Origin of the sequence: Antarctobacter sp., assembly GCF_965277915.1 — a bacterium.
GTDB lineage: Bacteria > Pseudomonadota > Alphaproteobacteria > Rhodobacterales > Rhodobacteraceae > Antarctobacter.
Genome location: NZ_OZ255849.1, coordinates 2,261,476 through 2,374,625, shown reverse-complemented (window position 1 = coordinate 2,374,625; position 113,150 = coordinate 2,261,476). Strand labels below are relative to the sequence as shown.

Sequence of the window (113,150 nt, the reverse complement as noted above, 5' to 3'; positions counted from 1 at the left end):
GAACCGCGACCCGCGCGGCACCGGTCCGCGCCTTGAGCGAAGCCGAGTCCACCGTCCAGTCGAGGTTCGTCAGGGTGCCGACCCCATCGTGTACCGGCCCGGCCATGTCGACGCAGACACCGATGGGGGCCACTTGCTGTTCCGCAAGATAGCTGTCCAGGATCGGTTCGATCCCGGCATTTTCAGAGTTGCGAAAGCGGCGAATGCTGTCCCCTTGCACCTGGCCGTCCCGGCAAAGGGCGACCCGCGTGTTGGTGCCGCCGATGTCGGCGACAACGGTAAGCTCTTGCGTCATGACGTGGCCTTTCAGGTGGTCAGGGCTTTGGCAAGCGCGTGATACGATGCCTTGGGCGTCCGCGCCAAGGTCTCGAAATCGACATGGACAAGGCCAAAGCGCTTTTCGTACCCAAGCGCCCATTCGTAATTGTCCAGCAGCGACCAGGTGAAATACCCCTTGAGGGGGACCCCCTCGGCGATGGCCTGCCGCACCTTGTCCAGATGGGCGTCCAGGTAGGCGGTGCGGGCCGGATCCTCGATCCTGCCATCCTCCAGCACGTCGGCCGAGGCCATGCCGTTTTCCGTGACGTAGAGGGGCAGGTCGCCGGTATAGTCTCGGGCGGTGCGAGTCAGGAATTTGTAGATACCCTCGGGATAGATTTCCCAGTCCATGAAGGTCTTGGGCAGCGGCCCTTCGACCTCGCGGTAATCGGGCCAGGGATGGCCGGCGGGGGCGATGAGCTTGCGCGTGTAGTAGTTGATCCCGCACCAGTCGAGCGGCGCGGTGATCGTCCCGAAATCCTCCTGCCAGCCCTTGGGCAGATGCGGCTCCAGCCCCTCCAGCGCGGCTGTCGGATAGGCCCCCTTGAACACGCCGCTCAAGAACCAGTGGTTATAGATGGCGTCGTAGCGGTCGGCGGCGGCGTGGGCAGCCGCGCTGTCGTCGGCAGGGTCGGCCCATTCCATGTTGAAGACGCCGCCAAGATTCTGCATGCCCAGTCCGCGCATGGTGTCGATGGCGCGGCCATGTGCCAGCAGGACGTGGTGCATGGCGCGGGCCGTGGCCCGGATGTCCCGGACGCCCGGCGCATGGTGGCCGTCGAAATGGCTCAACCAGGCGACGCACCAGGGCTCGTTGATGGGCGCGACGGAAAACATCCGGTCGCCGATGCGCTCCATGATGATCTGGGTGTAATCGGCGAACCAGCCCGCGATATCCCGGTTGCGCCATCCGCCGAGGTCCAGCAGGGGCGAGGGCAATTCCCAGTGATAGAGCGTGGCGCAAGGCTTGAGACCGCGATCCAGCAGCGAGTCGGTCAGGCGGTCGTAGAAATCCAGCCCCTCCTGGTTCACCGGCCCGCGCCCCTCGGGCAGAACGCGCACCCAGCTGAGCGAAAAGCGGTAGGCGTCGAACCCGGCCTGTGCGACCAGGTCCAGGTCTTCGCCGTACCGGTGGTAGTGGTCGCAGGCCTTGTCGCCGTTTTCGAAGCGGACGACGTTGCCGGGGGTGGCGGCGAAATCGTCCCATTGGGTGCGCCCGGCGCCGCCATAGGCGTGACCCTCGATCTGGTAGCTAGAGGTGGCGCAGCCGAAGAGAAAATCCTCGGGGAAGTCAGATCTCTGGTGTTTCATGTTCAACCTTCATTGCGCGGGTCCGGTCGAGCTTCCGATGATCAGCTCGGCCTCCATCAACTGGGTCAGGGGCGCATGCGCGGGGGTGCGGATCAGCTCCAGCAGCATTTCCGCGGCCCGCATCCCGGCCAGGCGCACCGAAGACCGCGTGGCGGTAAAGATCGGCACGTCGTGGCCATTGCGCAAATAGCCCAGGTCGTCGTCATGGGTGATGACGGATACGTCCCGCCCCATTTTCAGCCCGGCCTCGTGGATCGCCCGGCGGACGCCGATGGCGGTGATCATCGAGGACACCAGGAAGCCGGTGGGCGGGGTGGCCAGCGACAGCATCTCTGCCGCGCTGCGGTAGCCATAGATTTCTGTCATCTCTTCGGAGCGCATCAGCGCCGGGTCCGGCGCGATGCCCCGGTCGGTCAGCGCCGCCTCATAGGCAACGCGGCGGCGGTGGGCGAAATCCATGAACTCCAGCCCGTTGATCAATGCAATCCGCCGGTGCCCGAGATCCAGCAGGAACTCGGTTGCGCGCTGAAAGGCGCGCCCGTTGTTGGTGTCCAGCCAGGAATAGGGCAGGCTGACCTCAGAGGCGCGGCCATGCACGACGAAAGGCAGCCCCAGCTCGGTCAGGAGGGCGATCCGGCTGTCGGTCATGCGTGGACCGTGAACGATGATCCCGTCGACATTGCCGCGGTTTCGGATCGAACGATAGGCCTGTTCCTCGTCCTTGTCGTCGACGAGGCTGATGACCACCTCGTAGCCCGCCTTGGAATAGGTCTGACCGGCGCCGGCGATGAAGTCGCCGAAGATCGGATTCACCATCTCGTGCTGGTCGCTGATCGGAAGGACGTGACCGATGGCATGGGCGCGTCCCGTGGCGAGCCCCTTGGCCCTGGCGTTGGGGCTGTAGTTCAACTCCTGCGCGGCACGCAAAACCTTTTCCCGGGTCTTTTCGCTGACCTCGGGGTAGCCGTTCAGCGCGCGGCTGACGGTGGTCTGGGAAAGGTTGAGGTGCTCGGCGAGCTGTTTCAGGTTCATGTCCTGATAAGGCTCAAAGCGCTTCGGATTTGTCAAGAGAAGACAGCATGGCCGTTGCTGTGTTGCAGAAATCTTAGCCGCGTTGCGGCATGGAAATTCCAACAGGAAAAGGTGAATCGTTGACAGGCTGGGTCGAGTCGCAGATAGTGACCACACCCAAAGCGCTTTGAGAAACGTTGGTTTCGACGGGTGTGGGACACGCAGGAGAGCCCGCGCAGGGTGGCGCGGGATGGGAGGATAACCAATGAAGTCACCGTTTTACCTGAGCGTCGCGGCCCTGGCCCTTGGTGCCGGCATGGCGCAGGCCGAAAAGCTCACCGTCTTTGGTCCATGGCTGGGCCCGGACCAGGAGTTGGCCGAGGCTGTTCTGGATGCCTTTGCCGAGCAGTCGGGCCATGACGTGTCCTATGTCGGCTCGGACAGTTTCGAACAGCAGATCGTCGTGGATGCAGAGGCGGGTTCGGCGCCGCATGTCGCCATTTTCCCGCAGCCGGGCTTGGCCGCAGATATGGCGTCCCGCGGTTTCCTTACCCCGCTCAAGGATGGCACCGGCGACTGGATCCGCGAGAATTACGCGGCAGGCGAAAGCTGGGTCGACCTGGGCACATACGCCGATCAGGAGGGCGCCGAGAAACTGTTCGGCTTCTTCTACAAGGTCGATGTGAAGTCCCTTGTCTGGTACAACCCCGAGAACTTTCTCGATTTCGGCTACGAAGTGCCCGAGACGATGGAAGAGCTTCGCGAACTCGAACAGATGATGATCGACGATGGCGAAACGCCGTGGTGTGTCGGTCTTGGGTCGGGCGGTGCGACCGGTTGGCCGGCGACGGACTGGGTCGAGGACCTGATGCTGCGCACCCAGCCGCCCGAGGTCTATGACCAGTGGGTCGCAAACGAGATCCCCTTCGATGATCCCCGGGTGGTGGCCGCGATCGAGGAATTCGGCACCTTCATCGAGGATGGCAAGGTCGCCGGTGGCCGTGGGGCCGTCGCGTCGACCGATTTCCGCGACAGCCCCAAAGGCCTGTTCTCGGCGCCGCCGCAATGCATGATGCACCGTCAGGCTTCTTTCATTCCGACCTTCTTCCCAGAGGGCACCGAGGTGGGCCTTGACGCCGATTTCTTCTACTTCCCCGCCTACGAGAGTAAGGATCTGGGGCAGCCGGTTCTTGGCGCGGGCACGCTCTGGGCGATCACCAACGAGAACCAGGCCGCGCACGACCTGATCGCGTTCCTGCAGACCACCGAGGCGCATGAGATCTGGATGGCCAACGGCGGGTTCATGACGCCGCTGAAATCGGTCGATCCGTCCAAGTTCAAGGACGAGGCCACTGCCAAGATGAACCAGATCCTGCTGGACGCGACGACCTTCCGCTTTGACGGGTCGGACCTGATGCCCGGTGGCGTGGGCGCGGGCAGCTTCTGGACCGGCATGGTCGATTATGCCGGCGGCAAGCCCGCCGCAGAGGTCGCTGCCGAAATCCAGGACAGCTGGGACTCGCTCAAGTAATTGCGCCAACCGACGGGCTGCCCCGCTGTGTCGGGGCCGCCCGCATCGACAGCCCAAACAAGGGAACAGGGGGGGACCGTCATGCATCCGGCATTGCAGGGGCTTCTGACAATCGTGATCGGCGTGGGGGCCTGCCTCAGTTATTTCTGGGCGTCGAACCAGTTTCTCGACCGTGTTCTTTTCCCGGCCAAGGGGCCGAATGCGGGGCGCAACATCAACCGCGCCAACATGATCCGGCCCTGGCTGTTCCTGTTTCCGGCGCTCTTCGCGCTGACGCTCTACCTTGCCTACCCGGTTTTCGAGACGCTGCGCCTGTCGCTGACCGACCGCGACCAGGGCGGCGCTTTCATCGGCTTGGCGAACTACACGCAGATGATGGGCGAATCCAAGTTCTGGGAGGCGATGGGCAACAACATGCTCTGGCTGATCGTCGTGCCTGCGCTGTCCACGGCGTTTGGCCTGCTGGCGGCGCAGCTGACGGACCGGATTTCCTGGGGCAATATCGCCAAGTCATTGATCTTCATGCCGATGGCGATTTCCTTTGTCGGCGCGGCGGTGATCTGGAAACTGGTCTACGACGCGCGCCCGCCTGATGCCGAACAGATCGGCGTTCTGAACGCGATCTACGTTTCGCTGACCGGCAATGATCCGCAGCAATGGCTGACGATCCCCTTTTGGAACAACTTCTTCCTGATGATCGTCCTGGTCTGGATCCAGACCGGTTTCGCGATGGTGATCCTGTCGGCGGCCCTGCGCGGTATCCCCGAGGAGACCGTCGAGGCCGCGATCGTGGATGGCGCCAACCCGTTTCAGATCTTCTTCAAGATCAAGGTGCCGCAGATCATGCCGACCATCATGGTGGTCTGGACAACAATCACGCTGGTCGTGCTCAAGATCTTCGACATCGTCTTTGCCATGACTAATGGCCAATGGGGCACGCAAGTCCTGGCCAACTACATGTTCGACAAGCTGTTCCGTGCCAATGACTGGGGCGTGGGCTCGGCCTCGGCCATCGTCATCATGCTGCTGGTCACGCCGATCCTGGTCTGGAACGTGCGGCAGGCCCGCAGGGAAATGCGGTAAGGGAGCGGGATCATGGACAATATCGCAGGTAACAAGTCCTCGCTCACCTGGGCGGTTCATATCTCGGTCGTGCTTCTGGTGGCGCTCTGGCTGTTCCCGACGGTTGGACTGTTTGTCTCCTCTTTCCGGACGGCGGACCAGATCGCATCATCCGGCTGGTGGAACGCGCTGTTTCCGACCGAACAGTCGCTGACCCTGCGCACGGACACCCCCGAGGCGCAGGTGCAGCAGGACGGGGTCTATGTGCTTGAGGGCAACCTGTTCGCCGTCGAAGGGCGCGAGACTGCCCCGATTTCTTCTTTCGGGGTGTCCTCACGCGATATTTCGGCTTTCGCGCCCGGTGACACGGCCGAAATGCGGCGTGGCGGGACGATCAACGTGCAGGAAAACGGCGATTACCGGGTGGAATCGGAAGAGGAAATTCGCGGTGGTCGCGGCATACGCATCTTTGTCACCGCCGAGATCCCACCGGAATTCACCCTGCGCAACTATGATACGGTCCTGGGGCAGGATGTGCTCAAGAACCTTGGCATCTACCTTGTGGCGGCTGTGGTGCTCTGGGGGGCGATGCGCTACACGCTGGCCGCGCAGCCCGCACTGGTGGCGCAGGGGGCGCCGGTTGTGGGTGCGCTGATCTTCTTTGTGCTCTTGGCGGCCACTTTCGGCCTCTCCAGCGGTGCCGCCGAGGGAGCGCAGACAACCGACGACATGGGGCGGGCCTTTTTCAGCACCCTGACGGTGACGGTCCCGGCCACGATCATCCCCATCGTCGTGGCGGCCTTTGCCGCCTATGCGCTGGCCTGGATGGATTTCCCGGGGCGTGCGCTGCTGATCGCCTTTGTCGTGGGCCTCTTGGTGGTGCCGTTGCAACTGGCGCTGATCCCGCTGTTGAAGCTGCACCTGGCCATCGGTATCGGCAAGGGTTACCTGGGCGTCTGGCTGGCGCACACCGGCTTTGGCCTGCCGCTGGCGGTCTACCTGCTGCGCAATTACATGGCCGGCCTGCCGCGGGACATCATCGAGAATGCCCGCGTGGATGGCGCGACAGAGTTCCAGATCTTTACCAAGATCATCCTGCCTCTGTCTTTCCCGGCGCTGGCCAGTTTCGCGATCTTCCAGTTCCTCTGGACATGGAACGACCTGCTGGTAGCCAAGGTCTTCCTGATCGACGCGACGGGCCAGACCACGGTCATGACCAACCAGATCGTCGAGCTGCTGGGCACGCGCGGCGGCAACTGGGAAATCCTGGCAACCGCGGCCTTTGTCAGCATCGCGGTGCCGCTGGTCGTCTTCTTTGCCATGCAACGCTACCTCGTGCGCGGCCTTCTGGCCGGCTCTGTCAAGTGAACACTGCGCCCCGGACCTGGTCCGGGGCCGAACCCTGCGGGCGCCGGGACAGGAGGTCCCGGGACAAGCCCTCGACGCGAAGGACCATGACATGAACGCGCAACTTCAAACCCAGACCGATGCTGGCGCAGACAAGGACTGGTGGCGTGGAGCGGTGATCTACCAGATCTACCCGCGCAGCTACCAGGACAGCAACGGCGACGGCGTGGGCGACCTAAACGGCATCACCGCACGGCTGCCCTATGTGGCCAGCCTGGGGGTCGATGCGATCTGGATCTCGCCTTTTTTCACCTCGCCGATGAAGGACTTCGGCTATGATGTCAGCGACTACTGCGACGTCGATCCGATGTTCGGCACCCTGTCGGATTTCGACGTCATGGTGGATACGGCGCACAAGCTGGGCATTCGCGTGATGATCGATCTCGTGTTGTCCCATACCTCGGACCAGCATCCCTGGTTTGCGCAGAGCCGCGCCAACCGCGACAATCCGAAGGCGGACTGGTACGTCTGGGCCGATCCCAAGCCCGACGGCAATCCGCCCAACAATTGGCTGTCGATCTTCGGTGGCCCGGCCTGGCAATGGGATGCGCGGCGCGAACAGTATTACCTGCACAACTTCCTGACCGAGCAGCCGGACCTGAACTTTCACAATCCGGATGTGCAGGACGCACTGTTGAACGTCGTGCGTTTCTGGCTGGATCGCGGCGTCGACGGGTTCCGCCTGGATACGATCAACTTCTACGTCCACGATCAGCAGCTGCGCGACAACCCGCCGTTGCCGGTGGATCAGCGCGATGCCTCCATCGCGCCCCGTGTGAACCCGTACAACCACCAGCTGCATCTCTACGACAAGAACCGGCCCGAGAACCTCGACTTCCTGGCCCGCTTCCGGGCGGTGCTGGACGAATACGACGCCACCACGGCCGTGGGAGAGGTCGGTGACGCCCAGAAGGGGCTGGAGATCATGGGCGAGTACACCGCCGGGGACGACCGCGTGCACATGTGCTATTCCTTCGAGTTCCTCTCGGGCAGCCAGCCGGACGCGGCGCGCATTGCAGACGTGATGGAAAGGGTCGATACCTTGGTGCCGGACGGCTGGGCCTGCTGGGCGTTTTCCAACCATGACGTCGTGCGCCATGCCAGCCGGTGGGAGCTGACGCCCTCCGCGCAAAAGGCCTTTGCCACGCTGATGATGTGCCTGCGCGGGTCGGTCTGTATTTACCAGGGCGAGGAGCTGGGCCTGCCGGAGGCAGACGTGCCCTTCGAGGACCTGCAGGATCCCTACGGGATCGAGTTCTGGCCCGAGTTCAAGGGGCGCGACGGATGCCGTACGCCGATGGTCTGGGAAAAGTCCAACCAGAGTGGCGGCTTTACCACTGGCGATCCCTGGCTGCCGGTCAGTCATGCGCATCTGGGCCACGCGGTGTCCGAGCAGGAGCATGATCCAGGCGCGCTCTTGCACCATTATCGAAAGGCGATCCATTTCCGTGCGGCCCATCCCGCGTTGGTCAAAGGGGCGCATGACAAGGTCCGCGCCACCGGCAGCGTCGTGCATTTCATCCGCAGTCACGAGGGCGAGGAGGTCTTTGTTGCCGTCAACATGAGCGCCGACCCCGCTGTGATCGAGATGCCCGCCGGCGATTGGCAGCAGATCGGGCAGGAACTGGGCAGCGCCACGGCCGCACCGGATGGCAAGCTGCATCTTGGCCCCTGGCAACCCGCGCTGGCGCGGCGGCAGGCATAACGAGAAAGAGGGGGAGCGGACATGGCCAACCTGAAACTGACCGATGTCGAAAAGACCTATGGCGGGACCGTTCAGGTGTTGCGCGACATCAACCTCGAGATCGACGAGGGTGAACTGATCGTCTTCGTCGGGCCTTCGGGCTGTGGCAAGTCCACGCTGCTCCGGATGATCGCCGGGCTGGAAAAGATCACCGGCGGTACGCTGGAAATCGACGGGCAGGTGGTCAACGACGTCCCGCCCGCGCAGCGTGGCATCGCGATGGTGTTCCAGAGCTACGCTTTGTACCCGCACATGACGGTGCGCGAAAACATGTCCTTTGCGTTGAAACTGGCCAAGAAGAGCCCGGACGAGATCGAAGCCGCGGTTGATCGGGCGGCCAAGATGCTGCAACTGGAACCCTACCTGGACCGCCTGCCCAAAGCCCTGTCAGGTGGTCAGCGGCAGCGCGTGGCCATTGGCCGGTCTCTGGTTCGCGATCCCAAGGTCTATCTCTTCGACGAACCGCTCTCGAACCTGGATGCTGCGCTGCGGGTGGCGACGCGGATCGAGATCGCTCAATTGAAAGAGCAGATGCCCGATCGAACCATGATCTACGTCACCCATGACCAGGTCGAGGCGATGACCCTGGCCAGCCGCATCGTCGTCCTGGCCAACAAGGGGATCGCGCAGGTGGGTAGCCCGCTGGAACTTTATGAAAAACCCAACAGCGAATTCGTGGCGCAGTTCATCGGCTCTCCCTCGATGAACCTGCTGCCCGGCGAGGTGGTCGAGACCGGCGCGCAGACCCGCGTGCAACTGGACGGCGGTGGCACGGCTCTTTCGGACTATCCAACCAACGAGGCTGACAAGGGGCTGCGGGTCAATGTCGGCGTGCGGCCCGAGGATTTCGTGCCCACCGAGGATACGCCGATCTATTCCGGCAAGGTCGAGATCACCGAGGCCCTGGGCGAGGTGACGTTGCTCTATTTCGAGGCCGAAGGTGGGGGCGATCCGGTCATCGGCAAGCTGCCCGGCATTCACCGCGAAATGCGCGGCAAGGAGGTGTCCCTGGGCGCAGAGCCCGACAAGGTGCATCTGTTCGCGGACGGGGTGTCGCTGCTCTATCGGTAAGGCACCTTGCGCCACTCGGCGGTACTCGACCTTGGCATGCTTCGTGCGCCCTCGTCATCGCGGGCAAGCCGTCTGTCCGGTTGCCATTGATCCACGTTCTTGCCATGTCCCGAGGCGGGGCAGGAGACTTGCGACATTGGCAAACTACCGGAAGGAACAGCATGGCCAAGGCAATACACAGCATGATCCGCGTGCTCGACGAGGCACGTTCGGTCGATTTCTACCGGACGGCTTTCGGGTTGGAGATCGCGGAACGCAAGGACTTCGACGATTTCACGCTTGTCTACCTGAGCAATGCAGAGAGCAGCTTCGAGGTCGAACTCACCGTGAACAAGGGACGCACCGAACCCTATGACCTGGGCAATGGTTATGGTCATCTTGCGGTTTCGGTCGCGGACCTGGACGACACCCACAAGCGGCTGACAGATGCGGGGCTGGCGCCGCGCAAGATTGTCGAGTTCGCACCGGAGGGAAAGAGGTTCGCCCGTTTCTTTTTCGTCGCGGATCCTGATGGATACCAGATCGAAGTCCTCGAACGCGGTGGCCGGTTTCAGTAAGGGCGCCGCTGATGGACAAATGAAAAAGGCCCCCGGGACGGGGGCCTTTTGCTTGTCTGGATGACCAGCCTTACTCCGGCTCGTAGGTCAGTTCGATGGGCTTGCGGAACAGCACCTTGTTGCCCTGGCCAAGGACGTAGCGCAACTCGTATTTGCCCGGACCTTCGGGGAGTTTCAGCACCAGCGGGCTGTCCTCGGAGGTGTGCTTGTAGGTGCTGTACTTGTTGTCCGGCTCACCGACCCGGGCAAGGCTGATGTAGTCGCCCTTGTAGTCCGGGCCGTCCCAGTCCAGCCCCAGGACCGCGCCGGCCGGGATCTGTTCCGGTGCGTCGATGCTGGCCGTCACCTCGGTCAGGGTGATCTGGTTGCGCGCCACCACGCGGGGGCTGTCGCCCGCCGCCACATACCGGATCTCGTAGGTGCCCGGTTCCGCCGGGAGCCGCAGCAGCAGCGGAGAGCCTTCGCGGGTGTAGGTGTAGAAGTGGTACTTGTTGTCGGCCATGTCCGCGTCGGCCACAGTGACATAGTCCTTGTCGTAGCCGGGGCCGTCCCATGTCACCAGCACCGAGGCACCGGCCCGCGCCTCCGTGACCACGTCGAGCGTCGCGCTGACGTCCGAGACCTCGATGGTCTTGGTGGCCAGCACGGTGCGGTCCTGCCGCATGACATAGCGGATCTCGTAGGTGCCGGCATCGGCGGGCAGGGTCAGGTCCAGCGGAGAGCCTTCACGGGTGTAGGTATAGTTTACATACCCGTTGTCGCCGATCTCGGACACCGTGATGTAGTCACCTTCGTAGTCCGGCCCGGTCCAGGTCACGGGGATGTCCGATCCCGCCGCGCCGGTCGGGGCCACGTCCAGCGTGGCCGATACCTCTGTCACCTCGATCATCCGCGTGGCCAGAACGGTGCGGTCCTGGCGCATGAAATAGCGCAATTCGTAGGTGCCTGGCTCGGAGGGCATCTTGAGCGTCAGGGGCGCACCTTCGCGGGTGTAGGTGTAGTTGACGTAACCCTTGTCGTCCGGCTTGGACACGGCGATGTAATCGCCGTCATAGTCCGGCCCGGTCCAGGTCACGGGGATGTCGGCGCCCACCTCCGCCGTCTCGGCGGCCTCCAGGCTGGCGTCCAATGCTGTCACCTCGATCATGCGGGTGGCCAGAACGGTACGGTCCTGACGCATGAAATAGCGCAATTCGTAGGTGCCGGGTTCGGGCGGCATCACCAGTTGCGCGGGCGTGCCTTCGCGCGTGTAGGTGTAATTGACATAGCCCTTGTCGCCCGGCTTTGAGACGGCGATGTAATCACCCTCGTAATCCGGTCCGGTCCATGTGACCGGAATGCTTGCGCCGGCGGGGGCGCTGCCATCCGCGTCCAGGCTGGCCTCTGCCGCAGTGACGGTGATCGCCTGCGTGGCAAGTGTCTGGCGTCCGTCCCGCAGCACATAGCGCAACTCATACGCGCCGGGCTCGGGCGGCATCACCAGTTGTGCGGGCGTCCCGTCACGGGTGTAGGTGTAATTCACATAGCCTTTGTCGTCGGGTTTGGAGACGGTGACGTAATCGCCGTCCTCGTCAGGGCCCTCCCAGGTGACGGGGATCGTCGATCCGGCCACCGCCTGTTCCGGCCCGCTGACCAGCGCCTCGGGCAGGGAACTGGGCAGGACGAGGTTGATGGTCTGCGTGGCGTCGGTCACGTCAAAGCTCTTCTCGACGCTGCTCTCGTCCTCGGGGCGCAGGACGGTCACGGTATAGCTGCCGGCGGGCAGGTCGATGTCCAGCGAGGCACTTTGCTGGAAATCGACGATCACCTCTTCGCCGCGGCGGACGTCCCAGACCAGCGGCGTTTCGATGGTGCCGCCGTCGGCGCCGTCCTGCGCCACGAAACGGGTTGCATAGGTGGCCGCCGGCTGCGCCTGTGTCACCTCGGTCAGGGCCTTGCCCAGCTCGCTGGCATTGGCCGCCAGCAGGAACTGGCCGCCGGTCTCGTCGGCCATGCATTGCATCTGGCGGCGTGCCTCGGGGTCGCTGACATCGAAGCCGACCACATGCACGGTCAGGTCCACGCCGGCCTCTTCCAGCGCGCGGGCAGCGGCGCAGGGATCGGGGTTGCAGGTCTCGATCCCGTCAGAGACCAGGATCACGGTGGCCGGGTCCTCGGTGTACTTCAAGGCCTCGGCTGCCTGTATGACGGCGTCGGTCATCGGTGTCTTGCCGCGGGGGCGCAGCCTGTTCACCTGGGCGGCGATGGCGTCGCGGCTGGCGGCGCCCGGTTCGACAAGCGTCTGGATGTCGGTGCAATCGCCCTTGGTGCGGTGGCCGTAGGCGGTCAGTCCCAGCGTCTGCGTCTCGGGCAGGGTGGCCAGCAGATCGCCGACCACGCCCTGTGCGATGGTGATCTTGGCGACGCCGTCGATCTGGCCCCACATGGAGCCGGAGGCGTCGAGAACGAGAATGGAGCGTTGATCCTCCTGCGCGGTGGCAAGCGCGGGAACAAGGCAAAGCGCCAGAGCGGCGCGGCGAAACGCGGTCATGAAATCCCCCCTTCAGGCGGTAATACGCCGTTACCCTGCACCGAGGGCACTGCCCGGGCAAGGAAAGGTTTACCCGACTGGCGCCCGCTGTCCGAGCAGCCTGCGGCGAGAGGAAGCACGCCGGCGGAAATCCGGGCGCCGCCGCCTTTGTTCACACTTCGTTCACGTTTTTCGATTGGCGGTCTCGCCGAATTCAACTATGTCTACGCAGGTTGGAATGCCGGGGGTAAGTGATGCCGGAACTCAAGCAGATCGAAGTCCGCGGGGCGCGCGAGCACAATCTCAAGTCGATCGACGTGGATATCCCACGAGATCAACTGGTTGTCATCACCGGCCTCAGCGGGTCGGGCAAGTCTTCGTTGGCCTTCGACACGATCTACGCCGAGGGGCAGCGCCGCTATGTCGAGTCGCTGTCTGCCTATGCGCGGCAGTTTCTGGACATGATGGAAAAGCCCGACGTCGACCACATCAGTGGTCTGTCGCCGGCAATTTCCATCGAGCAGAAGACAACCTCGAAGAACCCGCGGTCGACCGTTGGGACGGTGACCGAGATCTACGACTACATGCGCCTGCTGTTCGCCCGCGTCGGCACGCCCTATTCGCCCGCCACCGGCCTGCCGATCGAGGCACAACAGGTGCAGGACATGGTGGACCGCGTCATGGGAATGGAGGAAGGCACCCGCGCTTACCTGCTGGCCCCCATCGTGCGCGACCGCAAGGGCGAATACCGCAAGGAATTCCTGGAACTCCGCAAGCAGGGTTTCCAGCGGGTCAAGGTGGACGGCGAGTTTTACGAACTTGATGAGCCGCCGACCCTGGACAAGAAGTTTCGTCACGACATCGACGTTGTCGTCGACCGGATTGTCGTGCGCGAAGGGATGGAGACCCGGCTGGCGGACAGCTTTCGCACCGCGCTGGACCTGGCAGATGGGATCGCTGTGCTGGAAACCGCCCCGCGCGAGGGTGACCCCGAGCGGATCACCTTCAGCGAGAATTTTGCTTGTCCTGTCAGCGGTTTCACCATCCCCGAGATCGAACCGCGCCTGTTCTCCTTCAACGCGCCGTTCGGCGCCTGCCCGGAATGTGACGGGCTGGGGGTTGAGCTTTTCTTTGACGAACGGCTGGTGGTGCCCGACCAGACACTGAAGATCAGCGACGGCGCGCTGGCACCCTGGCGCAAGGGCAAGAGCCCGTATTTCCTGCAGACCATCGAGGCGATCGCGAGGCACTACGAGTTTGACAAGAATGCGCGGTGGAAGGACCTTCCGGCGCATGTCCAGCAGGTGTTCCTTTACGGTTCGGGCGACGAGGAAATCCAGTTCCGCTACGACGAGGGCGGACGCGTCTACCAGGTGAGCCGGGTCTTCGAGGGTGTCATTCCCAACATGGAACGGCGCTATCGCGAGACGGATTCCAATTGGATCCGCGAGGAATTCGAGCGGTACCAGAACAACCGCGATTGCGGCACCTGCGGCGGCTACCGCCTGCGGGAAGAGGCGCTGGCGGTCAAGATCGCCGGGTTGCACGTCGGCCAGGTGGTCGAGATGTCGATCAAACAGGCCTTCGACTGGTGCGAGACGGTGCCCGCCAGCCTGACCAGCCAGAAGAACGAGATCGCCAAGGCCATCCTCAAGGAAATCCGCGAGCGGCTGGGCTTTCTGAATAACGTGGGACTTGAATATCTCACGCTAAGTCGTTCTGCGGGAACGCTTTCCGGTGGCGAGAGTCAGCGTATCCGGCTGGCCAGCCAGATCGGGTCGGGACTGACCGGGGTTCTCTACGTCCTTGATGAACCGTCGATTGGTCTGCACCAGCGGGACAACTCGCGGTTGCTCGACACGCTCAAGAACCTGCGCGACCAGGGCAACACGGTGCTGGTGGTGGAACATGATGAAGAGGCGATCCGCGAGGCGGATTACGTCTTTGACATCGGGCCCGGCGCCGGGGTGCATGGCGGACAGGTGGTTTCGAAAGGCACGCCGGAGGAGGTTGCGGGTGATCCCGCGAGCATGACCGGTCAGTACCTGAGCGGTACACGCGAAATCTCCGTGCCCGACAAGCGACGGAAAGGAAACAAGAAAAAGCTGAAGGTGGTCAAGGCGACGGGGAACAACCTGAAAGAGGTGACCGTCGATTTCCCGCTGGGCAAGTTTGTTTGCGTGACCGGGGTTTCGGGCGGCGGCAAGTCCACGCTGACCATCGAGACGCTGTTCAAGACGGCCAGCATGGCGCTGAACGGCGCGCGACAGACGCCGGCGCCCTGCGAGACGATCAAGGGACTGGAGCACCTGGACAAGGTCATCGACATCGACCAGCGGCCCATCGGGCGGACTCCGCGTTCGAATCCAGCGACTTACACCGGGGCCTTCACCCCGATTCGCGATTGGTTCGCCGGCCTTCCAGAGGCCAAGGCGCGCGGCTACAAGCCGGGGCGGTTCAGCTTCAACGTCAAGGGCGGGCGCTGTGAGGCTTGCCAGGGCGATGGTGTCATCAAGATCGAGATGCACTTTTTGCCCGATGTCTACGTCACCTGCGAGACCTGCAAGGGCGCGCGCTACAACCGTGAAACGCTGGAAGTTCTCTTTAAAGGCAAGAGCATAGCCGACGTTCTTGAGATGACGGTCGAGGATGCGCAGGAGTTCTTCAAGGCGGTTCCGGCGATCCGGGACAAGATGGATGCACTGATGCGCGTTGGGCTGGGCTATATCAAGGTTGGCCAGCAGGCGACGACGCTGTCGGGCGGTGAGGCGCAGCGGGTCAAGCTGTCCAAGGAACTGGCCAAGCGTTCGACCGGCCGCACGCTCTATATCCTGGACGAGCCGACCACGGGCCTGCACTTTGAGGATGTGCGCAAGCTATTGGAAGTGTTGCATGAACTGGTCGAGGCCGGGAACACTGTGGTGGTGATCGAACACAATCTCGACGTCATCAAGACCGCGGATTGGATCATCGATATCGGTCCGGAAGGCGGCGACGGCGGTGGTCAGATCGTTGCCGTGGGCACGCCGGAAAAGGTGGCCGAGGTCGAGGCCTCTCACACCGGGCGCTACCTCAAGCCGATGCTGAAACCGCGCAAGGTGGCGGCCGAGTAGCGGGCCGATTTTTTGTACGAAACGTACAAAACGTACAGCGATTCCAGCAAAACGTACAAAACGTACAAATCGCGCCAGAAATGAACTGGGAGGGCCGTTCGGCCCTCCGTGGGATCAGTCGAGAAGCGCGGCCAGAGAGCCGATGAAATTCAGGATCTCGCTGGTCTCGCGGTCCACCCGCACGACCTCGTCCCCAAGACGATAGTAGGTGCGATCCGGGTCCAGCCCGTAACGCAGCGGATCGCCCAAGATGACATAGTCATCGGTGATGTAATGGCGGTCAGGTGCCTGGACCCGCTTCTTGGCCAAGCCGGGCGGCACGCAGGCGGGGTCCTTCTTGGCAAGCCCGGGCGGGCAGCCCTTGGGCTGGGCCGTGGCGGGCAGCGCCAGCGGCATGGCGGCCAGGATGAGGATGGCAAGCGAGCGGGTCTGCATGGTCGGATCTCCTGTGTCTTCGGAGGGCAATACCGTCCCAAGCCTGCGGGTTCCGAGAAAAGTCACGCCCCCGGCAAAGACTTGCCGGGGGCGTCATGCATGCGCGGTTACTTGCGGGCGCAGGTCCTGATGCCAAGCAGGCTGTACGGCGGGCAGGATCCCATCGCCGCGGTGGCCAGCATGACGACGCCGACGACCAGGGCGATCCAGGCCCAGGTGCCGCTGAGCCAAGCAAAGAAGGCGATCACCAGAAGAACGCCCAGAACCGCACGGATGGCGCGATCGGCGGACCCCATATTTTTCTCGAACATAACTTCCCCCAGACAAAGGTTCACTTCCGGGTCCGTCATGACTCGGATCACGATTCGAGAATATGATTTGGATCAACCGCGCCCGCGCGTCTCGAAGCGGGGCAGCATGGCCGAGAAGTCGCGGCCCGCGCCGTCCTCTTCCTCGACGAAGCGGCGGTAGAGGTCCATTGCCGCCTGGCCCAGCGGCGTGTCTGCATCGACCTCGCTTGCGGCCTGCTGGCTCAGGCGCAGGTCCTTGAGCATCAGGTCGGCGGCGAAACCGGGCTGATAGTCGTTGTCCGAGGGCGATTGCGGGCCGACGCCCGGGGCGGGGCAATAGGTGGTCATCGACCAGCTTTGCCCCGAGGAGGTCGAGACCACGTCATACATCGCCTCGCGCGAGAGGCCCAGCTTGTCGGCCAGGGCAAAGGCCTCGCAGGTGGCGATCATGGTCACGCCGAGGATCATGTTGTTGCAGATCTTCGCCGCCTGGCCGTTGCCCGGGGCGCCGCAATGTACCGCCTTCTGGCCCATGACCTCGAACAGGGGCAGGGCGCGGGCAAAGGCGGCGTCGGACCCGCCGACCATGAAGGTCAGCGTGCCGCCCGCCGCGCCGCCGACACCGCCCGAAACCGGCGCATCCATGGCCTCGACCCCGTGGGCGGCGGCCATTTCGGCGGCGGCCCGGGCCGCCGCCACGTCGACGGTGGAGCAATCCAGGTGAATGGCGCCCTTGTCCATGACGGGCAGGATCTCTGCCGCGACCGTCTTGAGGATCGCGCCGTTGGGCAGCATGGTGATGACCACGTCGGCGCCCTGCGCGGCCTCCTGTGCGGTGGCGACGGAGGTAACGCCCTCGGCCGTTGTCCCCGCCACGTCGAAGCCCTTGACCGCATGGCCCGCCCTGGCAAGATTGGCGGCCATCGGCGCGCCCATGTTGCCCAGTCCGATGAATCCGATCTGCATGGTCCTCTCCCTGAAATCCAGCTTGTCCTTGCCGAGCGGCATCAGCATTTTCGACACGTCCACGAGAGGCACGCTGTCGAGCGCGTGGCGCCAGTTCGGCGATTTGTCCTTGTCGATGATGGCCGCCCGGATGCCTTCGAGGAAGTCCCCCTGTTCCATGATCCGGTGGCTGACGCGGTATTCCATCTCGAGCGCCTTGCGGATGTCGAGGCCGGGGCTGCGCAGACGGTGGATCATCTCGAGCGTGACGGCCATCGAGAGCGGCGCGTTGCGCGACAGGCGCTTGAGCGCATCCCGTGCCAGGTCGCTGTCGCTGGCTTCCAGGGTGTTGAGCACGTCGCGCAGGGTCTCGCCGCCGAAGAGCGCGTCGATCTCGGGCTGGGCTGTGGCCAGCGGGCTGTCCGGTGGCTGTGGGGCCTCGCCCAGGGCGGCAATATCGCCGGTTTCGATCAGCGCCTGTTTCAGGGCGGGCCAGTCCGCCTCGGGGTGGAACCGGTCGGCAAAGCCCGCGTGGATGGCATCGCCCGGACCCATGCGCGCGGCGGTGATCCCAAGGTATTCGCCTAGCCGCCCCGGCGCGCGGGCCAGCGTGTAGGTGCCGCCCACGTCGGGCACAAAGCCGATGCCGCATTCGGGCATGGAGATCTGTGTCGACTCGCCGACGATGCGATGCGCGCAATGTCCGCCGATGCCGACGCCACCGCCCATGACGAAGCCGTGCAGGAAACTGACGATGGGTTTCGGATACTCGGCCAGCTTGGCGTTCATGCGGTATTCGTCGCGCCAGAAATTGCGGCCGTAGTCGAGGTCGCCCGCCATGCCGGTCCGGTACATCTCGGCGATGTCGCCGCCGGCGCAGAAGGCGCGGTCGCCCACCGCGTCCAGGATGATCAGCTTGACGCTGTCGTCATGCCGCCAGGCGTCCAGCGCCTGTTCCGTGGCAAGGCACATGTCCCAGGTCAGCGCGTTCAGCGCCTTGGGGCGGGTCAGGGTGATGCGGCCGGCCTGGCCTTCGGTGCGGATCTGGATGTCTGACATGTCGGTCCTGGCTGTGAGGGCGGGGGCGAGGGGGCTGTCTGCCCCCTCGCGCTCCCCCGCGAGGTATTTTCAGAGAGAAGAAGCCAAGGCGGTCAACTGGCCAGCATCTGGCGCGAGACGATCAGGCGCATGATCTCGTTGGTGCCTTCGAGGATCTGGTGCACGCGCAGGTCGCGGACGATCTTTTCGACGCCGTAGTCGGCGAGGTAGCCGTAGCCGCCGAACATCTGCAAACAGCCGTTGGCGACCTCGAAGGCGCTGTCGGTGACCATGAGCTTGGCCATCGCGCAGAATTTCGTGGCATCGGGAGCGCCGGTGTCGAGCTTCCAGGCGGCCTGGCGCAGGAAGGTGCGGGCGGCCTGGAGCCTGGTCTCGTACTCGGCCAGACGGAATTGCAGGGCCTGGAACTGGTCGATGGTGCGGCCGAAGGCCTTGCGCTCGGACATGTATTGCAGCGTCAGGTCGAGGGCGTTCTGCGCGCCACCGAGCGCGCTGGCCGAGATGTTGAGACGCCCGCCGTCGAGCCCCGCCATCGCGTAGGCAAAGCCGCGCCCCTCTTCGCCGATGAGGTTTTCCGCCGGCACCGGGCAGTCGTCGAACTGGACCTGGGCGGTGGGGGAGGATTTCCAGCCCATCTTGTCCTCGAGCGCGCCGAAGCTGAGGCCGGGGCTGCCGTCCTCGATGAAGAGGGTCGAGATGCCTTTCGGACCGTCGTCGCCGGTGCGGCACATGGTGACATAGGCGTCCGAGTAGCCGCCGCCGGAAATGAAGGCCTTTGTGCCTGTCAGGCGGTAGCCCTCGTTGGTCTTTTCCGCGCGGGTGCGCAGCGCGGCGGCGTCCGATCCCGACCCCGGTTCGGTCAGGCAGTAGCTGAGGACCGTTTCCATCGTCAGGACCTTCGGCAGGACGCGGGCCTTGAAGTCGTCGCTGGCGAAGCTGTCGATCATCTTGGCGCACATGTTGTGGATCGACAGGAAGGAGGCGACCGAGGGGCAGGCCATGCTGAGCGCCTCGAAGATCAGCGTGCCGTCGAGACGGGTCAGGCCCGCGCCGCCGCTGTCCTCGCTGACATAGAGCCCGCCGAAACCGAGTTCCGCGATCTCGGGCCAGAGCTCTTTGGGGATCGTGCCCTCGGCCTCCCACTGGCGGGCGAAGGGCGCGATCCTTTCCTGCCCGAAGGCATGGGCCATGTCGAAGATGGCGGTCTGTTCCTCTGAAAGCGCGAAATCCATTGCGGCCGTCCTCCCCCGGGCTGAAATGAACGCATGTTCAGATTGTCGCCCGAAGGGCTGCGCAATGCAACCGTGCACAGCGCAGGACCGCTTTGCATTTCTGCAAAACGGTGAAGTTCGTGGAAGGTTTGTGTTTGCGGTAACTCAGGTGCGGGCGAGGGTCGTGCGGATCACGTCCTCTACCCGGGCAAGGCCGATGTCGTTGTCGAACTTTGCCTCTGCGGTGGCGCGGGCGGCGCGGGTCATCTCTGTCCGGTCGGGCGTGTCGAGGATCTGCGCGATGCGGTCGGCAAAGCCGGTTTGGTCCCATTCTTCGACCAGAAGCCCGTTCACGCCGTCCTCGACCGCCTCGGGGATGCCGGCGTGGCGGGTGGACAGGATGATGCAGCCGCAGGCAAGCGCCTCTTGAATGGCGGTGGGCAGGCCTTCGGTGTTGCCATCGGGGGCGGTGATGGAATGCTGCAGGAAGACCTCTGTGGTTTGCAGGTGCTGGCGGACCTGATCGTGGGGCAGGGCGCCGGTGAATGTCACCTTGTCCCCCACGCCGAGGGTCTGAGCGAGGGCCTTGCACTCTTCGAGAAGCGGGCCGTCGCCGATGAAGGTCAGATGCGCGTTGCGGGTGGCGGCGGCGCTGGCGAAGGCCCGCAGGGTCACTTGCGGGGCCTTTTTTGCAACCATGCGCCCGACGGCCAGGAAGCTGCCGGGGCGTTTGTCCGCGGGGGTAAAGCGGCGGATGTCGACGCCGGAGGGCACGACATGGGCGTTGTCGTGGCGGATGCCGTGGCGGCCGAGGTTGTCGAGCAGGAATTGCGAGACCGAGAACATGCCCGCAAGCCGCGGCATCATCAGCCGATAAGAGCGCACGCGTTGCGCCGAGCGCAGCATTTTGGAGGCATCGGTGCCGCGCCAGTAGGTGAAGACGGGAATGCCCATGTCATTGCCCAGCTTGGCCATGACCAGCGCCTGGGTCCCGAATTCGGCGAGGATCACCCGGACGCCCTGGTCTTGCAGGAAAGCGGACAGGCGCTTGCGGTTGTCGCCGAAGGGCAGGCGCGAGGTGCCATGCAGCAGCGCGCCAGAGGCGGCGGCAAAGGGGGCGCGCAGCCTGTCCATCGGGGTCAGGGGCGCGCGGCGGGTGAATAGCGGCTTGCCCAGCGGGTCCTCGCCGTTGAACCGGCCGCAGACCACGCAGGTGTCGCCCCCGAAGAGATGGGCGATGTGGCGATTGATGAAGGTCTCGCCCATCACGAAGTAGTCGGAGGTGGCGATGGCGGTTTTCATGGGGCTCTCCACGCTGCTCTGGCGCTGGTAGCGTGGGAGGGGCGCGGTGCCAAGGGGATCGTCCTGATCTCGCCGACATGCCAGCGGATGTCCCGTAGACCGGATCTTGATCTTTCGGGAAATCCGAAAGGTCATGTTTGGTTTTCATCATATCCAGCGTGTAATCTATTAACTAACATTTCAGAAGCAATGCCAGGCGGCGGATAGAGAATAACGGGAGGGCCCGGGGCGTCGCAGGCACCGGGCCGGGAGAAAGGGACAGGAAAGATGCACGCAATCACGGCAGAGGCCGACAGCGGCGAGGTGGCGCAGGACGCGCTGCGCCCGGTGACGGAACAGGAAAAGTCCTGGGGCTGGTTCGCGATCTTCAACGTCTGGGCCAACGACATCCAGTCGCTGTTCGGCTATTCGCTGGTGGCCTCCCTGTTCATCTCCTTCGGGGTCAGCGGATGGACGGCCTTTGCCTCGCTGATCGTTGCGGGGCTTTTCGTGATGTTCCTGGTGAACCTCTCGGGGGCGGCGGGGGAACGCTATGGCATTCCCTATCCGGTCTTTGCCCGTGCCAGCATGGGCACCGAGGGGGCCAAGCTGCCCGCCGTCCTGCGGGCGACGGTGGCGGTGTTCTGGTACGGGGTTCAGGTCTATTTCGCCTCGACGGCGCTGGCCTTGCTCATCAAGTCGGTCACCGGGATCAGCGGCGGCACCGCCTACCTTGGCCTGACAGAGATCGACTGGCTGTCCTTCGTCCTTGTCTGGGCCTTTCACATAGCGATCTTCTGGCGCGGTATGGACTGGGTCGAAGGCTTTCTGAACTTTGCCGGGCCCTTTGTCTACGCGGTCATGATCGGGCTGGTGATCTACCTGTGGTTCGCCGCGGACGGCAGGCTCTTGTCCGAGGCGCAGACGATCTTTGCCAACCCGGAGGGCACATGGGTGACCGAGTTCAAGGGCGCGGTGACGATCTTTGGGACCATGGTGGCCTATTTCGCCGCCGTGATGATCAACTTCTCGGACTTCTCGCGCTATGCCCGGGACAAGAAGGCGATGGTGCGCGGCAACCTGGCGGGGCTGCCGTTCAACATGATCCTGTTCTCGGCGCTGGCCCTGCTGACCACCGCCGGGGCTGCCGTGGTCTATGGCGAGAAGATCATCAACCCGACCGAGATCGTCGATCGCACCGACAGCGTCGTGCTGGGGATCATTGCGGCAATCACCTTCTTCGCCGCGACCGTGGGCATCAACCTGGTGGCCAATTTCATCCCGGCGGTGAACGGCATCGCCAACCTTGCGCCGTCGAAGATCAGTTTCCGCAAGGCGGGTCTCATCACCTCGGGCTTTGCGCTGGTGATCGGCGGTCTCTGGACCAGCTTCATCAGCCAGTTCGGCATCTCCGGCTTCGTCAACACGCTGGGCGCGACGCTGGCGCCGCTCTACGGGATCATGATCGTCGACTATTACCTGCTGCGCAAAGAGGCGCTGAAGCGTGACGACCTCTACAACGAGCAGGGGGGCCTCTACCACTATGGCAACGGCTGGAACGAGCACGCGCTGGTGGCCTTCTGCGTGGCGGCGGTGTTTTCGGTCGCGACGGTCTGGGTGCCGGGACTGAACCAGTTGGCCGGCTATGCCTGGATCATCGGGGCGGTGGTGGGCGGTGTCATCTACCTGGTCCGCGCCAGGGGCAAGGTCGCCGTCTGATCCTTGGGTCGCGGGCCTGTGTGGGTCCGCGGCCTGCAACGGGTGCGTCTAAGAGCGTGCATGGCGCCGGGCTTTGGCCTGGCGCTTTTGCTTTGGAGGGGCTGGGCGTCGTGATCTTGCGTGACCCTCTCCGGATATGCCTAGGTGGGCACGTCCGGTCCGCCGGTCGTCCAGCGGACCGGGGCCTGTCGGAAAGGGGGGCAAAGATGTATGACCTGACGCCACTGGAGCCCGCGGAAGTGGACCCTCAACTGGCGCCGTTCCTGGAACCCGGTGAGCGGGTCCTTTGGCAGGCGCGCCCGGATCCTGCCGCCCTTGGGTCGGGCGGTTCGACATTTGGCGGTGTTCTGACCGGGGGGCTTGGTCTTGCGATCCTGACCGGGCTTTTCGACAGCGTGACGGGCCTGTCGCTGGGACCTCAGTCGCGCCTGTTGCCGGGGCTGGCGCTTGTCGGGGTCGGGGTTGTGGCCTTTGTCGTGCCACGGATCAATCGCCGCCGCGTCCGGGTCTACGCGGTTACGGACAGGCGCCTGTTGAGCATCCGTGGGAATGATGTCTACAGGTCGGCCCAGCCCGACGAGATCCTCTCTGTCTACACCCGGCGCGGGGCCGTCTGCTGGCGCGAACTGGGGTACAAGGACAGGAGCGATGCCCGGACGGTCGAGGCGCGATATCCCGGGTTTCACGGGGTCGAGGACCCCGAGACGCTGCTTCGGCTGGTACAGGACTGGCGCGAGGGCTTTTCCCGCCGGGCCGAGGCGGCGGCGACGGATTACCTGGCGCGGGAGCAGGGAGAGGAGGGGGACGCGGATGCGGTTGGACAGGCCGACAGGGGCAGCCAACGGGTGCGCCATCCCGCGACCGGGCTGACCGTGGATGTCCCCGCGGGGTGGCCGGTCACCGTGCGACAGGATTACGACGGGCCGTTGGTCGTCTTTGGGGTCACGCTGCTGAAACGGATCATCCGGCCCGGGCCGGAGCGGACGCTGGGCAGTGGCGGGGACTGGACCCTGATGATGGCCCGGGGCGGGCCGGATGCCGGTGTCGGCATGAAGATCCACGACGGCCCGATCCCGCAAAGCTACGACGAGGTGCTGAACGATCCTTGGGCGCGGCGGTTCAACCTGAAACTGCTCCAGTCCAACCCGGAGGTGGAGGTCGGGCCGTTCCGGGGGTTCTCGGTCGTGCGGCAGATGCCGAAAGGGGCCAACCTGCAGATGTTCGGCCAGGTGGCGGCCCCGGTCGCGGTGCGGCAGATCTGGCTGGCGCGCGGCGACATGCATGTCCAGTTCATGGGCATCGCGCGGCTGGACCAGCACGACGTCCAGAGCGCCGTGGACGCGGTTGTCGAAACCTTGCGCGTGACCTGACCCATCCTCACAGGTCGGCGTGGAATTCCTCGATCAGGTGGTGCACGACGGCGCGCATCTGGCCCTCGTGGTCGGCGCCCGCGTCCCGCGCAGCGGCCAGCGCGGCGCGCTGACGGTCGGCAGAGGTGCCTTCGGTGGCGATCTCCCGCACGCGGGCAAGTTCGGTCAGGCACTTCAGTTCGGCCGCGTCTTCCTGCAGCAGGTCCATCAGTTCCTCGACCAGTTGCGGGAAGGGCACGACCTGCGCCGCCCCGAAGTCGATCAACCCCTCGGAGACCCCGTAGCGCTGCGCGCGCCAGCGGTTCTCGCCGATCAGGAACCGATCGTAGAGGCGCCAGCGCTGGTTGCGCACCCGCAGCCGCCAGAGCATCCGCATCAGGCATTGCACCAGGGCCGCCAGCGTCAGCGCATGTTCCATGCGCGGCTGCACGTCCATGATGCGCGCCTCGAGCGTGGGGAAATTAGACGACGGGCGCAGGTCCCACCAGATGCGGGTGCGGTCCTCGATCACGCCGGTCTCGATCAGCACTTCGGTCGAACGATGATAGTCCTGCCAACTGTCGAACTGCGGCGGCAGGCCGGTGCGCGGCAGGTTGTCGAAGACGGAAATACGGTAGCTGGCCAGTTTTGTGTCCTCGCCCTGCCAAAAGGGTGACGAGGCCGAAAGCGCCAGCAGGTGCGGGAGAAAGTAGCTGGTCTGCGCCAGAAGGTCGGCGCGCAGCGGATCGTCTTCCAGCCCGACGTGCACATGCATCCCGCAGATCAGCATTCGCCGCACCACGCTGCCCAGGGCGCGGTCGAGGTCGTTGTACCGCTCCTTGTCGGTGTGATGCTGCTGTTTCCAGTCGGCCAGTGGGTGACAGGAGGCGGCGATGGGCGACAAACCGTAGTTGGCCGCATGGCGCGACACGGCCTCGCGCAGGCGACGCAGTTCCTCGCGGGCCTCGGCGACGCTGGTGCAGGGGCGGGTGCCAATCTCGATCTGGCATTGCAGGAACTCGGGGCTGACCTGGCCTTCAAGCTCGGCGGCGCAGGCCTCCATCAACCCGTCAGGCGCCTCGACCAGCGCGCAGGTCTCGCGGTCGACCAGCAGGTATTCCTCTTCGATGCCGATGCTGAACGGTGGCTCGGTCATGCTTCCCCCCGGGTTTTCTCGAAGGAAAGCAGAGCGCCGGTGCAAAGGAAAGGGGGCAAAATGCGCGGTTCAGCCCGTTGCCCGCCTGGGGCGCAGCGCCTGTTCCAGCGCGTTGAAGTCCGTCTCTGGCTGCCCGGCGCGGGCAAGCGCCTCACCCTCGTCCCGCAGGATGTGGAACCGCAGTTTCGAAACCGGTTCGACCACTTGCTGCATGATCCGGGCCATCCCGAAGGTCAGGTCGCGCGGGGCGTAGATGATGCTGAAGGCCTCGTTCGGAAAGCTGCGCAGAAAGGTCATCGCGCGCTGCACACCGCCCACGATGCCGAGGAAATCCGCATCAACGACACCCACCTCCTGGGCATCGGTCAGCATCACAAAGGACGGGTCGAATTGCGGGTTCTGGACGTAATCGGAAAACGAGCCAAGGGTCTGGGGAACGTCGATCGTGCCGCTCATGCGGAAATGTGCAAGGCCGCGGTTCGGATGAATCGAATAGGAAATCGGCATCATGATGGTTCCGGCACATACAGTTTCAGGCTGGCGACCTGGTCCGGGGCCGGCTCTCTGGATCGAGAGCAGGGCACCCCCGCGTCGTGGAAGAGTTCTTTCCAGCCCAAAGGGCTACTATTCACTATCCTTGTGGTTGAGCGTGACATGGTGCCGGGAGACCTGTCAACGACTAGTGAAACCTATATACTTTTGGATGTTGCCACAAAGAAACGGGGCGCACGTTTTAAAGGCACGCCCCGCGGGATGATCTGGGCTGGCGATCAGTCCATCGCCTTGAAGTTGAATTCTCCGCCTTCCTTGATGCCCGAGAACCAGCGCGCGGTGACGGTCTTGGTCTTGGTGTAGAAGCGGAAGGCGTCGGGGCCGTACTGGTTGAGGTCGCCAAAGGCCGATTTCTTCCAGCCGCCGAAGGTGTGGTAGGACAGCGGCACCGGGATCGGGAAGTTGATGCCGACCATGCCGACATTGACCCGGTGGGCAAAGTCACGCGCGGTGTCGCCGTCGGCGGTGTAGATCGCGGTGCCGTTGCCATAGGGGTTGTCGATCACCAGGTTCAGCGCGTCCTCGTAGGTGTCGGCGCGGACCTGGCTGAGAACCGGGCCAAAGATCTCTTCCTTGTAGATATCCATGTCGGGGGTCACGTTGTCGAACAGCGACGGGCCGACGAAAAAGCCCTTTTCGTACCCCTGCAGCTGGAACCCGCGTCCGTCGATGACAAGGTTTGCGCCCTGGTTCACGCCGCTGTCGATCAGGCCCTCGATCCGGGATTTCGCCGCGCCGGTGATGACCGGGCCATAGTCCACGTCGTCGCCCGCGGTATAGGGGCCGACCTTCAGCTTTTCCACGCGCGGGACAAGGCGTTCGACCAGGCCGTCGGCGGTTTCCTTGCCGACCGGCACCGCCACCGAGATCGCCATGCAGCGTTCGCCGGCGGCGCCGTAACCGGCTCCCACCAGCGCGTCGGCGGCCTTGTCCAGGTCCGCATCGGGCATGATGATCATGTGGTTCTTGGCGCCGCCGAAGCACTGCGCGCGCTTGCCGTTCGTGGCCGCACGGCCATAGATGTACTGCGCGATCGGGGTGGAGCCGACAAAGCCCACGGCTGCGACGTCCTCGTTGTCGAGGATCGCGTCGACCACTTCCTTGTCACCGTTGACGACCTGCAGCACGCCGTCGGGCAGGCCGGCCTCTTGCAACAGTTCCGCAAGGCGCAGCGCGGTGGAGGGCACGCGCTCGGACGGCTTGAGGATCATGGCGTTGCCCGAGGCGATGGCCGGGGCCATCTTCCACAGCGGGATCATGGCGGGGAAGTTGAACGGCGTGATGCCGGCGACGACACCCAGCGGCTGGCGCATCGAGTAGAGGTCGATGCCCGGGCCGCCATTGTCGGTGTACTCACCCTTCAGCATGTGGGGCGCGCCCATGCAGACCTCGACCACTTCCAGCCCCCGCTGAACGTCGCCCTTGGCGTCAGGGATGGTCTTGCCGTGTTCGCGCGCCACCAGCTCGGCCAGTTCGTCCATGTGCTGGTTGATCAGCGCACCGAAGGCCATCATCACGCGCGCCCGGCGTTGCGGGTTGGTGGCGCCCCATTTGATTTGCGCCTCGGCTGCCTTGGCGACGGCCTCGTTCAGTTCGTCCACGGTGGACAGCGGGGTCTTGGCCTGAACCTCGCCGGTGGCGGGGTTGTAGACGTCCGAAAAGCGGCCCGAGCCGCTCTTGACGTGCTGGCCGTTGATCCAGTTGGTGAGTTCGGTCATCGGAATCCTCCTTGTTCCCTTGGTGCGGACTGTACCCTTGCAAAAATGCGCTGAACAGACAGAATGCGGCAAAAGCGTTTTGCGTTTTTGCAAAGGTGGGCATATGGAGAACTGGGACGACCTGCGGATTTTTCTTGCCGTGTCGCGGGACGAAAGCCTGTCGGCGGCGGGACGGAGGCTGCGCATGGATGCGGCAACGGTGGGGCGCCGGGTTGCGCGGCTGGAGGAATCGCTGGGGGCGCCGCTCTTTGCCAAGTCACCACAGGGCTACGCGCTGACAGAGGCGGGCACGCGGTTGGTGCGCTTTGCCGAGGAGGCCGAACAGGCGGCATCACAGGCGTCCGAGGCGCTGGTGGGCCGGACCGAGGGGCTCTCGGGGCAGATCCGCATCGGGGCGCCGGACGGCTGCGCCAATTTCCTGCTGCCGCAGGTCTGCGCGCGGATCGCCGCCGCCAACCCGGACCTCGAAGTGCAGATCGTTGCGCTGCCTCGGGTGGTGAATCTTTCCCGGCGCGAGGCGGATATGGCGATCGCCGTCTCTCCGCCCTCTGCCGGGCGGCTGGTCGTGCAGAAAATAACCGACTATCGCCTGCATCTTGCCGCAAGCGCTGATTATCTTGCGCAAAATGCCCCGATCACGGCCCCCGAGGACCTGAGTGCCCATCGCATCGTCGGCTATATTCCCGACATGATCTTCGACAAGGAACTGGACTACCTTGGTGAACTGGGGCTGGACCGGGTGCCGCTGGCGTCGAATTCGGTTGCCGTGCAATTCCATTGGCTGCGGCAGGGGGCGGGACTGGGCGTGGTGCATGATTTCGCCATGCCGACCGCGCCGGGCATGCGGTTTGTCCTGCGCGACGTGATCTCCTTGACCCGCAGTTTCTACCTTGTGCGCCATGCCGACGACCGTCGCCTTGAACGCCAGACCCGCTTTGCCGAGGCCCTGGTGGCGGGCATGCGCGAGGAACTGACACGCCTCGAGGCGCTGGCGGCCTGTGCCGGACAGAGTTGAGCCAGGAGGAGGGCGCCGGTGGCATAAGACTTTCAGCCACTTGACAGGTCGCGCCAACCCGCGTCACGCTGTCGCATAGGGTATCATGCAAGGAGGTTTGACGATGCAGGTCCACCAGATCCTGAAGAGCAAGGGCACGGACGGGGTTTTCACCGTCAAGCCGGACACCAAGGTGGCCGATGCCGCGCGGATCCTGGCCGAGAAACGCATCGGGACGGTCGTGATCTCGAAGGACGGATCGACCGCGATGGGGATCCTGTCCGAGCGTGACATCGTCCGGGAGCTTGCGACCCACGGCGGCGGCTGCCTCGACGCCAGCGTCGACACCTACATGACCCCCGATCCGATCACCTGCACGCGCGACGACCGGGCCGACGCGATCCTTGCCAGGATGACGGAGGGCCGCTTTCGCCACATGCCCGTGGTCGAAGACGGCAAGATGGTCGGGCTGGTCACGTTGGGGGACGTCGTCAAGGCGCGCCTGACCGAACTGGCCGCCGAAAAGGACGCGCTGGAAGGGATGATCTCGAACCCCTGGTGAGGGATTTCGCCCCCGGTTGCGGTTCCGGGTTGCATTCGCACGCGCAATATTGTTGCGTGCGAACCGACGTACCACAAGGGAAGCAGCCATGCGCGTTGGTCTTTACCCCGGAACCTTCGACCCCATCACACACGGGCATATCGACATCATCCGGCGCGGCGCCCTGCTGGTCGACCGGCTGGTGATCGGTGTTGCCATCAACCGCGACAAGGGCCCGCTGTTTTCGCTCGAAGAGCGCGTGGCGATGATCGAGTCGGAATGCCGTGTCCTTTCGGAGGAGACAGGGACAGAGATCGTTGCCCACCCGTTCGAAAACCTGCTGATCGACTGTGCCCATGACGTCGGTGCGCAGCTCATCATCCGGGGACTGCGCGCGGTGGCGGATTTCGAGTATGAATTCCAGATGGTCGGCATGAACCGGGCGCTGGATGACAGTGTCGAGACGGTCTTCCTGATGGCCGAGGCCCGGCACCAGGCGATCGCCTCCAAACTGGTCAAGGAAATCGCGCGGCTGGGCGGGGACGTGTCGAAATTCGTCAGCCCGGAGGTCAAGACCGCGCTGGAAAGCCGGTTCAAGAAGGCGGGGTGATCCGGATCATCTGACCGCCCGAGCGGGCGAGCCCTTCACAAGACAAAGGCGCCGTCCCGGACCCGGGCGCGGCGCCTTTCTTCATTCACCGTGATGCGGTGATCAGCCGTAGACGGCCTGATGCGCGATGCGGCGGATCTCCGACGGAGCGATGTCCAGGTCGCGGGCGACGGAAGCATCGAGGGCGTTGAGTTCGCGTACGGTGGCGCGGTACTTGGCGCGTTTCTGCATCGAGCTGCGGAGTTCTGTGAAAACACTCATTGGTCTGTGTCCTGTGTTTGCGTTTCTGTTATCGCAAACATAGTCATGCTGCGGCGCAGCACAATTGACAGTTCCGGAAAGGCGCCTTGCATTTCCTGCAGGGCTGGGCACGAGGTTGCCGGCGTCGTTTTGGTCAAGATCACGAAGGGGGGCGGAAGGCAGCGCCCCCGGCCGGGCGGGGCGTGCAAGCGTTCCGAGAGCGGACAGCCGAAACAAGAAAGGGCCGCCCGAAGGCGGCCCTGATGGCGATGAGGTCGCGGTTTCCCGGTCAGATGAGCTTGCCCATCGCGACGGCGGTGTCCGCCATGCGGTTGGAAAAGCCCCACTCGTTGTCATACCAGCTCAGGATGCGGCACATGTTGCCGTCCATGACCTTGGTCTGATCGGTGTGAAAGATCGAGGATTGCGGATCGTGGTTGAAATCCATCGAGACCAGCTTGCGGTCGGTATAGCCCAGCACGCCCTTCAGAGGGCCATCGGCCGCGCTGCGGATGGCCGCGTTGATTTCCTCGGCGCTGGTTTCGCGCGCCGCCTCGAAGGTCAGGTCGACAACCGAGACGTTGGGGGTGGGGACCCGGATCGCCACGCCGTCCAGCTTGCCGTTCAGTTCGGGCAGGACGAGGCCCACCGCCTTGGCGGCGCCGGTCGAGGTCGGGATCATCGACAGGGCGGCGGCACGCGAGCGGTAGAGATCCTTGTGCATCGTGTCCAGCGTCGGCTGGTCGCCGGTGTAGCTGTGCACGGTGGTCATGAAGCCGCGCTTGATGCCGATGGTGTCGTTCAGCACCTTGGCCACCGGGGACAGGCAGTTGGTGGTGCAGGAAGCGTTGGAGACGATCAGGTCTTCGGCGGTCAGCGTGTCGTGGTTGACGCCGTAGACGATGGTCTTGTCCGCGTCCTTGCCGGGGGCCGAGATCAGAACGCGGCTGGCGCCGTTGTCCAGGTGCGCCTGGCAGGCATCCTTGGAGGTGAAGATGCCGGTGCATTCCATCACCACGTCCACGTCCGACCAGGGCAGGTCGGCGGGGTTGCGGATCGCGGTCACGCGGATCGGGCCACGACCCACGTCGATGCTGTCGTCGGTATGCGTGACCTCGACCGGGAACCGGCCATGCACGCTGTCGAACTGCAGCAGGTGGGCATTCGTTTCGACCGGGCCGAGGTCGTTGATCGCGATCACCTCGATGTCGGTCCGACCGGACTCGATGATCGCGCGCAGTACGTTGCGGCCGATGCGGCCAAAGCCATTGATGGCGACTTTAACACTCATGGAGCGGATCCCTTTGTGGCTTGCTGGCAGGGCGGGTACGGGCCATCTGAGGCGCCGTCCGGCGTGTCGTTACCGCTAACAATCACCTGTGAGCGAAAAAGTCAACCTCGCTTCCTGCCGTTGCGGCAGGGTAGGCTGCCTAGCGCCAGAAGGCCAGCCAGTCGAGAAGCACAAACAGCTTGCGCCCGAGAAACAACAGGTTGTCACCCCGGTTGAACACCAGGTCGGCACCAATGGCCGCGATGATGGCCAGGCCAAGAAGGATCGCAAGCCGGTTGGTCATGGCGGGGCCTTTGTGTTTGGTCTTGCCCTTGTCATGCCAGAGCGGCGCGGGGCTGTCACGAGGGGGCGGAGGCGGTCCTTGTCAGGACTGCGAGTATAGAGGGCAGGAGGGCGCCGCGCCCGATGTTTCATCAGGAGGCAGGTGCCAGAAAGGATTTCGGTGGCGGCCAGGGCAGCGATTCCGGTTCAGGTTCCGGATCGCTTTCCCGAAAATGGGCTGGCCGGTCTCATCCAGACGCAAATCGGCCCCGCAGGGCGGGGCCGATGAACTGGACGTGGCGGCGGTTCAGCGCGGCGCGCGCATCGCCATGACGAACAGGGCCGCGATCACAGCCGAGGCCACGACGTTGTAGTTGGCCATGGACAGGCCGAACATTTCCCAGGGGATCTGGTCGCAGGGCACCATCGGCGCGTTCATGATCGCCTCCATCGCCTCTTCGGGCGACAGGCCTTCTAGCGAAGGGGCGCTGCAGCTTTTCAGGCCCTCCCACCACTGGCGTTCGACCCCGCTGTGGAAGATGCCGATCACGGAACTGGACAGCGCCGAAAGCGCCCCCAGTGCAAGCAGGATCCGGTTCGGCAGCGCAAGGGCGATGCCGCCGATGACCAATGCGCCGAAATGGCCATAGCGCTGCCAGTAGCACAGTTGGCAGGGCAACAGCCCCTGGACAAACTGAAAGTAGAGCGCCCCCAGCAAGAGGCCGGCGGATCCGGCAAGGGCGAGGAGGGTGTAGGTGCGGCGGGTCATGGTGTCCTCACGATGGCTTGGCCGGAACTCGTGGCGCAGGAGGGAGGCGGTTCAAACGACCGCGGGGCTGGGGCGATGGGCTCAAAGGCCGAGCCATGCCTTGATCAGGCTGGCGAGCGTTGCGCCAGCAAAAACCAGTGTGGCGATCCAGGTTGTCCCGAGGAAGGCGCCGATGAGGACCAGCACGCCATCGCGCTGCAAGAGCCCCATGGCGACCACCACGACCGCAAAGCCGGGCACGGTATTCGTGCCGGGCAGCGGCACCATGATCGAGGCGCTGAACAGCACGAGGCCAAGCCCGACGACCTGATCGATGGGGCGACGGGTGAGCGCGCCCAACCTGGGGCGGCTGATGGCCTCGATTCGGCGCAGCCAGGGCCCTGCGCGACGCGCGAGATTGCCCAGCCCCGAGGTCGAGACCGTGCGTGCGCCCAATCGGCTTGGCAACCAGGGAACCCGTCGGCCAAGCAGGATCTGCACCGACACGAACATCAGCGGCAAGGAAACGATCTGCGGGATGCCATACAGAAAGGGGATGCAGCAGGGCAGGGCGAGGATCAGCAGAAAGAGACCAAATGCCCGCTCGTGCAACTGCGACAGGATCCAGTCGAGCGTTACGGACTCGCCTTGTGCCTCTGCGACCAGGCTGTCGAGGCGATCCGATATGGCCATCGGGCTGTGGTCTGGGGCCGTCATTGAAATGTTTCCTGGACTGTAAGCGTGCAACGGGACGTCCGCTGCCTGCGCCCGGTTAGCAAATCGGGTGGAAAGGCGCCAGCGTTTGACGGTCGCAGCAATTGTGGGCGCGGGATCTGCCTGATTGCGCGGCAGAAAGCGGTACCCATTTGGGCGGCTGCATCGTCCAGCTTTGTCGCAAGTGCTGCAAATCGCCCTTGTCTCGACAAATGCGGACGGCTACATGTACGGCCCGTGCCCAAGTGGCGGAATGGTAGACGCAGGGGATTCAAAATCCCCCGCCTTCGGGCGTGCCGGTTCGAGTCCGGCCTTGGGTACCAATGAATTCGTGGGTGTGTGGGCACGGCGCACCCTTTGGGCCACGCAGGCGGTTGGGCCACAAGGACCTTTGGACCACACAGAGCGGTCACAAGGTCACTTTCAGGTCTTGTTCTGATCTGCGCGCCTGAGCGGCCTTTGACAGGCGCTTTTTGATAGGCGCTTTCCGTTCGGCCTCGCCTGATGGTGGTCCGCCATGTCTGCTGTCTGTCCGGTCGCGCTCCGTCGCACCTGCCGAGACGCGGGCCGCACTTAAGCAACCGACCGGGCGCTTCCTGATCGATCTTGCCTATCGCTTTTGGGCAAGCGAAATGCGTTCTGGTTCAGAGAGAAAACCGCGGCGTCATCCTTTGCACACTGAAGACCCCGGGTGTTTGAGCCACGCCTCACCTATGCCGTCGCCTGGTGACGCGCGTCTCAACAGCCGAAACTATGGGTGTTGTCGCCCCAAACGGTAACCTTGTACTTTTGAAAGGTCTCGTCGAACCTGTAGTTCTGCAGGGGTTTTCGGGTGTCCTTGCGGGTCAGCAGGCGTTTGTCCTCGGTCCGCACGGAGAGGTAGTAAATGCCGTTTCGCGACTCGAAGAGGTTCATCTCCGTATCTGGTTTTACTTCGACGTGTCCCGTCGTCTCCCACTCGTCCGAAGCGTTCTTGTAACTGCGTGCCACAAAAAGTTTCGTGCGCCGGCAGTCGTTGCGAATATGGACATGTACGCGGTTGGCTTCGGGCATATCGCGGGAAAGCCAGGCTTCTTCGTACCCCTTCGCGCGGTAGGCCGAGGTGCCGAAGGATCCGTCGAAGATGCTTTTCATGATCTTCATGCGTTCGTTCGACAACCGTGCGCCTGCGTTGCGCGACTCGCCGCTGCCGGTTAATACGCCGTGCACGGCATAGAGATCGTATTTGTCGGAATAGAACAACACCGGGCTGCCGCTTTGACCCTCGCTGACGTCACAGTCGGACCACATCGCATTGCTTTGCGGTTCCGGCAGCCAAACGTCGCAGTCTTGCTCGAAAACCTGCACGCCTTTCCGTTTCGACGGGTAGCCAATGGTCGTCGCCGATCCAAGTGGGAACGTGGGCTTGCCCCAGAAACCCAGAGTGCCGACGACGTCGCCGGGATATTTCCCCCGGGTTTCCGATTGGCGCAATTCCATGACCGCGATGTCGTTCCGAGGACTCGTGCTGCCCGGGGCGTAGTTCTTGGGATGGTAGACCGTCTTGACCCGGTACTTGTTGTAGGGGGCGTGATCGTGGAATTTCCGGCCGGGAAAGAAAAACAGGTTGCGATGCGCGCGACCGTCCGCGGTGTAGGCGCAATGTGCTGCCGTGATGATGAACTTCTTGTTAATAAGGCCGCCAGTGCAGGTGGTGACGTTGTTCTTGCCCTTGCCGGTCGGCGTGGTTGTAACAAGCTGCCCGACGCGGCGACCGAGTTTTACCAGGTGATCCGGCATCCGGGAGGACTCGGTGCGGTCGTCCCGCCCGATGATCCCGGCGGGTGCTTCGGTGGGCACCGAAAAGCTCAGGGCGGTGACGGAAAAGGCGAGAACAAGGCGGGTGATGCGGTTGATGGGCGCGCAGGGAATCCGGAAATAAATCATTCGTAAAGACTACTTACCAAGTGTGATCGACATCGGGCGAATATGGCTGTCTCCATGCGCCTTTTCAAGTTGGCTCGCGCTGTGGGGGGCAAATTGATGGGGGCAGGTTTTCGCGTTTCATGGCCGAAAATCCGCCTGGGAGCGAAGCCAGATCACATGGTTGATTTCCCCGCTGCCATCCGTCGCTGGCCGTTCGTCATGGCCAGCAGACAGTCGGCTGTTCTCCTTGGCTGCCAGGATCGCAGCGGATCCCCGAGGTCTCGTCGCGCAAGCATAATCCGGTTCAGGTTCGAAGGGGCGTCTCACCCCGATGCCCCGAGCGCCCATGCTGTATAAGGGGGCTTAGGTCGTATCGGATCGACCCGGCGGCGCTTGGCTTTGCAGACCTGCCGCCGGGGAATTCCGGTCGTTCGGCGCGGCGAATGGCGGAAATCGGCCTGCAAAGCGGCGCGAACCTCACAAGGTGCTGTTCAAACTGGTCTTTTGCATCCTGTTGCGTATAGAGATGGTGGCAAGTAGCTCCAGAAGGCTGGGTATGCTGGATCGCGACGACCAGACCGCGAAGGCGATTTACGATGACCTGTTGCATCGGGCGCAACACCTGATCCGGGCGAAAGACTTTGACGGGTATAAAGAGGTCTTTGACCTGCCCTTCGGCCTTGTGAACCTCGATTCTGCGCATGTTCATTCGACGACGGATGATCTGGCCTGGATCTTTGACATCATCCAGCATCGGATCTGCTGCCTCAATCTCAGCTCCTATTTCGCGGTCTGCCTCGATGCACAGCGCGTGGACGAGACGACGATTGTCGCGACCCATGAGACCCGGATGATCACGCAGAACCAGCTTGTCGGGGACCCGGTGCCCTCGGTGGCTGTTCTGAAACATATTCGGGGGCAATGGCTGTTGCGGGAGGTCTGGAACTTTCGACCGGACCGTTTTGGGACCAGTTTCCTGCGGGTGGAACAAGACACGCGGCCCGCTGCGCAGTGGTCTGCGATGCAGGCCCGTGTCTATGGCGCCCTTGGCGGCGGAACCGGTGTCATGGCGGCGCGCTGACCGCCAATACCGTTTGCCCGATCGACAAACACCAGTAAGCCGTCTGCCAAGCGGCGGCCACGGCTACCTGTTGCCGGTGGTGACTTTCAGCTAGCAGAAAACGGTCCGGAACGCTTTTGTGGAACTCATGCGGGGCAAGCCCGGCAGTACCGTTCCTGTCCGCGGGCAAATCGCCAAGGCGATTTGCGCCCTGAATTTCGGCACAAGCCCATCTAACGAGTTGTAAACACGGCAAGGACCGCCGACAATCGCGACCGAATTCTCCCGTGATGCCCGGTCTCCGGAATTGCGGCCGGCCCATCTTGCGGAAGTCCTTGCATGATTGTCCCTTTTCACGTCTCCGAAATGCTGCGCCGGGTGCGTCAGCGGATTGCCGGGACGGGTACGCTGCCCGACATGGCCCCCCGGCCAGAGGGCAGCCGTTCATTGCGGATGTCTCCGCGCGTGACCGCCGACACGGTCGCGCGCCTGCACCGTGACTTGGATCTGGATGCGGACAGCGCCGCCTGTCTCCTTGATGCGCAGACCCAGGCGGACCTGCCGCGCTATTCCGCCAATATCGAGAACATGATCGGGACCGTGTCGCTGCCGGTGGGGGTCATCGGACCCTTGCGCATCAACGGGGTCAACGCGGCCGGAGACTATCCCGTGCCGATGGCCACGTCGGAGGCCGCGCTGGTCGCCTCTTACGGGCGGGGGGCGCGGGCGGCGAACAAGGCCGGCGGGATCGGCACGGCTGTGCTGTACGAGGGTGTGTTGCGCAGCCCGGCCTTCGTGTTCGACACGCTGCTGGAGGCGGGGCAATTCGTCGACTGGGTGGTGACCGAGGCGGATGCCCTCAAGGCCCGGGCCGAGGACACCACCCGGCACGGGCGGCTGGTCTCTCTGGAGCCGGTGATCGACAACAACGTGGTCTTCCTGCTTTGCCGCTACACGACGGGCGATGCCGCCGGACAGAACATGGTGACGATCGCCACCGAGGCGCTCTGCCGGCATGTCACCGCTCATTGCCCGATCCAGCCGCGCAACTGGTATGTCGAGGGCAATTTCTCGGGTGACAAGAAGGCCTCGGGCCTGGGCATGATCACCGGGCGTGGGCGGAAGGTGAGCGCCTCTGTCGTGCTGCCTCGGGAGGTTGTGGAATCCACGCTGGGCACGACGATGGATGCCATGCTGGATTATGGCCGGGTGGCGAACCTGGGCGCGCTCCTCTCGGGACAGTTCGGGGCGCAGGCGCATTTTGCCAACGGCCTGGCCGCCGTCTATATCGCCACCGGCCAGGACGCCGCCTGTGTCGCCGAAAGCGCCGTTGGATATACCCGGATGGAGCGCCGCAAAGAGGGGCTGTTCTGTTCCGTCACCATGCCGTCGATCCTTGTGGGCACCGTGGGCGGTGGCACGGGAATGCCGGCGCAGGCCGCTTGTCTGGATCTCATGGGGTTGCGCGGCGCGGGCCACGGCGAGGCCCTGGCCGAGGTGGTTGCCGCCACCTGTCTCTGTGGCGAGATTTCCATCGTCGCGGCCATGGCCTCGGGCACTTTCGCCTCGGCTCATGAAAAGTTGGCGCGCCTCAGATGAGTCCCTTGGAACGTGCCCTGATCTACCAGAAAGAGCGATTTCCGCTGGCCAAGACCGTGCCGCTGCTGGCGGTGTTCTCCGCAGCCAGCATCACGGTTTCGGCCCTGTTGTCCGGGCGTCCCTTGCCGGGGCTGGGCAGCTATGGCGCCGGGTTCCTGCTGGCCATGATCCTGTTTTTCCAGATGCGCGCGGCAGACGAATGGAAGGACCGCGAGATTGACCGGCTTTACCGTCCGGAACGACCCGTTCCGCGCGGGTTGGTGCGGTTGCGGTCCGTGCTCTGGCTGGCGGTGGGGGTGATCCCGCTTGGCCTGATCGTGGCGGCGGGGGCCGGTGTGGTCTGGCTGCTGCTGCTGTGCTGGCTTTGGCTGACCCTGATGACGGTGGAATTCGGCGCGCCGGAGTGGCTGCGCGCGCATGTGCTGATCTACCTTCTCAGCCACATGGCGATCATGCCGATCATGGATTTGATGCTGACCGGGATCGAGTGGCGTGGGCAGGGCGGTCCGGCGCCCGGCCTCTGGCTGTTCCTTGCGCTGTCCTTCGTCAACGGTTGCGTGCTGGAGATCGGGCGCAAGACATGGGCGCCCGAGGCCGAGCGCGAAGGGGTCGAGAGCTATTCGTCGCTCTGGGGGGCCGAGCGCAGCGCGCGCATCTGGCTGGCGCTGGTGGCATTGGCGGCGGTACTGCTGGTCGTGTTGGGCGCCGTGATGGGGCTGTTCTGGCCCTTCGTCGCGCTGGCGGGCCTGGGGCTGGCAGGGGCGGCCTATGTCAGTTTCGCCTTTGCGCGCAGCCCGTCCCCAGCCACGCAGGCGCGGCTGGACGCGGCTGCGGGGCTCTGGGTGCTGGTCTGCTACGCAGGGGCCGCGGGGCTGCCGCTGGCGCTGGGGGGCGGGACATGAAGGGGGTGATCCCGGCGGACAGGGCGCTGGACCCGCAAGAGGTGGGCGGCAAGGCCGCCGCCTTGTCCCGTCTGAAAGCGGCGGGTTTTGACGTCCCCGGGTTCCTTGTCCTGGCCGACGATGCCTTCACCGATCATGGCACAGACTTGGCTGAGACCGTCACCGGCGCGTTGCCAGACGCGTTGGCCGCGCTTGGGCCGGGGCCTTTTGCGGTGCGGTCCTCGGCGCGCGCCGAGGACGGGGCCGAGGCCAGCCATGCCGGACAGTTCGACACCGTTCTGAATGTTCCCGCCTGCGGGATCGCGGCGGCGGCGGCGCAGGTGCGCGCCTCGGGCGAGGCAGAGCATGTCGCGCGCTACCAGGCCGACCGTGGTGTGGGCGATAGCGGCCTTCCGGCGGTCCTGGTGCAGTGCATGATAGCGGCGCGGACAGCCGGGGTTGCCTTTTCCGCCGACCCGGTCAGCGGGCGGCGGGATCTTTGCGTTGTGTCCGCGGTAGAAGGACTGGCCGACGCGCTGGTCGGCGGAGAGGTGGACGGCGAAAGCTGGACCGTCTCACCCGATGGCGTCGTCGATGCGCCGGAGCCGCCCGAGGTCCTGACGCCGCAAGAGGTCACAGAGGTCGCCAGTCTTGCCCGCCGTGCCGAGGCGGCGTTTGGTGCCCCGCAGGACATCGAATGGGCCTACGATGGCGCGCGGCTGCACCTGCTGCAATCCCGTCCGATCACCACCGATCTGCGCCCCGCGCCCAGGCCGGACGCGGCGCTGGTGGTCCTGGACAATTCCAACATCGTCGAGAGCTATCCCGGCCTCGTCAGCCCGCTGACCTACAGTTTTGCCGCCTATTGCTACAACCGCGTCTACCGCGCCTTTGTCCGCCTGCTGGGCCTGTCCGAGGCGCAGATCGCCGAACATGCCGCCGTCTTCGACAACCTGCTGACCCGCATCGACGGGCGGGTCTACTACAACTTGGGAAACTGGTATCGCGCGCTGGCGCTCTTGCCCGCATTCTCGCTCAACCGGGGTTACATGGAAACCATGATGGGCGTCGAGGAACCGCTGCCCGCAGAACTCACGGACAGGCTGGCCCCGGACCCGGCGCGCGGTTGGCAAAAGGTGTCGGCGCTCTTGGCGCTGGGGCGCGTTGCGAGTGGCCTGGTATTCGAAGCCATGCGGCTGGGCCGGACCCGCCGCCATTTCCTGGCGCGGCTGCAATCCGCGCTGGACGAGGGGGCCGACACCGATGGCGCCAACCTGACCCAGCTCGCCGCGCTCTACCGCCGGATCGAAGGCCGGTTGCTGGATCGCTGGGACGCGCCTTTGGTCAACGATTTTCTCTGCATGATGGGGTTCGGCGCCTCGCGTGCGCTGTTGAAACGATGGGCCGGGGAGGCAGGCGAGAGTTTCCACAACGACGTCATGATCGGACAGGGCGGGATTGTCTCGGCTGAACCCGCCCGGCGCATCGCCGCGATGGGCCGCATGGCGCGCGAAACGCCGGGCGCCCAAGAGGCGCTGGGGCAGGGGCGGCCTGCGCTGAGGGATTTTCCCGACCTGGACGCCGCCGTTACTGCCTACCTTGACGAGTTCGGGGATCGCTGCACAGAGGAGCTGAAGCTCGAAAGCCTGCCGCTGTCGGAAGCCCCCGCGCCGCTGCTGGCCGCAATTGCCAATGCCGCCCGCCGGTCCGATGAACCGCAGGCCCGCCGCAGCGCCCCTGACTGGCACAGGCTTTTCCCGGGCCAGCCACTGCGCCGTGCCGTGGCGCGCGCCCTGACAAGCTGGTCTGCCGCCCGCGTGCGCGACCGCGAGAACCTGCGGTTTGAACGCACGCGCATCTTTGCCTTGGCGCGGCGCTGTTTCCTGGCGATGGGGCGCGAGTTCCACGCCCGAGGTCTGCTGGACGCACCGCGCGACGTGCTGTTCCTGACCGTGCCCGAGGTCATGGGCACCATCGAGGGCAATGCGCCGGGCGACGACCTGCGTGCCCTCGCCGTCATGCGCAAGGGTGAGGCAGAGGCCAGCGAGAACCGGCCCGCACCTCCCGAACGGATCGAACTGCGCGGACCCGTGGGCGCCTATCGTCCTGCACCGGTGGCGTCCCCGGAAACCGAGGGTGGCGATGGGCGCACCGGGACGGGCTGTTCCAAGGGCAAGATCACCGGGCGGGCCCGTGTCGTGCGCGATCCGCGCCGCGAAATGCTGGAACCGGGAGAGATCCTGGTGGCGTCGAACACGGATCCGGGATGGATCGCGCTGTTCGCTGGCGCGGCGGCGATCGTCGTGGAACGTGGTTCGCTCTTGTCGCATTCGGCCATCGTTTCGCGCGAGATGGGCATTCCCTGCGTCGTGGGCATCCGTGACGCAACCCGATGGTTGCGGACCGGTGACCTGATCGAGGTGGATGGCGGCACCGGAGAGGTCAGGAAACGCGATGGATGACAGGGGAATCGACCAGCGCGCCTCGTTCGAGGGCATCCGTTATGCCCAGGCCTGGGAGGACGCCGATGTCCTGACACAGGCGATGGGGGACGTGTCAGGAGGCGATCTGGTGGCGGTCTGTTCCTCGGGTGACAATGCGCTGGCGCTGCTTCTGAACGATCCGGCGCGGGTCTTTGCCGTCGATATTTCGCCGGCCCAGATCGAATGCCTGAACCTGCGCCTGGGCGCCTACAAGGCCCTGACCCACGCAGAATTCCTGGAACTGATGGGCGCACGCCACAGCACCCGGCGGGCCATGTTGCTGGCCCGGGCCTTGTCCGATGCGCCGGACCACACGCGCGCCTTCTGGACCGCGCTGACACCGCAGGTCGAGGCTCATGGCGCGGGCGGTTTGGGCAAGTTCGAGGGCTATTTCCGCATGTTTTCGCGCTACCTGCTGCCTTTGGTGCACAGTCGCGCGACCATCGACGCGATTTTCCAGCCCCGTGACCGTGCCGCGCGCGAGGTCTTTTTCGACAGCCGGTTCAACACCTGGCGCTGGCGGCTGTTGGTGCGCGTGTTCTTTTCGCGCGCGGCCATGGGGATGCTGGGCCGCGATCCGGCCTTTTTCGAACATGTCCGGGGCAGCGTGGCAGACCATGTCTTTTCCCGCCTGCGTCACGCGGGCGTCGACACGGACCCGGCGCAGAATCCCTATCTGCACTGGATCATGAAACGCTGCCACGGCACCGCGCTGCCCTTGCCCTGGCGGGCAGAGGCCTATGAGGTCATCCGGTCACGACTGGACCGGATCCAGCCGGTGCAGGGCACGGCAGAAGAGTTGAACCTTGACGGCGTTGCGGGGTTCTACCTGTCCGACATCTTTGAGTACATGTCGCCCGAGCTGGCCGCGCAGGTCTATGGCACCTTTCTGGACATGGCGCGGCCCGGGGCGCGCCTGGTTTACTGGAACATGATGGCGCCGCGCCGCGTGCCGCCCGCGCTGGCCAATCGCGTCACGCCGCTGAACGATCTTGAATCCCGGTTGAAGGCGCAGGACATGGCCTTTTTCTATTCCGATTTCGTGGTCGAAGAGGTCGGATGAGTATCCTCTGGCAATTGGCACTGGCGTTGGGGCTGATCATGGGCCTTCTGGGCATCATGTCGGTCCTGTCGCGCGTGGCGCGCCGGGGCGAATGGCACCCGGAGCTGGCGCGCAAGATCGTGCATGTCCTTGCCTCGGGGCTGGCCATTCCATTGCCCTGGCTGTTCGTGGACGATTGGCCGGTCTGGCTGGTTCTGGGGCTGGCCCTGGTGGCGATGGTGGCCATGCGGACCCCGCTGCTGGCGGGGCCGGGCCGGGCGCTGCATTCGGTCGCGCGCAAGTCCTGGGGCGACGTGCTGCTGGTCGTCTCGGTGGGTCTGTTGTTCCTGCTGCAAGGCGCGCACCCGGTGCTTTATGTCCTGCCGCTCTCCGTGGTTGCGCTTGGCGATGCCGCCGCCGCGCTGGCGGGCAGCGCCTATGGCCGCACCTTCTACCTGACGCCCGATGGCCGCAAGAGCGTCGAGGGCAGCACCATGTTCCTGCTGGTCACGCTGATCCTTTCCATGTTCTGCCTGCTGCTTCTGACCGACATGGGGCGCGGTGAACTGATCCTTGCCGCTTTCTGCATCGCGGTCTTCGCCACGGTGATCGAGGCGGACAGTTGGGCCGGACTGGACAACCTGTTCCTGCCGATGGGCGTCTACCTGTTTCTTGTCAATTTCTACGGCTGGCCGGACACGGGCGGGATGCCGCGGCTGGTGGCGGCGGCCTTGGCCATGCCGCTGGCCTACGGGATCAGCCGGGCTGCCGGAGCCTCGGGGCAGATCGCCCGGATCCACGCGGTGGCATTGTTCATGATCCTTTGCGCCGTGCACGTCTGGAACGCGGTCCTGCCGGGGCTGGTGCTGCTGGGGCACGCGCTGCTTTCTGCCCGGCAAAGAGAAGACGGGACCGATCGGGGCGCGCTGAACGTGGTGACAGGGCTTGCGGCGGTCAGCTTTGCCTTTCTTGCCATCGACGTGCCCTGCGGCGCCAGTGGGATCAGCTTTTATGGCATCGGTTGCGCCGCGATTGCCGCCGGGCTGGTGTCACAGGGCCTTCCGGAAATGACGCGTCCAATTCGTCTGGGCGCGGCATTGGCGGCCTGCGTCACGCTCTGGCTGCTCTGGGTCCTGCTTGGGGACCTGAACGCCGCCAGCATGGCCTGGCACGCGGGGCAGGAGGTGCAGGCGGCGGCACTGATCCTGCTGGCGGGTCTCTTGCCGCAAGTCTGGCCCGGGCTGTTCCAACGTGGCGCGGAAATCCGGATCACCGTGCTTGGGGCGCTGCCTGCGCTGTGTCTTTATGGCGGCAACTGCCTGCTGAACGGGGGAGCGGGGGCATGACGAAACAACTGCGCGAGGGCGCCGGTGCGCGCGCCAACCTGTATCCTGAAGGGCCGGAGTGGGAGGGCGCGCCAACCGCCACCATCGGCGAGTTCAGGTGCGACAGTGCCGAGGCTGGCGCCGCGCTGCTGCGGTCGATCTGCGACGAGGTCAGGGCCAAGGGCAAAAACCGCGTCCTGGGACCGATGAGCGGGGACACCTGGCACAGCTACCGCCTTGTGACCGAAAGCGATGGCACCCCGCCTTTCCTGATGGAACCGCAGAGCGGTCCGCATGACCTCGCGGCCTTTGAGGCCGCCGGTTTCAGCCCGCTCTCGCGCTATGTCTCGGCCCGCGTGGCGCCGGAGGCGGGCATCGGCCCGGCCCCCGTTCCCATTCCCGGCATCAAGATTGCGAATTGGGACGGCAGCGCGGCCGAGGCACATTTCGCCGAGGTTCACGGGCTGTCGACCCGCGCCTTTGCCGGCAACGCCTTTTATCAACCGATCGGGCTGGAGGCCTTCCTGGCGCTCTATACGCCCTTTGTGCCGCTGCTGAAGCCCGAGCTGATCTTTACCGCCCGCGACGAGGATACCGGGGCGCTAGTAGGCTATCTGTTCGGGATTCCGAACTATGGACATGGGGCCAATCCCGACACGGTGATCCTGAAGACCTATGCCAGCCTGCGACACGGGCTGGGTCATCACCTTGCGCATGCCTTTCACGTCGGGGCGCGCGAACTGGGCTATGCGCAGGTGATCCATGCGCTGATACATGAGAACAACGCCTCGGCCGATCGCAGCCGCCGTCACGGCGGAGAGGTCTTTCGCCGCTACGCGCTGATGGGCCGTGTTCTGGATGACTGACCTCGCGCGGCGCTTTTCCCGGGTCGCGGCGGAACAGGGCGACCGTACCGCGCTGATCACTCCGGCAGAGCGCGTCAGCTTTGCCGAACTGGAGCGCCGCGCCAGCGGTTTCGCCGCAACCTGCGCCGCGCGCGGTCTGGGCAAGGGCGACCGGGTGCTGATCGCCATGCCCGTCGGCGTCGATCTATACGTCGCTTTGGCCGGGTGCTGGCGGCTGGGGGCGGTGGCCGTCTTTCCGGAACCGGCGATGGGCCTTCGGGGGCTGCGCCACGCCGTGGCGGTGACAGCGCCGAAAGTTCTTCTGGCCAGCGGTCTCTATCGGCTGATCGGCCTGCTGCCTGCGCTTTGGGGTTGTCCGCGGCTGGCGCCCGCGCGCTCGGACCGGGGGCAGGTGCCGGCGGTGGACCTCACCCCGGACGACCCAGCCCTGATATCCTTTACCTCCGGGTCTACCGGCGCGCCCAAGGCGATCCCGCGCAGCCACGGCTTTCTGACTGCGCAGTTTCAGGCGGTGCGTCAGGTGCTGGCCACCGATCACGCGGAAACCGATCTTGTCGCCTTTCCCGTCTTTGCGCTGGTCAACCTGGCCGAGGGGCGCCCAACTGTGCTGCCCGACTGGAAACTGACCCGTCCCGAAAAGGTCACCCCCAAGGCACTGTCGGGCTGGATCCGGCAGACGGGAGCCACCCGGGCCCTGCTGCCGCCCGCGCTGTGCGCGACATTGGTGGGGGCGGAGATCCCCAAGGCGCTGCACAGCGTCTTTACCGGCGGCGGTCCGGTCAAACCTGCGCTTGTGGACCGTTTGCAGAACGCCGCTCCTGGGCTGCGGGTGGTTTCTGTCTACGGCTCGACAGAGGCAGAGCCGATTGCCGAACTGGACTGGACCGATGTCGGCGCAGAGGATCGCGCCGCGATGGCCGAGGGCGCCGGGCTGCTGACCGGGGCGCCGGTCCCGGGGACGCAGGTGCGCATCGTGGCGGATGAGATCCAGGTGGCCGGCGCACATGTCAACGCGCACTACCTGGACCCGTCGCAGGAAACCGGCACCAAGATCCGCGAGGGCGCGACGGTCTGGCACCGGACCGGCGATGCCGGGCGGCTGGACGGGCAGGGGCGGCTCTGGCTTCTGGGGCGGAGCGATGGGGTTGCGCAGGGGCGCGACGGGCCGCTCTATCCCTTTGCGGTCGAATTGGCCGCCGAAAGCTGGCCCGGCGTTTCCCGCGCCGCCCTGCTTTCCGGCGATGGCGGGCCGCTGCTGGTCTACGAGGGCACGGCGGACCCTGTGGAGTGCGCCGCCAAGGCCCGCGCGCTGGGTCTGGCCGATGCGCGTCGGGTTGAGGCCATCCCGCTGGATCGGCGGCACCGGTCCAAGGTCGACTACACGGAACTGCGCAGGCTGGTGAGCCGCTAGTCATCAGCCGGGCCGGGCACCTCGTCAACCCGGAGGTCGGACCGGTGATGGGCGGCGTGACGCGCGATCTCTTCAAGCGGGGCAAACCAAGCCTCGCCCTGTGTCAGCACGTCCTCCAGCCAGCGTTCCAGGACCTGCCAGCGGGCCAGCCGTCCGGTCAGGAACGGGTGCAGAACCGGCATCCAGAATCCGCCAACCTCGCGCGCGGCCTCGTATTCTTCGACAAAGGCGCGGATGCCGTCCGTGGGCGCGCGCACCGGCATCAGATATCCGATCTCCTCGAAATGGGCAAAGGGCGGCCAGTCATCGTTGCCCCAATGCGGCGGCAATTCGATCAGCTCGCCTGCGGGCGCCCGCAGCAGGTAGGGCATCTCGTCCGCCATGAGCGAACTGTCGTAGAGAAACCCCTCGGCGATCAGCCGGGCGATCACACCGGGCGTCGCGTTGTAGACCGGGGCGCGATAGCCGCGCGGTTTCATCCCTGTCAGACGCTGGTGGACCTCCATCGCGCGCCCGAACAATTCGGCCTCGCGCGCGTCGGAATGCCCCATCGGGTCTTCGTGCCGCCAAGAGTGATGCCCGATCTCATGGCCGTCCTTCAGGATCATTTCGACTGTTGCGGGGTATGTTTCCATCACCCATGCCGGGATGAAGAAGGTCTGCCGCAGACCCAGTCGCCGGTAGGTGTCCAAGATGCGGGGCACGGCAACGGTCGGCCCGTAGCGACCCATGCTGACCGGCGCCAGCCGCAGGTGCCCGTCGTCGGGGCGGGCGTTGCGGATCAGGCTGTCGGCGTCGATGTCAAAGGTGATCGCCGCGGCAAGGCGCTTGCCATCGGGCCAGGGCAGGGGGTGCAACAACATGTCGGGTCCTTTTTGCGCGCAGCCTGCGACCGGCCCGGGCGGCGGATCAAGGGGCAGGGCTGCGCCCGGCGGTGGGAAAGGTGCGTGGCGGGGCGTAGCGGGCGAAACTGCCCAGCGATTGCGCATTGCAGTCCGCCTGCCAAGAGGTGCCGGGCAGCACCGCGCTGGTCACGCTGTAGATCTCGCGGAAGCCGGCGGTTCTGTCGTTTTCTTCGACGGCAATGGCGACAAGGCCAGCGATCACGCCCTGTTGCCGTTCGACCAGGCGGATCGCGCCGTCCATCGTGCCTCCGGTCTCGATCCATTGATCGACCAGCAGGACCCGCGTGCCACGCGCGAATGCGGGGGTACGCATCTCCATGTTCTGGGTGCGGCCCGAATAGTTGCCGTAGCTGACGCTGTCGGTTTCGACGCAGAGCTTGCCCGCCTTTCGGATCGGAAGAAAGCCGCGCCCCAGCCGCGCCGCCAGCGCCGCGCCCAGCACAAAGCCCATCGCGTCCAGCCCTGCCACCACGTCGATCTGTCCCGGATCCAGGTCGGCGCAGAGATCGTCCAGAAGATCGCCGAAGGCCTTGGAGTTGATGTAGATCGAGGTTGGGTCCAGCCAGGCAAACTGTGGCCCCTTGGTATTGGGGGACATCAGCGAGAGATACCACCGGTTGTCGCGGGGGCCTTGGGAATGGGTCATGAGCTTGCTCCGTGGATGCGGGTGACAGAGAGCAGCGCCGCGAGGCGCGCCGGGTCGATGTTGTAGAAATCGCCCGGCAGGTTGATGCCGGTGGCGACAAGGAAGCAGTTCACCGCAGCGCGGTAGCGAGGGGCGTTGTCCGGCGTGATGCCGGAGGCCAGCGCCAAGGGGGCAGTTCCCAGCACGCTGCGGAAGGTCTGGATCTTGGACAGGTCGGCCTCTTGCCCGGTGGCGATGCCGGAGGTGGTCACCACGTCCATGTAGCGCGCGGCGATCCGGGCGGCGGTGGCATGCATCTCCGGTGGCACCGGGCGCTGTTTCTTGAAGGCGACGCCGCCGAAATACAGGCCTTTCCAGCCACTGTCGGCGCGGATGCGGGCGATGCGCGCGGCCGCTGCCTGATCCTGCGCGGTTTCGTCGATCCGCGCATCGTCTGCCCAGTAGGCCTGAAACTCGGCACCCTCGCGCGCGAGTTGCGCCAGCGCTGGAAATGCCAGGTCGCCGGGTTGGTCCAGGAAGTTGACGCCCAGCCAGGCCCCGGGGCGCGCGGCCCTGATCTGCCTGAGGATTGGCAGAAAGGGCGCCATCGGGAAATCATGGTTGATCAGAAAGACCCCGGGACAGCCCGCGTTCAGTGCAATGTCGATGTTCGCCAGCGCCTGGTCACGGTCCAGGACGTGGATGACGGGGGTCACGATGGGGCCCGGTCCGGTTAGCAACTGTCTAAAATCTGGGCAGGTCATGCCATCATCTCCCGTATTTCAGACAGAAGCTATGAAACCGCCCGGCATATGAAAAATCTATAATCCTAATGTCTGCATAAGGTTGGCCTATGTGCGCATGGCCACCAACATCCCGACCGACCTTCTTCGCAGTTTCGTCACCGTCGTCGACCTTGGCGGCTTTACCCGGGCTGCGCAGGCGCTGGGGCGAACTCAACCCGCCATCAGCCTGCAGATCCGGCGGCTGGAGGAGCTTTTGCAGACCAAGTTGATCCGTACCGCCGGACGGCAGTTTGCGCTGACGGATGCGGGCGTGGCGCTGGGACCCTATGCGCGCCAGATGCTGCGGCTGAACGACGATATCGTGGCGCATTTCGGAGATCGGTCGCTGTCGGGGCGCATCCGTGTCGGCGTGCCGACGGACTTCGCTCATAGCTTTCTGTTGGAGGCGATTGCGGATTTTGCGGTGACACATCCCGAGGTCAACATCGAGATCGAAAGCCTGTTGTCCAGCGGACTGCGCACGGCACTTGCCGCCGATACGTTGGATATCACCGTGGCCGTGGTGCCCGAGGGCGATGTGTCCTACCTCGTCGAAAGCGCGCTGGTCGACCCCTTTTGGGCGGTCAAGGACAGTTTCCACCCGGACCTCAGGGCGCCCTTGCCGATCCTCTGTCACCCGGAGCCCTGCGAATATGCCAGCCGGATGCGCGATGCGCTGCGTCTTGCCGGGCGCAGCTGGCGCACGGTGCTGCTGTCCCGGGACGTGGCCGGTTTGCAGACGGCGGTGCGCGCCGGGCTGGGGGCTACGGCACTGACCCCCGCGACATTGCTGCCGGGGATGCGGGTCGGCCGCCCGGACGAGGGTTTTCCCCAGTTGGCGCCCCTGCGCATCGGTCTGTTCTACAAACATGCGGCGCTCAGCGGGGCCGGGCACGGGCTGGCGCAGCACCTGCTTGAACATATCCAGGGATCGCGATCAGCGGCCAAAACATAAGCACTCCTAATGCGACCATACCAACTGGAAATTTCCCAGTTGGTCCAATCTGCTCATAGGCTGTGCACCAGATCGCTTTGGCCGCAGTTTCGCGGATCGGGCGGCGGACAACAGACCAGACCGACACGGAGGTTCCATGACCAGATCGACCTTTACCCTTTCGCGGCGGCGCCTCCTTGCCGGGGCAGCGGGTGCCGCACTGACGACGCCGATGATCAACCGCGCCTGGGCCGCGGACCCGGTGCAGATCAACATGCTGGCCTGGTACGGCCATGCCGAGCCGGACATCGTGGCCGAGTTCGAGGCCGCCAACAACGTCAAGTTCGTGCCGAAATACTATGCGGGTGGCGACAATATGCTGGGCCTGATCGCCCAGTCGCCTCCGGGTACATATGACCTGATCCTGTCGGATGCCGAGTTCGTGCAACAGTTGAACATGGCCGGATACATCGAGGAAATGGACCCCAGCCTATACCCTTTCGACGATTTCTGGCCAGAATACCAGAAGTTCCCAGGCCACTGGACCGACGACCAGCTTTGGTCGGTGATGGTGCGGTTCGGCCTGCTGGGAGTGTCCTACAACTCGGACGTTATGACCCGCGAAGAGGCGATGAGCTACAACGCCTTCTGGAATCCCAAGATCACCGGCAAGCTGGGCCATTTCGACTGGCACTTGCCGTCGCTCGGCCAGATCTCGCTGTTGAACGGCAACCGCGACCCGTCGCCCTTCGACATTTCCGAGGACGCCTGGGAGGCGGTCATGGAAAAGACGCTGAGCCTGAAACCGCAGGTCGGCGGCTACTTCGATTACGGCGGCACCTTTGCCAGCCTCAAGAACGGCGAGATGCTGGCGATGGCGGGCATCGGCGACTGGATCACCGGTGTTCTGCAAAAGGACGGTGCGCCAGTGGCGAGCGTGATCCCCGAAGAGGGCGGCATCCAGTGGACCGAGAGCTATTCCATCGGCAAGGGCACGACCAAGCACGAGATCATCAACAAGTTCATCAACTACATGCTGAGCCCCGAGGGCCAGGTGAAGTCGATCAAGATGGCCGCCTACCCGGGTCTTTCGCCGCTGAAATCCGGCTGGAAGGCCATCCAGAAGGCAGATCCGGCCGAGGCCAAACGCTCGGGCCTGATCGAAGGGGATGACCAGTCGCCGATCAAGCTGCTGTCCGAGGGCCGGCTCTTCTTCCGCGACATCCCGCGGCAGCAGGACCTCGAGGACTGGAACGATTTCTGGTCCGAGTACAAGACCGCCTGAGCGCAGGCATCGCGCCCCGGCCCTGTGCCGGGGCCTCTTTCCCTCCGGTTCCCCGATCATGTCCAAACGCTTTGAAGCCTATCCCTATGTCTGGCGCCTGCCGCTGCTGATCTGGCAAGGGCTGTTCTTTGTCGGGCCGCTGATCCTGATGGTTGTCATGTCCTTCTGGCTGGTGCGCAACTACCGGATGGAGCCGGACTTCGTTCTCAAGAACTGGGACCGGATGCTGGGGCGCGACTATTTCTGGAACGCCTATTGGGTCACGCTCTGGCGCGCGACGCTGGCCGGTGTGCTGGCCAGCCTGATCGCCTTCCCGGCCTCCTATGCGCTGGCCTTTCGCGTGTCTGAAACCACCCGCCGCTGGGCGATCTTCTTCCTCATCGTGCCTTTCTTCACCTCCTACCTTGTGCGGGTCTACGCTTGGCAGGTGCTGCTGGCCGAAAGCGGGCCGATCAACGCCGTTCTGGGCTTTGGCGGGCTGGGGCCCTTCACCATGCTGAACTCCGGCTTTGGCGCGATGGTGGGCTACATGACCCTTGTCCTGCCGCTGGTCGTCATCCTGCAGACCTTCAGCCTCGCCGCCATCGACCGCAACCTGATCGAGGCCGCCTGGAACCTGGGCGCGTCGCCGCGAGAAACCTTGTTCCAGGTGATCCTGCCCGCGGCGCGGATTGGCCTCATCCTAGGTGCCACCTTTGCCTTCATCCTGTCATTTGGCGATTTCGTCAGTCCGTTTTACCTTGGGGGGTCAAAGCCACCGACACTCTCGATCCTGATCATCGACACCACCAAGTCCGGCCAGCAGTGGCCACGCGCCGCCGTCGTTGCCATCATGATGATCGCGACGCTGTTCGTTGCGGCCTTTGCTGCCGTCGGCGCGGCCTACGGACGGAGGAAATGATGCGTCCCTCGGACATCGCCTTTCGCCTTTACCTCGTGGCACTGTTTACCTTCGTCTTCCTGCCGATCCTGACCAGCATGGTCTTTTCGCTGAACTCCGATCGCTTTCCCACTGTTCCGTTGGGCGAGGTCACGACCCATTGGTACGAAACCGCCTTTTCCCGGCCCGAGGTCTGGACCGCCTTCGGCAACTCGCTGATCGTGGCCGTCTGCGCCGCCGCGCTGTCCACCACGCTGGGCTTTGTCACCGCCTACACGGATTTCCGCTACGGGTTCCGGTTCAAACCCGCCTACCTGGCACTGGCCCTGCTGCCGCCGACCATCCCGCTGGTCATCATGGGACTGGCGATGCTGGCCTGGCTGGGACGGTTGGGGATCTCCGGCACGTTGCCCGGCATCATCGTGGCCCATACGGTCATGGGCGCGCCCTTTGCGATGGCGATCCTCCGGCTCAGGCTCAGCCAGATGGACCCCGCGCTGGAGGCGGCTGCCTGGAACCTTGGGGCCTCGCAGTGGCGGGCCATGCGGGCCGTGGTCATTCCCTTCTGCCTGCCGGCGCTGATCTCGGCCTATTGTCTGACCGCCGCCGTCAGCTTTGACGAATTCATCGTGGCCTGGTTCGTCTCGGGCCTGAACAAGACGGTGCCGGTGATGATCCTCGAAATCCTTCAGGGCAACGTCGATCCCCAGATAAACGCCATCGGCACGGTCGTCTTCCTGACCTCGATGGCTCTGGTGATCATCGCCCAGCTCCTGATCCTGCGAAAGACCAATGCATGACTGACACGGATCCGCTTGTCCGCTTTTCGGGCGTCCGCAAGACCTATGGCACCTTCGAGGCGGTCAAGCACCTCGACCTCGACATCGGGCGGGGTGAATTCGTCGCCATCATGGGGCCCTCGGGCTGCGGCAAGACGACGACACTGCGGATGCTGGCCGGGCTGGAAGAGCCGACAGCGGGTGCGATCACCATCGACGGCCGAGTCATGAACGAGGTCTCTGCCCATGATCGCGACACCCCGCTGGTCTGGCAGTCTCTCGCGCTGTTTCCCTTTCTGAACGTCAAGGAAAACGTCGAATTCGGGCTAAGGATGCGCGGCGTGCCCAAGGCCGACAGGCACGGGCGGGCGATGCTCTGGCTCGAACGCCTCGGGCTCAAGGGGTTCGAAACGCGCCGCATCGACCAGCTTTCCGGCGGCCAGCGCCAGCGCGTGGCCCTGGCGCGGTCGCTGGTGACGGAACCCCGGATGCTGCTGCTGGATGAGCCGCTCTCGGCGCTCGACGCGCATCTGGTGATCCGCATGCAGGGCGTTCTGACCCGGTTGCAAAAGGAACTGGGCATCACCTTCGTCTATGTGACGCATTCCCAGTCCGAGGCATTCGCAATGGCGGATCGCGTGGTCATCATGGGGCACGGAGAGATTGCCCAGATCGGAAAACCGCAAGAGATCTTCCGCGCTCCAAGAAACCGCTTTGTCGCGGAATTCGTCGGTCGCAACAATATCCTGCCCAGTGGCACGCCGGATCAGGAACTGGTGGTGGCCGCAGACCGGATGCAGGTCAGCTCCAGCGATCCGGGAGAGGGCGCACTGGCGGCGGAATTCCTGTCGGAAGAATTCGCAGGCACCGGGATCATCTGCTATTTCGAAGGTCCGGAGGGCGTGGAACTCAAGGCGCAGGTCACCGAGGACCAGCTTGCCGACCTTTCCCCCGAACCGGGCCAGCGGTTCTGGTTGAACTGGGCGCCCGGCGCGGCGCATGTGATGGCCAGGACATGAACCCGGAACATGAACAGGGGACAGGGCGCATGAACATCGACATCCTGGTGAAGGGCGGGTTGCTCGCAGATGGGACCCAGGCCGATATCGCCATTTCGGACGGCCTCATCACGGCGGTGGAGCCGGGCATCACCGCAGAGGCGGGCGAGGTGATCGACGCCGGCGGCAAGCTGGTTTCGCAACCTTTCATCGACTGTCACTTTCACATGGACGCGACGCTCAGCTACGGGCGCCCGCGGGTCAATGCCTCGGGCACCCTGCTCGAAGGCATCGCGCTTTGGGGAGAGTTGAAACAGCAGCAAAGGCGCGAGGATATCGTCGCACGCGCGCTAAACTATTGCCGCCAGGCGGTGGGAAAGGGCGTTTTGGCGATCCGCAGCCATGTCGACGTGACCGATCCGAATTTCCGCACGGTCGAGGCGCTGCTGGAAGTGCGCGAGGCGGTGCGGGAGGTGCTTGACCTCCAGCTTGTCGCCTTCCCGCAGGACGGCTGGTACAGGGCGCAGGGCGCCGAAAAGCAGGTGATCCGCGCGCTGGATGCAGGTGTCGACGTGGTCGGCGGCATCCCGCATTTCGAACGAACGATGGCGGATGGAGCGGCTGCGGTCCGTGCGGCCTGTGAACTGGCGGCGGAACGGGGCCTGCGCGTGGACCTGCACTGCGACGAAAGCGACGATCCCCTCAGCCGCCACATCGAGACCCTGGCCGCCGAGACGATCCGCTGCGGTCTGCAGGGCCGCGTGGCGGGCTCTCACCTGACCTCGATGCATTCGATGGACAATTACTACGTCTCGAAACTCCTGCCACTGATCGCCGAGGCGCAGGTGGCGGCCATCCCAAATCCCTTGATCAACATCACCCTGCAGGGACGAATGGATACCTATCCGAAACGGCGAGGATTGACCCGTGTGCCGGAACTGCGCGCTGCGGGCGTCACGGTGGCCTTTGGCCAGGACTGCGTGCGCGACCCCTGGTATCCGCTGGGCTCGGGCGACATGCTGGACGTGGCGCACATGGGGCTTCACGTAGCGCTGATGACGGCACCCGAGCAGATGCGCACCGCTTTCCAAATGGTGACGGAAGACCCGGCGACGATCATGGGTCTGGACCTCGGCCTCGCGCCCGGAAAACGCGCCAGCCTCGTGGTTCTGGACGCGCCTGACCCGATCGAGGCATTGCGCCTGCGCCCCGCGCGCCTCGCTGTCATCTCGAACGGCCGCGTCGTGGCCCGCACGGACCCGGCCCAAACCGCACTTTCGGCGGGGTTCTAACCTCTCCTTTTTCCCCTGGAGAAACCTGCCGCCGCCATTTGTGCGCAACCTTATGCGGACTTGGCACAGGCCCTTTATCTTTGGGCCGAAAATACCTCTGGGCGGGCGGGGGGCAAAGCCCCCCGGCGGTCGCCGCGCGCCAGCGCGGCGAAACACCTATTGAAAGAGGCTCAGGCCATCAGATGTTCCCGCGCCGCCGCCCGGATCATGTCGGCCGCCTTCTCGGCAATCATGATCGTGGGGGAGTTGGTGTTGCCTGAGGTAATGCGGGGCATGACTGAGGCATCGACCACCCGTAGCCCGCCGATGCCGTTCACCTTGAGGTCGGGTCCCACCACTGCTGCAGGGTCGGTGCCCATGCGCGCCGTGCCCACGGGGTGAAAGATGGTCGAGGCGATCTGCCCGGCGCCTGCGGCCAGGTCTGCATCGCTCTGATAGCCGGGCCCCGGCTTGAATTCCTCGGGACGGTATTTTGCCAGCGCATCCTGTTCCATGATCCGCCGCGTCAGCCGGATCGCCCGCGCCGCCACGATCCGGTCGCCCTCGGTCGAGAGGTAATTCGGCTGGATCTCGGGATGCGCCATCGGATCCGGTGAGGTGATGCGCACATGGCCCCGGCTTTCGGGCCGAAGGTGGCAGACGCTGGCAGTGATCGCGTCGAACTCATGCGGAGGCTGTCCGAAAGCCTCCAGCGTCACCGGTTGGACGTGGTATTCCAGGTCGGGGGTCGCAACCTCGTCCGAGGAATAGGCAAAGGCCCCAAGCTGGCTGGGCGCCATCGACATTGGCCCAGTGCGCCGCGCCAGGTATTCCAACCCGATTTTCGCCTTTCCCCAGAGCGACGAAGTCATGCTGTTCAATGTCTTTGCGCCAGAGACCTTGTAAGCACAGCGGATCTGCAAGTGGTCCTGCAGGTTGGCGCCGACTGCGGGCTGATCCAGGACGGTCTCGATCCCCTGTTCCTGCAACAGGGAACCGGCCCCGATCCCCGAGAGCTGCAGGATCTGCACCGACCCGATCGACCCCGCAGACAGGATGACTTCGCGCCTTGCATGTACCTGCATCGGGGCATTCTGGCGCCGGAACCGCAGGCCGGTCGCCCGACGCCCGTCAAAGAGCAGCCGCTCTGCCTGGGCATGGGTCATGACATCCAGGTTGGCCCGCTGCCGTGCCGGTTTCAGGAACCCCTTGGCCGTGCTCCACCGCCAGCCCTTGCGCTGGTTGACCTTGAAGTAACCGACGCCGAAATTGTCGCCCCGGTTGAAATCATCACTCTCGGGCAAGCCCGCCTGGACCGCCGCCGCCTTCCAGGCGTCAAGGATCTCCCAGCGCAGGCGCGGCTCTTCGACCCGCCATTCGCCGCCGGTGCCGTGCATCTCGTCGGCGCCGCCGTAATAGTCCTCTGACTTGAGAAAGTAGGGCAGAACGTCGTCCCAGCCCCAGCCGGTCAGCCCCATCTGCCGCCAGCCGTCGTAATCCGCCGCCTGTCCGCGCAGGTAGAGCATCCCGTTGATCGAGGAACAGCCGCCCAGCACCTTGCCGCGCGGATAGAGCAACGTTCGCCCGTGCAGGCCGTCGCAGGCGGCGGTCTTGTACCCCCAGTCGGTGCGCGGATTGCCGATGCAGTACAGGTAGCCGACCGGGATGTGGATCCAGTGGTAATTGTCGCTGCCGCCCGCTTCCAGCAGCAGAACGCGGGTGTCTGGGTCCTCGGAAAGGCGGTTTGCCAGCACGCAGCCTGCGCTGCCCGCGCCGACGATGACATAGTCATAGGTTCCAAGTTCCTGCAAAGTCGCCTCCCTCCGGTCCGGGGCAGTATGGGTTCTGGCGGTACGGTGGCGCAATCTGCAAAAACGAACGGTGAATGCCTGTTTCCGTTCAATGTCTCGCTCGGTATCTTGCTCCGAAAGGAGGGCCCCGGCATGAGCGCACCCCTCGACTGGGCCGATGTTCGCTATTTCCTGGAAACCGCCCGGGCCGGACGCTTCAGCGGCGCCGCACGTCGGCTGGGCGTCAGTCATACCACGGTCGCCCGCCGGGTCGCGCGGCTGGAAGAGGCCCTGCGCAACCGCCTGCTGGAGCCGGCAGCGGGCGGTCTGGTTCCGACAGAGGCGGGCGCTGCCCTGATCCCGCTGGCGGAACGGATGGAGTCACAAGCGGCGCAGATCCTCGACCGCCTGCAGCGGCCCGGCGCCTTGACCGGGCGGGTCCGGATCGGGGCGCCCGACGGATTCGGCAACGCGGTGCTGTCGCGGATGCTGCCCGGTCTCTTGCGGCTGGAACCGGAACTGGAGATTGAGCTGGTCCCGGTGCCCGCCGCGCACAAGCTGTGGAACCGCGAGGTCGACATTGCCATCAGTCTTGATCGCCCGCAAACCGGGCGGCTTGTGATGCAGAAACTGACCGACTACGAGCTGCGGCTCTATGCGTCGCGTGCTTTCCTGAAGGCGCATGGCTGCCCGCAAGACCGCGATGCCCTCGGACGATTGCCGCTGGTCGGGTACATTGACGAGTTGCTCTATACCGAGGCACTGGATTTCAATCGTCTGGTGCATCCGGGCGCGCGGACGGTTTACAAGGCCGCCACCGTCCAGGCCCAGCTTGAAGCAGTGCAAAGCGGGGTCGGGCTGGGCGTGCTGCCCTGTTTCATGGCGCGCGAGACGGCGCTGGTCCCGGTCCTGCCGGACCAGATCCGATTTACCCGCGCGTATTGGTTGCTTCATGCCGAAGACGATCGCGAATTCTCGCGCATTCGCAGGGTGATCGATTTCCTGCGCGAAGAGACACATGCGCTGGCAGATGTGTTCCGGTACGACACTCAGTCCGGGGGGTGATGCCAGGTGATTGCAACCGGATGCGGCAAGAGACCGGCAAACCAGGCGTCCAGTTCCATGCGCAATTGATCCATCAACGCGGCCCGGTCGGGGCGATCGATGATCCAGACGAAGCCGTGGGCCGCGCCCGGCGGTCGATCTTTGGGAAGGGGCAGGCACATCCGGTGGAAACGTGGTGAGCATCGCGCACGATCCATGCAAAGGAGCGCCCTTGGGAAATTTCCCGGTCATGCGAGGCGCGGTCGTGCAGGTTCTCCTGTAGGGTCAGTCGCCGAACACGCCTTTCAGCACAGGTGCCGATCCGGTGACGGCTGTGAAATCCTCCTCGACCTCTGCCGGGGGCAGCGGTGTCAGGACAAAGTTGGGGAGTTATGCGCTGCGGGGCAGGGGGCCGCCGTCGAAATCCGGGTGTCTCATACCGGGCTCATGTGCCGGGCTCTTTCGCCTCTCGCATGAAAGGGTTTTCGTCCGGAACCTCGAAATCCAGTACCAGCTCGCCCTTTTCGCGTGCGTCCGCCATGTAGCGAAACGCGTTCACGGACATGCGCATCAGATGATCGCCGGCTTTCATCGGCGGATATTTCTCCATGACCTCGGGGGTGCGGAACTTTTCCAGCGGTTCGACCACCGCATGGTAGTCCAGACCAAAGAACAGCGGGAAGGAATACCTTTCTTCGCCAAGGTTGGCGACGCGGTGCTGGGTGGACTTGAACTGTCCGCCGGACCATGTCTCGAAGATGTCGCCGATGTTGACCACGAAACACCCCGGGATCGGCGGCGCTTCGATCCAGACATCCTCGGCGTTCATCACCTGCAGGCCCGGGGCGCCGGTCATCAGGATGGTGAAACACTCGAAATCCGAATGGGCCGCGATGCCGACCAGGTCCTTGGTCGCGGGCATCTCGTTCGGCACATAGCGCAGGAGACGCAACTGCGAGGTGGGATAGGTGATGTGCCGGGTCAGTTCCTCGGTCTCGACCCCCAGTTCCATCGCCAGCGCGTCCAGCAGGCGCAGGCCAAGGCCGAAGGCCTGATCGTAATAGGTTGAAATCGTGTCTTTCCAACCGGGAATGTCAGGCCAGACGTTCGGACCGGTCATGCGCCAACCGGCAAGATGATCGGGGTGATCCGCGGGCGCCTCGTAGGACATGTCCCAGGCTTCGTTGAAGTTGATCGACTTGGGGAAGTCGGCGCCGTTTTCCTCGAAGGGGACGTAGCCGCGGTGGTGGGTGGTAAAGCCCGACCAGTACTTCATCTTGAAATTTCGCGGCTTCTCGTGAAATTCCTTCGATGCGGCAAAGACCGCGTCGATCAGGTCCTGCGAGATCCCGTGCCCGGTGATGTAGAAGAAGCCCGAGGTGCGTGCCGCATTCCCCAGTTCGGCGGCGACCTTTGCCTTGTCCGCCGCGTCCCCCGTGAACAACCCCGACAGATCGACGACGGGCAGCGTCGCATCCTCAACGGTCAGGGCCTTCTGGTCGTCCGATATCGTGCTGCGCGCCATGCGTCGTCTCCCGAGTCGTTTGCCTGTTCTCAGGCTGGCTCGAAACGACGAAGCGGGTCTCTGCGGCGATTAAGAATGCCGCCGGATTGGCGCCCTTTGCCTTCAATTTGATCAATTGCCGGGGCCGCTGGTCCTTTCGCGGTCGCTTTCTTTGACCGTTCACCGGTCTGCGCGCGCTCATGGGATCATGATGGGGCCGCCAGCGTCGATGCGGCGGAAGGCGCGGCCGGGGAATGAGGAAGTTCACCATGACCAAGTTCAACAGACGTACCTTGCTCCAGACCGGGGTTGCAGGTTTCGCCGCCTCCAGCGTGCTGGGCACGCCGCTGATCGCTCAGACACGCAGCCTGAAGATCGGCAGCTATGGCGGCTACTTCGAGGACAGCTTCAAGGAATTCGTCTATCCCGCCTTTACCGATGCCACCGGCATCGCGGTGGAAAGCGTGACCCAGCCCAACTCGACCGACTGGCTGGTGACGATGCAGCAGGCAACGGCCGCCGGCAGCGTGCCCGCCGACCTTTCGCTTTATGCCCGCGACACGCTGATCAAGGCCAGCCGCATCGGCGGGCTTCTGAAACCGCTGAACCTGTCGGCCATGCCGGCGGCGGGCAACCTCGATCCCTATTTCGTCTTCGAGTCCCCCGAGGGCGCGCTGGGGGTCGGGGCAATGTCCTGGTTCACGGCAATGGTCATCAACCCGGGCCAGGTCGAGGCGCCTGCCAGCTGGGCCGAGTTCTGGGACAGCTCAATCTACGAGGCATCGCTGGGCCTGTCGCGCAACTACAATTCGCAGTTCCTGGACATCGTCGCGGCGACCTTCTTCGACGGCGAAGCGACCTTCAAGACCGATGAGGGCATTCTCGCGCTGATCGAGAAGGCGGCCGAGATCAAGCCGAATGTCGCGCTGTGGTGGTCGGCGGAAAGCCAGATGGAACAGTCGATGAAGAACGGCGACGTGATCGGCGGGCAGTATTACCTGGATGTGGCCAACCTGATGGCCGCCGACGGTTTCCCGATCAAGCCGGTCTTTCCCAAGGAAGGCAACCCGCAGGACTATGGGTCGTGGTGCCTGTCGTCGCTGTCGGACAAGGCGGACGAGGCGGCGGAGTTCATCAATTTCTCGTCCGATCCGGCGACACAGGCCTTGATGAGCCGCAAGATCGGCACTGCGCCCCTGCTGGACCAGTCCAAGACCGACCTGACGGACGAGGAGTTCGCCTTTGTCTCTGGCACGCCGTCGATCCGGCCCGCCTACGAGGCCTACCTGGACAAGGAGACCTTCATCAAGGAGAGTTGGGACAAGATGCTGGCAGGGGCATAGGCGCCCATGTCCGGCCTTGTTCTAAAGGGCATCTCGAAGAGCTTCGGCGGCACCCGTGCCGTCGAGCAGGTCAATCTCACCTTCGCCGAAGGGCAGCTGACGGCGCTGTTGGGGCCGTCCGGCTGCGGCAAGACCACGCTTTTGCGGATGATCGCGGGGCTCGAGGCGCCGTCATCCGGCGCGTTGCTCTTGGGGGCGCGGAATATCACCGACCTGCCGGCGCACAGGCGCAAGTTCGGCATGGTTTTCCAGAACTTTGCCCTGTTTCCGCACCTCAGTGTGCGCGAAAACGTGGCCTACTCGCTCAGCATTTCCGGGGTGGGCAGGTCGGAGGCGGCTGAGCGGGCGAACCGTTTGCTGGATCTCGTGCAGCTGTCGGCCTTTGGCGACCGGCGCATCGGGGCGCTTTCGGGTGGCCAGCGGCAACGCGTGGCCATCGCGCGGGCGCTGGCGCAGGAACCGGAGGTCTTTCTTCTGGACGAGCCGATGTCTGCGCTCGACGCCAAGCTGCGCGAGGAAATGCAGGTTGAACTGCGACTGCTGCAACAGCGCCTTGGCATCACCACCGTCGTCGTCACCCATGACCAGCGCGAAGCGATGACGATGGCCGACAGCATCGTCGTCATGTCGAATGGACGTGTCGAACAGGTCGGCAGCCCGCAGGACATCTATCACCGCCCCGAAAACGCCTTTGTCGCGGATTTCATCGGCAAGGCCAACTTCTTTGATGGCGTGACCGAGGCCGGGGGGATCCGTATCGGGGCCACGCATCTCTCCGCCAAGCCGAATTTCGTCAATGGTTCGCCGGTGCGAGTGGCGATCCGTCCGGAACGCGCATGCCTGGACGATGATCCGGGCGAAAACCGGATGCCCGCGAAGGTGACATTCGTGCGCGATCTCGGTCCGGTGAGAGAATATCATCTTGAAACGGCTTTCGGCCCCATGGTGGTCGAATACGCCCTGGGCGAAGGCGGCAAGACCCTAGTCATCGGGGACCGGACCGAGGTGCGCCTGCCGCCCGAGGCGCTGCATGTCTTCCCCGATCCGCAGGCCGCGGTGGCCGCCGAATGACAGCGGTAGAGCGGATCGCGGCCGATACGGCAGACCGCCCTGCGCGCGAGCGTCTGACGCCGCGCCGCATCCTGCCCTGGCTTCTAAGCGCGGTGATCGGGGTGCTTTGCGTCGTGCCCTTCCTGCTGGTCATCGCGATTAGTTTCGGCCGCAAGATCGAGGGGGCCGCCTGGGTCTGGGACTTCACGCTCGAGAACTACGAGCGGTTTTTCGTCGGCGCGCTCTGGCCGGACGAGGTGACGTTTCTCTACCTCCAACAACTTGGGTTCAGCTTTTGGTACGCGGTGGTCGCCTCTCTGCTGGCGGTGATGACGGCACTGCCCTTTACGCTGCTTCTGACAGGGCTGTCGCGCAGGGCACAGGCGGCCTGGCTGGTCTTCATCCTGTCGTCGCTCTCGCTCTCCGAGGTCTTCATCGTCATGGGCTGGGACATCCTGCTGTCCAACAACTCGGGCCTGCCGGCGCTGTTCAAGTCCACTGGGCTGACCCAGTGGTTGAAGGACGTTGGCTGGTTCCAGACCTTGCGCGACTGGGGCCTGGCCAGCCCGCGCAACGTCAAATTCAAGACCTCGCAGTTCGCGACCATTCTGACCATGAGCTACCTCGTCTGGCCCTACGCGGTCATCCTTCTCTTCCCGGCGCTGTCGCGCCTCGACCGGTCGCAGAGTGAAGCGGCGCGAACGATGGGGGCAGGGGGATGGACCGTCGCGCGCACGGTGATCCTGCCGGCGATCCGGCTGCCGCTTTTCGGCTCGACCTTGCTTCTGTTTGTCTTCCTGCTGGGCACCTATGTCGCCGTGACGGTGTTCGCCGCGCCGGCACAGCACACGACGGCGGTGGCAATCTATACCAACATCCGCGGTGCCAATCTCAACGCGCCCTTCGGGGCGACGCAGGCGGTGATCCTGTTGATCTCGGCCGGGGTCTGCCTGGGCCTCGGCCACCGGTTGAACCGATGGGCGGAGGCGCGGTGATGCGTGTCCTGGGACCTCTCTACATGGCATTCTGCGCGGTCCTGCTGGCGCTGCCGATTGCCGTGGTCTGCGGCGCCGCGTTGAACGGTGGTCGCAGCATGTTCTTTCCTCCGCGCGACCCCACGCTGGCGCGGTTCGGCGAGTTCTTTGTCTCCGAGCCAGTCTGGACGCAGGCCCTTCTGAACTCTGTCGTCGTCGCGGTCGGGGCGGCCACCTTGGCGGTGCTGCTGGCCTGGCCGGTGGCTTACCTGCTGTGGTCGACAGGTTCGAAACTGTCGCGCACGCTGGCGGCGCTTGGGTCCATGCCCTTTGCCGTGCCGCCCATCGTCTTTGGCGTGGGGTTGGGGTTCTTCTGGGGTTTCCTGGGCGGGCTGGGCACGATCTGGGCCGGTGTCGTCAGCCACGCGGTCCTGCTGATGGCGCTGCCGCTGGTCACGATCTCGATCGGGTTGCAAAGCATCGACCGGTCGCACCTCGACGCCGCCGCAACGATGGGGGCCACGGAATCCGTGACCTTCCGAACCGTGATCCTGCCGCAGACGATCCCCTATACGATCTCCGGTTTCTTCTTCGTGCTCGTGCTTTCGTTCAACGAGTTCATCGTCATGTTCTTCGTCTCGGCCTCGGGGTTTGCCACCGTGACGTTGCAGATCTTCAACTCGCTGAGGAACGGCTACACGCCGACAATGGCCGTCGCGGCGATCACCTTCATCGGTGTGTCCGTCCTTGTCTTTTCCGCCGTCGCCCGATGGGGCGACCTTCCGCGCCTGATGGGCGCGGATCAATCCCGCAACTGAAGGAGAGCGTCATGGCCCGTCAGCCCACCATCGTCGGAAACCCGGTTCTTCTGGTGATCGACATCCAGAAGAGCGCCTTCATGGAGGTCAAGGCCGGCATCCCCGTGATGCCCGGATACCGAGAGAACATGCAGCGCGCCCGCAGCGTCGTGGATGCCGCCCATGACGCGGGCATCCCCGTGGTCTTTGTTCAGGAAATCCATCGCCGCGACATGGTGGATTACGGTCGTGAGCTGGACGGATCAGAGGACATCCATTGCATGGAGGGGGAACCGGGTACGCCGGTCGCCTTCGAGGAAATGGGACGTCTGCCGGGCGACTACTACGTCCCCAAGCGGCGCTATTCCTGTTTCTACGGGACCGAGATGGAGATCCTGCTGAAGGGCCTGAAGGCGCAGACGCTGATCCTGGTCGGCGGTATGACGGATGTCTGCGTCCACTACAGTTTCGTCGACGGGCACCAGGGCGATTACCATTGCCGCGTGGTGGCGGATTGCGTGGGCGGGACCTCGCCCGAGGCGCACCAGGCCGCGTTGAACGCGATGGAGTACCTGCAGGAAGGCGCGGTTCTGAGCGCCGAGGAAATCATCACGGCGATGAGCGAACAGAGGATGGCCGCGGAATGATCACGACACAGACACTCCAAGGCCATTGGCACCGGGCATGGCTCAAGTCTCAGGCCTTTTGCGACACGGAAACGACCGTGCACTGGATGCAGTGCGGCCCGCTTTACGTCGATGTCCGCATTCCGCCGAACCGGCCCGATACGCGCGGCGCCACGGCGCTGGCGGACCTTCCGGATGCGGCTCTGCTGTCGCTGCTGCGGGCCGAAGGCTTTGCGGGCGTTGTCGAACTGAACGCGGATGTCTGCACTTGGCAGCGGCTGATCAACTGGCATGGCCGCCCCGAGCAGGAGGACAGCGGTCATCTCGAATTCCGCGGCTCGGATCAACTGATGGAGACAGGCGTTCTGGGCGACTATGCCGAACTCTGGAACCGCCGCAGCGACCACCCTGCCAGCGCGGTGCACCTGAAGGCGGGCAGTTCCGACGCCTTTCTTGTCACCATCGGAACGCGGTTCGTCTTTGGAATCGGCCTGCAAGAAGCGGAAAACTCGCGCAACACGATCGCCGCGCTGGAGGCGGGGCAGCGGACCTGGGCCATGCAACAGCAATTCGGATATGTCTTTGCCTTTGGCTGCTGGGACGGGGCGCACGGGATCGCGGAACTGTCCACGAATCCCCTGATCGAGGGGCAACGCTTGCTAAGCTGCACCGGAGATGGCGAATTGATCTGGCACGCGGTGGATTTCCTTGGCCAGTCTCGGGACGTGCCGCTGACACGCCCGGTGGAGATGCTCAACCACGTTGCCTGAGAGGGCGTGTCAGGCGCCCCAAAGTTCGAGGTAGTGATCGACGATCCGGTGACAGCGGTCGCGCCCGAAGGACGGATCGTGGCCGCCTAAGACCCGGTTGACCGGCAGCGCCCGGATGCGGCGCAGAGTGTCGGCATAGGCGGCGATGTCCATGCCCGGCCCCTCGTAGATCAGTGGCCCGTCGTAGATCGCGTCGGCCCCGAAAAACGTTCCGCTGTCGCTCTGCCAAAGGCCGATCTGGCCGGGTGAATGCCCGGGCAGATGCAGCACCTCGGCTTTCCAGTCGCCAAGATCCACCATTGCGCCGTCCTCTACCGTCCCGGTCGCGGGCGCCGGTTTTAGAGTATAGGCATCCAGGTCGAACCCCGCGTGCGGGAGCGCATCCACCAGGTGTGGCCAGAGCGGCGGATAGCCCGCATCGACAAAGAGTTTGCGGATCCGGTCCGGGATCCCGGAGGTGTCGAGGCTGTAGGCTTCCGGCGCGGCCAGTTCGTCGGCCTCCAGCGGGTGCACCAACCGCGTTTCGAATTCATGCGCGGCACCGATGTGATCGACATGTGTGTGGGTGGTGAACAGGATCAGCGGCCTTGCAGGATCGGGCCTCAGCGCGTCGACCGCAGGCCGCAGCGGCGCCACGCCCATGCCGCTGTCGACAACCAAATCGGCCTCTGACCCCAGAACCAGAAAGATGTTGGCGGAAAAGATCGGATGCACATGCGGTTCGCTCAGAACCCAGGTGCGTACGTCGATCTGATGTGTGCCGTACCACGGCGAGGCAACGGGATAGCGCATGTCCGCAGCCTGGCCCGGCGGAACGAGTTGCGCAACAAGCCTGCCCGTTTTTCAGACATAGCGCCGTGAGGCCGCCCGTATTTTCAGCGAATGCGTTTTGATCCGCCCTGAATTGAAGCACCTCAGGTGACAGAATTTCCATGCGCAAGATGCTGATCGGTGCAGGGCGTCTAGGGTTCCGCCTCACTCTCTCCCTTGAGGGTCTGGTCCGAGAGACGCCACCGGTCGGGCAAATTCCCGGCGGGACACGGCGGGGCAAAATCCCGGGAGAAGACTGCGCGTTGGGGGCTACCGTTCTCTCGAGTTCCGCCTCGGTCCCCCGATTTGCGAACCTATTGGCGGAACGCTGCACGAGGGGACTACCCATGTTTGCAAGACGCCATTTCATGGCCGCCACCGCGGCGCTGGCCATGCTGACCGGCGCACCCGCGCTGGCTCAGGAGAAGACCGATTTCCGTGTGGCCTGGTCGATCTACGTCGGATGGATGCCCTGGGGCTACCTGGACGACTCCGGGATCATGGACAAATGGGCCGAGAAATACGGCATCACCGTCGAGATCGTGCAGATCAACGACTATGTGGAATCCATCAACCAGTACACCGCCGGGGCCTTTGACGGTGTTTCGGCGACCAACATGGACACGCTGTCGATCCCGGCCGGCGGCGGGGTGGATACCACCGCGCTGATCGTCGGCGATTTCTCGAACGGCAACGATGCGGTGATCGTCAAGGAAGGCGGCCTGGCCGAGCTTGCGGGAAAACCGGTCAACCTGGTGGAACTGTCGGTCTCGCATTACCTGCTGGCCCGCGCGCTGGACAGCGTCGACCTGGCAGAGCGGGATCTGGACGGGGTGATCAACACCTCGGACGCGGACATGATCGCCGCCTTTACCACGGCGGACGTGCAGGCGGTGGTCACATGGAACCCGCTGGTCTCGACCATCCTTGAGGAGCCGAACGCGACCAAGGTCTTTGATAGTTCCGACATCCCCGGCGAGATCATCGATCTGATGGTGGTCAACACCGACACGCTGGCGGCCAACCCGGATTTCGGCAAGGCGCTGGTTGGCGCCTGGTACGAGGTGATGGGCCTGATGGCGGCGGGAGACGAAGAGGTGCTGACCGCGATGGCCGAAGCCTCCGGCACGGATCTGGCTGGCTACAAGGCACAACTGGATTCGACCGAGATGTTCTATGACCCGGCCGCCGCCGTGGCCTTTGCCAATGGCGCAGAGCTGCCGACCACCATGGTCAACGTGGCCGAGTTCCTCTTTGACAAGGGGATCCTGGGCGAAGGCGCGCCCAGCCCGGATTTCGTCGGCGTGGAATATCCCGATGGCACGACCACCGGTGACCCGAACAACGTCAAGTTCCGGTTCGACACCACCTACATGCAGATGGCGGCGGACGGGACCCTGTAGGCCAACCGCGGCCCGGCCGATCGCGCCGGGCCGCGCACCCCTGACCACCTTGTCCCGGGTCCCCGTCCCGGGGCCGCTGCCGCCTAGAGGATACCCCATGCGCTGGATCAATCGAAGACCGGGCCCGGTTCTGGCCACGGTGCTGGCCGCCTTGCCGTTTCTCGCCGTGCTGGTCATCTACATGATCGGGTCGGAAATGCGGCTTGCGGTGAACCCGTCGGACAAGCTCTTGCCCGCGCCTACCACGATCCTTTCGACGGCTGAACGCCTTCTGACCGAACCGGACCGGCGGTCGGGAGAGATCCTGTTCTGGCTGGACACCTGGGCCAGCCTCAGGCGGCTGTTCATCGGCGTGATGATCGCGTCCTCTTTGGCGCTGATCATGGGCATCCTGATCGGGATGCTGCCCTACATGCGGGCGCCTTTCGCGCCCTTCGTGGCGGTCTTCTCGATGGTGCCGCCGCTGGCGGTCCTGCCGATCCTTTTCATCATGCTGGGGCTGGGCGAGGTGTCCAAGGTCGCTCTGATCGTCATCGGCATCGCGCCTTTCCTGATCCGCGACATGAGCCAGCGGGTGATCGACCTGCCACGCGAACAGTTCATCAAGGCGCAGACGCTGGGGGCGTCCTCGATGGCGATCGGGTTGCACGTGATCCTGCCACAGGTCCTGCCGCGCCTGATCGCTGCGGTGCGCCTGTCGCTTGGTCCGGCCTGGCTGTTCCTGATCGCCGCCGAGGCCATCGCCGCCGACCAGGGATTGGGCTACCGCATCTTCCTTGTCCGGCGCTACCTCGCGATGGACGTGATCCTGACCTACGTCGTCTGGATCACGCTTCTGGCCTACCTGCTGGATTTCGCGCTGCGCCAGCTCTCGAAACGGGCCTTCCCCTGGGATGGAGAGTCGCTATGAGCTATGTCGAAGTCAAAGGCGTGGCCAAGGCCTATGGCAAGCGCACCATCATCGAGAACATCAACGTCTCGGTCGCCAAGGGACAGTTCATTTCCATCGTCGGTGCCTCTGGCTGTGGCAAGTCCACTTTCCTCCGGCTGCTCTTGGCGCAGGAAATGCCGACGCACGGCGAGATCCACATCGACGGCGCGCCGATGGCGCAGGAGCCGGGGCGCGATCACGGCATCGTCTTTCAGCGCTATTCGGTCTTTCCGCACATGACGGTGATCGACAACCTCGTGGCCGCCATCGCCTTCGACTCGAATTTCTGGGGCCGGCTGTCGCGTGCACGCAGGAACGAGGAACGCGCCAGGGCGCGCAAGACGCTGGATCGGATCGGGCTTGGCCATGTGGCGGGGCAGTACCCGGCAGACCTTTCGGGCGGGATGTTGCAGCGGCTGGCCATCGCCCAGGCGCTTGCCAGCGACCCCAAGATCCTGCTGCTGGACGAACCCTTTGGCGCGCTGGACCCGGGGACCAAGATCGTCATGCACGATTTCCTGCAGGAACTGCGGGATGAGACCGGCATGACCGTCTTCATGATCACCCACGACCTCGAAGAGGCTTTCAAGCTGGGAGATCGCGTCTGGGCCTTCGACAAACCCGTGTGGGACGAGGAGGACCCGGAGAAGAACGCCGCCACGATCACCTATGATTTCGACGCCCGCGACGACGGTATCCCATTCCAGACGCTGAAGGAGCGTACCAATGTGTTGCAGGCACGCTAGGGACGGGGCGGAGCGGGTATCCCCCACTGAGCCGGAGGTGCAAAGGCGCGCATGATGGCCGCAAGGGATATTCGCCATGTAATGGACAGCCACACAGGGACCAACGCGATGTCGTCCGCCGCGGTGGACATCGGTTCGATGTGGGCAGCGGCGCGGGGGCTGTGCCTTCGTGCCCGGGCAGGACATGGACAAACGGATATTGGGAAATTCCCGCGAACGCGGCACCTTGAATGCGCGCGCGTTCAGCTGGGCGATCTGGCGGGTGACAAACCCCGGAAGGATCGGGCGGGCGAGACGTTTGTAGTCGAGGCAAAGCTGGACGGTGTGCATAGCGCCATCGCGTTCGACCATGGCGGCAATTTGCTGCTGCAATGCCGAGGGCATTGTCTGACCGGCGGGGCACGACTTCTTCTGGAACGCCACCACCATCAGCCGGCAGGTGCGGGCCAAGACCCTGTCATCGGCGCGGGCCTCCAGCGCGAGGGGCGAGATCGTCTACCTAGAGGTGCCGCCCACCCGCCTGTCTCGCCAGAACCGCGACCGCGAGAACGAGGTGCCCCAGTCGGTCCTGGACGGGTAGATCCGAAAACTGGAACCGCCCGACCCCTGCGAAGCCCACCGCATTCACTACATCCTGCCGGAGACCGCTTGAGCGGCTCCGGCCTGATACCTCGGAAAGGAGATCGAGCATGATGTTTTCCACCCGTGACCGGAGCCGGTCGCACCATCCCAGCGACATGCGCGGGGATGAGCGACGCGCCCACCATCCGGACCTGACCAAACTGCAGGGCTGGAAGTCGATGAAGGCCGAGGCCGACATTCCCGAAAACCGCTGGGACGAGGAGCGCCGCTGGGCGCTGCGCATGGGGCTTACCGGGGCGGATACGATCGAGGACAAGTCGATCCCGACCTTCGCGCGCGGGGAACTGCCGCATTACGCGGGCATCAATACCTTTCTCAAGGCGCCCTACGCCGAGGACGTGACCGAGGTGCAGCACTACGACGCCACCGTGCTGGGAATCCCCTTCGACGGCGGTACAACCTATCGCCCCGGCACGCGTTTCGGGCCGCAGGGCGTGCGCAAGATCTCCGCGCTCTACACGCCTTACAACTACGAAATGGGGGTGGATCTGCGCGAGCAGATGACGCTCTGCGATGCGGGCGACGTGTTCACGATACCGGCGAACCTGGAGAAATCGTTCGACCAGATCAGCCGGGCGGTGAGCCATGTGTTCTCGTCCGGGAGTTTCCCGGTGATGATCGGCGGTGACCATTCTATCGGCTTTCCCTGCGTGCGCGGGATCGCGGAATGCACCTCGAAGAAGATCGGCATCGTGCATTTCGACCGCCATGCCGACATCCAGGAAAAGGACCTGGACGAACGGATGCACACGACGCCCTGGTTCCATTCGACGCTGCTGCCGAACGTGCCGGCCAAGAACCTTGTGCAGGTGGGCATCGGCGGCTGGCAGGTTCCGCGCGAGGCGGTGAAGGTCGCGCGCGAGCGCGAGACGAACATCATCACCATGTCCGACATGGAAAAGATGGGGGTCGACAAGACCGCCGAGATGGCGCTGGAAATGGCCTGGGACGGGGTCGACATGGTCTACATGTCCTTCGACATCGACAGCATCGACTGCGGGTTCGTCCCCGGCACGGGATGGCCCGAGCCGGGCGGGTTCCTACCGCGCGAGGCGCTGGCGCTGGCCTCCAAGGTCGCGGCCGAAGGACTTTGCGGGATGGAACTGGTCGAGGTTTCGCCGCCCTACGACACCTCGGACATCACGGCGTTGATGGGGACGCGGGTGATCGTGGACGTTCTGGGCAGCATGGTCGCAGCGGGCAAGATGGGGGCCCACAAGCAGCACATCGACAAGCCGGTGACGATCCCGCATGGCGAATACGAGGGCAACCGCTGGAGCAACAAGCCCTGATCGGGGCGGGAGGAACCCATGCCGCATGATATCGTGAACGGCCATATCGGCCACCATCATCACCCGCACGATCACAACCACCCGCACGACCACGACCACCTGCACAGCCACTTGCCGCCAGAGGACGAGGCGGCGGAGTTGCAGGTTCTGGCGACGCAATTCATCGACGGTTTCGTGCAGGCCGCCGACAAGACCGCCTATCTGCGGCTGGCCGGCGTGCCCTTCGAGCGGCCCGGCGCCGGGGGTGGCACGGCACTGAAGCTCGTGGACGTGGAGCTGAAGACCGAATGGCAGGTCGGCACGGCCTCGCCGTCCTTCGGGTCGCGCGAATTGAGTTACCTGCCGTTCCCGGGCGAAATGGTGCGCGAGCGGACCAACATGGCCCTGGTGTACGTGTCGATGACCGAAAAGTCCCTTTGGGACATTCGCCAGTTCCTGCGAGAACGCCTGGCCGGGCAAGGGGACTGACCTGGCCAGGGTGCCGGCCCGGTTTGTCCCGGGCTGACCGGGCCGGTACCATATCACTGTTGAGCGTATCGGTGGCCAGCATGTCTTCGGTCACAGAAGCAGCGTGTCGGGTCCAAGGTCCTCAACCGAGGTGTCTTGCAAGACCACGGTGACGCCCGCGTTCTGGAGCACCAGGTGGTCACCTTTCTGTCGGCTGTGGTCCAGAGCGTCCGCCGTGTCGGCATTGCCGAAGCCGCGCAGGTCCAGCGTGTCCCAGCCTTCGAAATCGGTGACCACATGGGTGCCGACCGAGGCAGGCGCGAAGACGAAGGTATCGGACAGATCGCCCCCGGACAGGGTTGAGTCCCCGGCACCCAGACCGCCTTGCCGCCTGTATCGGAAGCTCGGTTCAGGACATTCTGGCAAAGCATCTCGACAAAGGCCTCGTCGGTGAGATTGCCGTAGGTGGCCTGAAACTCGGGGCTGCGGACAAAGCCCGCGACGGCATCGAAATAGGCGGCGGCATCGGCCAGTTGCTGTGTCCAGTAGCCATGGTCGTTGCCATCCGACGCGCGCGCAAGTGTCGATTGGTGCAGGCGAAAGGTCATGCCGGCATAGGCGGTTTAGGCGCCGATCACCTGGTCGCCATACAGCACGTCGTCTCCGGCCTGTCCCAGCAGCCAATCGGCCCCGGATTGGCCAATGAGCGTATCCGCGCCACCGCCACCCTCCAGCAGATCGCGCCCGCGGGCGCCGTCGAGGCAATTGGCGGCGCCATTGCCAACGATGTGATTGTCGTGGCCATTGGCGATGCCGTCAATGGCGTCGGAATCGATCAGGACCTGGTCCTCGACATCGGGCGCGTCGGCCCACAGGCGGAAGGAGGCGGCGGCATTGATCAGATCGTAGCCCTTACCTGCCAGTTCGATCACCACGTCGTCCGGGTTGTCGATGTGATAGACGTCAATGCCGGTGCCGCCGACAAGCTTGTCATCGCCCTTGGTGTCCTGCAGCGTGTCGTCACCCGCCATACCGAAGATCCGGTCATTGCCCCAGGCGCCGTTCAGCGCATTGTCGCCAGAATTGCCGTCCCGCGCGCTGGTCAGCGGTGCGACCGAGGAATATGCGCGAACCAGGACGTAGGTTCCGGCCCCGTAAGTTTCGTTCAGCGCGTCGATGATCCCGTCCGCGATGCGGCCTGCATTGCTTTGGCCCGCCAATACGACAATCGGTGTTCCCACACGTCACCTCCGGTCGCCCCACACGCGAAACTGGCAATTGGCAATTAACGCAGCCTTTGAAACTTGGCTCTTAATCTCAGGGATTTGAGGCGGTTTCGACGGATGTTCCGAGCCGCTGGCGCAGTTCTTTCCAGAGCATGGCGCCAAGCGTCGCGTTGCCGTGCAGGATGTCGTCGCGTTCCTGCCGCCCGCCTTCCGCAAGTCGGGGGCCTGCCCGCATCAGGTCGAACCGTGTCAGGCAGCCTTGGCTGCGCGTGTCCATGGGGTGTCGAAGACAGGTGGCGCCATCTATCTTACTGAAAACGCGTTTGTATGCGGCGTGCAGATCCTCGGAGAGGGCAGTGCCGTCGCTGCTCCTGACGAAGCGGCGAAAAACCGGGTACTTGCCGTCGATCTGCAACAAGGCGTCCGAGGGCAATGGTTGTGCCACGACCACCGTTGTGGAGGGCGTGGGGCGCCGGGGCCGTCGGCCATCGCCCGGGCCAAGGCCCGCGCGCCCGAAGGCCAGCCGGACACCGCATGACCCTGCTGCAACCGCACGGCGGCAAATGCCTCTTCGTGCAGTCCTGCGTCCTCGAGCAGCTGGCGCGGTTGCCGGGCGTGTAGATGTTGCCGTAGCGGGCTGAGGCCAAGCCATAACCGTGTCGTCGGGCGACCTCTGGCGGCAAAAGGGCCGGGGCAGGTTCCGCCTCGACCAGTTTCAGCGTCGAGGCGCGGATATAGGTGGCGATGCTCTGTGCGAAACAACTGCCTGCCGTGGCGATGCGCATCCCGGGCCGCAGCGCAAACTTGGGCGCGTATAGCGCGGCCAGGTGAAGACCCCCGCGGCACGGCTGGGTTTCCAGAACGCCTGAGGGGGCAGGGCGGAACTAGGCATCATCGCAGGTTGGGCCGCTTACGGTGCCAAACCAAGGCAATTTCGAAGAAATGCTGTGGCGCAGCCCGTTTGGCGGCGCCCTACGAGCAAATTTGCGATTTGTTTCGAATGATTCGGGTTTCCATCACCATTGCCTGTCGACGCCATTGCTCAATCCCGTAGCGGTTGCAGGATTGATGCACGGTCCGCGACAGTCCAGTCGGAACTGTGGCGAAAACCGGGAGCGCGGCCGACCGGAATGGGAGCTTCCTTAACTGTTCTCCAATTGATGACAGTGGTTGCTCATAAATTGACCGTGTGCACTATATATAGTGAGTGATGTTGACGTCGGCGCCTTCAGTAGGATGTCATTGTTTCATTTTTCGCCAATGTTTTTGTCTCAATCCGTGGCGAATTCACTGAAAATCCCCAGAAAATTGTCCATTTCGCGGCAGGACTGGGCCCTCATATGCCATTTTCTGCTTCTCGGAACTGGGTGGGCAACGTATTAGTTTCGCAAGCCCAACTGGGGGAGGGTGAAGTCTGCTGGCCACGGGGGCGGCCGCTGAAACGCTTGCATCCAGGATGCGAGGTGAAGCGAGGATGGAGAACCATCCGTGCCGTAAAGGTGCCTTTGTCTGCGTCACGACGCGGGCCAAGGGCGCGACCACTTCGCATAGACACTGGATTGGCGGGCACTCGGATTTGAGGGCAGTGCCGGGGGCATCGCCTTTTCAACGACGCGGGACGATGTCCTCCGTCTGTTACGGAAGAAGGTCGGAAGACATGGCTGATTTGGTATTGGAATGGGGGGCTCTTGGTCCGTTTGGCACCAACGTGCCGGATGCGGACGGGGGCGTGTCCGCAACGGTGGACGCAGGCGGCGTGGCCGTCGACATTTCGTTCGACGCGATCGAGGCAGGTGCGTCGGCCTACACATACAACTCTCCCGGTTACGTCGCTCCGGACGAATCCTTTTCGAACCAGTCATTCCTCAAGCTCTTCGGTGAAGGCGAGGTCGGTGGAACCGAGACGTCGACCACGGTGCTGGACTTTCGCGCCACCAACACCGATCTCTACACCGATGCGGCACAGAATGTCTCGTTCCGCATCAACGACATCGACACCGGAGCGGGCGGCGACTTCTTTGAAATCGGGGCGGGCTTCGAGGACGTTCTAAGCGTCACGGCCTTTGCGCCCGATGGCACTGAAGTGCCCGTGGCCCTGACCCTTGGTTCCGCCGTGACCAACACCGGCGGTCTGCTCGGCGGCCTTGCAGAGACAGGATTCGAGGATCCGACCTCGTCGGTCCTTGTCGAGATAGACGGCCCCGTGGCCAGCATCCGGATCGAATACGCCAACGGTGCGGCCAGCCAGCAGGGCATCACCGTCTCGGACATCGAATTTTCGACCGTGGACGCGGTTGACGCAAACCAGGACCCAGACGCAGTCGACGACAGCGCGACCACGATAGGCGGTACGCCGGTCGACGTCGCGCTGTTGGCCAATGACACGGATCCCGACGGTGATATACTGACCGTCACCGGCATCACCCCGGCGGCCAATGGGTCCGCCGTTCTGAACGGCGACGGTACCGTTACGTACACGCCGGACGCCGGCTTCGTGGGCGATGACACGATTTCCTACTCCATCTCCGATGGCAACGGCGGGTCCGATACCGGCGTTGTCACGTTCACCGTGGCGGATGATGGCGTGCCGCGTATCGACACCGACGTCTTCCCGGTCGCTCCCGGTGACCAGCCACTGGATCCGCTGGACGGCCTCGACCAAGACCCTGATCCGTCGGACGACCTCGACAACATCGCGGGCGATGGCTCTGCCGAACTGATCGAGACGGGAGACGACGCCGACACGATCTCTGCCGGCGGTGGCGACGATACGGTGAATTCGGGCATCGACGACGACCTTGTCGATCTTGGAAGCGGCAATGACTCGCTCTTCGACGTGCAGGGGGCTGATACGATCTATGGCCGGGCCGGTGACGACACGATCATCGCGGGCACGGATACCTTCTCGGACTACGAAGGCGACGATCCCGCGTTTTTCCCGGGGACGCCGCTCAACGATCTCGGCTTTACCTCGGACCCGAACCAGGAAGACGGACGCGACTACGTCGAAGGCAACCGCGGCAACGACTACATCGTCACCGGTGACGACAGCGACACCATCGACGGCGGCGGCGAGAACGATACGCTGGATGGCGGCATCGACGACGACCTCATCATGGGCGGCCAAGGCGACGACTCTCTGATCGGTGGCCACGGATCGGACACGCTGGACGGCGGCCAGGGCAACGATACGCTGGACGGGTCGAACCTTGCGGCGCTGGAACTGACCGACGACATCGACCCCAACACAGAAAACGACCGTGACCTGCTGCAGGGCTTTGTTGGCAACGACTCGCTGATCGGCGGGGATGATGACGATACGTTGATGGGCGGCTCCGGGATGGACACGCTGGACGGCGGCATCGACGACGACATCCTGATGGGTGGCAACGACAATGACACGCTGATCGGCGGTCAGGGCAACGACACGCTGAACGGTGGATCTGGTGACGACAGCATCATGGGCGGCAGCGATCGGGACGTGATCGTGGTCGACAGTGCGGCGGACGGCATCGGCGATACGGTCGATGGCGGCTCGGGCGGTTTCGTCGACCAGGTCAATCCCGAGGATCCGCCGAACCAGGACTACGACGTCCTGGACCTGTCGGGCACGGGTGCGCAGGATGTCGACTGGCGCATTGTCAACACCGTGGCGGACAGCAACGGCAATGGCCTGGACGGAACCATCGAGTTTCTGAACGCGGCCGGTGACGTGACCGGCACGATGGACTTCTTCGAGATCGAGGAAATCGTGCCCTGCTTTACGCCCGGTACGCTGATTGCCACGCCACAGGGCGAACGCCTGGTCGAAGAGCTGAAGGTCGGTGATCGGGTCATCACCCGCGACAACGGCATCCAGGAAATCAAGTGGGTCGGCCGCAAGGACCTGACCGGCTTTGATCTGGCGCGCAAGCCGCACTTCAAGCCGATCCTGATCCAGCAAGGGGCCTTGGGCAACAACCTGCCAGAGCACGACATGCTGGTCTCGCCGAACCATCGGGTCCTGGTGGCCAATGACAAGGCCGCGCTTTACTTCGAAGAGCGCGAGGTTCTGGTCGCGGCCAAGCATCTGACGGGTCTGGACGGCGTGGACGAGGTCGAGGCGAACGGTGTCTCCTACATCCACGTGATGTTCGACAGCCATGAGGTCATCCTGTCGAATGGTGCCTGGACCGAGAGCTTTCAACCCGGCGATTACAGCCTCAAGGGCATCGGCAACGCGCAGCGGCAGGAAATTCTCGAACTCTTCCCCGAGTTGGAAAAGGCCGAGGGTCTCAAGGCCTATGCATCGGCGCGTCGCTCGTTGAAAAAGCACGAGGCGGCACTGCTGACCCAGTAAGGGTTTCGCCGACACGGAGTTTGCAGCCTGTTCCGGCGCGTGACAATCCTCTCGCCCGGAACGGATAACACGGGAGCGGGGCGGCCTTGACCGCCCCGTTTTCTGTTCCTGTCATGGATCCGTCGAACCCGTCTGACAACGTCTGAGGCGGTTGAGGAACGCCTTCTAGAGGTCTGAAATTACAAGCGGCTCAACCTGTCAGGCAGGCGTCGTCCTGAGAGGCTCTCCAAGCGCGCCAGGCCTCTGGCGTGTCCAGATCCGTCAATGCCCGACGATCGGGCAGCGGGATCTGGCGGAGCCTGTGTGCGTTTGCCTTCAGGACGTCCCGTGCACCCTGGTCACCGGTCAGTGTTTGCAAGGCCATGAAGCAATCCTGCGGGAACAGGACCGGGTGGCCTGGCGTACCGTCCGCGGCCGTGGCCTGTTGCAGCATCGGGAAGGGAACGGATTGAAAGCTCTTGATAAGCTTTTGAATATCCTCGGTTTCGATCTCCGGCATATCGGCGGGCAAAATGACCATCGCCTTGATGCCGCGTGGGATATGCCCGACGCCCCTGCGGATTGAGGCGGACATGCCAAGTTCCGAGTCCGGAACCACGATCACCTGAACGGGCAGGCCCTGCAGAGCCGCGGCGCGCGGGTGGTCAGGATCAGGAAGGGTCACGGCCACGTGGGCGCCCGTGTCGATCGCCCGCAACGCCTGACGGCGCAGCAGCGGAAGACCATCTACTGTTTCGGTCAACTTGTCGCGGCCACGCATCCGTGAAGATGCGCCCGCGGCGGGGATGAGAATCGAAATATCCAGCATGGTCGAGACACTAACACAGGTTGAGCAAGAATGTGGCGCGTCTTGTGCCAAGTGCGCAACTTTTTGTGTCGTTCGGTCAGCTCTCCGCTATATGCTGCGGCGCAGCAGTGCATGTGCGGCATCAACCGCGCATGCGCTGCCCCTGCGGATCAAAGAGTGGTTCTGTGAGGATCCGCGCCGGGCGCATCTGGCCAAGGATCTCGATTTCCGCGATCAGATTGGCGTCGGCTTTATTTCTGGGAATCAACGCCATGGCGACAGACTTTCCCGCGAAATGTGAATAGCCGCCAGAGGTGCAGAACCCCTGAACCTTGCCATCGATCCAGACCGGTTCATAGGCGTTCACATCCGTATCCAGCGCATCGACTTCGAACATCGCGAGGGTCCGATGCGGCGGTGCGGCGCGCTCGGCCTCGGCGGCGTCGTGACCGATGAAATCGCCCTTGGACCACTGGATGAATCGATCCAGGCCAGTTTCCGCGCAGGTGTAATCAGGTGAGAACTCGCGCCCCCAGGAGCCAAAGAACTTGTCCAGTCGCAGGCTCATCATCGCGCGCATGCCAAACGGTTTCATGCCCTTGGGCGCGCCGGCGTTCCAGAGCGTCTGCCATAGTTGCCGCTGCGCCATCGGATCGCAGTAGATCTCGTAGCCCAGATCTCCGGTGTAGGAGACACGTTGCACGAGACAGTCGTTCATGCCCACCGCCAGGCGACGCACATCCATGAAGCGCATGTCGCTGATATCGGCGCGCGTGCAGGCTTGCAGGATCTCGCGCGCTAGCGGCCCTGCGACCTGGAGGCCTGTGGATTTGTCGCTGATATTTTCGATGCTTACGCTGTCTTCCTGATGTTTCAGAAACCAACGCATGTGATAAGCCTGTGCGGAGTAAGAGGCGGTCAGGCGGAATTCCGTCTCCGACAGGCAGGCGACGGTAAAATCGCCGATGATCCGTCCGGCGGGCGACAGCATGGGCGTCAGGGACATGCGGCCCGGTTCGGGAATGCGGCCGGCCATCATCCGGTCCAGCCAGGCGCGGGCATTGGGCCCGGTGACGCGGTACTTGCCGAAGTTCTGGACCTCGTTGATGCCCGCCGCCTGGCGCACTGCGTGGACCTCGCGCGCCGTGGCGTCCCAGGCGTTGGAGCGGCGGAAGGAGGGTGTTTCGTAGCGCGGCTCACCTTCGGCGGCGAAGTAGTTCACCACCTCCAAACCGTATTGCGCGCCCCAGACCGCGCCCATGCCGTCAAAAATGTCGTACATGGGCGTCGTGCGGTTGGGGCGGGCAGCGGGCAGTTCCTCATTGGGATAGCTGACGGAAAAGCGTTTTTGGTAGTTTTCAATGACTTTCGGCAGGGTGTAGCCCGGCGTGATCCAGTCGCCAAAGCGCGCCACGTCCATCGCGCCGGTGTCGCGTTCGCATTCCCCCTCGACCATCCACTGTGCCAGCATGAGGCCCACGCCCCCGCCCTGACTGAAGCCAGCCATGACACCGCAGGCCGACCAGTAGCCGCGCAAACCTGGGATCGGCCCCACCAGCGGGTTGCCGTCAGGCGCAAAGGTGAAAGGTCCGTGGATCACGGATTTTACGCCGGCACGCTCTAGCACTGGAAAGCGTTTGTACGCGAATTCAATGCTTTGCTCGATCTTGTCAAAGTCGTCTGGCAAGAGTTCATGCCCAAACGCCCAGAGCGTGCCATCCACAGCCCATGGGCGGCAAGGTTGTTCATAGAAACCGATGCACAGTCCGCGCCCTTCCTGACGCAAGTAGCTTTCCCCGGCCGGGTCCATGACATGGGGGTGTTCGGCGTCACGTTCATAGATTTCCGGGGTTTCCTCGGTCACGAGGTACTGGTGTTCCATCGGGTGCAGCGGCAGGTAGACATCGGCCAATGCGCCCACTTCGCGCGCCCAGAGACCGGCGGCATTGACGACATGTTCGGTGTGAATGGTGCCCTTGTCCGTGACAACGTCCCATGTGCCATCGGAACGAGGATTGGTTTCCAACACCTTGGTATGCAGATGGATTTCTGCGCCAGCCATGCGCGCGGCCTTGGCATAGGCATGGGTGGTGCCGGACGGATCGAGGTGTCCGTCCAGCGGATCGTAGAGCGCCCCGATCACGCCGTCGAGGTTCACGATGGGGGCGAGTTTGGCGATTTCTTCCGGTCCGACGATCTCTGTTTCCAGACCCATGTAGCGATGCTTGGCGCGTTCCGCGAGCAGCATGTCGAAGCGGTCGTGGTTGTCAGCCAGGGTGATGCCGCCGACGTGGTGCAATCCGCAGGACATTCCTGTCAGCTCTTCGAGCTCCTTGTATAGGCGGATGGTGTACCCCTGCAGCGCGGCCATGTTTGTGTCGCCGTTCAGCGTGTGAAAGCCGCCTGCCGCATGCCATGTGCTGCCGCTCGTCAGCTCGGATCGTTCCAGCAGCATCACGTCCGACCAGCCCAATTTGGTCAGGTGGTAGAGCACGGAACAGCCGACGACTCCTCCTCCGATCACGACGACTCGGGTAGTGGTTTTCATGATGTGCCTCCATTCGATACGGGCCGCCAGAGCAGCTGCCTGTCCCGCGTATTTGACGAAAGTCGAAGCGAAGGGCGTTGTGAAGGGGCGACGAAATCTGTCGCAAACGGGCATTTTTTGTACGTGTTTGCCGGGCAGGGTGACGTGCAGATTTGCGGAGTGACCCATGCGCAGCCAAGCCCAAGCCGTCGTCATCGGAGGCGGCGTGATCGGATGTTCGATCCTTTACCACCTGACAAAACTCGGATGGAGCGATGTTGTCCTGCTCGAACGTGACGAGTTGACGTCGGGCTCCACCTGGCACGCTGCCGCAAATATCCACGGCCTGCATGACAGCACCAACATCAGTCGCCTACAGCACTATACGATGAGCCTTTACAAGGACCTGGAAGCGGAAACAGGCCAAAGTTGCGGTGTCTTCCAGCCCGGCAGCCTGTACTTGGCCCAGACGGTCGAGCGTGAGCACCAACTCCGCCTGCAGGCCGCCAAGGCCAGGCTGTATGGCATGAATTTCCACGAGATCACCCGGGACGAGGCAGAGCGCCTGCATCCTCTGGTCGATTTCACCGGCATTCGCTGCATCATGTTCGAGCCCGACGGCGGTAACGTCGATCCTTCGGGTGTGACGGCGGCCTACGCGGCCGGCGCACGGCAACGGGGGGCCGAGATCCATCGCTTTACCCCGGTGACCGCGACGGAGCCACAGGCGGACGGGACATGGATCGTGCGCACGACCAAGGGCGATATCGCGACGCCCTGGGTGGTGAACGCCGCCGGACTCTGGGGGCGTGAGGTGGCGGCCCTGGCGGGGCTGAAACTGCCTCTGCAGCCGACCGAGCACCAATATTTCGTGACCGAAACCATTGCCGAGATCGACACGATGGACCGGCGGTTGCCGTCGGTCGCGGACCGGGACGGCGAATATTACCTGCGCCAGGAAGGCAAGGGCCTGCTGATCGGCGCCTATGAACGTGACGTTCGGCTCTGGGCCGAAGACGGCACGCCGCTGGATTTCGCGCATGATCTTTTCCCCGATGACCTGGAACGCATCGAGGACAACATGATGCGCGCCATCGACCGCGTCCCGGCAGTGGGCGCGGCGGGGATCAAGCGGGTCATCAACGGACCGATGATCTGGTCGCCCGATGCCAACGTGCTGATGGGGCCGGTGCCGGAACTGAAGGGCTATTTCTGCTGCAATGGGATCATTCCGGGGTTCTCGCAGTCCGGCGGCATGGGCTTGATGGCGGCGCAATGGATCGTCGAAGGCGAGATGCAATACGACATGTTCGCCTGGGACATGGCGCGGTTCGGTGACTGGGCGGATGAAAAATTTACCAAGGCGCGTGTCATGAACCAATACGCGCACCGCTTTGCCATCCACTTCCCCGGCGAGGAACGCGACGCCGGCCGTCCGGTGCGTGTGCGCCCGGTCTACGAAATGCAAAAGAGAATGGGCGCCAAGTTCGGCCTCAACTATGGCTGGGAACACCCGACCTATTTCGACGCCGACCAGCCCGATACGCTCGGCTTCACCCGGCAGGGTTGGTGGCAGAGCGTGGGCCGCGAAGCGCGTATGCTGCGCGAGACGGGCGGCATCATCGACATCTCGAACTTTGCCAAGTACCGGGTCAGCGGCGCAGGTGCCGAGGATTGGCTGAACTCGCTGTTCGCCAACCGGATGCCGCGCAAGGTGGGGCGTTCCTGTCTGACTCCGTTGATCGGCAAGCGCGGCGGGATCGCCGGGGATTTCACCGTCACCCGACTGGGCAACGAGGAATTCTGGGTGATCGGATCCGGCATGGCCGAGCGTTATCATCGGCGGTTCTTCGCGGATGTGCCCTTGCCCGAGGGGACGACCTACACCTCCATGACCAATGCCATGTGCGGGTTCAACGTGGCTGGGCCGCGCTCGCGCGAGATGCTGGGGCGGTTGACCAACGCCTCGCTGGCCACCGTCGACTGGCCTTTCATGGCCTCGCAGTGGATCGAACTGGCTGGCGTGCGGGTGTTGGCGCTGCGGGTGTCCTTCACCGGGGACCTTGGATGGGAACTGCATTGCGCCGAGGAAGATCAGGCGCAGCTGTACGAGGCTCTTCTGAAAGAAGGTGGCGCCTTGGGGATTGGCCCGGTCGGCAGCCGTGCCTTGATGAGCCTCAGGATCGAAAAAGGCTATGGCTCGTGGAGCCGAGAGTATTCGCCCGAGTACTGGCCGCAGGAGGTGGGGCTGGCGCGGCTGTGCAAGCTGGACAAGGAGTTCCTGAACAAACGGGCGCTCCTGAAGGTGATCGAGAAACCGGCGCGCGAGGAATTGGTGATCCTGGCGCTGGACGAGGATGCGGTGACCGCGTCCAATGCCGATGCCACGGGCGGAGAGCCGATCTTTCGCGATGGACGGGGCGTCGGACGTGTCACCTCGGGCGGCTATGGCTACTCCGTCGGTCGAAGCCTCGCGCTTGGCTATGTCAAGGCGGGTTCGGCGACGCCGGGTGACCGGGTCGAGGTCATGGTGCTGGGCCGTCCGCACGGCGCGGAAATTCTGGCGCAGCCACCATTTGACCCGACCGGAGAGCGTCTGCGCGCCTGAGCCTATCGCATCGCCGGCCAGCCGATTCTGGTTCGCAAGTCGGCGCATTTGTCGGTGCAATCCGCGCTGCACCGGCGCGCACGACCGTCATGTGTGAAGAAATCGCATTTGCCCAGCGTCCCGTCCGCTTTGCAAAAGACCACCATCTCGCTGCCATCGTGCCCCTGCAGGCGGTACCTGGCGATGGCACTTGCGGAATGATAGCGGCAGTCGGCGCCGCTTGTTCGCGGGCCGTGGATGTTGTGGATCTGGTCGAGGTGATGCTCACCGTCCTGCGTGAAATAGGCCGAGACCCCGGTTTCCTTGCCTGCGGCGTAGCGGACCTGTGACCTGATCCGGCCGCCTCCCTGGCCGTCGGCGGGGGCGGCGAAATAGCTGCAAGAGAGATGGTTCTGGTCGTCCCCGGGCGGGATGCGATGGGTCAGGACCTGTCCGGTCAGGTCCGGGTTGCGGGTGGGGCAATTGGGGCCGTCCGGCGATGCAGTGGCACCACCCCCCGTGGCAGTCAGACGGCGGTCCAGCGCGTCGAGTTGGGTGTCAAGGAAGTCGATCCGCTCCTTGATCCGGGTCCGCATCGTCTGTGACCCCTGCAAGAGCCCGCGCACAAGCGTCTCGACTTCGGCCCGGAATTCGGGGCTGTCTATGTCACTGGTGGTGCCGACCTCGAAGAGGGTCAGCGTGACTTCCAGCGCAAGGTCTTCCTTGGTCAACACGCGGGGCGGTCCGCCGGGCGTCAGCGAAGGCAGGATAAAATGGTCCGGATCCTTCAGCATCGGGGCAAGGCGGTCCCGTTCCGCCGTCAACTTGGCCTTTTCCACCGCCAGCAGCTTGTCACGCGCTGCCTTGTTGGCGGCCAGTCGGGCTTTTTGCGCCTCGATCTGATCGTCCAGCCGCCGGGACGCCCGGTTCAGGTCCGCCAGTTCGGCGACCAGCTCATTTTCGCGTCGCACCCGGCCGTGATATTGTCGGATCAACTGGTGTATGTCGGCGCAGGGTGGCGCGCAGTCATCGACCGTGCCGTCTCTCAATCGCTCCAGCGCGGCGCGTTCGGCCAGCAGCGCCCGCATCTGGTTGTTCAGGTCGCGTGAGTTCTGGTTGAAGGCGCGCATGCCCTTGAGCGCCTCGATCTCTGCCGTCAGAGCCCGGATCGCGGTCTCATTGGCTTGCCAGGGTTGGATCCAGGCCTTCCAGACACGCCATTTGTAGGCGCGGATCGCGGTCAGTTCGTTGTCAGCCTTGTCGGTCCTGGTGATCGTTTGTCCGACCTGCTGGCGCAACTGCGCGATGGTTGCCTCGATCTCGGTGTCTGTGTCTGCCCGCGCTGCGCTGGCCAGGAAAAGAAAGACAAGGAAAAGGCCCGGCAAACACATCTTGGAGTGGCGTTTCATCCGCGATGCTCCTTCATTGATCCGCTTGGACGAAGATGCAGGGCGTCAACGGTGCGACGAAGCGCAGGACCAGCCCGCCTGTTGCCGGTTCGCGGGCGACCAGAAAGATCGCGGGGTGATCGTCAAGCATGTCGGCCACCTGGCCAGAGGCACCGGTGCGGGTGATCCGGGCGGCATATTGCCGGGCATAGGCGAGGTAGGCGGCAGGCTGGCCGGGCAGCGCCTTGCCTGCACGTTCGCTTGCGGCCCGTGCCGTTACGCGGGTGGTGAAGGCGGAGCCATCGACCGGATCAGTCCAGATCCCCTTTCCGTCAAAGCCGTCGTCTCTGGCCGTGAACGTCAAGGAAAGTCCGTTGCATCCAATCCCTCGGCCCGCCCACTTGCCCGCTAGGGCGGAGGCCGGAAAGGCGCTGACAGGGCGTGCGGCGGGAAGGGGCGAGGGCACCTCCACCGCCTCTGGGGCAGGGGCAGGGGCACCGCGCAACAGGTCGGTCGGATTGGCAGGGCGGTTGGTTTCTGGCGTGGATGAGGCGGGGCCGTCCTTGAGCAGGCTGTTGATGTCCAGCCCCTGTGCAAGGCGAAGGGCCTTGGGAACATCCGGCTCTGCCACACCGGCCGTCGCGGCAAGGGCAAGCGATGTTGCCAAGTATCGAAGGCCAAGTGTCTGCATCGCGGCGGTCCTCCCGGCCCGGCACGAGCGGGACGGCCCGTGCACGATGGCCACGAGAACAGCCTATCAGGCAGGACAGGGCGGGCCTTGAGCCATATCAAGCCCGGCCCTGCGGTGCTCAGGCCGTGCCGGAGATCAGCGGGCGGACCTTGAGCTTGGTGATCCGGTTGTTTTCCCGCGCCATGACCTCAAAGCGGAATCCGTGGAAGCTGAAGACCTGACCCACGGTGGGGATCATCTGCGCCTCGTGGATCACGAGACCCGCGACGGTATTGGCCTCGTCGTCGGGCAGCGACCAGTCGGTGGCACGGTTGAAATCGCGAATGGTCATGGCCCCGTCGATCCAGTAGTGGCCGTCCTCGGCACGGCGGATCGGGTGCTCTGCATCCGGGTCGAATTCGTCGGTGATCTCGCCGACGATTTCCTCGAGGATGTCCTCGAGCGTGATCAGCCCCTGCAGGCTGCCGTATTCGTCCACGACCAATGCGAAATGCGTGCGACGGCGCAGGAACTGGCGCATCTGGTCGTCCAGTGACGTGGTGTCGGGAACGAAATAGGGCTTCATCGCGATGTCGGTGATGTTGAAGTCGGCGATGGCTCCCGCCATCGTCTGGTCCTCGTCCACCAACCTGTACATGGCGCGCAGCAGGTCCTTGGCGTGGATTACGCCGATGATGTTCTCGGGGTCATCGCGGAAGACGGGCAGACGGGTGTGGCTGCTTTCCAGGCATTGTTCCAGGATTTCCTGCGGCCGCGCGTTGGCATCGATCATCTCTATCTTGGAGCGGTGCAGCATGATTTCCTCGACCGTGCGTTCGCTGAGATCGAGTGCACCCAGAATGCGGTCGCGGTCCTCCTTTTCGACGACGCCTTCGGAATGGCCGAGTTGCAGCGCTCCGGCGATTTCCTCGCGCACGGCCAGGATGTGGCTGTCTGGATCGGTGCGTACACCGACGACGCGCAGAAGGGCACGCACCAGCACGCGTACGGCCGACACAACGGGCGCGAAAAGCCGCACAACCAGCGCGATGGGGGCAGACACGCGCGACGCGGCAGTTTCGGGATTGGTGATGGCATACGTCTTGGGCAGAACCTCGGCAAAGATCAGCACGAGGAGGGTCATGACCAGCGTCGCGTAGACGACGCCGCCCTCGCCGAAGGCCTGGGTAAAGATGCTGGTGGCCAGCGCCGTGGCGAGGATGTTGACCAGGTTGTTGCCCAGGAGGACCGAGCCGATCAGCCTTTCGTTGTCCTCGGTGATCCCGAGCGCACGCAAGGCGCCGGAATTGCCCTTGTCAGCGGCCGCGCGCAGCTTGCCCCGAGAAGCGGCCGTGAGGGCGGTTTCGGAGCCGGAAAAGAAGGCCGACAGCATGATGAGGGCCAAAATCGCGGCGGAGGAGATCCAGAAAGCGGCGTCGAAAGAGCCGGTCGATGCGTCCATGAAAGCGGTCCTTTGGGTTTGAACCGGTTATGGGGGCGCGACAGGACGGGATCAAGGGGGCGGCGGTCCGCCATAGGCAGCGAACTATCCGGACAAAACGCGGTTGTTGCTGGGCGCGGGGTCAGTCGTCCTTTGCAAGCGGGTGGTGGTCCAGCACCAGGTCGCGCAGCCGTTCTTCGAGAACATGGGTGTAGATCTCTGTCGTGGCCACGTCTGCGTGGCCCAGCAGGGTCTGGATGGCGCGAAGGTCGGCGCCGTTGGCCAGAAGGTGCGTGGCGAAGGCGTGGCGCAGGGTATGCGGCGTCACCTTTTCCGGCGAGACACCGGCCTCGACCGCAAATTCCTTGATCAGCATGTAAAAGGCGTGCCGCGTGAGGTGCCCGGCCTTGCCGCGCGAAGGAAAGAGGAAGGTCGAGGCGGGTTTGCCGCGGTTCCTCGCGCTGTCCTCCTGCACTTCGCGCGCGGCAAGCCAGTCTGCCAGTGCCTCCCGAGCGGGGGGAGAGAGCGGGACCATGCGTTCCTTGCCGCCCTTTCCCCGGATCAACAGCATGCGGGGATCGCCCCGGGCCGCGGCCAGCGGCAGGGAGACAAGCTCGCTGACCCGCATGCCCGTGGCATAAAGAACCTGCATCAGGCAGGCGTTCCGGCTGCGGTCCGCGGCATTGCGCCCATGCGCCTGCGCCGCCTCCAGCAGGCGGTCGACCTCGTCGACCGAAAGGGTCTTGGGCAGGCGTTTGTCACGGCCGGGCCCTGCGATCTGCAGCGCCGGGTTGTCCTGGCGCAGGCCCTCTTCAAAGGCGAAACGGTAAAGCTGCTTCATGGCAGACAAGCGGCGCGCGCGGGTGGCCCTGGAGAGCCCCTGCGCGTCGCAATGCACGAGGTATGCCGTGATGTCATCCTCTGACGCGCTGGCGAAATCCTTGCCGGAATCGGTCAGCCAGTCCTGAACATGGGCCAAGTCGCGGTCATAGGCTGCCAAGGTATTGGCCGCCGCGCCGCGTTCGGCGGCTATCGCCTCCAGGAACAGCGGGACCCAGCGCGCGGGTGTCATCGGCGTGCCCTCTCGGCATCAAGGATCATCAGTTCCAGTGCCGAGCGCCGGGCGAGATCCTCCAGCCCCAGGCTGCGGAAGGCGGCAATGGCATCGGTCAGGTCCTGCCCGTTGCCGTCCGCGCCGGAGGAGAAGAGCACCATCGCGCGCAGGATGACCTCACCCAGGCGACCCTCGGCCAGTTGCGCCCGGAGCGCGCGAGGCATGGCCGCGCCGGAAAAGCCGGCGGCCACGGCCTTGGCATGGGGTAGGTCGGCCATTTCGGCCGGGGCAAGGCCCCGGGCGATGGCGGTCAGAAAGCGGGTTTCGCGACTGCCGTCGGTCAGTTCCAGCGCCAGTGCCTCGTAGGCAGGGGACAGGAAACCGGCGCGACGCACGATGCCGGCGGCGCGTCCGTCCAGCGCGACATCCGACAGACGCTCGCCGTAGAGTTCCGAAAAAGGCACCAGAAGGCGGCCCGAGGCCATCTGTGGCCAGACCCGTTCCAGTTCCTTCGCGATTGCGCCGGGGGTGCCCCGGTTCAAGGCCCGTTCGAAATCCTGCAGCGCATCGACCCGGTCCCAAACCCCGCCAGAGGCGGCGGGTTGACGCAAGGTGTAGATTCCCAGCAGGCGGTTGGCGGGCAGGCTCCCGGCCCGTGCCAGCCTTTCGGCGGCCTGAATCTGAGCGCGCCAGCCATTGTCGCCGCCCAGGTCAAGCACGGCGAAGGGCAGGGGCAGGGGCGCGGTGGGCAGCGGCTCTCCCAGTGCCTCGAACAGGCGGAATTCCAGCGGTGACGGACGCACGGGGGGCAAGAGCGGGGCATCGCTGGCCAGTTCCGGGTCCAGGAAGCGTGTCAGCAGTTCGGCCCGCCGCCCGCGGATGTCGCCCAGGCTCTGGGCGCTTTGCAGGATCAGCGCGGCGCGGCGCCAGTCGCCGTCGCGCGCGGTGCAGAAGATCCGCAGGGACAGGTCGTCACTCAGTCGCGGCTGTGCCGCGAGCGCCCGGCAGACCGGGGCGGATTGCCCCAACAGCAGGGCAAGGTCGGACCAGATCGCGAAGAGGTGCGGGTCCTGCACCCCGGTGATGTCCAGAAGCGCCAGCGCCTCTTCCACAAGGCCCTGATCCTCGAGCCAGGTGAGGCGCGCGGTCAGATGGGCCAGGTCCCTGTCGTCCGCCGGCGGATCGGCCTCGGCCAGCATCATCACCCGCATGTGGGCGCGCAGCGCGGGTACCGGCAGATCCAGCGCGCGGATCAACGCTTCGAGCGTCGTGGGATCCGACCCGCGCCACATATCCGTGGTCAGGCCGGTCAGGCGCGGGGACAACAGCCCCGCGGCCCCGGGATTGGGCGCCGACAGCGGCGCCTCGTCGACCCGGGGCGGGGTGGCGCTTTGTGCGACGGGGGCATTCTGGGCCGAGACGGTTCCGGCCAGAAACAGCGCCGTGCACAGCGCCAGCGTCAGGCGGTGGCCCGGCTCAACCGTCATCGAGTTGCACCGGCAACCTACGCTCGGACTGTGGCGGGCTGAAATCCGCCCCGAAGAAAGGCCCGACATAGGCATAGGCGACAAGCGCCAGTGCCCCCAGGACCAGCAGATAGAATAGCCATTTGATCAACCGCCCCATTAGGTCGCGCCCCCTGCCTCGTCTTTTTTCAACTTATACCTAGCCTTTTTGTCGCGATCACGTCATTCACGCAACAGGTTAAGCGATGGGCGAGGGATGGCCGAAGGCACGGTTCACAAGGGATTGATCCTGCACAAGACAATTGTCTTCGTGGGCATGATGGGGGCAGGCAAGACGGCGGTGGGGCGGACGCTGGCGGCGCAGCTTGGCGTCATGTTCCGCGATTCGGATCACGAGATCGAAGAAGCCGCCAACATGACCATCGCAGAGATATTCGCCCGCGATGGCGAACCCTTCTTTCGACGCAAGGAAAGCCAGGTGATCGAGCGCCTATTGGAAGGCAAGCCCGGAGTTCTGTCGACCGGGGGAGGGGCCTTTCTGTCGGCGGACAATCGCCAGATGATCTCGCGCATGGGGGTCTCTGTCTGGTTGGACGCGGACCTTGACCTGTTGTGGGAAAGGGTGCGCCACAAGGATACCAGGCCGCTGCTGCGCACGCCCGACCCCAAGGGCACGTTGCAGGAACTGTACGAGGCAAGGGCGCCGGTCTATGCGCAGGCGGACGTTGCGGTGCCCTCTGCGCCGGGCCTGTCGTTGGACCAGATGGCGCGACGGGTGTCCACCGCGCTGCTGGAAGGCCGGCCAGACGTGCTGGAGAAGGTGGAATGATCGAGACGGTGAATGTCCCGCTGCCGGGACGCGAATACGAGGTGCGCATCGGTGCTGGGCTGCTGTCGCGGGCCGGGGCAGAGATCGCGCCTCTGCTGAAACGCCCGCGCGTGGCGATTGTCAGCGACGAGAACGTCGCCGCGGCGCATCTGGCCGCCCTTGAGGCTGCGCTGGCTGCCGAGGGCATCGAGAGCGTGGCCTTGACCTTGCCGCCGGGCGAGTCGACGAAAGGCTGGCCGCAATTCACGCGTACCGTGGAATGGCTTTTGGAGCAGAAGGTCGAGCGGCGCGACATCGTCGTGGCCCTGGGCGGTGGCGTGATCGGCGACCTCGTGGGCTTTGCCGCCGCCGTGCTGCGCCGAGGGGTGCGATTCGTGCAGATCCCGACCAGCCTGCTGGCACAAGTTGACAGTTCCGTGGGGGGCAAGACCGGGATCAACGCGCCACAGGGCAAGAACCTGATCGGTGCCTTTCACCAGCCCGCGCTGGTACTGGCCGACATCGGTGTGTTGGAAACCCTGACACCGCGTGATTTTCTCGCCGGATACGGCGAGGTGGTGAAATACGGGCTGTTGGGCGATGCGGCTTTTTTTGACTGGCTGGAGACGAACGGCGCCATGGTCGCCGGGGGGGATCGTGAGGCGCGGGCCTATGCTGTGAAACGCTCGGTCGAGATGAAGGCCGAGATCGTCCTGCGCGACGAGACGGAACAGGGCGACCGGGCGCTGTTGAACCTCGGCCATACCTTCTGTCACGCGCTGGAGGCCGCGACCGGTTATTCCGACCGCTTGCTGCATGGCGAGGGCGTGGCAATTGGCTGTGCGCTGGCTTTTGAACTGTCCGCGCGCCTGGGACTTTGCTCGCAGGAAGAGCCCAGCCGGGTCCGCGCGCTGTTGAAGGACAGCGGGATGCGCTGTGACCTGACCGATATCCCGGGCGATCTGCCGGATGCCGACGCCCTGCTGGAGCTGATGGGACAGGACAAGAAGGTGGTGGACGGCCAACTGCGGTTCATCCTCGCGCGCGGCATCGGACAGGCCTTTGTGACCTCGGACGTACCGCGCGACACGGTTCGGACGATACTGGCAGAGCAGCTCTCTAACCGCTGATCGGACCCGGAAATTCATGTGAGACGGAGACGGAAACGGCCTTTTTTGTCTCCGCGGTCTTATGCGCCTTGTGGAGCTTCCGTGCTTTGCGAGCAGCGTTCGTCAAAGCGTGACATGTCCCAATCCGGGACGCTGATACAGAGCTTGCCGTCGAATATGAGAGCCGTTTGTGCCTTCGGCACGTCACGCACATATCAGATTGAATAACCCCCCCTCGAAGCCACTTCCTTGGGTGGCCTGAGGAAGCCGGAACCCGATATGGTATGACCGTTACCATCGGTACGGAGGTGAAGCGTGAAGGATCGCAAGGCATCGCCGAACCTGGGCAGTTAGCTCTGCTGGGCAATTACCGGGCCTCGGCGGTGAATGCGGTCACTGTAGAGAGGAAGGTTCGGCGGGGAAAAAGCAGTTGGTCTTGATTGCGCATCCCTTGAGTCGAACAATCCTCGTTTCGGGAAGACAACAAGCGGGTATGCCGCCCGTGGTGTCGCTATGGCGGAGGCCTTGTTCTCTTCAAACCTTGAAAGGTGCGGCAGTCACCGCCGGCTGCGCAGCATGATCAGTTCGCCCAGGTTTTCCGAGGTAACATAGCCCACGACGTGCCCGGCCGCGTCCGTTGCCGCGACGGCGGGGGACTGTTGCAGCGCGTCCATGGCTTTTGCCAGCGGGGCGGACAATGGCAGGGCGGGCACCTCTTCCATTTCTTCGCCGACCGGATGGGTGTTGTGACCTTCGGCCATCGCCCGGAACAGGGCTTGGCGGGTCAGGAAACCGGCCAGCCGCCCGTCCTCATGCAGCACGGGAAACTCATGCTGTGTCGTGCGGATCAGCGTCTGGGCGGCCACATGCATCGGGTCAGAGGGCGTGAGGCTTTCGAAACTGGTGATCACCGCATCGCGCAGGTGCAGGCCCTCGGCCAGGCCGCGGCTTTCGACGTCGCGTGCCTCGGCTTGGGCGGCGACAAAGATAAAGAGCGCGATCAACAGCAGAATCAGGTTGCCAGAGGTGAGGCCGAGAAAGCCGAAGAGAAAGGCCGCCACCTGGCCCGCGGTCGCGGCAAAGCGGGTGGCGCGGACCCGGTCCATTCCAAAAGACAGTGCTGCCCGCAGCACCCGCCCGCCATCCATCGGAAAGGCCGGAATAAGGTTGAAGACCGCGAGAAAGAGGTTCACCGCCGCCAACCGGCCCATGAAGTCCTGCGGGTTCGTCGGATCGGCCAGCGCCTCCATTTCCGTCGAGGCGCCGAAGACGATCAGCACGCCCCAGATGACCACATTCACCGCCGGGCCGGCGAGGGCCACCGCGATTTCATGCATCGGGTTTTCGGGCATCCTTTCCATCCGGGCCATGCCGCCGATGGGCAAAAGCGTGATGTCCGGTGTCTTGATCCCGTAGCGCCGTGCCATCAACGCATGACCGTATTCATGCGCCACCACGCAGCCAAACAGTGCGACGACAAAAAGCGTGTTGTCCAGTGCGGCAGCGGGGCCGCTTTCCGCCCAGGCGGCTGCGGCCACCCAGGCCAGCAGCAGGAAAAAGGTCGCGTGAACGCGCAGTTCGGACCCGAGTAGATGGCCAAGGCGGAAAGTCCAGGTCATGTCGTCTCCTGTCGGACAGTCTGTGAACCCACAGATAAGACCTGTTCCGCCGGGGCGCTACCACGCGCGGCGTCACCCTTTCAAAGAAATAGCGCCTGCCACGGGGACAGGCGCCATACCAAGGTCTGGCCGAACCGACCGAAAGGCCGGTTCCGTGCATCAGAACGGAATTTCGTCGTCGATGTCGCGCGCCGGTGCCCGGGACGGGCCGGAGCCGCCACCCGATCCGCCGCCGTATCCCGGATCGTCGTAGCCGCCGCGGTCGTCATAACCACCGCCGCCGCCGCTGTAGCCGCCGCCGGACCCACCACCATAGCCGCCACCGCCGCCGCCTTCGCTGCGGCTGTCGAGCAGCGTCAGCTCGCCACGGTAGGGACGCAGCACGACCTCTGTCGAATAGCGGTCCTGGCCGTTCTGGTCCTGCCATTTGCGGGTTTCCAGCTGGCCTTCGATATAGACCTTGGAACCCTTGCGCAGGTATTGCTCTGCGATGCGTGCGAGGGGCTCGGAGAAAATGGCCACCGAGTGCCATTCGGTCCGCTCGCGGCGCTCGCCGGTGTTGCGATCCTTCCAGTTTTCCGAGGTGGCGATGCGCAGGTTGCAGACCTTGCCGCCGTTCTGGAAGGTGCGCGTTTCGGGATCCCTCCCGAGGTTGCCCACCAGGATCACCTTGTTCACGGAACCGGCCATGTATTTCCCCTTCGAATCTCGTCGGCACTGATCCGCCGAGCCTACACCCATCATGGAACCCCGCGAAAGGTGCGCTCCGGCGGCACTGGCGAAATCGCCGAAAATGCGTATAGTCGCAACCGTGAAGTTTTGATTTAGGGGGATAGTGGCATGCTGCGCGCGGGTTTTCGCACGGCCGGATTGGGGCTGGCCCTGGGGGTCATTGCAGGGGGCGCATGGGCAGACGTCCTGTCGACCAAGAACCGATCTCACATCTTTTCCAGTCAGACCAAGGTGCTCGATAACCGCGCGGCGCAGCAGTACAAGAGCTCGGTCCGCCTGCAGCCGCCCAAGGTGGTCACTCCGACCAAGTGGGGGCCGGACACGGATGGCGACTTGCCCGTCTACCGCGGGCGCTACAACGGCGAGTTCGCCCAGATGGCGCGCGTGGCGGCACGCAAGCACGGAATCCCCGAGGACCTGTTCCTGCGGCTGGTGAACCAGGAATCCCGGTTCAACCCCAAGGCGAAGTCGCACAAGGGAGCGATCGGGCTGGCGCAACTGATGCCGGATACCGCACGGCGCCTCGGTGTCGATCCGCATGATCCGGCGCAGAATCTCGAGGGCGGCGCACGTTACCTCAAGCAGCAGTTCCAGAAATTTGGCAGTTGGCGCCTGGCTTTGGCCGCCTATAACGCCGGTCCGGGCGCCGTGACCAAGTACAAGGGCGTGCCGCCTTATCGCGAAACGCGAAACTACGTGAAAATCATCCTCGGGGGCTGATCCGGGCACAAACCGGGCTGAACGCAGCGCGGCTTAAACCTTGGTTATGTCTTTGCTGCCAGACTGCATTCCGGCGTCGATACGATCGCGGGAACGGTGGAATGGGGTATCTTCACTTTTGGTGGATCTGGAAGGCAGGGCGCGGGGGCGCCGCGCTGATTTGTCTTGCCATGTCGATACTTGCCAGTTCCTCGGCGGTCATGGCACAGGGATGCCAAGTGCCCGGTGACCTTATGGGCGTGGCGCGAACGCTTGCGGTTCTGCCTGTGGACCGCGCCGATCTGCCGCCGGCCATGACGGCCCGGCTGGGGGCGCAACTGGACGACCTGTCAGAGGCGCGAATCCTTGATGCCCTGATCGACACCGGGTTGGACAGCCTGACTCCCGTTGCGGTCAACGTCCTGGCCGAGGCCGAGAGGCTGGCCAAAGGGGGAGATTACAACCCGGCGCGCCTGACGGCCCTGCTGCGTGACCTTGACCAGCAAAGCACATTGGCGTGCGAAACCTCCGGTACATCCATCTTTCAGCGCATGCAAAGCGGGCGCGACGGCGGCGTTTTTTCCAAGGCCAGCGGCGCCTGGTCCGAGATCGAACGGCGCGCGCAGGAGGAAAAGCTATTTGCCGCCGGGGCGGTCGTCGTTCTGATGGTCGGGTTCATCTCTCTGCTGGTGCTGATCGACACCTGCTATCGCTGGATCATGGCGCTGATCTACAACCGCAAGGCCTGTCGCATCGCCGCGGACCTGAAGGTGGGCGGCAAATTGGTCGAAGGGCTGGTGATCACGCTGGGCAAAGGCGGTTGCCGCTTTCATCCCTTCGATACCAAGGCATTCGACAGGCTGTTGCCCCAGTTGCGGGCGACCGGCAGGCTAGAGCTTTGGATTGAGGGGGAAAACCTACCTGTTCAGTGCAGCAGCATCCACGAACTTTATACCGATTTCCTTTTCGCGTGCCCGATCACGCTGAAACAGCAGCGCGCATTGCTCGGACACTCGTCGATTTCGCCTTATCACATCCGCAAGTCGCGGGGCGGCGGCGAACGCGAGGCACAACGCCTGGTCGGTTAGAACGAAACAAGTGCCGTGGTCGGCTCAGGCCATAGACTGCCTTCCCCGGGCCACCGGGCCCGGGGAAGGTCAGTTTCACTCTGCCGCGATCTTGATGACCGGTTCCATTGCGTCGAATTCGGTGTCGGCGAGGTGGCATTTGATCTGGTGACCACCGGCCATCACGCGCACCGGAGGCACTTCCTTGTCGCAAAGACCGCCCGGAACCTTGTCCTTCCAACGGCAGCGCGTCTGGAACGGACAGCCCGAGGGCGGGTTCATGGCCGAGGGTATATCGCCTTCCAGCACGATATGGGTCTTTTCGACATGGGTGTCGGCGATTGGGACCGCTGAAAGCAGCGCCTCGGTGTAGGGGTGGTAGGGCGGCGCAAAGACCTGGTCGGTCGTGCCCAGTTCGACAACGTGGCCCAGGTACATCACCATCACCCGGTCGCTGAGGTAGCGCACGATCGACAGGTCGTGGCTGATGAACAGCAAGGTGGTCTTCTGCTCGCGCTGGATTTCCATCAACAGATCCGTGACCGCCGCCTGGACCGACACGTCCAGCGCCGAGACGGGCTCATCCGCCACCACGATCCGCGCACCGCCGGCGAAGGCCCGCGCGATTCCCACGCGTTGCTTCTGACCGCCCGACAACTGTCGCGGCATGCGTTCGGCAAAGGCCCGCGGCAGCTTGACCAGGTCCAGCAAGCGCAGCATTTCCTGCCGGCGCTCCTCGTCGGAATTGCCGTGTTCGAAGATTTCCAGCGCCCGCATGATCTGCCGCCCCACGGTCATCGAGGGGTTCAGCGTGTCGAAAGGGTTCTGAAACACCATCTGAACGTCGGCCACGGTCTGCGTGTCGCGCTTTTCGATGGGCGTGCTTTCGATGTTGCGGTTGTCCAGCAGGATCTGCCCGTCCGTTGCGGTTTCCAGGCCCATCAGAACCTTGGCAAAGGTCGACTTGCCGCAGCCGGATTCGCCGACGATGGCCAGCGTCTCGGATTCGCGCGCTTCGAAGCTCAGCGTCTCGTTGGCCTTGACCACCTTCTTTTCGCCGGAGGACCCGAACAGCGCATTGGCGGCCACCTCGTAGTATTTCTTGAGGTTGTCCATCTTGAGCACGACCTTGCCGGGCTCGGATTTCTCGTTGGTCGAGGTGCTGACCAGGGGTGCGTTCCAGTCGATCTCCTTGAACTTCAGGCAGCGTGAGCGGTGCCGGTCGTCCCCGGGGACCTCCTCCATCGGAATTCGATCCATCGCGTCGCAGCGGCCTTCCTCGAAGTAGTCACAGCGGGGACCAAAGTTGCACCCCGGAGGACGCTCATGGGGCAGGGGAAAGTTGCCCGGGATCGCCACCAGCGGGCGCGCGTTCTTGTCCGCGCCGGGCAGGGGGATCGAGCGGAACAGCGCCTGCGTGTAGGGGTGCTGCATCTTGTCAAAGACATCCTCGATGCTGCCGGTCTCGACCGCTTCGCCGGAATACATCACGCAGATCCGGTCGCAGGTCTCCAGCACAAGGCCAAGGTTGTGCGAGATGAAGAGCATCGATGTGCCGTATTTCTCGCCCAGTTCCTTGACCAGTTGCACCACCGCCGCTTCGACGGTCACGTCCAATGCCGTGGTGGGTTCGTCGAGGATCAGGAGCGCGGGCTCTGCCATCAGCGCAAGCGCAATCACGATCCGCTGCTGCTGGCCGCCCGACAGCTGGTGCGGATAGCTGTCGAGGATGCGCTTGGGGTCGGGCAGCTTGACGTCCGTGACCACCTGCAGGGCGCGCTCGTAGGCCTCTTCCTTGCTGACGCCCTTGTGGATCATGGGCACTTCCATAAGCTGTTTGGAGATCTTCATCGCCGGGTTCAGGCTGGCCATTGGCTCCTGGTAGATCATGGCGATCTCGGAGCCGCGGATGTGGCGCAGTTCTTCTTGGCTCATCTCGTTCAGGTTGCGGCCCTTGAACTTGATCGAACCGCCGACAATTCGGCCGTTCTTGCCAAGGTCCTGCATCACACCCAGCGCCACGGTAGACTTGCCGCAGCCGGATTCCCCCACGAGGCCAACCGCCTCGCCCGGTCTGACCCGGACAGAGAAATCCATCACTGCGGGGATCTCGCGCAGCCGGGTGAAGAAGGAGATCGAAAGGTCCTCGATCTCGAGGATCGGCCCGTCGTAGTCGTCTTTCATGTATCAGTTCTCCCTGTCGGAGCAGCCCGCGAAACGCTTGCGGTTTCTCTGGGCCGAAAATACCGGGGGGCACCGGGGATGTTCCCCGGTGCCCGTCGAGTGCTCAATCCCGCAGGGATTCCTCGCGCAGCCCGTCTGCCAGCAGGTTCAACCCAAGAACCAGGCTCAGCAGGGCCAGCGCGGGCGGCAGGGCGGGGTGCAGGTAGATCGACAAAAGCTTGCGCCCCTCGTTGATCGTCGACCCCCAGTCCGGGCTTTCCGGCGGCAGGCCCAGTCCGAAGAAGCCCAGTGTTCCCAGCAGGATCGTCGTATAGCCGATCCGCAGGCAGAAATCGACGATCAGCGGCCCGCGCGCGTTGGGCAGGATCTCCCACAGCATGATGTACCAGGGACGCTCGCCGCGGGTCTGCGCCGCCGCCACGTAGTCACGCGTCTTGATGTCCATCGTCAGGCCCCGCACGATGCGGAACACCGTGGGAGAGTTGACGAAGACCACCGAGACGAAGACCACCAGTACCCCCCCCGGCACGTCGAAGAAATCGAGCGGCCAGAAGGTGATACGGGAGGCGGTGGGGTCCGGGTTGTTGATCACCGACATGTAGACCAGGAACATCGGGACAAGGATGATCGCCAGCCAGATGTAATCCTTTTGCGGCTGGGTGCGGTAGCGCGAGTGGACAAGCACGCCCGCAAAGATCAGCGGGAAGAGAAACAGCACCACCGCCATGAACTGCGGCAGGCCCGTCGCCACGATTTCCGGCGTCACCAGCAGGTAGAACAGCAGGATCACCGGAAAGGCCAGGATCAGGTTGGCAAAAAAGCTCAGCGCCGTGTCCAGCTTGCCGCCGTAGTAACCCGCCGGCAAGCCCAGCGTGATCCCCACCATGAAGGCAAAGAGCGTCGCCAGCGGCGCAATGGCGATCACGATGGTCGAACCCGCGACGACGCGGCTGAAGATGTCGCGTGCGAGGTTGTCACCGCCAAAGAGATACCACTGGAAGTCGCCCTCTTCGGCCCCGCGCAAGGGTGTACCGGGCACCTTGTTCTTCATGCCGGAGACCTGGCTCAGAGGATCATGCGTCGCGATCATGTCGAACGCGCCGTAGAAGACGGCCGTGAAGACCCAGAACATCACCAGGCCAAAACCGATCATCCCGATCATCGAGTCGAAGAGCTTGCCATAGAGGCCGAGGCTGCGCTTGAAATTGATCGAGACGACGAAGGTCAGGACAAGGGCGATCCAGACGGGGATGAACTGACGGCTGATGCCGCCGATGATCCCGGCGCCCGTACCCATGGCAGCGCCCACCACGACATAGGCCAGGACCACCAGCAACAGCGCCAGCCCCAGCCAGTTCACCAGTTTCGCGGACAGGCCCCAGATGCCGCCGGTGGCGATGATGGTGCCGTCCGGGTTGGTCTGGATGCCGGTGTCCGGCTCGAAGAAGGACAGGATGATCTTGGCAACGAGGGCCACCGCGAACACGGGCACCAGGATGGTCAAGATCGGGTTAAGGACGGGCCCGAGGCCGCCGGTCCAGGTCAAAGGATCCATTCTTGCCTCCTCAGGTCACGCTGATCCGCGGGTTCAGGTACACGTAACCGATGTCAGAGATCAGCTGCGTCACCAGGACCACGAAGACCGAAACCACCGAGATCGCCAGCAGCATCTCGATATCGTTGTTGCCCGCCGCACGGACCAGTTCCCAGCCGACGCCCTTGTACTGGAACAGGGTCTCGACGATGACGACGCCGTTCAGCAGCCAGGGGAACTGCAGCATGATCACGGTAAAGGGCGCGATCAGCGCGTTGCGCAGGGCGTGCTTCATCACGATATTGCCGAAACTCACACCCTTGAGGCGCGCGGTCCGGATGTATTGCGCTGTCATGACCTCGGCCATCGAGGCGCGAGTCATCCGCGCGATGTAGCCCATGCCATAAAGCGCGATGGTCAGCACCGGAAGAAAGAAGTTCTCGAAGTTAGGGTTCTCCATCGCGCTGGTGGCCGTGCCCTTGAACCACTTCAGGCCCACCGCCGAGGAGGTGAAGATCGCGATGAACAGAACGCCCGAGACGTATTCCGGCGTCGCCGTCGTGGTGATCGAGAAGGTCGAGAGCGTGCGGTCCAGGGCGGATCCCTCGCGCATGCCTGCGAGCACACCGACGATCAGGGCCGACGGGATCATCAGAAGCATCACGCACAGCATCAGGAAGCCGGTGTTTCCCATCCGTGTGCCAAGCGCCTCTGTCACGGGGGCCTTGGACACGGTGGACCATCCCCAATGCCCCTGCAGGACGCCGCAGAAGGTCGGCGCCTCTGCCGGGTCGCTGCCGGGCAGGATGCAGCGGCCACGCTGGTTCCCATCCCGGTCGACCCGCGTCCATCCCGGGTAAACCCCCAGCCATTCCGCGTAGTTGCGGAAGATGCGGGGATCAAAGCCGGTGTTGACCTGTTCCGAGGCCTCAGCCTGGGTGATGCGGCCTGCGTTCAGGTCTGCCAGCAGTTGGTCGTCCAGCGGCGACCGATAGCCGTTGTTCGATAACCAGGTGGCGACCTCGATGTCGGTCATCCGGAAGTTGCCTTCGGACTTCGCGAGTTTTTCCAGGTTTGGATAGAGGTTCGTCATCACGAAGACGATGAACGTCAGGCAGAAAGCGGTCAGTAGCATGACCCCCACACGCCTGAGGATGAAAAGACCCATTAGTGCCCCCGTTGGTGGCTTTGGACCGGTAGACTTCCGGCCTCTTTTGGCTGATGGATCCGCTTGTATCGCGCGGACCGGGACGAATATGGGCCGCGCGATCCTTTCACGCGGCCCGCCTGGCCAAAAGGCGTCAGGCCTTGATGCCGAACTTGTAGATCTGCGGCAGGTCGGCGATGTGCTTGTCCACACCCACCAGATTGTCGCGGTGGTGGCGCATCGCGGTCCGCCAGTACGGCTGGATGGTCACGCCTTCCTCGATCATGATCGCCTGCAGCTTGCCCATGACCTCGCGGCGTTCGTCCGCATCGGCGATCGAGTTCGCCTCGGCCAGCAGGGCGTCGAATTCGGCGTTGGCAAAGCCGCTCTCGTTCCAGGCCGCGCCCGAGGTATAGGCCAGGGCCAGAACCTGCGTGCCCAGCGGACGGTGGTTCCAGTTGGTCGACGAGAACGGGTATTTCGTCCAGTCGTTCCAGAAGGTCGATCCCGGCAACACCGTGTGCGTGGCCTGGATGCCCGCGTCGTTCAGCTGGGCGACCACGGCGGCGGTGGTGTTGCGGCGCCAGTCGTCGTCGATGGACTGGACCTCGTGCACGAAGTCTTCCATGCCCGCTTCCTTGATGAGTTCCAGCGCGCGCGCCGGATCATGCGGAATGCGAGTGACGGAGGCATCGTGCTCGGGGTGCATCGGGCCGACGTGGCAGTTGTCGGCATGGATGCCGTAGCCGGCCATGCCCAGCTCCAGGCAGACATTGTTGTCGACCGCCATGGCCAGGGCCTGACGCACACGCTTGTCGCCGTAGATCTTGTTGCCGTCGGCATCCTCGGCCAGCTGGTTCGGGCGGATCACGATGGTAAAGCCCGAGGGGATCTCGGAGCGCGTCAGGCCGATGCTGTCGAAGATGTCGACGAATTCGCCCACCGACTCCCAGTTCATGTCGATCTCTTCGGCCTCGAAGGCGGCGATGAAGGCCGCCGGGTCCTGGCCGTAGTCGATGAACTCGATGCGGTCGATGAAGCCACCCTTGCCGGCGGCATAGCCCCACCATTCGTGGTCCTCGTTGCGCACCAACACGCCCTTGACGCCGACCTCGTGGCTTTCCGGCAGCATGAAGCCGGTGCCGATCGGGTTGGCCAGCATGTTGTTGGGATCATGGCTCGAATGCACGACGGCCGCCGGGTAGTCGGCGAAGCCGGGAATGATGGTGATGTCGGGCGACGAGCAGCGCAGCTTGACCGTGTGGCTGTCGACCACCTCGATGGCGCCTTCGGCGGCCTGCTTGGTGTCGGGATCGATCAGCGACCCCATGCGCGCGGCCATCGAGTTGCCCTCGACTTCGCTTTCGCACCACATCGTGATGTTGCGGGCCACGTCCTCGGCGGTGAAATCGTCCCCGTTGTTCCATTTCACGCCCTGGCGGACCTTCAGGGTGTATTCGGTGGCGTCCTCGTTGGCCTCCCAGCTTTCCAGAAGCATGGGTTCGAACGAACCGTCGTTGTTGTACTCGACAAGATACTCCAGCCAGCCGGCGGTAAAGGTCGCGATCTGCGTCCAGTCGTAGGTGCGCGGATCCTTGAGCGCGCGAACCTCCATCTGGTAGCGGATCGTGCCACCCTGCTGTGCATGGGCCGCAGCCTGCGCGGGCTGGTGCAGGCCGCCCAGAGCGTAGGCCGCCGCAGAGGTCAGGCCCAGCGCGGTGGTGCGCGCCAGGAATTCACGCCGGTCCAGCAGACCCTGCTTGAATTCCTTGGCGTACATCTTCGCAGCCGGGTGCACCCGCTGCAGGTTGTCCATCGATGTCATATTTTTCTCCCTGTGACAGTCCTATGATCAGCCGGGGGTCCGGTTGGTCGGCCTTTTTCGTTGGGGAACTTTGTTGTTCCCGGCGTCGTGGCCCCACGCTGCACGTCATTGCGCACGAGAAAGCTTGCCTAGTCAACGCCCGCTATCGTCCTTTTGAGGTCAAAAACCGACATGGGGCTTATTCAAAAGCGACACGGCCCCAAGTGCAAGACACGACCCCGCGATACAGCGGAGAAAGCGCCCCGTTCAGGCCCGTGCAGGTGAACGCCGTGTTGCTGCCCGCAGGGCCGATGGCGTGTGCCCCGTATGGTTCTGGATGAAGCGGGTAAAATAGGCCGGCGAGGCAAAGCCCAGGGACCTTGCCACCTCCTTGACCGCGGGCGCCGGGCTTTCCAGCGCCAGCCGCGCGGCGTGCAGCTTGCGCTCGGTCAGGATGTCCGCGGCGGTCTTGCCGCAGCAGCCGCGGCAGACCCGGCTGAGATGGGTCGGTGTGACGTCCAGGGCCTCGGCATACAGGCCCATGGCCTTGGGTTGGCGGAACTCTCGTGTGACGGCCTCGGCATAGCGCCGGACAAGCCGCTGCGCCGCGCTTTCGGGCGGGGTATCGGTCGCGCCGGCCTGCACCTGTCGGTGCAGCCAGACGGCGATCAGCCCGACATGAGCGGCCAGCGCCTCTTGCAGCATGGGGCGTTTCTGGGTCGTCTCGCGGTTCATCGCGTCGATGGTGCCGGTCAGTTCCGCCTGCGAGAGGCTGTCGCGCACTCGCAGCAGCAGCGGCGCATGGGGCATGTATGGGCTGAGCCCCGCCGGGCTCTGGACGAACAGCGCCTGTGTGCCTTGCTGCATCTCGACCGAGAACAGCGTACCCGCGGGCAGGAACAACGCGTTGTTGGTCGAAATGCCGCGCCGAATGCCGTTGACGATGACACGACCCTGTCCACGCGTCACCCAGAGCAGGATATCCTCCGGCCGGTCGTGCAACAGGGTGAATTTCCAGGGCGCGGCCTGAACCTCCAGCGCGTAGGAACCGCTCCGGACCTCGCCCTTGGGGCGTGGCGGGGCGGGCGGCATTGGCCTTTTCAGGAAGCCGGGCCGCGACATCAGGCCAGTTCCCGGGCTGGCAGGCTGTGCCAGCAGCGCATGCGGGCGCGGAACCAGGTGCGCTGCCGCTTGGCGAATTGCCGGGTCAGGATGGTGGCGCGCCGGGTGGCTTCTGCCAGGGTCATGTCCCCATCGAGATGGGCCATGAGTTCCGCCGCGCCGATGGCCTTGGCCGAAGGACGGTCCGGGGTCCATCCGGGTCGATTGGCGCGGGCTTCGTCCAGGGCGCCTTGGGCGATCATCTGGTCAAAGCGGCGCTCGATCCGTGGTGTCAGCCAGTCCTTGGGCGCATCGACGACGAATGCGCTGGCCTGGTCGAGCGGCAGCAGGGGGGGCGGTGTGTCCGCCTGCCAGTCGGCGAGGCCGCGCCCGGTCGCGCGCAGCACCTCCCAGGCGCGGGCAACGCGGGCAGGATTGTTGAGGTCGATCCGCCCGGCCGTTCCCGCGTCCAGGTCTGCGATCATGGCCTGCAGGCCGCGGTCTGCCAGCAGGGCCTCGCCCTCGACCCTGACGTCAGGCGGGGTCGGCGGGATGTCTGCCAGTCCTTCTGTGAGCGCGGTCAGGTACAGCCCGGTGCCGCCGGTAAAGATCGGGCGTTCGGGGGCGTTCAGAAAGACCGCTGCCTCGCGCAGCCATTCACCGACGCTGTAGGCACGATGGCCGGGAACGTGGCCATACAGCGCGTGCGGCGCTCGGGCCTCGTCCTCTGCCGAGGGGCGTGCGGTCAGCACGCGCCAGTCCGAGAACACCTGGATCGCGTCGGCGTTGACGATGATTCCGCCCTGTCGTTCGGCGATGGCCAGTGCCAGGGCGGACTTGCCGCTAGCGGTTGGGCCGGCGATCAGTACGGGGCGATCCGGCACGCAGGCCGCAAGGCATTCCTCGATTGCCGATTTGTCACGCATTGGGTTGCCTGTCCCGGTCCTGCCCGGCAGCGCCGCTGGGCCATTGCAGCCCGACCGGTTTTCCGCCACATATGCGCGCGATCATATCCCCGCCACGACGGAGCGCAACATGACCGAAGCCGGCACCCCGCAAACAACTTTCAAACGCGTGATGCTCAAGATTTCGGGGGAGGCACTCATGGGAGACCAGGGCTTTGGCCTGCACCCGCCGACCGTTCAGCGCATCGCCAAGGAAGTGCAGGCGGTCCAGGAACTGGGGGTCGAGATCTGCATGGTCATCGGGGGCGGCAACATCTTTCGCGGGCTGGCGGGCAGCGCGCAGGGGATGGAACGGACGACCGCCGACTACATGGGGATGCTGGCCACGGTGATGAACGCCCTTGCGATGCAATCGGCGCTGGAGGGACTTGGCGTCTTCACCCGGGTCATCAGCGCGATCCGCATGGACGAAGTGGCCGAGCCCTACATCCGCCGCCGCGCCGTGCGCCACTTGGAGAAGAAGCGGGTCTGCATCTTTGCCGCCGGCACCGGCAACCCCTATTTCACCACTGACACCGCCGCCGCGCTGCGGGCCAATGAAATGGCTTGTGAGGCGATTGTCATGGGCAAGAACGGCACCGACGGCGTCTATGACATGGACCCGCGGCAACACCCCGAGGCCAAGCGCTATGACGAGGTGACCTTTGACGAGGTGCTGTCGAAGAACCTCAAGGTCATGGATGCCTCCGCGATCGCGCTTGCGCGGGACAACAACATGCCGATCATCGTCTTTTCGCTGGACGAGCCGGGCGGCTTCCGCGGCATTCTGGCCGGGCAGGGGACCTGCACCCGGGTTGTCGAGAAACCCTCGGCCCGACCGGACATCCCCGGCCCGTCGCCGGCCTGAGGCGTTCGCCGATTTTCAATGCCGCCCCCCTTGCGGTTGTCCACGCGTGGACCGCGAGGCGGAATGCCAGATCAATGAGTTACAGGGACGTTTCTTTGCCCTTTGTCAATGAAAAACGGTCCTGACGCTGCTTGCGCGGGGGAGCGCCGAAGCGAGCGTGATAACTGCGGGTGAAGGCCGAGGGCGATGCGAATCCGGTGGCCTGCGCTATGTCCAGAACCGATCTTTCGGTCTCTGCCACCAACTGGGCGGCGCGGTCCAGCCTGAGGCCCAGGTAGACCTGCGCCGGTGTCTGGTTCAGCCCCTTGCGGCAGCGCAGGCGTAGTTGTTTGGGGCTGAGCCCCAATTCCGCCGCGACCCGTTCCAGGGGAATCGGGTGTTCGATCCGGGCGGCCATGACGGCCATCATCCGTTCCAGCAGCGGATCGGCGCTGACCGCCAGTTTCTGGCATTCTCCGGCATCGCGAATCCGCCCGTGCGCCAGCGCATCGGCGGTCTTCGCAGCCAGCGCCGGGCCGTGAACCCGCGCGATCCAGGCCAGGATCGCATCGCCCGTGGCCACGCCGCCCGCCGTGGTCAGGCGCTGGCGGTCAAAGGCGTAGAGATTTTCCGAGAGGACGATATCTGGAAATTCCTCGAGCACGGCGGGCACGGCTTCGTGGTGCAGCACCGCCTCGCGCCCGTCGAGAAAGCCGAGCTTGGCCAGGATCATGCCGCCAGTGTCGAGCCCCCCCAGCGTCGCCCCCGAGGAATCGGCGCGGTGCAGGAAGGCCCGCAGCCCCATCGGCAGGTTGCGCAGCGGGTCGTAACCGGCGCAGAGCAGAACGAGATCGAAGCCCTGCGCGCGGAACCAGTCCGGCTTGTCGCCCGCGATTTCTGTCCCGTCGGAAGCGGCGACAGGGGCGCCGCTGACCGTCCGCGTCTGCCAGGTAAACAGATCTTGCCCGGCGCATTTGTTGGCGACGCGCAGCACCTCGCGCGCAAAGACAAAGGCGAGCATCTGGAAGCCGGGGAAGAGGATCAGGCAGACATGCATGGGGGAAACAGAGCTGGGGCCATTGTTGCGGTTCTGGCACGGGGGATCTTAACGGCGCGTTGCCGTGGGTCTCGGCCTAACATCATCGCGGGTAATTTTCGCACGAAAAACGTCACTTTGTGACCGATACATGCCGACTAAGGGTGGCAGCCTGCCGTCAACACAGACCAGGAGACCCGCCATGAACATCCAGACCCCGACCCCGACCGGAATGCGCCCGGCCAATTGCTCGGACGCGGAATGGGAAGCCCGCCAGGAGCTGGCGGCGATCTATCACGCGCTGGTGAAATACCGGCTGACCGATGTCACCAACTAGTGGCACGCCATGCGGGTGCCCGGCGAAGACGCGCTGCTGACCCATCACTATGGCTGGATGCACGAAGAGGTCACCGCATCGAACCTCATCAAGGTCGGGTTCGACCGGGTGAACCACACCCCCGAAAACGGCGAACCCAACCCCTCGGCCACCGAGATCGGCAAGCTTTTCTTCGAGGCCGACCCGACGATGAATTGCATCATGCATATTCATACCAAGGCGGTCATGGGGGTCAGCGCGCAGACCGAGGGGGTCGGTCCCTACAGCCAGGCCTACCTGATGATCGGTGGCGGAGACGTGATCGGCTATACCGACTACGAGTTCGAATGCACCGATGACTTCCTGACCGAACTGTTGAAGGCGGGCAGGGACAAGAAGATGATCGTCGAAGCCTGGCACGGGGCCTTTGTCTTTGGCCGCGACGCGGGCGAGGCGTTTTTCCGCAGCTTCTACCTGGACCAGGCCTGTGCCGTCCAACTGGAGGTCCAGAAATCGGCGGCGGGCGGCGCGACGATCCGCACCATCCCCGAGACCGAGCAGGAGCGCCACCTGTCTGACATGGCCGTCAGCGAGTGGTACGGCTATGAAGGCGCGCTGGAATGGGCCGCGATCCGGCGGCGGCTGGACGCCGAAAGCCCCGTCTACCTGCGATGAATTCCCCGGTGTGGGCGTCGGGCCCGCGCTGCCCTCTCTGGTCAAGGCCGATTGATCTGCGTTAAAGGTCAGGCTAACCAGTGTTTCCCGAGCACAGATGCATCAACGAGGGGCCTCCGAATGTCCGAAGACTTCGAACTCGATACCGACGATCTTATGCGCCGCATGGACGGCGCCATGTCCAACCTGCGCACGGAATTCGCCTCGTTGCGGACCGGGCGCGCCTCGGCGTCGATGCTGGAGCCGGTGCAGGTCGAGGCCTATGGCCAGATGACCCCGATCAACCAGGTCGGCACCGTCAACGTCCCCGAGCCGCGCATGGTGACGATCAACGTCTGGGACAAGGGCCTTGTGGGCAAGGTGGAAAAGGCGATCCGCGAGTCGGGCCTTGGCATCAACCCGCAGCTGAACGGCACCATCATCATGCTGCCGATCCCCGAACTGAACGAGGAACGCCGCAAGGAGCTGGGCAAGGTGGCCGGCCAGTATGCCGAACATGCCCGCGTCGCGATCCGCAACATCCGTCGTGACGGCATGGAGCAGATCAAGAAGGCCAAGGCCGACGGCATGTCCGAGGACGACCAGAAACTCTGGGAGACCGAGGTGCAGGATCTGACCGATACCTACATCAAGAAGGTCGACGAGGCGCTGGAGACCAAGCAAGAAGAAATCATGCAGGTCTAACACCTTATCGCACGCTGCGAGTCGAAACCTTCCATAAAGGTTTCGGGCGGTCCCGGGGCCTTTCCCGGAAAAGTGCCGCACTTCGCAAGCGTGCGACTTAGGTCGACCAAGCCTCCCGGCGGTGCTAGGTTCCGCCGGGGCTGATCGGGTCCTCAGGCTTGCAGAGAACCACCCTGAACCCCGGCATTGCCTCGCCTGTGGCCAGACCTTGCCACAGTGGCGCCTTTCCCATCGCGCAAAACTGGACTACTCAACCGTGGATGTCTTTGCGTTGGATCGACCGACGGTATGATCTATGAGTGATACCGCGCATTTCGCTTTGGAAGGGAATTTGATGGCCAGACCGATGCTGGAGACCCTCGGCCCGAAACATGTGGCCATCATCATGGATGGCAATGGCCGCTGGGCGACGATGCGGGGCCGTCCACGCCTGTTCGGGCATCATGCCGGCGCCCGTCGCGTCCGCGAGGTGGTCGAGGCCTGCCCGGATTACGGCGTGAAGTACCTGACAATCTTCGCCTTTTCGACGGAGAACTGGAAGCGCACCCAGGTCGAGGTGGCCGGCCTGATGAGCCTGTTCCGTCGCTACATCATGAAAGAGATGCAGGCCTTCGTGAAGGAAAACGTCCGCGTCCGGTTCATCGGGGACAGGCCGCGGTTGGACGACAAACTGCGTGCTCTGATGGACGAGGCCGAGGATTTCACCAAGCATTGCACCGGCGTCAACCTGACCATCGCGCTGAATTATGGCGGACGGGACGAGGTTGCGCGCGCTGCGAAGCGCCTTGCGATGGACGTGCGGGACGGCAAGCTGGACCCGGAGGAAATCGATGTCGAGACTCTGCCGCGTTACCTGGACACCCATGTGCTGCCCGACCCCGACTTGGTGATACGCACCAGCGGAGAGGCGCGGATCTCGAACTTTCTGCTCTGGCAGTCGGCCTATGCCGAGTATGAATTCATCGATACCCTGTGGCCGGATTTCACCCCCGAGGAACTGGGTCGCCTTTGCGCCGCCTTCGGCGGGCGCGACCGGCGTTTCGGTGCCGTGAAGGTATGAGCAAGCCGCGTTGGGAGGACCTTGCCCCGCGGCTGATCTCTGCCGCGGCGATGATTGCCATCGGGATCGCCGCTGTCTGGCTGGGCGGGATCTGGTTTCACCTGCTGATCGCGGTCATCTGTGGTGGCATGGTCTGGGAACTTGTGCACCTGTGTGATCGCGGGCGGGTCCGCAGCCGGAACATTCTGGCCGCCGCCGCCTTCGTGGTTGCCCTTGTCGCCATCGAATTGCCGCCGGCCTTTGCGCTGCCCCTGCTGATGCTGCCCTCGATGCTGGGCTTTTCGCGTATGAAACATGGCGGGGTGACCTACGCGGTCTTTACCGCGCTGATCCTGCTGGCTGGATACGCCATGATGGATCTGCGCGATGAATTCGGCCTGATCTGGATGCTCTGGCTGATGGTGGTCGTGGTGGTGACGGACGTGGCCGGCTATTTCGCGGGCCGCACCTTTGGCGGACCCAAGTTCTGGCCGCGCGTCAGCCCGTCCAAGACCTGGTCGGGCACGGTTGCGGGCTGGCTCGGTGCGGCTGTTGTCGGGTTGGTCTTTGCCGGCCTGACCCAGGTCGGCCCGGGTCTTGTCGGTGTCTCCATCGCGGTCAGCATGGCCTCGCAGATCGGAGACATCGCCGAAAGCGCGATCAAACGGCGTGCGGGCGTCAAGGACAGCTCGAACCTCCTGCCGGGGCACGGCGGGCTGATGGACCGGTTCGACGGGATGCTGGGCGCGGCGGTCTTCATCGTGATCGCGGGGCAGGTCACTGGGTTTCCGGGGGCAGTATGACCGGGGGCGGCAGGCGCAGGGTTTCCATCTTTGGCGCGACCGGGTCGATCGGGCAGAACACCATCGACCTGATCGCGCGTGACAGGGACGATTTCGAGATCGTGGCGCTGACCGGCGGGGCCAATGTCGCGCAACTGGCGCGCGACGCCCGAATGCTGGGCGCCCAGGTCGCTGTCACCGCGCACGAGGACCGGCTGGAGGATCTGCGCGCTGCACTTGCAGGATCCGGCGTCGAGGCGGCGGCGGGACGCTCTGCCCTGGTCGAGGCCGCGACTCGGCCCGCCGACTGGGTCATGTCTGCCATCGTCGGCGCCGCCGGGTTGGAGCCGGGATTGCGGGCGCTGGAACAAGGCGCAACGCTGGCGCTGGCCAACAAGGAAAGCATGGTCTGCGCCGGTCCCTTGATGCTGCGCACGGCGCAGGAGAACGCGGCGCAGCTGTTGCCGGTGGACAGCGAACATTCCGCCGTCTTCCAGGCCCTGATCGGAGAGGACCTGGAGGCTGTCGAACGGGTGATCATCACCGCCTCGGGCGGCGCATTTCGGGACTGGCCGCTGGAGGATCTGGCGCGCGCAACGCCGGAACAGGCGGCAACCCATCCCAACTGGACGATGGGACAACGGATCACCATCGACAGTGCGTCGATGTTCAACAAGGCGCTGGAATTGATTGAAACGCGCGAGTTTTTCGGGCTGGAACCTGAAAAGATCGAAGCCGTCGTTCACCCGGAATCCATGATCCATGCGCTGGTCGGCTTCAACGACGGGGCGCTGATGGCCCATGTCGGACCGCCGGACATGCGCCATGCCATCGGATTTGCGCTGAATCACCCTACGCGCAAGGCGCTGCCGGTGGAGCGGCTGGACCTGGTGAAGTTGGGGCAGCTGACCTTCCGTGCCCCGTGCGAGACGCGCTGGCCGGCGCTTCGGCTGGCGCGTGAGGTGATGCAGGCTGGGGGCCTCATGGGCGCGGTCTTTAACGCGGCCAAGGAAACGGCGCTGGACGGGTTCATCGCGGGACGTATTCCCTTCACTCGCATGGCGGGCGTTGTCGAAGAGGTGCTCACCCGGCTTTCGTCCCAGGCGGGACACAATGCTGCCGGTATTACTCTTGATAAGGTCAGCGAAGCGGACCATCTCGCACGGGCAGAGGCCGTTGCGATCATGCAAAACTAAACCCGGCAAAACTAGACATTGAGTGGAGTGGCAGTTTGGACCTGACGACCCTGATCCCGCAATTTGGCGGCGCGCTTTGGACCGTGATCTTTTTCGTGGTCGCGCTTTCGGTGATCATCGCGGTGCATGAATACGGCCACTTCATTGTCGGCAAGAAGACCGGGATTTTCCCCGAGGTCTTCAGCCTCGGCTTTGGTCCGGTGCTCTGGTCGCGCGTCGATCGTGACGGCACCAAGTGGCAACTGGCGGCGATTCCCTTTGGCGGCTACGTCAAGTTCCGGGGGGATGCCAATGCGTCGGGCGGTGTCGACGCCGATGCGATCGAGGGACTGGACGAGGCCGAGATGCGCAGCACCATGTCCGGGGCGCCGCTCTGGGCGCGCGCTGCCACGGTCGCCGCCGGTCCGATCTTCAACTTCGTCCTGTCCATTGCCATCTTTGCCGGGGTGCTGATGTTCCGGGGCGAGGTCATGGAACCCTTGACCGTGGGCGAGTTGCGCCCGCTGCCCGCTCAGCAAGAGCTGGAACCCGGAGACACGATCCTTGCCATCGAGGGTGCAGCGCTGCCCGATGCCGCGGATGGCACGATGAGCGCCTATTTCGACGCGTTGCCACATCAGCAGCAACTGGATTACACCGTGCGCCGCGACGGGCGCGAGATGACCGTCACCGGTCCCTATACCTATCCGCCGCTGGCCACGCAGATCGCGCCGCGGTCTGCCGCCAGCGATGCGGGCCTCAGGGCAGGGGACGTGATCACCGAGGTCGACGGCACGCCGATCCATGCATTTGCCGAGCTGAAGGAACGGGTCGAAGGCTCTGAAGGGGCGACCCTGCAATTGACGGTCTGGCGGGATGGCGAGATCCTGAACAAGGAAATGACCCCGCGCCGGGTGGATGAACCGCAGCCTGACGGCGGCTTCCAAACCTTTTATCGCATCGGAATCGTGGGCGGCGTCGCCTTCGAACCGGCGACAGAGGCCGCCGGATTCGGTAGCGCGGTGACCGGCGGCGTGGCACAGGTGGGCCGGATCATCGAAGGCTCGCTCTCGGGTCTTTGGCACATGGCAACCGGCGCGATCAGCACCTGCAACCTGTCGGGCCCCATCGGAATCGCCGAGACAAGTGGGGACATGGCCAGCCAGGGCACCACGAACTTCATCTGGTTCATCGCCGTGCTCAGCACCGCCGTCGGTCTGTTGAACCTCTTCCCGGTGCCGGTGCTGGATGGTGGCCACCTGGTGTTCTTTGCCTATGAGGCCGTCACGGGGCGCCCGCCAAGCGACCGTGCGCTCAAGGTGCTGATGTCGATCGGCCTGACGCTGGTTCTGGGGCTGATGGTCTTTGCCTTGTCGAACGACCTTTTCTGCCCCTGATGGTGTGGGGCTGACACATTCCCGGCAGGGGTTTGCCCAACTCCTGCCTGAATCACCCGGTAGTGCTGTGTCCGCATACGCAACCGAGGACCGATTCCATGACCGCGATCCAAGCCGGATACAGAAGCATGAGCTTGCTGGTCACCATAAACTGGGACCGCCTGCTGTATATCTGCACCCTTGTCTTCGCCTTGTTTTTCGGGGGCTGGCTGGGGTCTGTCCTGCACTAGTCGCTGACAGGCTACAGTTACTCAAATTCGCGCCCCCGAGCTTTTGACAAGCACCGGCATTCCCGATACTCACGACCTTGGGATGTCAAAGTGGATTGCGAACATGGCGAAAGGCATTTCCGCGCGTAAAGCGCCGGGTCTTGCAAGGGGTTATCAGGTTGCCAACGCAACTCGGGCGGTGTGCCTGAGTTTCGCCGTGGCAATGGGTGCGGGGGTCGCCACGATCCCGCAAGTCGCCTATGCCCAGAGCTACGTCTTCAACTCGGTCAATATCGAGGGCAACCGCCGCGTCGAACCGGGCACGATCCTGTCCTACGCCGGAATCGCACGCGGCCAGCGGGTTTCCGCGGCCGAACTCAACGATGCCTACCAGCGGATCCTCGGCTCCGGTCTGTTCGAGACCGTCGAGATTGTCCCTCAGGGTTCGCGCCTGACCATACGCGTCGTCGAATATCCCACGATCAACCGCATCACCTTCGAGGGCAATCGCCGTATCAAGGACGAAGACCTGGCACAGGCGATCCAGTCGCAGTCGCGCCGCGTCTTCAGCCCCGGTGTCGCAGAGGCGGACGCGCTTGCGGTCAGCCGTGCATACGAGGTGCAAGGCCGCCTTGCCGCGCGTGTCACGCCGAAGGTCATCCGCCGCAGCGACAACCGCGTCGACCTGGTGTTCGAGGTCTTCGAGGGCGGTGTCGCCGAGGTCGAGCGCATTGGTTTTGTCGGAAACGGCAAGTTTTCCGATCGTCGCCTGCGCCGCGTGCTCGAAACCAAGCAGGCCGGCCTGCTGCGTGCCGTGATCCGCAAGGATACCTTCATCGAGGATCGCCTGGAATTCGATCAGCAGTTGTTGCGCGACTTCTATGCATCGCGTGGCTATGTCGATTTCCGCATCACAGGCGTGAACGCGGAACTCAGCCAAGAACGCGACGCCTATTTCGTGACGATCAACGTCGAGGAAGGCCAGCAGTTCCGGGTTGGTGAAGTGACGGTGACTTCCGACCTGTCCGACGTCGACGCCGATCTGTTCCGCAGCAAGGTGCGCATGCGTCAAGGCAAGGTCTATTCGCCTTCTCTGGTCGAGAACGAGATCGCGCGTCTTGAAAAGCTTGCGGTGAACCTTGGCCTCAACTTTGTCCGGGTCGAACCGCGGGTCACGCGCAACGACCGCGATCTGACGCTGGACGTCGATTTCCGCCTCGTGCGTGGCGAGCGTATCTTCATCGAACGCATCGACATCGAGGGCAACACCACCACGCTGGATCGTGTCATCCGTCGCCAGTTCGAGGTGGTCGAGGGTGATCCGTTCAACCCGCGTGCAATTCGCGAAAGCGCTGAACGCATCCGCGCGCTTGGCTTCTTCAACAAGGCCGATGTCGAGGCCCGCGAAGGTTCCAGCCCGCAGCAGGTGGTCGTCGACGTTGACGTTGAGGAAAAACCGACCGGCTCGATCAGCTTCGGTGGCTCCTATTCCACGCAGAACGGCTTCGGTGCGGCGTTCAGCTTCTCCGAACGTAATTTCTTGGGCCGTGGTCAGTCCTTCAGCTTCCGGATCAACACCGCCGCGGATACCCAGCAATACGGTCTGCGCTTTGTCGAACCCGGGCTTTTTGGCCGCGATCTTTCGCTGGGCTTCACCTTGGCCTATACCGAGACCGACAACGACAACGCTGACTTCGATACGGCGACCGGCGTATTCCAGCCTTTCCTGGAATTTCCCGTGGCCGAACAGTCGCGTCTGCAGCTGCGCTACAAGCTGAACTACGGCGAAATCACCGCTGTTGATACCAGCGTGGGGGGCGTCATCAATGCCGAGCTGAACGACGGTGGGCGGTTCGACAGTTCGGTGGGCTATACCTACATCTTCGACACGCAACGCAAGGGACTGGACCCGAACACCCGCTACCGGTTCGAGTTTGGTCAGGACTTCGCCGGCTTGGGCGGCGACCGGACCTTCATCAAGACGAGCGCGAAGGCCGTTGCTCAGACCTTGGTCTGGAACGAGGAAGTGACCCTGCGTGCCACGCTTGAAGGCGGGGCGCTGAACTATACCAAGGGCACCAGCCGCGTGACCGACCGCTTCCTGGTGGGACCGGACATCATGCGTGGTTTTGCCTCCGGCGGCATCGGGCCGCGCGAGGTGGGTGGTGGCGTCGATGACGCGCTCGGCGGTAACTTCTTCGCAGTTGCCCGCTTCGAGGCCGAATTCCCGCTTGGTCTGCCCGAAGAATACGGGATCACCGGCGGTCTGTTCTACGATGTCGGCTCTGTCTGGGGGTTGAGCGACAGCTTCAAGAGCAGTGCCACGGGTTCCATCGTGTCCGAAGGCTTCGAAGCGCGCCATGTGGTCGGTTTCTCGATCTTCTGGAACAGCGCCATCGGCCCGCTGCGCCTGAATTTCACCGAGGCGCTGAAGAAGAACAAGTGGGACGAGCCGCAGAACTTCAACCTGACGATCTCGACGCAGTTCTGAGGCGAGCGTGCGTCTGGCCGTCCGTCTTGCCGTCCTGCTGCTGGTGCTCTGGGGTGCCGCGGCAGGGGCGCAGGGGCAGGGCAGTCCCTTGCTCTCCGGGGTTCCACAGGCCCCGATCCTTGTCATCGACTTTGAGCGTGTCTTTGCCGAAAGCGCGTTTGGTCGTCGGGTAAATGACGAGATCGAACAGCAGGGCCGGGTGATCGCTGCGGAGAACCGCAAGATCGAGGCTGAACTGATCGAGGAAGAACGCGAACTGACCGACCTGCGTCCGACCCTTGCACCGGAGGAGTTCCGCGCCCTCGCCGATGCCTT

Annotated in this window: 100 protein-coding genes, 1 tRNA gene, 2 pseudogenes and 1 riboswitch (2 of these 104 only partly in view); of the genes and pseudogenes, 57 read left to right on the top strand and 46 right to left on the bottom strand. The window is 64.1% G+C overall.

All coding sequences use genetic code 11. The features are described from left to right. The 3 genes in view from ACQY5B_RS12385 to ACQY5B_RS12375 are tightly spaced (at most 11 nt apart) and all read right to left on the bottom strand, a layout consistent with a single transcriptional unit that may run on beyond the window. Positions 1–295 carry the beginning of a glucokinase gene (locus tag ACQY5B_RS12385; protein ID WP_420325045.1) on the bottom strand. The gene continues 665 nt to the left of window position 1, outside the view, so 295 of the gene's 960 nt are visible here — the first part of the coding sequence; it begins with the start codon at positions 293–295; its stop codon lies off the left edge, out of view. Between the two features lie 11 nt (positions 296–306). Further along, positions 307–1,629: a GH1 family beta-glucosidase gene (locus tag ACQY5B_RS12380; RefSeq protein ID WP_420325046.1), complete on the bottom strand. Its 1,323-nt coding sequence runs from the start codon at positions 1,627–1,629 to the stop codon at positions 307–309. A gap of 9 nt (positions 1,630–1,638) precedes the next feature. Next, positions 1,639–2,661, bottom strand: coding sequence for a LacI family DNA-binding transcriptional regulator (locus tag ACQY5B_RS12375; RefSeq protein ID WP_420325047.1), 1,023 nt, complete (start codon positions 2,659–2,661; stop codon positions 1,639–1,641). A gap of 244 nt (positions 2,662–2,905) precedes the next feature. Here ACQY5B_RS12375 and ACQY5B_RS12370 point away from each other — a divergent pair, with 244 nt between their 5' ends. The 6 genes from ACQY5B_RS12370 (at position 2,906) to ACQY5B_RS12345 (ending at position 10,012) form a co-directional block, all read left to right on the top strand. Further along, positions 2,906–4,171 (top strand): ABC transporter substrate-binding protein, encoded by a 1,266-nt coding sequence (locus tag ACQY5B_RS12370; RefSeq protein WP_305968288.1) that lies wholly within the window; start codon positions 2,906–2,908, stop codon positions 4,169–4,171. A gap of 81 nt (positions 4,172–4,252) precedes the next feature. Beyond that, the gene (locus ACQY5B_RS12365) at positions 4,253–5,254 is read left to right on the top strand and encodes a carbohydrate ABC transporter permease (protein ID WP_420325048.1); all 1,002 of its coding nucleotides are present in this window, start codon (positions 4,253–4,255) and stop codon (positions 5,252–5,254) included. Between the two features lie 12 nt (positions 5,255–5,266). After that, positions 5,267–6,601, top strand: a complete 1,335-nt coding sequence (locus ACQY5B_RS12360) for a carbohydrate ABC transporter permease (protein ID WP_420325049.1) — start codon at positions 5,267–5,269, stop codon at positions 6,599–6,601. 91 nt (positions 6,602–6,692) lie between these two features. Beyond that, positions 6,693–8,345 (top strand): beta-galactosidase BglA, encoded by a 1,653-nt coding sequence (bglA, locus tag ACQY5B_RS12355; protein WP_420325050.1) that lies wholly within the window; start codon positions 6,693–6,695, stop codon positions 8,343–8,345. 21 nt (positions 8,346–8,366) lie between these two features. Then, positions 8,367–9,455 carry an ABC transporter ATP-binding protein gene (locus ACQY5B_RS12350; RefSeq protein ID WP_305968292.1) on the top strand — a complete coding sequence of 363 codons (1,089 nt, stop codon included), beginning with the start codon at positions 8,367–8,369 and terminating at the stop codon, positions 9,453–9,455. A gap of 161 nt (positions 9,456–9,616) precedes the next feature. Further along, a complete protein-coding gene (locus ACQY5B_RS12345) occupies positions 9,617–10,012 on the top strand; it encodes a VOC family protein (RefSeq protein ID WP_420325051.1) in 396 nt (131 codons plus the stop codon). Between the two features lie 70 nt (positions 10,013–10,082). On the opposite strand, the gene ACQY5B_RS12340 is transcribed toward ACQY5B_RS12345, so the two are convergent. Beyond that, positions 10,083–12,542, bottom strand: a complete 2,460-nt coding sequence (locus tag ACQY5B_RS12340; RefSeq protein ID WP_420325052.1) for a vWA domain-containing protein — start codon at positions 12,540–12,542, stop codon at positions 10,083–10,085. A 233-nt stretch (positions 12,543–12,775) separates the two neighbouring features. Between ACQY5B_RS12340 and uvrA the strand changes: the two genes are divergently transcribed. Further along, positions 12,776–15,634: an excinuclease ABC subunit UvrA gene (gene uvrA, locus ACQY5B_RS12335; RefSeq protein ID WP_420325053.1), complete on the top strand. Its 2,859-nt coding sequence runs from the start codon at positions 12,776–12,778 to the stop codon at positions 15,632–15,634. A 114-nt stretch (positions 15,635–15,748) separates the two neighbouring features. Here the strand turns inward: uvrA and ACQY5B_RS12330 are convergent, their stop codons facing one another. The 5 genes from ACQY5B_RS12330 to ACQY5B_RS12310 all read right to left on the bottom strand — a co-directional run bounded on the left by ACQY5B_RS12330 (position 15,749) and on the right by ACQY5B_RS12310 (position 20,876). Continuing rightward, a complete protein-coding gene (locus ACQY5B_RS12330; RefSeq protein WP_420325054.1) occupies positions 15,749–16,069 on the bottom strand; it encodes an excinuclease ABC subunit A in 321 nt (106 codons plus the stop codon). 107 nt (positions 16,070–16,176) lie between these two features. After that, complete coding sequence (locus ACQY5B_RS12325) at positions 16,177–16,380, bottom strand: YgaP family membrane protein (protein WP_305968297.1); 204 nt, start codon at positions 16,378–16,380, stop codon at positions 16,177–16,179. 72 nt (positions 16,381–16,452) lie between these two features. Then, entirely contained in the window at positions 16,453–18,363 is a 1,911-nt protein-coding gene (mmsB, locus tag ACQY5B_RS12320; protein WP_420325055.1) for a 3-hydroxyisobutyrate dehydrogenase, read from the bottom strand. A 92-nt stretch (positions 18,364–18,455) separates the two neighbouring features. Further along, positions 18,456–19,595 (bottom strand): acyl-CoA dehydrogenase family protein, encoded by a 1,140-nt coding sequence (locus ACQY5B_RS12315; RefSeq protein WP_420325056.1) that lies wholly within the window; start codon positions 19,593–19,595, stop codon positions 18,456–18,458. A 144-nt stretch (positions 19,596–19,739) separates the two neighbouring features. Next, positions 19,740–20,876 (bottom strand): glycosyltransferase, encoded by a 1,137-nt coding sequence (locus ACQY5B_RS12310; protein ID WP_420325057.1) that lies wholly within the window; start codon positions 20,874–20,876, stop codon positions 19,740–19,742. A gap of 267 nt (positions 20,877–21,143) precedes the next feature. Between ACQY5B_RS12310 and ACQY5B_RS12305 the strand changes: the two genes are divergently transcribed. Then, on the top strand, positions 21,144–22,574 hold the full coding sequence (locus ACQY5B_RS12305; protein ID WP_420325058.1) for an NCS1 family nucleobase:cation symporter-1: 1,431 nt from the start codon (positions 21,144–21,146) through the stop codon (positions 22,572–22,574). A gap of 206 nt (positions 22,575–22,780) precedes the next feature. After that, complete coding sequence (locus ACQY5B_RS12300; RefSeq protein WP_420325059.1) at positions 22,781–23,944, top strand: hypothetical protein; 1,164 nt, start codon at positions 22,781–22,783, stop codon at positions 23,942–23,944. Positions 23,945–23,951: 7 nt separating this feature from the next. Here the strand turns inward: ACQY5B_RS12300 and ACQY5B_RS12295 are convergent, their stop codons facing one another. The 3 genes from ACQY5B_RS12295 to ACQY5B_RS12285 form a co-directional block, all read right to left on the bottom strand. Beyond that, positions 23,952–25,079: a carboxylate-amine ligase gene (locus tag ACQY5B_RS12295; protein WP_420325060.1), complete on the bottom strand. Its 1,128-nt coding sequence runs from the start codon at positions 25,077–25,079 to the stop codon at positions 23,952–23,954. Between the two features lie 69 nt (positions 25,080–25,148). Continuing rightward, a complete protein-coding gene (locus ACQY5B_RS12290; protein ID WP_305972362.1) occupies positions 25,149–25,535 on the bottom strand; it encodes a hypothetical protein in 387 nt (128 codons plus the stop codon). Positions 25,536–25,849: 314 nt separating this feature from the next. Beyond that, positions 25,850–27,349, bottom strand: coding sequence for a CoA-acylating methylmalonate-semialdehyde dehydrogenase (locus ACQY5B_RS12285; protein WP_420325061.1), 1,500 nt, complete (start codon positions 27,347–27,349; stop codon positions 25,850–25,852). A 103-nt stretch (positions 27,350–27,452) separates the two neighbouring features. Here ACQY5B_RS12285 and ACQY5B_RS12280 point away from each other — a divergent pair, with 103 nt between their 5' ends. The 3 genes from ACQY5B_RS12280 (at position 27,453) to coaD (ending at position 29,494) form a co-directional block, all read left to right on the top strand. Then, positions 27,453–28,364, top strand: coding sequence for a LysR family transcriptional regulator (locus tag ACQY5B_RS12280; RefSeq protein ID WP_305972360.1), 912 nt, complete (start codon positions 27,453–27,455; stop codon positions 28,362–28,364). A gap of 103 nt (positions 28,365–28,467) precedes the next feature. Further along, positions 28,468–28,905: a CBS domain-containing protein gene (locus ACQY5B_RS12275; protein WP_305972359.1), complete on the top strand. Its 438-nt coding sequence runs from the start codon at positions 28,468–28,470 to the stop codon at positions 28,903–28,905. Between the two features lie 88 nt (positions 28,906–28,993). Beyond that, a complete protein-coding gene (coaD, locus tag ACQY5B_RS12270; RefSeq protein ID WP_305972358.1) occupies positions 28,994–29,494 on the top strand; it encodes a pantetheine-phosphate adenylyltransferase in 501 nt (166 codons plus the stop codon). Between the two features lie 102 nt (positions 29,495–29,596). On the opposite strand, the gene ACQY5B_RS12265 is transcribed toward coaD, so the two are convergent. The 5 genes from ACQY5B_RS12265 to ACQY5B_RS12245 all read right to left on the bottom strand — a co-directional run bounded on the left by ACQY5B_RS12265 (position 29,597) and on the right by ACQY5B_RS12245 (position 32,751). Continuing rightward, positions 29,597–29,755 (bottom strand): YjiS-like domain-containing protein, encoded by a 159-nt coding sequence (locus ACQY5B_RS12265; RefSeq protein ID WP_305972357.1) that lies wholly within the window; start codon positions 29,753–29,755, stop codon positions 29,597–29,599. Between the two features lie 268 nt (positions 29,756–30,023). After that, a complete protein-coding gene (gene gap / locus ACQY5B_RS12260; RefSeq protein WP_420325062.1) occupies positions 30,024–31,025 on the bottom strand; it encodes a type I glyceraldehyde-3-phosphate dehydrogenase in 1,002 nt (333 codons plus the stop codon). A 139-nt stretch (positions 31,026–31,164) separates the two neighbouring features. Then, positions 31,165–31,308, bottom strand: coding sequence for a hypothetical protein (locus tag ACQY5B_RS12255; RefSeq protein ID WP_420325063.1), 144 nt, complete (start codon positions 31,306–31,308; stop codon positions 31,165–31,167). Positions 31,309–31,593: 285 nt separating this feature from the next. Continuing rightward, entirely contained in the window at positions 31,594–32,055 is a 462-nt protein-coding gene (locus tag ACQY5B_RS12250; protein ID WP_420325064.1) for a disulfide bond formation protein B, read from the bottom strand. Positions 32,056–32,136: 81 nt separating this feature from the next. Next, on the bottom strand, positions 32,137–32,751 hold the full coding sequence (locus tag ACQY5B_RS12245; RefSeq protein ID WP_305972353.1) for an exopolysaccharide biosynthesis protein: 615 nt from the start codon (positions 32,749–32,751) through the stop codon (positions 32,137–32,139). Positions 32,752–32,987: 236 nt separating this feature from the next. Between ACQY5B_RS12245 and ACQY5B_RS12240 the strand changes: the two genes are divergently transcribed. After that, a tRNA-Leu gene (locus ACQY5B_RS12240) sits at positions 32,988–33,071 on the top strand. A 415-nt stretch (positions 33,072–33,486) separates the two neighbouring features. On the opposite strand, the gene ACQY5B_RS12235 is transcribed toward ACQY5B_RS12240, so the two are convergent. Further along, positions 33,487–34,587 (bottom strand): trypsin-like serine peptidase, encoded by a 1,101-nt coding sequence (locus ACQY5B_RS12235; protein WP_420325065.1) that lies wholly within the window; start codon positions 34,585–34,587, stop codon positions 33,487–33,489. A 622-nt stretch (positions 34,588–35,209) separates the two neighbouring features. On the opposite strand from ACQY5B_RS12235, the gene ACQY5B_RS12230 reads away from it, so the two are divergent. The 8 genes from ACQY5B_RS12230 (at position 35,210) to ACQY5B_RS12195 (ending at position 45,320) form a co-directional block, all read left to right on the top strand. Beyond that, a complete protein-coding gene (locus ACQY5B_RS12230; RefSeq protein WP_420325066.1) occupies positions 35,210–35,734 on the top strand; it encodes a hypothetical protein in 525 nt (174 codons plus the stop codon). 318 nt (positions 35,735–36,052) lie between these two features. Beyond that, complete coding sequence (locus ACQY5B_RS12225; RefSeq protein ID WP_420325067.1) at positions 36,053–37,312, top strand: hydroxymethylglutaryl-CoA reductase; 1,260 nt, start codon at positions 36,053–36,055, stop codon at positions 37,310–37,312. After that, positions 37,309–38,214: a UbiA family prenyltransferase gene (locus ACQY5B_RS12220; RefSeq protein WP_420325068.1), complete on the top strand. Its 906-nt coding sequence runs from the start codon at positions 37,309–37,311 to the stop codon at positions 38,212–38,214. Before ACQY5B_RS12225 ends, ACQY5B_RS12220 begins: the two co-directional genes overlap by 4 nt. Further along, the gene (locus tag ACQY5B_RS12215; protein WP_420325069.1) at positions 38,211–40,655 is read left to right on the top strand and encodes a PEP/pyruvate-binding domain-containing protein; all 2,445 of its coding nucleotides are present in this window, start codon (positions 38,211–38,213) and stop codon (positions 40,653–40,655) included. Before ACQY5B_RS12220 ends, ACQY5B_RS12215 begins: the two co-directional genes overlap by 4 nt. Continuing rightward, positions 40,648–41,739, top strand: a complete 1,092-nt coding sequence (locus ACQY5B_RS12210; protein ID WP_420325070.1) for a BtaA family protein — start codon at positions 40,648–40,650, stop codon at positions 41,737–41,739. Before ACQY5B_RS12215 ends, ACQY5B_RS12210 begins: the two co-directional genes overlap by 8 nt. Next, complete coding sequence (locus ACQY5B_RS12205) at positions 41,736–43,064, top strand: hypothetical protein (protein ID WP_420325071.1); 1,329 nt, start codon at positions 41,736–41,738, stop codon at positions 43,062–43,064. Before ACQY5B_RS12210 ends, ACQY5B_RS12205 begins: the two co-directional genes overlap by 4 nt. Beyond that, the gene (locus tag ACQY5B_RS12200; RefSeq protein ID WP_420325072.1) at positions 43,061–43,909 is read left to right on the top strand and encodes a hypothetical protein; all 849 of its coding nucleotides are present in this window, start codon (positions 43,061–43,063) and stop codon (positions 43,907–43,909) included. Before ACQY5B_RS12205 ends, ACQY5B_RS12200 begins: the two co-directional genes overlap by 4 nt. Then, on the top strand, positions 43,902–45,320 hold the full coding sequence (locus tag ACQY5B_RS12195; protein WP_420325073.1) for an AMP-binding protein: 1,419 nt from the start codon (positions 43,902–43,904) through the stop codon (positions 45,318–45,320). Before ACQY5B_RS12200 ends, ACQY5B_RS12195 begins: the two co-directional genes overlap by 8 nt. Here ACQY5B_RS12195 and ACQY5B_RS12190 read toward each other — a convergent pair. The 3 genes from ACQY5B_RS12190 to ACQY5B_RS12180 are packed head-to-tail and all read right to left on the bottom strand — an operon-like array spanning position 45,317 to position 47,614. Continuing rightward, positions 45,317–46,183, bottom strand: a complete 867-nt coding sequence (locus ACQY5B_RS12190; protein WP_420325074.1) for a polysaccharide deacetylase family protein — start codon at positions 46,181–46,183, stop codon at positions 45,317–45,319. The two genes, ACQY5B_RS12195 and ACQY5B_RS12190, sit on opposite strands and share 4 nt — an antisense overlap. Before the next feature lie 46 nt (positions 46,184–46,229). Further along, on the bottom strand, positions 46,230–46,871 hold the full coding sequence (locus tag ACQY5B_RS12185; RefSeq protein ID WP_420325075.1) for a phosphoribosyltransferase family protein: 642 nt from the start codon (positions 46,869–46,871) through the stop codon (positions 46,230–46,232). Then, entirely contained in the window at positions 46,868–47,614 is a 747-nt protein-coding gene (locus ACQY5B_RS12180) for a BtpA/SgcQ family protein (protein ID WP_428400347.1), read from the bottom strand. The genes ACQY5B_RS12185 and ACQY5B_RS12180 overlap by 4 nt, the downstream gene beginning before the upstream one ends. Positions 47,615–47,711: 97 nt before the next feature. On the opposite strand from ACQY5B_RS12180, the gene ACQY5B_RS12175 reads away from it, so the two are divergent. The 7 genes and pseudogenes from ACQY5B_RS12175 to ACQY5B_RS12145 all read left to right on the top strand — a co-directional run bounded on the left by ACQY5B_RS12175 (position 47,712) and on the right by ACQY5B_RS12145 (position 53,803). Then, positions 47,712–48,590: a LysR family transcriptional regulator gene (locus ACQY5B_RS12175; RefSeq protein ID WP_420325077.1), complete on the top strand. Its 879-nt coding sequence runs from the start codon at positions 47,712–47,714 to the stop codon at positions 48,588–48,590. 136 nt (positions 48,591–48,726) lie between these two features. Then, complete coding sequence (locus ACQY5B_RS12170; protein ID WP_420325078.1) at positions 48,727–49,854, top strand: polyamine ABC transporter substrate-binding protein; 1,128 nt, start codon at positions 48,727–48,729, stop codon at positions 49,852–49,854. A 58-nt stretch (positions 49,855–49,912) separates the two neighbouring features. Next, a complete protein-coding gene (locus ACQY5B_RS12165) occupies positions 49,913–50,755 on the top strand; it encodes an ABC transporter permease (protein WP_420325079.1) in 843 nt (280 codons plus the stop codon). Then, complete coding sequence (locus ACQY5B_RS12160; RefSeq protein WP_420325080.1) at positions 50,752–51,534, top strand: ABC transporter permease; 783 nt, start codon at positions 50,752–50,754, stop codon at positions 51,532–51,534. The genes ACQY5B_RS12165 and ACQY5B_RS12160 overlap by 4 nt, the downstream gene beginning before the upstream one ends. After that, positions 51,531–51,965 (top strand): annotated as a pseudogene (locus tag ACQY5B_RS12155) (ABC transporter ATP-binding protein); the annotation flags it as partial. The gene ACQY5B_RS12160 and the pseudogene ACQY5B_RS12155, both read left to right, overlap by 4 nt. A 174-nt stretch (positions 51,966–52,139) precedes the next feature. Then, positions 52,140–52,532 carry a TOBE domain-containing protein gene (locus tag ACQY5B_RS12150; protein ID WP_424976731.1) on the top strand — a complete coding sequence of 131 codons (393 nt, stop codon included), beginning with the start codon at positions 52,140–52,142 and terminating at the stop codon, positions 52,530–52,532. 29 nt (positions 52,533–52,561) lie between these two features. Continuing rightward, positions 52,562–53,803, top strand: coding sequence for a cytosine deaminase (locus ACQY5B_RS12145; protein ID WP_420325081.1), 1,242 nt, complete (start codon positions 52,562–52,564; stop codon positions 53,801–53,803). A 170-nt stretch (positions 53,804–53,973) separates the two neighbouring features. Here the strand turns inward: ACQY5B_RS12145 and ACQY5B_RS12140 are convergent, their stop codons facing one another. Then, a complete protein-coding gene (locus tag ACQY5B_RS12140) occupies positions 53,974–55,593 on the bottom strand; it encodes a GMC family oxidoreductase (protein WP_420325083.1) in 1,620 nt (539 codons plus the stop codon). Positions 55,594–55,725: 132 nt separating this feature from the next. On the opposite strand from ACQY5B_RS12140, the gene ACQY5B_RS12135 reads away from it, so the two are divergent. Further along, positions 55,726–56,637 carry a LysR family transcriptional regulator gene (locus ACQY5B_RS12135; RefSeq protein ID WP_420325084.1) on the top strand — a complete coding sequence of 304 codons (912 nt, stop codon included), beginning with the start codon at positions 55,726–55,728 and terminating at the stop codon, positions 56,635–56,637. Here ACQY5B_RS12135 and ACQY5B_RS12130 read toward each other — a convergent pair. After that, positions 56,622–56,798 carry a hypothetical protein gene (locus ACQY5B_RS12130; RefSeq protein ID WP_420325085.1) on the bottom strand — a complete coding sequence of 59 codons (177 nt, stop codon included), beginning with the start codon at positions 56,796–56,798 and terminating at the stop codon, positions 56,622–56,624. The two genes, ACQY5B_RS12135 and ACQY5B_RS12130, sit on opposite strands and share 16 nt — an antisense overlap. Before the next feature lie 263 nt (positions 56,799–57,061). Then, entirely contained in the window at positions 57,062–58,141 is a 1,080-nt protein-coding gene (locus ACQY5B_RS12125; RefSeq protein WP_420325086.1) for an isopenicillin N synthase family dioxygenase, read from the bottom strand. Between the two features lie 248 nt (positions 58,142–58,389). Between ACQY5B_RS12125 and ACQY5B_RS12120 the strand changes: the two genes are divergently transcribed. Genes ACQY5B_RS12120 through ACQY5B_RS12095 form a run of 6 tightly spaced genes read left to right on the top strand, consistent with a single transcriptional unit; the run spans position 58,390 to position 63,680 of the window. Next, positions 58,390–59,463: an ABC transporter substrate-binding protein gene (locus ACQY5B_RS12120; protein WP_420325087.1), complete on the top strand. Its 1,074-nt coding sequence runs from the start codon at positions 58,390–58,392 to the stop codon at positions 59,461–59,463. A 6-nt stretch (positions 59,464–59,469) separates the two neighbouring features. Then, a complete protein-coding gene (locus tag ACQY5B_RS12115) occupies positions 59,470–60,534 on the top strand; it encodes an ABC transporter ATP-binding protein (protein WP_420325088.1) in 1,065 nt (354 codons plus the stop codon). Then, entirely contained in the window at positions 60,531–61,508 is a 978-nt protein-coding gene (locus tag ACQY5B_RS12110) for an ABC transporter permease (RefSeq protein WP_420325089.1), read from the top strand. Before ACQY5B_RS12115 ends, ACQY5B_RS12110 begins: the two co-directional genes overlap by 4 nt. Further along, positions 61,508–62,305: an ABC transporter permease gene (locus ACQY5B_RS12105; protein WP_420325090.1), complete on the top strand. Its 798-nt coding sequence runs from the start codon at positions 61,508–61,510 to the stop codon at positions 62,303–62,305. Before ACQY5B_RS12110 ends, ACQY5B_RS12105 begins: the two co-directional genes overlap by 1 nt. Before the next feature lie 11 nt (positions 62,306–62,316). Continuing rightward, on the top strand, positions 62,317–62,931 hold the full coding sequence (locus ACQY5B_RS12100) for a cysteine hydrolase family protein (RefSeq protein ID WP_420325091.1): 615 nt from the start codon (positions 62,317–62,319) through the stop codon (positions 62,929–62,931). Further along, positions 62,928–63,680, top strand: coding sequence for a hypothetical protein (locus ACQY5B_RS12095; RefSeq protein WP_420325092.1), 753 nt, complete (start codon positions 62,928–62,930; stop codon positions 63,678–63,680). The genes ACQY5B_RS12100 and ACQY5B_RS12095 overlap by 4 nt, the downstream gene beginning before the upstream one ends. Before the next feature lie 9 nt (positions 63,681–63,689). On the opposite strand, the gene ACQY5B_RS12090 is transcribed toward ACQY5B_RS12095, so the two are convergent. After that, on the bottom strand, positions 63,690–64,472 hold the full coding sequence (locus tag ACQY5B_RS12090) for an MBL fold metallo-hydrolase (RefSeq protein WP_420325093.1): 783 nt from the start codon (positions 64,470–64,472) through the stop codon (positions 63,690–63,692). A 159-nt stretch (positions 64,473–64,631) separates the two neighbouring features. Then, positions 64,632–64,744, top strand: a riboswitch (guanidine-I (ykkC/yxkD leader). Positions 64,745–64,837: 93 nt separating this feature from the next. Between ACQY5B_RS12090 and ACQY5B_RS12085 the strand changes: the two genes are divergently transcribed. The 6 genes from ACQY5B_RS12085 (at position 64,838) to ACQY5B_RS12060 (ending at position 69,972) form a co-directional block, all read left to right on the top strand. After that, positions 64,838–65,893 (top strand): putative urea ABC transporter substrate-binding protein, encoded by a 1,056-nt coding sequence (locus tag ACQY5B_RS12085; RefSeq protein ID WP_420325094.1) that lies wholly within the window; start codon positions 64,838–64,840, stop codon positions 65,891–65,893. 97 nt (positions 65,894–65,990) lie between these two features. Next, positions 65,991–66,803, top strand: a complete 813-nt coding sequence (locus ACQY5B_RS12080) for an ABC transporter permease (RefSeq protein ID WP_420325095.1) — start codon at positions 65,991–65,993, stop codon at positions 66,801–66,803. Continuing rightward, complete coding sequence (locus tag ACQY5B_RS12075; RefSeq protein WP_305970842.1) at positions 66,800–67,570, top strand: ATP-binding cassette domain-containing protein; 771 nt, start codon at positions 66,800–66,802, stop codon at positions 67,568–67,570. Before ACQY5B_RS12080 ends, ACQY5B_RS12075 begins: the two co-directional genes overlap by 4 nt. A 439-nt stretch (positions 67,571–68,009) precedes the next feature. Further along, on the top strand, positions 68,010–68,150 hold the full coding sequence (locus ACQY5B_RS12070) for a hypothetical protein (RefSeq protein WP_420325096.1): 141 nt from the start codon (positions 68,010–68,012) through the stop codon (positions 68,148–68,150). Positions 68,151–68,259: 109 nt separating this feature from the next. Next, a complete protein-coding gene (locus tag ACQY5B_RS12065) occupies positions 68,260–69,504 on the top strand; it encodes an agmatinase family protein (RefSeq protein ID WP_305970844.1) in 1,245 nt (414 codons plus the stop codon). 18 nt (positions 69,505–69,522) lie between these two features. Then, positions 69,523–69,972: a hypothetical protein gene (locus tag ACQY5B_RS12060; RefSeq protein WP_305970845.1), complete on the top strand. Its 450-nt coding sequence runs from the start codon at positions 69,523–69,525 to the stop codon at positions 69,970–69,972. Between the two features lie 90 nt (positions 69,973–70,062). Here the strand turns inward: ACQY5B_RS12060 and ACQY5B_RS12055 are convergent, their stop codons facing one another. From ACQY5B_RS12055 to ACQY5B_RS12040, 4 genes and pseudogenes are all read right to left on the bottom strand, one after another. Continuing rightward, on the bottom strand, positions 70,063–70,377 hold the full coding sequence (locus ACQY5B_RS12055) for a hypothetical protein (protein ID WP_420328728.1): 315 nt from the start codon (positions 70,375–70,377) through the stop codon (positions 70,063–70,065). Between the two features lie 5 nt (positions 70,378–70,382). Next, positions 70,383–70,559 (bottom strand): annotated as a pseudogene (locus tag ACQY5B_RS12050) (DUF4214 domain-containing protein); the annotation flags it as partial. 15 nt (positions 70,560–70,574) lie between these two features. Beyond that, positions 70,575–71,192 (bottom strand): calcium-binding protein, encoded by a 618-nt coding sequence (locus ACQY5B_RS12045; RefSeq protein WP_420325097.1) that lies wholly within the window; start codon positions 71,190–71,192, stop codon positions 70,575–70,577. Between the two features lie 76 nt (positions 71,193–71,268). After that, positions 71,269–71,592, bottom strand: a complete 324-nt coding sequence (locus tag ACQY5B_RS12040) for a hypothetical protein (protein WP_420325098.1) — start codon at positions 71,590–71,592, stop codon at positions 71,269–71,271. Between the two features lie 1,242 nt (positions 71,593–72,834). Here ACQY5B_RS12040 and ACQY5B_RS12035 point away from each other — a divergent pair. Further along, complete coding sequence (locus ACQY5B_RS12035; RefSeq protein WP_420325099.1) at positions 72,835–75,516, top strand: Hint domain-containing protein; 2,682 nt, start codon at positions 72,835–72,837, stop codon at positions 75,514–75,516. A gap of 190 nt (positions 75,517–75,706) precedes the next feature. Here the strand turns inward: ACQY5B_RS12035 and ACQY5B_RS12030 are convergent, their stop codons facing one another. Both ACQY5B_RS12030 and ACQY5B_RS12025 read right to left on the bottom strand, forming a co-directional pair. Next, positions 75,707–76,324 carry a nucleotidyltransferase family protein gene (locus ACQY5B_RS12030; RefSeq protein WP_420328652.1) on the bottom strand — a complete coding sequence of 206 codons (618 nt, stop codon included), beginning with the start codon at positions 76,322–76,324 and terminating at the stop codon, positions 75,707–75,709. Positions 76,325–76,445: 121 nt separating this feature from the next. Further along, positions 76,446–78,851 (bottom strand): GcvT family protein, encoded by a 2,406-nt coding sequence (locus ACQY5B_RS12025; protein WP_420325100.1) that lies wholly within the window; start codon positions 78,849–78,851, stop codon positions 76,446–76,448. 166 nt (positions 78,852–79,017) lie between these two features. On the opposite strand from ACQY5B_RS12025, the gene ACQY5B_RS12020 reads away from it, so the two are divergent. Then, entirely contained in the window at positions 79,018–81,438 is a 2,421-nt protein-coding gene (locus tag ACQY5B_RS12020) for a GcvT family protein (RefSeq protein WP_420325101.1), read from the top strand. Between the two features lie 2 nt (positions 81,439–81,440). On the opposite strand, the gene ACQY5B_RS12015 is transcribed toward ACQY5B_RS12020, so the two are convergent. The 6 genes from ACQY5B_RS12015 to ACQY5B_RS11990 all read right to left on the bottom strand — a co-directional run bounded on the left by ACQY5B_RS12015 (position 81,441) and on the right by ACQY5B_RS11990 (position 87,596). Beyond that, positions 81,441–82,826, bottom strand: a complete 1,386-nt coding sequence (locus tag ACQY5B_RS12015) for a hypothetical protein (RefSeq protein WP_420325102.1) — start codon at positions 82,824–82,826, stop codon at positions 81,441–81,443. Positions 82,827–82,839: 13 nt separating this feature from the next. After that, complete coding sequence (locus ACQY5B_RS12010) at positions 82,840–83,496, bottom strand: hypothetical protein (protein WP_421917658.1); 657 nt, start codon at positions 83,494–83,496, stop codon at positions 82,840–82,842. Between the two features lie 118 nt (positions 83,497–83,614). Further along, positions 83,615–84,937, bottom strand: coding sequence for an HlyC/CorC family transporter (locus ACQY5B_RS12005; RefSeq protein ID WP_305970854.1), 1,323 nt, complete (start codon positions 84,935–84,937; stop codon positions 83,615–83,617). A gap of 121 nt (positions 84,938–85,058) precedes the next feature. After that, positions 85,059–85,988, bottom strand: a complete 930-nt coding sequence (locus tag ACQY5B_RS12000) for a site-specific tyrosine recombinase XerD (protein WP_420325104.1) — start codon at positions 85,986–85,988, stop codon at positions 85,059–85,061. Beyond that, the gene (locus tag ACQY5B_RS11995) at positions 85,985–87,457 is read right to left on the bottom strand and encodes a hypothetical protein (RefSeq protein ID WP_420325105.1); all 1,473 of its coding nucleotides are present in this window, start codon (positions 87,455–87,457) and stop codon (positions 85,985–85,987) included. Before ACQY5B_RS11995 ends, ACQY5B_RS12000 begins: the two co-directional genes overlap by 4 nt. Continuing rightward, positions 87,447–87,596, bottom strand: coding sequence for a hypothetical protein (locus ACQY5B_RS11990; protein WP_162846261.1), 150 nt, complete (start codon positions 87,594–87,596; stop codon positions 87,447–87,449). Before ACQY5B_RS11990 ends, ACQY5B_RS11995 begins: the two co-directional genes overlap by 11 nt. Before the next feature lie 96 nt (positions 87,597–87,692). Here ACQY5B_RS11990 and ACQY5B_RS11985 point away from each other — a divergent pair, with 96 nt between their 5' ends. Both ACQY5B_RS11985 and aroB read left to right on the top strand, forming a co-directional pair. Continuing rightward, positions 87,693–88,265: a shikimate kinase gene (locus tag ACQY5B_RS11985; protein WP_420325106.1), complete on the top strand. Its 573-nt coding sequence runs from the start codon at positions 87,693–87,695 to the stop codon at positions 88,263–88,265. Beyond that, a complete protein-coding gene (gene aroB, locus ACQY5B_RS11980; protein WP_420325107.1) occupies positions 88,262–89,374 on the top strand; it encodes a 3-dehydroquinate synthase in 1,113 nt (370 codons plus the stop codon). Before ACQY5B_RS11985 ends, aroB begins: the two co-directional genes overlap by 4 nt. 536 nt (positions 89,375–89,910) lie before the next feature. Here the strand turns inward: aroB and ACQY5B_RS11975 are convergent. Both ACQY5B_RS11975 and ssb read right to left on the bottom strand, forming a co-directional pair. Next, on the bottom strand, positions 89,911–90,972 hold the full coding sequence (locus ACQY5B_RS11975) for a site-2 protease family protein (RefSeq protein ID WP_420325108.1): 1,062 nt from the start codon (positions 90,970–90,972) through the stop codon (positions 89,911–89,913). Between the two features lie 159 nt (positions 90,973–91,131). Further along, positions 91,132–91,662 carry a single-stranded DNA-binding protein gene (gene ssb, locus ACQY5B_RS11970; protein WP_420325109.1) on the bottom strand — a complete coding sequence of 177 codons (531 nt, stop codon included), beginning with the start codon at positions 91,660–91,662 and terminating at the stop codon, positions 91,132–91,134. Positions 91,663–91,812: 150 nt separating this feature from the next. Here ssb and ACQY5B_RS11965 point away from each other — a divergent pair, with 150 nt between their 5' ends. Together ACQY5B_RS11965 and ACQY5B_RS11960 are read left to right on the top strand one after the other, a co-directional pair. Then, a complete protein-coding gene (locus ACQY5B_RS11965; RefSeq protein ID WP_305970861.1) occupies positions 91,813–92,424 on the top strand; it encodes a lytic transglycosylase domain-containing protein in 612 nt (203 codons plus the stop codon). Positions 92,425–92,624: 200 nt separating this feature from the next. Next, complete coding sequence (locus ACQY5B_RS11960) at positions 92,625–93,491, top strand: hypothetical protein (RefSeq protein ID WP_420325111.1); 867 nt, start codon at positions 92,625–92,627, stop codon at positions 93,489–93,491. A gap of 75 nt (positions 93,492–93,566) precedes the next feature. Here ACQY5B_RS11960 and ACQY5B_RS11955 read toward each other — a convergent pair whose 3' ends face one another. The 6 genes from ACQY5B_RS11955 to miaA form a co-directional block, all read right to left on the bottom strand. Continuing rightward, positions 93,567–95,654: a dipeptide ABC transporter ATP-binding protein gene (locus ACQY5B_RS11955; protein WP_420325112.1), complete on the bottom strand. Its 2,088-nt coding sequence runs from the start codon at positions 95,652–95,654 to the stop codon at positions 93,567–93,569. Positions 95,655–95,757: 103 nt separating this feature from the next. Beyond that, entirely contained in the window at positions 95,758–97,209 is a 1,452-nt protein-coding gene (locus tag ACQY5B_RS11950; protein ID WP_420325113.1) for an ABC transporter permease, read from the bottom strand. Between the two features lie 10 nt (positions 97,210–97,219). After that, positions 97,220–98,356: an ABC transporter permease gene (locus ACQY5B_RS11945; RefSeq protein WP_305970865.1), complete on the bottom strand. Its 1,137-nt coding sequence runs from the start codon at positions 98,354–98,356 to the stop codon at positions 97,220–97,222. A gap of 133 nt (positions 98,357–98,489) precedes the next feature. Continuing rightward, positions 98,490–100,151, bottom strand: coding sequence for an ABC transporter substrate-binding protein (locus ACQY5B_RS11940; protein WP_420328654.1), 1,662 nt, complete (start codon positions 100,149–100,151; stop codon positions 98,490–98,492). 255 nt (positions 100,152–100,406) lie between these two features. Continuing rightward, positions 100,407–101,231, bottom strand: a complete 825-nt coding sequence (locus tag ACQY5B_RS11935) for an AraC family transcriptional regulator (RefSeq protein ID WP_305970867.1) — start codon at positions 101,229–101,231, stop codon at positions 100,407–100,409. Positions 101,232–101,260: 29 nt separating this feature from the next. Beyond that, positions 101,261–102,166 (bottom strand): tRNA (adenosine(37)-N6)-dimethylallyltransferase MiaA, encoded by a 906-nt coding sequence (gene miaA / locus ACQY5B_RS11930; RefSeq protein WP_420325114.1) that lies wholly within the window; start codon positions 102,164–102,166, stop codon positions 101,261–101,263. A 109-nt stretch (positions 102,167–102,275) separates the two neighbouring features. On the opposite strand from miaA, the gene pyrH reads away from it, so the two are divergent. Then, positions 102,276–103,052 (top strand): UMP kinase, encoded by a 777-nt coding sequence (gene pyrH / locus ACQY5B_RS11925; protein ID WP_305970869.1) that lies wholly within the window; start codon positions 102,276–102,278, stop codon positions 103,050–103,052. 79 nt (positions 103,053–103,131) lie between these two features. Here pyrH and ACQY5B_RS11920 read toward each other — a convergent pair whose 3' ends face one another. Continuing rightward, positions 103,132–104,088, bottom strand: coding sequence for a GlxA family transcriptional regulator (locus ACQY5B_RS11920; protein WP_420325115.1), 957 nt, complete (start codon positions 104,086–104,088; stop codon positions 103,132–103,134). Positions 104,089–104,269: 181 nt separating this feature from the next. Here ACQY5B_RS11920 and ACQY5B_RS11915 point away from each other — a divergent pair, with 181 nt between their 5' ends. The 9 genes from ACQY5B_RS11915 to ACQY5B_RS11875 all read left to right on the top strand — a co-directional run. Then, the gene (locus ACQY5B_RS11915; RefSeq protein WP_420325116.1) at positions 104,270–104,404 is read left to right on the top strand and encodes a hypothetical protein; all 135 of its coding nucleotides are present in this window, start codon (positions 104,270–104,272) and stop codon (positions 104,402–104,404) included. Positions 104,405–104,419: 15 nt separating this feature from the next. Further along, a complete protein-coding gene (locus ACQY5B_RS11910) occupies positions 104,420–105,058 on the top strand; it encodes a class II aldolase/adducin family protein (protein WP_420325117.1) in 639 nt (212 codons plus the stop codon). A 120-nt stretch (positions 105,059–105,178) separates the two neighbouring features. Further along, positions 105,179–105,742, top strand: a complete 564-nt coding sequence (gene frr / locus ACQY5B_RS11905; RefSeq protein WP_305970872.1) for a ribosome recycling factor — start codon at positions 105,179–105,181, stop codon at positions 105,740–105,742. Between the two features lie 334 nt (positions 105,743–106,076). Next, a complete protein-coding gene (gene uppS / locus ACQY5B_RS11900; protein ID WP_305970873.1) occupies positions 106,077–106,802 on the top strand; it encodes an undecaprenyl pyrophosphate synthase in 726 nt (241 codons plus the stop codon). Beyond that, complete coding sequence (locus ACQY5B_RS11895; RefSeq protein ID WP_420325119.1) at positions 106,799–107,584, top strand: phosphatidate cytidylyltransferase; 786 nt, start codon at positions 106,799–106,801, stop codon at positions 107,582–107,584. Before uppS ends, ACQY5B_RS11895 begins: the two co-directional genes overlap by 4 nt. After that, on the top strand, positions 107,581–108,759 hold the full coding sequence (dxr, locus tag ACQY5B_RS11890; RefSeq protein WP_420325120.1) for a 1-deoxy-D-xylulose-5-phosphate reductoisomerase: 1,179 nt from the start codon (positions 107,581–107,583) through the stop codon (positions 108,757–108,759). The genes ACQY5B_RS11895 and dxr overlap by 4 nt, the downstream gene beginning before the upstream one ends. A gap of 35 nt (positions 108,760–108,794) precedes the next feature. Further along, a complete protein-coding gene (rseP, locus tag ACQY5B_RS11885) occupies positions 108,795–110,135 on the top strand; it encodes an RIP metalloprotease RseP (protein WP_420325121.1) in 1,341 nt (446 codons plus the stop codon). Between the two features lie 333 nt (positions 110,136–110,468). Then, the gene (bamA, locus tag ACQY5B_RS11880) at positions 110,469–112,835 is read left to right on the top strand and encodes an outer membrane protein assembly factor BamA (RefSeq protein ID WP_500862036.1); all 2,367 of its coding nucleotides are present in this window, start codon (positions 110,469–110,471) and stop codon (positions 112,833–112,835) included. Positions 112,836–112,842: 7 nt separating this feature from the next. Further along, on the top strand, positions 112,843–113,150 hold the start of the coding sequence (locus tag ACQY5B_RS11875; RefSeq protein ID WP_420325122.1) for an OmpH/Skp family outer membrane protein. 322 nt of this gene lie beyond the right edge of the window; the window shows 308 of its 630 coding nt (coding positions 1–308); the start codon lies at positions 112,843–112,845; its stop codon lies off the right edge, out of view.

What these genes read in the sequence shown, in the direction of transcription:
- ACQY5B_RS12205 (WP_420325071.1), top strand. Translation starts at nt 41,736, where the DNA reads ATGAGTATCCTCTGGCAATTGGCACTGGCGTTGGGGCTGATCATGGGC.
- frr (WP_305970872.1), top strand. Translation starts at nt 105,179, where the DNA reads ATGTCCGAAGACTTCGAACTCGATACCGACGATCTTATGCGCCGCATG.
- ACQY5B_RS11990 (WP_162846261.1), bottom strand. Translation starts at nt 87,596, where the DNA reads ATGGGGCGGTTGATCAAATGGCTATTCTATCTGCTGGTCCTGGGGGCA.
- ACQY5B_RS12360 (WP_420325049.1), top strand. Translation starts at nt 5,267, where the DNA reads ATGGACAATATCGCAGGTAACAAGTCCTCGCTCACCTGGGCGGTTCAT.
- ACQY5B_RS12130 (WP_420325085.1), bottom strand. Translation starts at nt 56,798, where the DNA reads ATGTGCCTGCCCCTTCCCAAAGATCGACCGCCGGGCGCGGCCCACGGC.
- ACQY5B_RS12170 (WP_420325078.1), top strand. Translation starts at nt 48,727, where the DNA reads ATGACCAGATCGACCTTTACCCTTTCGCGGCGGCGCCTCCTTGCCGGG.
- miaA (WP_420325114.1), bottom strand. Translation starts at nt 102,166, where the DNA reads ATGCGTGACAAATCGGCAATCGAGGAATGCCTTGCGGCCTGCGTGCCG.
- uppS (WP_305970873.1), top strand. Translation starts at nt 106,077, where the DNA reads ATGGCCAGACCGATGCTGGAGACCCTCGGCCCGAAACATGTGGCCATC.
- ACQY5B_RS12285 (WP_420325061.1), bottom strand. Translation starts at nt 27,349, where the DNA reads ATGACCGAACTCACCAACTGGATCAACGGCCAGCACGTCAAGAGCGGC.
- ACQY5B_RS12145 (WP_420325081.1), top strand. Translation starts at nt 52,562, where the DNA reads ATGAACATCGACATCCTGGTGAAGGGCGGGTTGCTCGCAGATGGGACC.
- coaD (WP_305972358.1), top strand. Translation starts at nt 28,994, where the DNA reads ATGCGCGTTGGTCTTTACCCCGGAACCTTCGACCCCATCACACACGGG.
- ACQY5B_RS12315 (WP_420325056.1), bottom strand. Translation starts at nt 19,595, where the DNA reads ATGGATTTCGCGCTTTCAGAGGAACAGACCGCCATCTTCGACATGGCC.
- ACQY5B_RS12225 (WP_420325067.1), top strand. Translation starts at nt 36,053, where the DNA reads ATGATTGTCCCTTTTCACGTCTCCGAAATGCTGCGCCGGGTGCGTCAG.
- ACQY5B_RS11940 (WP_420328654.1), bottom strand. Translation starts at nt 100,151, where the DNA reads ATGGACAACCTGCAGCGGGTGCACCCGGCTGCGAAGATGTACGCCAAG.
- ACQY5B_RS12280 (WP_305972360.1), top strand. Translation starts at nt 27,453, where the DNA reads ATGGAGAACTGGGACGACCTGCGGATTTTTCTTGCCGTGTCGCGGGAC.
- ACQY5B_RS11965 (WP_305970861.1), top strand. Translation starts at nt 91,813, where the DNA reads ATGCTGCGCGCGGGTTTTCGCACGGCCGGATTGGGGCTGGCCCTGGGG.
- ACQY5B_RS12375 (WP_420325047.1), bottom strand. Translation starts at nt 2,661, where the DNA reads ATGAACCTGAAACAGCTCGCCGAGCACCTCAACCTTTCCCAGACCACC.
- ACQY5B_RS11975 (WP_420325108.1), bottom strand. Translation starts at nt 90,972, where the DNA reads ATGACCTGGACTTTCCGCCTTGGCCATCTACTCGGGTCCGAACTGCGC.
- ACQY5B_RS11935 (WP_305970867.1), bottom strand. Translation starts at nt 101,231, where the DNA reads ATGCCGCCCGCCCCGCCACGCCCCAAGGGCGAGGTCCGGAGCGGTTCC.
- ACQY5B_RS12350 (WP_305968292.1), top strand. Translation starts at nt 8,367, where the DNA reads ATGGCCAACCTGAAACTGACCGATGTCGAAAAGACCTATGGCGGGACC.
- gap (WP_420325062.1), bottom strand. Translation starts at nt 31,025, where the DNA reads ATGAGTGTTAAAGTCGCCATCAATGGCTTTGGCCGCATCGGCCGCAAC.
- ACQY5B_RS12290 (WP_305972362.1), bottom strand. Translation starts at nt 25,535, where the DNA reads ATGAGCGGCACGATCGACGTTCCCCAGACCCTTGGCTCGTTTTCCGAT.
- ACQY5B_RS12135 (WP_420325084.1), top strand. Translation starts at nt 55,726, where the DNA reads ATGAGCGCACCCCTCGACTGGGCCGATGTTCGCTATTTCCTGGAAACC.
- ACQY5B_RS12305 (WP_420325058.1), top strand. Translation starts at nt 21,144, where the DNA reads ATGCACGCAATCACGGCAGAGGCCGACAGCGGCGAGGTGGCGCAGGAC.
- dxr (WP_420325120.1), top strand. Translation starts at nt 107,581, where the DNA reads ATGACCGGGGGCGGCAGGCGCAGGGTTTCCATCTTTGGCGCGACCGGG.
- ACQY5B_RS12325 (WP_305968297.1), bottom strand. Translation starts at nt 16,380, where the DNA reads ATGTTCGAGAAAAATATGGGGTCCGCCGATCGCGCCATCCGTGCGGTT.
- ACQY5B_RS12340 (WP_420325052.1), bottom strand. Translation starts at nt 12,542, where the DNA reads ATGACCGCGTTTCGCCGCGCCGCTCTGGCGCTTTGCCTTGTTCCCGCG.
- ACQY5B_RS12215 (WP_420325069.1), top strand. Translation starts at nt 38,211, where the DNA reads ATGAAGGGGGTGATCCCGGCGGACAGGGCGCTGGACCCGCAAGAGGTG.
- ACQY5B_RS12100 (WP_420325091.1), top strand. Translation starts at nt 62,317, where the DNA reads ATGGCCCGTCAGCCCACCATCGTCGGAAACCCGGTTCTTCTGGTGATC.
- ACQY5B_RS12200 (WP_420325072.1), top strand. Translation starts at nt 43,061, where the DNA reads ATGACGAAACAACTGCGCGAGGGCGCCGGTGCGCGCGCCAACCTGTAT.
- ACQY5B_RS12345 (WP_420325051.1), top strand. Translation starts at nt 9,617, where the DNA reads ATGGCCAAGGCAATACACAGCATGATCCGCGTGCTCGACGAGGCACGT.
- bamA (WP_500862036.1), top strand. Translation starts at nt 110,469, where the DNA reads ATGGCGAAAGGCATTTCCGCGCGTAAAGCGCCGGGTCTTGCAAGGGGT.
- ACQY5B_RS12255 (WP_420325063.1), bottom strand. Translation starts at nt 31,308, where the DNA reads ATGACCAACCGGCTTGCGATCCTTCTTGGCCTGGCCATCATCGCGGCC.
- ACQY5B_RS12105 (WP_420325090.1), top strand. Translation starts at nt 61,508, where the DNA reads ATGCGTGTCCTGGGACCTCTCTACATGGCATTCTGCGCGGTCCTGCTG.
- ACQY5B_RS12065 (WP_305970844.1), top strand. Translation starts at nt 68,260, where the DNA reads ATGATGTTTTCCACCCGTGACCGGAGCCGGTCGCACCATCCCAGCGAC.
- ACQY5B_RS12010 (WP_421917658.1), bottom strand. Translation starts at nt 83,496, where the DNA reads ATGCAGACACTTGGCCTTCGATACTTGGCAACATCGCTTGCCCTTGCC.
- bglA (WP_420325050.1), top strand. Translation starts at nt 6,693, where the DNA reads ATGAACGCGCAACTTCAAACCCAGACCGATGCTGGCGCAGACAAGGAC.
- ACQY5B_RS12195 (WP_420325073.1), top strand. Translation starts at nt 43,902, where the DNA reads ATGACTGACCTCGCGCGGCGCTTTTCCCGGGTCGCGGCGGAACAGGGC.
- mmsB (WP_420325055.1), bottom strand. Translation starts at nt 18,363, where the DNA reads ATGTCAGACATCCAGATCCGCACCGAAGGCCAGGCCGGCCGCATCACC.
- ACQY5B_RS12160 (WP_420325080.1), top strand. Translation starts at nt 50,752, where the DNA reads ATGATGCGTCCCTCGGACATCGCCTTTCGCCTTTACCTCGTGGCACTG.
- ACQY5B_RS11955 (WP_420325112.1), bottom strand. Translation starts at nt 95,654, where the DNA reads ATGAAAGACGACTACGACGGGCCGATCCTCGAGATCGAGGACCTTTCG.
- ACQY5B_RS12370 (WP_305968288.1), top strand. Translation starts at nt 2,906, where the DNA reads ATGAAGTCACCGTTTTACCTGAGCGTCGCGGCCCTGGCCCTTGGTGCC.
- ACQY5B_RS12210 (WP_420325070.1), top strand. Translation starts at nt 40,648, where the DNA reads ATGGATGACAGGGGAATCGACCAGCGCGCCTCGTTCGAGGGCATCCGT.
- ACQY5B_RS12110 (WP_420325089.1), top strand. Translation starts at nt 60,531, where the DNA reads ATGACAGCGGTAGAGCGGATCGCGGCCGATACGGCAGACCGCCCTGCG.
- ACQY5B_RS11920 (WP_420325115.1), bottom strand. Translation starts at nt 104,088, where the DNA reads ATGCATGTCTGCCTGATCCTCTTCCCCGGCTTCCAGATGCTCGCCTTT.
- ACQY5B_RS12230 (WP_420325066.1), top strand. Translation starts at nt 35,210, where the DNA reads ATGCTGGATCGCGACGACCAGACCGCGAAGGCGATTTACGATGACCTG.
- ACQY5B_RS12080 (WP_420325095.1), top strand. Translation starts at nt 65,991, where the DNA reads ATGCGCTGGATCAATCGAAGACCGGGCCCGGTTCTGGCCACGGTGCTG.
- ACQY5B_RS12380 (WP_420325046.1), bottom strand. Translation starts at nt 1,629, where the DNA reads ATGAAACACCAGAGATCTGACTTCCCCGAGGATTTTCTCTTCGGCTGC.
- ACQY5B_RS12245 (WP_305972353.1), bottom strand. Translation starts at nt 32,751, where the DNA reads ATGACGGCCCCAGACCACAGCCCGATGGCCATATCGGATCGCCTCGAC.
- ACQY5B_RS12000 (WP_420325104.1), bottom strand. Translation starts at nt 85,988, where the DNA reads ATGACACCCGCGCGCTGGGTCCCGCTGTTCCTGGAGGCGATAGCCGCC.
- ACQY5B_RS12090 (WP_420325093.1), bottom strand. Translation starts at nt 64,472, where the DNA reads ATGCGCTATCCCGTTGCCTCGCCGTGGTACGGCACACATCAGATCGAC.
- ACQY5B_RS12330 (WP_420325054.1), bottom strand. Translation starts at nt 16,069, where the DNA reads ATGCAGACCCGCTCGCTTGCCATCCTCATCCTGGCCGCCATGCCGCTG.
- ACQY5B_RS12310 (WP_420325057.1), bottom strand. Translation starts at nt 20,876, where the DNA reads ATGAAAACCGCCATCGCCACCTCCGACTACTTCGTGATGGGCGAGACC.
- ACQY5B_RS12115 (WP_420325088.1), top strand. Translation starts at nt 59,470, where the DNA reads ATGTCCGGCCTTGTTCTAAAGGGCATCTCGAAGAGCTTCGGCGGCACC.
- ACQY5B_RS12180 (WP_428400347.1), bottom strand. Translation starts at nt 47,614, where the DNA reads ATGACCTGCCCAGATTTTAGACAGTTGCTAACCGGACCGGGCCCCATC.
- ACQY5B_RS12165 (WP_420325079.1), top strand. Translation starts at nt 49,913, where the DNA reads ATGTCCAAACGCTTTGAAGCCTATCCCTATGTCTGGCGCCTGCCGCTG.
- ACQY5B_RS12120 (WP_420325087.1), top strand. Translation starts at nt 58,390, where the DNA reads ATGACCAAGTTCAACAGACGTACCTTGCTCCAGACCGGGGTTGCAGGT.
- ACQY5B_RS12025 (WP_420325100.1), bottom strand. Translation starts at nt 78,851, where the DNA reads ATGAAAACCACTACCCGAGTCGTCGTGATCGGAGGAGGAGTCGTCGGC.
- ACQY5B_RS12085 (WP_420325094.1), top strand. Translation starts at nt 64,838, where the DNA reads ATGTTTGCAAGACGCCATTTCATGGCCGCCACCGCGGCGCTGGCCATG.
- aroB (WP_420325107.1), top strand. Translation starts at nt 88,262, where the DNA reads ATGATCGAGACGGTGAATGTCCCGCTGCCGGGACGCGAATACGAGGTG.
- ACQY5B_RS11985 (WP_420325106.1), top strand. Translation starts at nt 87,693, where the DNA reads ATGGCCGAAGGCACGGTTCACAAGGGATTGATCCTGCACAAGACAATT.
- ACQY5B_RS12185 (WP_420325075.1), bottom strand. Translation starts at nt 46,871, where the DNA reads ATGACCCATTCCCAAGGCCCCCGCGACAACCGGTGGTATCTCTCGCTG.
- ACQY5B_RS12300 (WP_420325059.1), top strand. Translation starts at nt 22,781, where the DNA reads ATGTATGACCTGACGCCACTGGAGCCCGCGGAAGTGGACCCTCAACTG.
- ACQY5B_RS11945 (WP_305970865.1), bottom strand. Translation starts at nt 98,356, where the DNA reads ATGGGTCTTTTCATCCTCAGGCGTGTGGGGGTCATGCTACTGACCGCT.
- ACQY5B_RS11895 (WP_420325119.1), top strand. Translation starts at nt 106,799, where the DNA reads ATGAGCAAGCCGCGTTGGGAGGACCTTGCCCCGCGGCTGATCTCTGCC.
- ACQY5B_RS12075 (WP_305970842.1), top strand. Translation starts at nt 66,800, where the DNA reads ATGAGCTATGTCGAAGTCAAAGGCGTGGCCAAGGCCTATGGCAAGCGC.
- ACQY5B_RS12005 (WP_305970854.1), bottom strand. Translation starts at nt 84,937, where the DNA reads ATGGACGCATCGACCGGCTCTTTCGACGCCGCTTTCTGGATCTCCTCC.
- pyrH (WP_305970869.1), top strand. Translation starts at nt 102,276, where the DNA reads ATGACCGAAGCCGGCACCCCGCAAACAACTTTCAAACGCGTGATGCTC.
- ACQY5B_RS12150 (WP_424976731.1), top strand. Translation starts at nt 52,140, where the DNA reads ATGGCGGATCGCGTGGTCATCATGGGGCACGGAGAGATTGCCCAGATC.
- ACQY5B_RS12295 (WP_420325060.1), bottom strand. Translation starts at nt 25,079, where the DNA reads ATGACCGAGCCACCGTTCAGCATCGGCATCGAAGAGGAATACCTGCTG.
- ACQY5B_RS12030 (WP_420328652.1), bottom strand. Translation starts at nt 76,324, where the DNA reads ATGCTGGATATTTCGATTCTCATCCCCGCCGCGGGCGCATCTTCACGG.
- ACQY5B_RS11995 (WP_420325105.1), bottom strand. Translation starts at nt 87,457, where the DNA reads ATGACGGTTGAGCCGGGCCACCGCCTGACGCTGGCGCTGTGCACGGCG.
- ACQY5B_RS12265 (WP_305972357.1), bottom strand. Translation starts at nt 29,755, where the DNA reads ATGAGTGTTTTCACAGAACTCCGCAGCTCGATGCAGAAACGCGCCAAG.
- ACQY5B_RS12190 (WP_420325074.1), bottom strand. Translation starts at nt 46,183, where the DNA reads ATGTTGTTGCACCCCCTGCCCTGGCCCGATGGCAAGCGCCTTGCCGCG.
- ACQY5B_RS12035 (WP_420325099.1), top strand. Translation starts at nt 72,835, where the DNA reads ATGGCTGATTTGGTATTGGAATGGGGGGCTCTTGGTCCGTTTGGCACC.
- ACQY5B_RS12365 (WP_420325048.1), top strand. Translation starts at nt 4,253, where the DNA reads ATGCATCCGGCATTGCAGGGGCTTCTGACAATCGTGATCGGCGTGGGG.
- ACQY5B_RS12275 (WP_305972359.1), top strand. Translation starts at nt 28,468, where the DNA reads ATGCAGGTCCACCAGATCCTGAAGAGCAAGGGCACGGACGGGGTTTTC.
- ssb (WP_420325109.1), bottom strand. Translation starts at nt 91,662, where the DNA reads ATGGCCGGTTCCGTGAACAAGGTGATCCTGGTGGGCAACCTCGGGAGG.
- ACQY5B_RS12020 (WP_420325101.1), top strand. Translation starts at nt 79,018, where the DNA reads ATGCGCAGCCAAGCCCAAGCCGTCGTCATCGGAGGCGGCGTGATCGGA.
- ACQY5B_RS12015 (WP_420325102.1), bottom strand. Translation starts at nt 82,826, where the DNA reads ATGAAACGCCACTCCAAGATGTGTTTGCCGGGCCTTTTCCTTGTCTTT.
- uvrA (WP_420325053.1), top strand. Translation starts at nt 12,776, where the DNA reads ATGCCGGAACTCAAGCAGATCGAAGTCCGCGGGGCGCGCGAGCACAAT.
- ACQY5B_RS12095 (WP_420325092.1), top strand. Translation starts at nt 62,928, where the DNA reads ATGATCACGACACAGACACTCCAAGGCCATTGGCACCGGGCATGGCTC.
- ACQY5B_RS11960 (WP_420325111.1), top strand. Translation starts at nt 92,625, where the DNA reads ATGGCACAGGGATGCCAAGTGCCCGGTGACCTTATGGGCGTGGCGCGA.
- ACQY5B_RS12175 (WP_420325077.1), top strand. Translation starts at nt 47,712, where the DNA reads ATGGCCACCAACATCCCGACCGACCTTCTTCGCAGTTTCGTCACCGTC.
- ACQY5B_RS12060 (WP_305970845.1), top strand. Translation starts at nt 69,523, where the DNA reads ATGCCGCATGATATCGTGAACGGCCATATCGGCCACCATCATCACCCG.
- ACQY5B_RS12125 (WP_420325086.1), bottom strand. Translation starts at nt 58,141, where the DNA reads ATGGCGCGCAGCACGATATCGGACGACCAGAAGGCCCTGACCGTTGAG.
- ACQY5B_RS11915 (WP_420325116.1), top strand. Translation starts at nt 104,270, where the DNA reads ATGAACATCCAGACCCCGACCCCGACCGGAATGCGCCCGGCCAATTGC.
- ACQY5B_RS11950 (WP_420325113.1), bottom strand. Translation starts at nt 97,209, where the DNA reads ATGGATCCTTTGACCTGGACCGGCGGCCTCGGGCCCGTCCTTAACCCG.
- ACQY5B_RS12250 (WP_420325064.1), bottom strand. Translation starts at nt 32,055, where the DNA reads ATGACCCGCCGCACCTACACCCTCCTCGCCCTTGCCGGATCCGCCGGC.
- ACQY5B_RS12220 (WP_420325068.1), top strand. Translation starts at nt 37,309, where the DNA reads ATGAGTCCCTTGGAACGTGCCCTGATCTACCAGAAAGAGCGATTTCCG.